The 115,343-nt window shown below is 60.1% G+C and carries 94 protein-coding genes and 1 pseudogene (1 of these 95 running past the window's edge); 56 read left to right on the top strand and 39 right to left on the bottom strand.

From position 1 onward, the window contains the following. Positions 1-549, bottom strand: partial view of a UDP-N-acetylmuramate:L-alanyl-gamma-D-glutamyl-meso-diaminopimelate ligase gene (gene mpl / locus ACVW0Y_RS10390; protein ID WP_457438033.1) — the 5' portion only. 804 nt of this gene lie to the left of the window's left edge; the window shows 549 of its 1,353 coding nt (coding positions 1-549); its start codon is at positions 547-549; its stop codon lies beyond the left edge, outside the window. Between the two features lie 154 nt (positions 550-703). Next, positions 704-2,599, bottom strand: coding sequence for a sigma-54-dependent Fis family transcriptional regulator (locus ACVW0Y_RS10385; RefSeq protein WP_457438032.1), 1,896 nt, complete (start codon positions 2,597-2,599; stop codon positions 704-706). A gap of 289 nt (positions 2,600-2,888) precedes the next feature. On the opposite strand from ACVW0Y_RS10385, the gene exaC reads away from it, so the two are divergent. The 8 genes from exaC to ppa all read left to right on the top strand — a co-directional run bounded on the left by exaC (position 2,889) and on the right by ppa (position 11,514). Further along, positions 2,889-4,409 carry an acetaldehyde dehydrogenase ExaC gene (gene exaC / locus ACVW0Y_RS10380; RefSeq protein WP_108098872.1) on the top strand — a complete coding sequence of 507 codons (1,521 nt, stop codon included), beginning with the start codon at positions 2,889-2,891 and terminating at the stop codon, positions 4,407-4,409. 330 nt (positions 4,410-4,739) lie between these two features. Further along, positions 4,740-6,110, top strand: coding sequence for an ethanolamine permease (gene eat / locus ACVW0Y_RS10375; protein ID WP_457438031.1), 1,371 nt, complete (start codon positions 4,740-4,742; stop codon positions 6,108-6,110). 139 nt (positions 6,111-6,249) lie between these two features. Then, entirely contained in the window at positions 6,250-7,644 is a 1,395-nt protein-coding gene (locus ACVW0Y_RS10370; RefSeq protein ID WP_457438030.1) for an ethanolamine ammonia-lyase subunit EutB, read from the top strand. 101 nt (positions 7,645-7,745) lie between these two features. Further along, the gene (gene eutC, locus ACVW0Y_RS10365) at positions 7,746-8,579 is read left to right on the top strand and encodes an ethanolamine ammonia-lyase subunit EutC (protein ID WP_457438029.1); all 834 of its coding nucleotides are present in this window, start codon (positions 7,746-7,748) and stop codon (positions 8,577-8,579) included. A gap of 126 nt (positions 8,580-8,705) precedes the next feature. Beyond that, positions 8,706-9,161, top strand: a complete 456-nt coding sequence (locus ACVW0Y_RS10360) for an N-acetyltransferase family protein (protein ID WP_457438028.1) — start codon at positions 8,706-8,708, stop codon at positions 9,159-9,161. A 236-nt stretch (positions 9,162-9,397) separates the two neighbouring features. Beyond that, the gene (locus ACVW0Y_RS10355) at positions 9,398-10,054 is read left to right on the top strand and encodes a DedA family protein (protein WP_457438026.1); all 657 of its coding nucleotides are present in this window, start codon (positions 9,398-9,400) and stop codon (positions 10,052-10,054) included. Between the two features lie 12 nt (positions 10,055-10,066). Further along, positions 10,067-10,885, top strand: a complete 819-nt coding sequence (locus tag ACVW0Y_RS10350; protein ID WP_457438025.1) for a M90 family metallopeptidase — start codon at positions 10,067-10,069, stop codon at positions 10,883-10,885. Between the two features lie 101 nt (positions 10,886-10,986). Then, positions 10,987-11,514, top strand: a complete 528-nt coding sequence (gene ppa, locus ACVW0Y_RS10345) for an inorganic diphosphatase (RefSeq protein ID WP_457438023.1) — start codon at positions 10,987-10,989, stop codon at positions 11,512-11,514. A gap of 89 nt (positions 11,515-11,603) precedes the next feature. On the opposite strand, the gene ACVW0Y_RS10340 is transcribed toward ppa, so the two are convergent. After that, entirely contained in the window at positions 11,604-12,740 is a 1,137-nt protein-coding gene (locus tag ACVW0Y_RS10340; RefSeq protein ID WP_457438021.1) for a DUF3883 domain-containing protein, read from the bottom strand. Between the two features lie 175 nt (positions 12,741-12,915). On the opposite strand from ACVW0Y_RS10340, the gene ACVW0Y_RS10335 reads away from it, so the two are divergent. The 6 genes from ACVW0Y_RS10335 to ACVW0Y_RS10310 all read left to right on the top strand — a co-directional run bounded on the left by ACVW0Y_RS10335 (position 12,916) and on the right by ACVW0Y_RS10310 (position 20,665). Then, positions 12,916-13,158 (top strand): hypothetical protein, encoded by a 243-nt coding sequence (locus ACVW0Y_RS10335; RefSeq protein WP_457438019.1) that lies wholly within the window; start codon positions 12,916-12,918, stop codon positions 13,156-13,158. 285 nt (positions 13,159-13,443) lie between these two features. Further along, a complete protein-coding gene (locus ACVW0Y_RS10330) occupies positions 13,444-14,013 on the top strand; it encodes a hypothetical protein (protein WP_457438017.1) in 570 nt (189 codons plus the stop codon). 63 nt (positions 14,014-14,076) lie between these two features. Beyond that, positions 14,077-14,571: a hypothetical protein gene (locus ACVW0Y_RS10325; protein WP_457438015.1), complete on the top strand. Its 495-nt coding sequence runs from the start codon at positions 14,077-14,079 to the stop codon at positions 14,569-14,571. A gap of 295 nt (positions 14,572-14,866) precedes the next feature. Then, entirely contained in the window at positions 14,867-17,857 is a 2,991-nt protein-coding gene (locus tag ACVW0Y_RS10320) for an ATP-binding protein (RefSeq protein WP_457438014.1), read from the top strand. Continuing rightward, entirely contained in the window at positions 17,850-19,562 is a 1,713-nt protein-coding gene (locus ACVW0Y_RS10315; RefSeq protein WP_457438012.1) for a response regulator receiver domain, read from the top strand. Before ACVW0Y_RS10320 ends, ACVW0Y_RS10315 begins: the two co-directional genes overlap by 8 nt. A 59-nt stretch (positions 19,563-19,621) precedes the next feature. Beyond that, a complete protein-coding gene (locus ACVW0Y_RS10310) occupies positions 19,622-20,665 on the top strand; it encodes a DNA cytosine methyltransferase (protein ID WP_457438011.1) in 1,044 nt (347 codons plus the stop codon). Positions 20,666-21,105: 440 nt separating this feature from the next. Here ACVW0Y_RS10310 and ACVW0Y_RS10305 read toward each other — a convergent pair whose 3' ends face one another. After that, complete coding sequence (locus tag ACVW0Y_RS10305) at positions 21,106-22,464, bottom strand: methyl-accepting chemotaxis protein (protein WP_457438009.1); 1,359 nt, start codon at positions 22,462-22,464, stop codon at positions 21,106-21,108. 156 nt (positions 22,465-22,620) lie between these two features. Then, positions 22,621-24,312, bottom strand: coding sequence for an aspartate-alanine antiporter (gene aspT / locus ACVW0Y_RS10300; protein ID WP_457438007.1), 1,692 nt, complete (start codon positions 24,310-24,312; stop codon positions 22,621-22,623). A 204-nt stretch (positions 24,313-24,516) separates the two neighbouring features. On the opposite strand from aspT, the gene ACVW0Y_RS10295 reads away from it, so the two are divergent. Then, the gene (locus tag ACVW0Y_RS10295; protein WP_457438006.1) at positions 24,517-25,833 is read left to right on the top strand and encodes a flavin-containing monooxygenase; all 1,317 of its coding nucleotides are present in this window, start codon (positions 24,517-24,519) and stop codon (positions 25,831-25,833) included. Between the two features lie 53 nt (positions 25,834-25,886). On the opposite strand, the gene ACVW0Y_RS10290 is transcribed toward ACVW0Y_RS10295, so the two are convergent. Next, a complete protein-coding gene (locus ACVW0Y_RS10290; RefSeq protein ID WP_457438005.1) occupies positions 25,887-26,114 on the bottom strand; it encodes a hypothetical protein in 228 nt (75 codons plus the stop codon). Positions 26,115-26,305: 191 nt separating this feature from the next. Between ACVW0Y_RS10290 and ACVW0Y_RS10285 the strand changes: the two genes are divergently transcribed. Both ACVW0Y_RS10285 and ACVW0Y_RS10280 read left to right on the top strand, forming a co-directional pair. Then, positions 26,306-26,872 carry a LemA family protein gene (locus tag ACVW0Y_RS10285; RefSeq protein ID WP_457438004.1) on the top strand — a complete coding sequence of 189 codons (567 nt, stop codon included), beginning with the start codon at positions 26,306-26,308 and terminating at the stop codon, positions 26,870-26,872. 1 nt (position 26,873) lies between these two features. Further along, positions 26,874-28,823, top strand: coding sequence for a DUF2207 domain-containing protein (locus tag ACVW0Y_RS10280; RefSeq protein ID WP_457438002.1), 1,950 nt, complete (start codon positions 26,874-26,876; stop codon positions 28,821-28,823). Positions 28,824-28,867: 44 nt separating this feature from the next. Here the strand turns inward: ACVW0Y_RS10280 and ACVW0Y_RS10275 are convergent, their stop codons facing one another. The 3 genes and pseudogenes from ACVW0Y_RS10275 to ACVW0Y_RS10265 all read right to left on the bottom strand — a co-directional run bounded on the left by ACVW0Y_RS10275 (position 28,868) and on the right by ACVW0Y_RS10265 (position 33,230). Further along, positions 28,868-29,731, bottom strand: a complete 864-nt coding sequence (locus tag ACVW0Y_RS10275; RefSeq protein ID WP_457438196.1) for a methyl-accepting chemotaxis protein — start codon at positions 29,729-29,731, stop codon at positions 28,868-28,870. Continuing rightward, positions 29,726-30,811: pseudogene (locus tag ACVW0Y_RS10270) on the bottom strand (methyl-accepting chemotaxis protein); the annotation flags it as partial. The pseudogene ACVW0Y_RS10270 and the gene ACVW0Y_RS10275, both read right to left, overlap by 6 nt. Before the next feature lie 199 nt (positions 30,812-31,010). Beyond that, complete coding sequence (locus tag ACVW0Y_RS10265; RefSeq protein ID WP_457438000.1) at positions 31,011-33,230, bottom strand: endo-beta-N-acetylglucosaminidase; 2,220 nt, start codon at positions 33,228-33,230, stop codon at positions 31,011-31,013. Positions 33,231-33,754: 524 nt separating this feature from the next. Between ACVW0Y_RS10265 and aroQ the strand changes: the two genes are divergently transcribed. The 5 genes from aroQ (at position 33,755) to ACVW0Y_RS10240 (ending at position 38,005) form a co-directional block, all read left to right on the top strand. Next, the gene (gene aroQ / locus ACVW0Y_RS10260) at positions 33,755-34,195 is read left to right on the top strand and encodes a type II 3-dehydroquinate dehydratase (RefSeq protein ID WP_457437998.1); all 441 of its coding nucleotides are present in this window, start codon (positions 33,755-33,757) and stop codon (positions 34,193-34,195) included. A 2-nt stretch (positions 34,196-34,197) separates the two neighbouring features. Further along, entirely contained in the window at positions 34,198-35,052 is an 855-nt protein-coding gene (locus ACVW0Y_RS10255) for a shikimate dehydrogenase (RefSeq protein ID WP_457437996.1), read from the top strand. A 73-nt stretch (positions 35,053-35,125) separates the two neighbouring features. Then, positions 35,126-35,650, top strand: a complete 525-nt coding sequence (locus tag ACVW0Y_RS10250) for a TRAP transporter small permease (protein WP_457437995.1) — start codon at positions 35,126-35,128, stop codon at positions 35,648-35,650. Then, entirely contained in the window at positions 35,650-36,930 is a 1,281-nt protein-coding gene (locus ACVW0Y_RS10245) for a TRAP transporter large permease subunit (RefSeq protein WP_457437993.1), read from the top strand. The genes ACVW0Y_RS10250 and ACVW0Y_RS10245 overlap by 1 nt, the downstream gene beginning before the upstream one ends. Positions 36,931-36,988: 58 nt before the next feature. Next, positions 36,989-38,005, top strand: coding sequence for a TRAP transporter substrate-binding protein (locus ACVW0Y_RS10240; RefSeq protein ID WP_457437992.1), 1,017 nt, complete (start codon positions 36,989-36,991; stop codon positions 38,003-38,005). A gap of 112 nt (positions 38,006-38,117) precedes the next feature. On the opposite strand, the gene ACVW0Y_RS10235 is transcribed toward ACVW0Y_RS10240, so the two are convergent. Together ACVW0Y_RS10235 and quiC are read right to left on the bottom strand one after the other, a co-directional pair. After that, positions 38,118-38,786 (bottom strand): TetR/AcrR family transcriptional regulator, encoded by a 669-nt coding sequence (locus tag ACVW0Y_RS10235; protein ID WP_457437991.1) that lies wholly within the window; start codon positions 38,784-38,786, stop codon positions 38,118-38,120. Between the two features lie 103 nt (positions 38,787-38,889). Beyond that, positions 38,890-40,815, bottom strand: a complete 1,926-nt coding sequence (quiC, locus tag ACVW0Y_RS10230) for a 3-dehydroshikimate dehydratase QuiC (protein ID WP_457437989.1) — start codon at positions 40,813-40,815, stop codon at positions 38,890-38,892. Between the two features lie 582 nt (positions 40,816-41,397). On the opposite strand from quiC, the gene ACVW0Y_RS10225 reads away from it, so the two are divergent. Further along, on the top strand, positions 41,398-42,738 hold the full coding sequence (locus tag ACVW0Y_RS10225; protein ID WP_457437988.1) for an MFS transporter: 1,341 nt from the start codon (positions 41,398-41,400) through the stop codon (positions 42,736-42,738). A 121-nt stretch (positions 42,739-42,859) separates the two neighbouring features. Here the strand turns inward: ACVW0Y_RS10225 and ACVW0Y_RS10220 are convergent, their stop codons facing one another. Further along, positions 42,860-43,741 (bottom strand): DMT family transporter, encoded by an 882-nt coding sequence (locus ACVW0Y_RS10220; protein WP_457437986.1) that lies wholly within the window; start codon positions 43,739-43,741, stop codon positions 42,860-42,862. A 237-nt stretch (positions 43,742-43,978) separates the two neighbouring features. Here ACVW0Y_RS10220 and ACVW0Y_RS10215 point away from each other — a divergent pair, with 237 nt between their 5' ends. Both ACVW0Y_RS10215 and ACVW0Y_RS10210 read left to right on the top strand, forming a co-directional pair. Further along, positions 43,979-45,259, top strand: coding sequence for an OprD family porin (locus ACVW0Y_RS10215; protein ID WP_457437984.1), 1,281 nt, complete (start codon positions 43,979-43,981; stop codon positions 45,257-45,259). 201 nt (positions 45,260-45,460) lie between these two features. Then, positions 45,461-46,291, top strand: coding sequence for an aldo/keto reductase (locus ACVW0Y_RS10210; RefSeq protein ID WP_457437983.1), 831 nt, complete (start codon positions 45,461-45,463; stop codon positions 46,289-46,291). A gap of 84 nt (positions 46,292-46,375) precedes the next feature. Here ACVW0Y_RS10210 and pcaC read toward each other — a convergent pair whose 3' ends face one another. From pcaC to ACVW0Y_RS10170, 8 genes are all read right to left on the bottom strand, one after another. Continuing rightward, on the bottom strand, positions 46,376-46,768 hold the full coding sequence (pcaC, locus tag ACVW0Y_RS10205) for a 4-carboxymuconolactone decarboxylase (protein WP_457437982.1): 393 nt from the start codon (positions 46,766-46,768) through the stop codon (positions 46,376-46,378). 14 nt (positions 46,769-46,782) lie between these two features. Then, positions 46,783-47,571, bottom strand: coding sequence for a 3-oxoadipate enol-lactonase (pcaD, locus tag ACVW0Y_RS10200; RefSeq protein ID WP_457437980.1), 789 nt, complete (start codon positions 47,569-47,571; stop codon positions 46,783-46,785). Between the two features lie 9 nt (positions 47,572-47,580). Next, positions 47,581-48,933: a 3-carboxy-cis,cis-muconate cycloisomerase gene (locus ACVW0Y_RS10195; RefSeq protein WP_457437979.1), complete on the bottom strand. Its 1,353-nt coding sequence runs from the start codon at positions 48,931-48,933 to the stop codon at positions 47,581-47,583. A gap of 157 nt (positions 48,934-49,090) precedes the next feature. Next, the gene (locus tag ACVW0Y_RS10190; protein ID WP_457437978.1) at positions 49,091-50,380 is read right to left on the bottom strand and encodes an MFS family transporter; all 1,290 of its coding nucleotides are present in this window, start codon (positions 50,378-50,380) and stop codon (positions 49,091-49,093) included. 200 nt (positions 50,381-50,580) lie between these two features. Further along, positions 50,581-51,786: a 3-oxoadipyl-CoA thiolase gene (gene pcaF, locus ACVW0Y_RS10185; RefSeq protein WP_457437977.1), complete on the bottom strand. Its 1,206-nt coding sequence runs from the start codon at positions 51,784-51,786 to the stop codon at positions 50,581-50,583. Then, positions 51,783-52,565, bottom strand: a complete 783-nt coding sequence (locus ACVW0Y_RS10180) for a CoA-transferase subunit beta (protein ID WP_457437975.1) — start codon at positions 52,563-52,565, stop codon at positions 51,783-51,785. The genes pcaF and ACVW0Y_RS10180 overlap by 4 nt, the downstream gene beginning before the upstream one ends. Next, a complete protein-coding gene (locus ACVW0Y_RS10175) occupies positions 52,565-53,416 on the bottom strand; it encodes a CoA transferase subunit A (protein WP_457437973.1) in 852 nt (283 codons plus the stop codon). The genes ACVW0Y_RS10180 and ACVW0Y_RS10175 overlap by 1 nt, the downstream gene beginning before the upstream one ends. Before the next feature lie 342 nt (positions 53,417-53,758). Next, positions 53,759-54,532: a ParA family protein gene (locus ACVW0Y_RS10170; protein WP_457438194.1), complete on the bottom strand. Its 774-nt coding sequence runs from the start codon at positions 54,530-54,532 to the stop codon at positions 53,759-53,761. Between the two features lie 434 nt (positions 54,533-54,966). Between ACVW0Y_RS10170 and ACVW0Y_RS10165 the strand changes: the two genes are divergently transcribed. The 22 genes from ACVW0Y_RS10165 to ACVW0Y_RS10060 all read left to right on the top strand — a co-directional run bounded on the left by ACVW0Y_RS10165 (position 54,967) and on the right by ACVW0Y_RS10060 (position 75,063). Next, positions 54,967-55,695, top strand: a complete 729-nt coding sequence (locus ACVW0Y_RS10165; protein WP_457437971.1) for a beta-ketoacyl synthase chain length factor — start codon at positions 54,967-54,969, stop codon at positions 55,693-55,695. Further along, complete coding sequence (locus ACVW0Y_RS10160) at positions 55,668-56,477, top strand: lysophospholipid acyltransferase family protein (protein ID WP_457437970.1); 810 nt, start codon at positions 55,668-55,670, stop codon at positions 56,475-56,477. The genes ACVW0Y_RS10165 and ACVW0Y_RS10160 overlap by 28 nt, the downstream gene beginning before the upstream one ends. Continuing rightward, positions 56,458-56,718: a phosphopantetheine-binding protein gene (locus ACVW0Y_RS10155; RefSeq protein ID WP_108097831.1), complete on the top strand. Its 261-nt coding sequence runs from the start codon at positions 56,458-56,460 to the stop codon at positions 56,716-56,718. Before ACVW0Y_RS10160 ends, ACVW0Y_RS10155 begins: the two co-directional genes overlap by 20 nt. 11 nt (positions 56,719-56,729) lie before the next feature. Then, the gene (locus ACVW0Y_RS10150; RefSeq protein ID WP_457437969.1) at positions 56,730-56,987 is read left to right on the top strand and encodes an acyl carrier protein; all 258 of its coding nucleotides are present in this window, start codon (positions 56,730-56,732) and stop codon (positions 56,985-56,987) included. Positions 56,988-57,009: 22 nt separating this feature from the next. Continuing rightward, complete coding sequence (locus ACVW0Y_RS10145) at positions 57,010-57,555, top strand: hypothetical protein (protein WP_457437968.1); 546 nt, start codon at positions 57,010-57,012, stop codon at positions 57,553-57,555. Then, positions 57,552-59,237: an AMP-binding protein gene (locus ACVW0Y_RS10140; RefSeq protein ID WP_457437966.1), complete on the top strand. Its 1,686-nt coding sequence runs from the start codon at positions 57,552-57,554 to the stop codon at positions 59,235-59,237. Before ACVW0Y_RS10145 ends, ACVW0Y_RS10140 begins: the two co-directional genes overlap by 4 nt. A gap of 4 nt (positions 59,238-59,241) precedes the next feature. After that, positions 59,242-59,976, top strand: coding sequence for a glycosyltransferase family 2 protein (locus ACVW0Y_RS10135; protein WP_457438192.1), 735 nt, complete (start codon positions 59,242-59,244; stop codon positions 59,974-59,976). Next, entirely contained in the window at positions 59,973-60,896 is a 924-nt protein-coding gene (locus ACVW0Y_RS10130; RefSeq protein WP_457437964.1) for an LpxL/LpxP family acyltransferase, read from the top strand. Before ACVW0Y_RS10135 ends, ACVW0Y_RS10130 begins: the two co-directional genes overlap by 4 nt. Next, on the top strand, positions 60,889-62,433 hold the full coding sequence (locus ACVW0Y_RS10125) for an HAL/PAL/TAL family ammonia-lyase (RefSeq protein WP_457437962.1): 1,545 nt from the start codon (positions 60,889-60,891) through the stop codon (positions 62,431-62,433). The genes ACVW0Y_RS10130 and ACVW0Y_RS10125 overlap by 8 nt, the downstream gene beginning before the upstream one ends. After that, a complete protein-coding gene (locus tag ACVW0Y_RS10120; protein WP_457437961.1) occupies positions 62,426-62,851 on the top strand; it encodes an acyl-CoA thioesterase in 426 nt (141 codons plus the stop codon). Before ACVW0Y_RS10125 ends, ACVW0Y_RS10120 begins: the two co-directional genes overlap by 8 nt. Then, a complete protein-coding gene (locus ACVW0Y_RS10115) occupies positions 62,848-63,525 on the top strand; it encodes an outer membrane lipoprotein carrier protein LolA (RefSeq protein ID WP_457437960.1) in 678 nt (225 codons plus the stop codon). Before ACVW0Y_RS10120 ends, ACVW0Y_RS10115 begins: the two co-directional genes overlap by 4 nt. After that, on the top strand, positions 63,509-65,860 hold the full coding sequence (locus ACVW0Y_RS10110) for an MMPL family transporter (protein WP_457437958.1): 2,352 nt from the start codon (positions 63,509-63,511) through the stop codon (positions 65,858-65,860). The genes ACVW0Y_RS10115 and ACVW0Y_RS10110 overlap by 17 nt, the downstream gene beginning before the upstream one ends. Then, positions 65,857-67,023, top strand: a complete 1,167-nt coding sequence (locus tag ACVW0Y_RS10105; protein ID WP_457437956.1) for a sodium:proton antiporter — start codon at positions 65,857-65,859, stop codon at positions 67,021-67,023. The genes ACVW0Y_RS10110 and ACVW0Y_RS10105 overlap by 4 nt, the downstream gene beginning before the upstream one ends. Further along, positions 67,010-68,248, top strand: coding sequence for an NAD(P)/FAD-dependent oxidoreductase (locus ACVW0Y_RS10100; RefSeq protein WP_457437955.1), 1,239 nt, complete (start codon positions 67,010-67,012; stop codon positions 68,246-68,248). Before ACVW0Y_RS10105 ends, ACVW0Y_RS10100 begins: the two co-directional genes overlap by 14 nt. 20 nt (positions 68,249-68,268) lie before the next feature. Then, positions 68,269-69,009, top strand: coding sequence for a class I SAM-dependent methyltransferase (locus ACVW0Y_RS10095; protein ID WP_457437953.1), 741 nt, complete (start codon positions 68,269-68,271; stop codon positions 69,007-69,009). Beyond that, entirely contained in the window at positions 69,009-69,512 is a 504-nt protein-coding gene (locus ACVW0Y_RS10090; protein ID WP_457438190.1) for a DUF3261 domain-containing protein, read from the top strand. Before ACVW0Y_RS10095 ends, ACVW0Y_RS10090 begins: the two co-directional genes overlap by 1 nt. Beyond that, the gene (locus tag ACVW0Y_RS10085) at positions 69,509-70,702 is read left to right on the top strand and encodes a beta-ketoacyl-[acyl-carrier-protein] synthase family protein (RefSeq protein WP_457437952.1); all 1,194 of its coding nucleotides are present in this window, start codon (positions 69,509-69,511) and stop codon (positions 70,700-70,702) included. Before ACVW0Y_RS10090 ends, ACVW0Y_RS10085 begins: the two co-directional genes overlap by 4 nt. Next, positions 70,699-71,154, top strand: coding sequence for an ApeP family dehydratase (locus tag ACVW0Y_RS10080; RefSeq protein WP_457437950.1), 456 nt, complete (start codon positions 70,699-70,701; stop codon positions 71,152-71,154). Before ACVW0Y_RS10085 ends, ACVW0Y_RS10080 begins: the two co-directional genes overlap by 4 nt. After that, positions 71,147-71,875: a 3-ketoacyl-ACP reductase FabG2 gene (locus ACVW0Y_RS10075; protein WP_457437948.1), complete on the top strand. Its 729-nt coding sequence runs from the start codon at positions 71,147-71,149 to the stop codon at positions 71,873-71,875. Before ACVW0Y_RS10080 ends, ACVW0Y_RS10075 begins: the two co-directional genes overlap by 8 nt. Further along, positions 71,875-73,101: a beta-ketoacyl-ACP synthase gene (locus tag ACVW0Y_RS10070; protein ID WP_457437947.1), complete on the top strand. Its 1,227-nt coding sequence runs from the start codon at positions 71,875-71,877 to the stop codon at positions 73,099-73,101. Before ACVW0Y_RS10075 ends, ACVW0Y_RS10070 begins: the two co-directional genes overlap by 1 nt. 51 nt (positions 73,102-73,152) lie before the next feature. Beyond that, a complete protein-coding gene (locus ACVW0Y_RS10065; protein ID WP_108097847.1) occupies positions 73,153-73,596 on the top strand; it encodes an excinuclease in 444 nt (147 codons plus the stop codon). Positions 73,597-73,827: 231 nt separating this feature from the next. Further along, positions 73,828-75,063 carry a serine hydrolase domain-containing protein gene (locus tag ACVW0Y_RS10060; protein ID WP_457437945.1) on the top strand — a complete coding sequence of 412 codons (1,236 nt, stop codon included), beginning with the start codon at positions 73,828-73,830 and terminating at the stop codon, positions 75,061-75,063. Positions 75,064-75,103: 40 nt separating this feature from the next. Here ACVW0Y_RS10060 and ACVW0Y_RS10055 read toward each other — a convergent pair whose 3' ends face one another. Then, positions 75,104-76,009: a LysR substrate-binding domain-containing protein gene (locus tag ACVW0Y_RS10055; RefSeq protein ID WP_457437944.1), complete on the bottom strand. Its 906-nt coding sequence runs from the start codon at positions 76,007-76,009 to the stop codon at positions 75,104-75,106. Positions 76,010-76,163: 154 nt separating this feature from the next. Between ACVW0Y_RS10055 and ACVW0Y_RS10050 the strand changes: the two genes are divergently transcribed. Then, complete coding sequence (locus ACVW0Y_RS10050; RefSeq protein ID WP_457438188.1) at positions 76,164-77,420, top strand: MFS transporter; 1,257 nt, start codon at positions 76,164-76,166, stop codon at positions 77,418-77,420. Positions 77,421-77,486: 66 nt separating this feature from the next. Here the strand turns inward: ACVW0Y_RS10050 and ACVW0Y_RS10045 are convergent, their stop codons facing one another. The 4 genes from ACVW0Y_RS10045 to ACVW0Y_RS10030 all read right to left on the bottom strand — a co-directional run bounded on the left by ACVW0Y_RS10045 (position 77,487) and on the right by ACVW0Y_RS10030 (position 86,277). Beyond that, complete coding sequence (locus ACVW0Y_RS10045; RefSeq protein WP_457437942.1) at positions 77,487-81,740, bottom strand: two-partner secretion domain-containing protein; 4,254 nt, start codon at positions 81,738-81,740, stop codon at positions 77,487-77,489. A gap of 150 nt (positions 81,741-81,890) precedes the next feature. Next, positions 81,891-83,954 carry an AsmA family protein gene (locus tag ACVW0Y_RS10040; RefSeq protein ID WP_457437941.1) on the bottom strand — a complete coding sequence of 688 codons (2,064 nt, stop codon included), beginning with the start codon at positions 83,952-83,954 and terminating at the stop codon, positions 81,891-81,893. Positions 83,955-84,092: 138 nt separating this feature from the next. Next, the gene (locus ACVW0Y_RS10035) at positions 84,093-85,181 is read right to left on the bottom strand and encodes a fatty acid desaturase family protein (protein WP_457437939.1); all 1,089 of its coding nucleotides are present in this window, start codon (positions 85,179-85,181) and stop codon (positions 84,093-84,095) included. 10 nt (positions 85,182-85,191) lie between these two features. Beyond that, the gene (locus ACVW0Y_RS10030) at positions 85,192-86,277 is read right to left on the bottom strand and encodes a flavin reductase family protein (protein ID WP_457437937.1); all 1,086 of its coding nucleotides are present in this window, start codon (positions 86,275-86,277) and stop codon (positions 85,192-85,194) included. Positions 86,278-86,497: 220 nt separating this feature from the next. Between ACVW0Y_RS10030 and ACVW0Y_RS10025 the strand changes: the two genes are divergently transcribed. The 4 genes from ACVW0Y_RS10025 (at position 86,498) to ACVW0Y_RS10010 (ending at position 90,303) form a co-directional block, all read left to right on the top strand. Then, positions 86,498-87,127 (top strand): TetR family transcriptional regulator, encoded by a 630-nt coding sequence (locus ACVW0Y_RS10025; RefSeq protein WP_457437936.1) that lies wholly within the window; start codon positions 86,498-86,500, stop codon positions 87,125-87,127. A 328-nt stretch (positions 87,128-87,455) separates the two neighbouring features. After that, complete coding sequence (locus ACVW0Y_RS10020) at positions 87,456-88,670, top strand: glycerophosphodiester phosphodiesterase family protein (protein WP_457437935.1); 1,215 nt, start codon at positions 87,456-87,458, stop codon at positions 88,668-88,670. Beyond that, complete coding sequence (locus tag ACVW0Y_RS10015) at positions 88,667-89,290, top strand: hypothetical protein (protein ID WP_457437934.1); 624 nt, start codon at positions 88,667-88,669, stop codon at positions 89,288-89,290. Before ACVW0Y_RS10020 ends, ACVW0Y_RS10015 begins: the two co-directional genes overlap by 4 nt. A 104-nt stretch (positions 89,291-89,394) precedes the next feature. Beyond that, positions 89,395-90,303, top strand: coding sequence for a glycerophosphodiester phosphodiesterase (locus ACVW0Y_RS10010; protein WP_457437933.1), 909 nt, complete (start codon positions 89,395-89,397; stop codon positions 90,301-90,303). Positions 90,304-92,016: 1,713 nt separating this feature from the next. On the opposite strand, the gene lhpI is transcribed toward ACVW0Y_RS10010, so the two are convergent. From lhpI to amaB, 8 genes are all read right to left on the bottom strand, one after another. Then, entirely contained in the window at positions 92,017-92,955 is a 939-nt protein-coding gene (gene lhpI / locus ACVW0Y_RS10005) for a bifunctional Delta(1)-pyrroline-2-carboxylate/Delta(1)-piperideine-2-carboxylate reductase (RefSeq protein ID WP_457437932.1), read from the bottom strand. 165 nt (positions 92,956-93,120) lie between these two features. After that, a complete protein-coding gene (locus ACVW0Y_RS10000; protein WP_457437931.1) occupies positions 93,121-93,837 on the bottom strand; it encodes an ABC transporter ATP-binding protein in 717 nt (238 codons plus the stop codon). Then, entirely contained in the window at positions 93,834-94,673 is an 840-nt protein-coding gene (locus ACVW0Y_RS09995) for an ATP-binding cassette domain-containing protein (protein WP_457438186.1), read from the bottom strand. The genes ACVW0Y_RS10000 and ACVW0Y_RS09995 overlap by 4 nt, the downstream gene beginning before the upstream one ends. 32 nt (positions 94,674-94,705) lie before the next feature. After that, complete coding sequence (livM, locus tag ACVW0Y_RS09990; RefSeq protein ID WP_457437930.1) at positions 94,706-95,983, bottom strand: high-affinity branched-chain amino acid ABC transporter permease LivM; 1,278 nt, start codon at positions 95,981-95,983, stop codon at positions 94,706-94,708. A gap of 3 nt (positions 95,984-95,986) precedes the next feature. Further along, a complete protein-coding gene (locus ACVW0Y_RS09985) occupies positions 95,987-96,901 on the bottom strand; it encodes an ABC transporter permease subunit (protein ID WP_108097860.1) in 915 nt (304 codons plus the stop codon). Between the two features lie 256 nt (positions 96,902-97,157). Further along, the gene (locus ACVW0Y_RS09980) at positions 97,158-98,282 is read right to left on the bottom strand and encodes a branched-chain amino acid ABC transporter substrate-binding protein (protein WP_457437929.1); all 1,125 of its coding nucleotides are present in this window, start codon (positions 98,280-98,282) and stop codon (positions 97,158-97,160) included. Positions 98,283-98,754: 472 nt separating this feature from the next. Next, on the bottom strand, positions 98,755-100,038 hold the full coding sequence (gene amaA / locus ACVW0Y_RS09975; RefSeq protein ID WP_457437928.1) for an L-pipecolate oxidase: 1,284 nt from the start codon (positions 100,036-100,038) through the stop codon (positions 98,755-98,757). A gap of 49 nt (positions 100,039-100,087) precedes the next feature. Beyond that, positions 100,088-101,578, bottom strand: a complete 1,491-nt coding sequence (gene amaB / locus ACVW0Y_RS09970) for an L-piperidine-6-carboxylate dehydrogenase (protein WP_457437926.1) — start codon at positions 101,576-101,578, stop codon at positions 100,088-100,090. 137 nt (positions 101,579-101,715) lie between these two features. Between amaB and ACVW0Y_RS09965 the strand changes: the two genes are divergently transcribed. Both ACVW0Y_RS09965 and ACVW0Y_RS09960 read left to right on the top strand, forming a co-directional pair. Further along, a complete protein-coding gene (locus ACVW0Y_RS09965) occupies positions 101,716-102,603 on the top strand; it encodes a LysR substrate-binding domain-containing protein (RefSeq protein ID WP_457437925.1) in 888 nt (295 codons plus the stop codon). Between the two features lie 105 nt (positions 102,604-102,708). Next, positions 102,709-103,728, top strand: a complete 1,020-nt coding sequence (locus tag ACVW0Y_RS09960) for a 2-oxoadipate dioxygenase/decarboxylase family protein (RefSeq protein WP_457437924.1) — start codon at positions 102,709-102,711, stop codon at positions 103,726-103,728. 123 nt (positions 103,729-103,851) lie between these two features. On the opposite strand, the gene azu is transcribed toward ACVW0Y_RS09960, so the two are convergent. After that, entirely contained in the window at positions 103,852-104,301 is a 450-nt protein-coding gene (gene azu, locus ACVW0Y_RS09955) for an azurin (protein ID WP_457437923.1), read from the bottom strand. A gap of 399 nt (positions 104,302-104,700) precedes the next feature. Here azu and ACVW0Y_RS09950 point away from each other — a divergent pair, with 399 nt between their 5' ends. Both ACVW0Y_RS09950 and ACVW0Y_RS09945 read left to right on the top strand, forming a co-directional pair. Further along, a complete protein-coding gene (locus tag ACVW0Y_RS09950; RefSeq protein ID WP_457437922.1) occupies positions 104,701-105,279 on the top strand; it encodes an LOG family protein in 579 nt (192 codons plus the stop codon). 47 nt (positions 105,280-105,326) lie between these two features. Beyond that, the gene (locus ACVW0Y_RS09945; RefSeq protein ID WP_457438206.1) at positions 105,327-105,530 is read left to right on the top strand and encodes a hypothetical protein; all 204 of its coding nucleotides are present in this window, start codon (positions 105,327-105,329) and stop codon (positions 105,528-105,530) included. A gap of 109 nt (positions 105,531-105,639) precedes the next feature. Here the strand turns inward: ACVW0Y_RS09945 and ACVW0Y_RS09940 are convergent, their stop codons facing one another. The 5 genes from ACVW0Y_RS09940 to ACVW0Y_RS09920 all read right to left on the bottom strand — a co-directional run bounded on the left by ACVW0Y_RS09940 (position 105,640) and on the right by ACVW0Y_RS09920 (position 115,012). After that, positions 105,640-106,755 (bottom strand): SO2930 family diheme c-type cytochrome, encoded by a 1,116-nt coding sequence (locus ACVW0Y_RS09940; RefSeq protein WP_457437920.1) that lies wholly within the window; start codon positions 106,753-106,755, stop codon positions 105,640-105,642. Next, positions 106,752-107,993 carry a parallel beta-helix domain-containing protein gene (locus tag ACVW0Y_RS09935; protein WP_457437919.1) on the bottom strand — a complete coding sequence of 414 codons (1,242 nt, stop codon included), beginning with the start codon at positions 107,991-107,993 and terminating at the stop codon, positions 106,752-106,754. The genes ACVW0Y_RS09940 and ACVW0Y_RS09935 overlap by 4 nt, the downstream gene beginning before the upstream one ends. 218 nt (positions 107,994-108,211) lie before the next feature. Beyond that, a complete protein-coding gene (locus ACVW0Y_RS09930) occupies positions 108,212-109,099 on the bottom strand; it encodes a transglutaminase family protein (protein WP_457437918.1) in 888 nt (295 codons plus the stop codon). Then, positions 109,099-111,588 (bottom strand): circularly permuted type 2 ATP-grasp protein, encoded by a 2,490-nt coding sequence (locus ACVW0Y_RS09925; protein ID WP_457437917.1) that lies wholly within the window; start codon positions 111,586-111,588, stop codon positions 109,099-109,101. Before ACVW0Y_RS09925 ends, ACVW0Y_RS09930 begins: the two co-directional genes overlap by 1 nt. A 127-nt stretch (positions 111,589-111,715) precedes the next feature. Beyond that, entirely contained in the window at positions 111,716-115,012 is a 3,297-nt protein-coding gene (locus ACVW0Y_RS09920; protein WP_457437915.1) for a transglutaminase family protein, read from the bottom strand. Between the last annotated feature and the right edge of the window lie 331 nt (positions 115,013-115,343).

The raw sequence follows: 115,343 nt of genomic DNA, 5'->3' as shown, positions 1-115,343 counted from the left end.
AAGGATGGCGGTACGCGGGCGGTAGTGGACGAACTTGGAGCGCTTGTCGAAGAAGGCGCTGTCGTATTCGTCGGCCTCAACCACGAAAAACGGCGTGCCACCCAGGCGCGCCGACACCGCGAAGTTCTGCGGTACGCCGCCAATCAGAAAGCCCGGGCTCATGCCGGCGTGTTCCAGCACCCAGGCCAACATGCTGCTGGTGGTGGTTTTGCCATGGGTGCCGGCTACCGCTAATACCCAGCGGCCTTGCAGCACATGGTCGGCCAGCCACTGCGGGCCGGACACATAGGGCAGGCCCTTGTTCAGCACGTACTCCACCGCAGGGTTGCCGCGCGACAGGGCGTTGCCAACCACCACCAGGTCGGGGGCTGGGTCGAGGTGCGCAGGGTCGTAGCCTTGCATCAGTTCGATGCCCTGGGCTTGCAGCTGGGTGCTCATGGGTGGGTAGACGTTGGCATCGGAACCGGTCACCCGGTGGCCCAGCTCTTTAGCCAACACCGCCAGCGAGCCCATAAAGGTGCCGCAAATACCCAGAACATGAATGTGCATAAACAACCTCGAACCGCCTGGAGAAACAGGCCGGCAGGTTACCGCAGGCGGGGGATGGGGGGGTAGTGATGGCTCGCCGCAACGGGCGTTGTTACCTGCGAGATTCTGGGGCCCAGCCTGCGCTGGGATCCAGAATAGTGAAGGGAATGCATCATCAAGGCCGTTCGATGCCGTGCTTATGCAGCTTGCGATACAGCGTATTGCGGCTGATCCCCAACTGTTCCGCCGTGCGGCTCATATGCCAGTGCTGCTGGTTAAGCGTGGTGAGCAACGTACCGCGTTCCGCCGTTTGCAGCGGTTGTTCAACCATCACCGCCGGCACGCGCGGCACCTGGCGAAACTCCGCCGGCAAATCCCGCAGGCTGATGCGTTCTTCATCACACAACGCCGCCAGGGTTCGCAGCACATTGCGCAGCTGGCGCACGTTGCCGGGCCACGGATGGTTGAGCAGGGCCGCACGCGCATCGGCATCCAGGCGCAGCGTCTGGCCCTGGGCCTCTTCGTTCAGCAGGTGCTGGAGCAGTTGTTCGCGGTCGCTGCGCTCACGCAGCGGCGGCAAGCTCAGCACCAGGCCATTGAGGCGGTAATACAGGTCTTCGCGGAAACTGCCATTGGCCACGTGCTCGCCCAGTTCCCGGTGGGTGGCGCTGATTATTCGCACATTCACCGCTTGCGCGGTGCCACCGATGGGCACCACCTGGCGCTCTTCAAGCACCCGCAACAATCGGGTTTGCAGGGCCAGCGGCATATCACCGATTTCATCGAGGAACAGCGTGCCGCCATCGGCCTGTTGCAGCTTGCCGGTCATGCCCTCTTTGCGCGCGCCGGTAAAGCTGCCGCCGCGATAACCGAACAGTTCGCTTTCGATCAGGCTTTCCGGAATGGCCGCGCAGTTAAGGGCGACGAAGGCATGGCCGGAACGGGAGCTGGCCTGGTGGATGGCCTTGGCGAAGGCTTCCTTGCCGGTGCCGGTTTCGCCATTGATCAACAACGGCACATCGCGCTCAAACACCCGCAAGGCGCGGCGGAACTCACCCTGCAAGACGACATCGCCCAGACACAGGCTGGCCGGGATATCAGCGGCAGGCTGTTTACTGATCAGCCGGCTGATGGATGGCTGGCTGCGCGCCATGCCGCGCACCTGGGCAAATAGCGCCCGGCCGCTGTGGCTGCGCAGCGGCCAACTGGTGCTGTGGCCGGCGCGACCGAGCAGGTCGTCGAGGCGGCAATCGAAGAAGGCTTCCAGCGGCTGGCCGATCAATTGTGCGCGGCTGGTACCGAGCAGATTCATCGCACTCTGGTTCACCGCGCTGATCCGCCCCTCGCCATCAAAGGCCAGCAAACCTTCGCTGAACAGCCCGACGTATTCAGCCTGCAGATGAAAGCGCAGCAACCACTGCCCTTCGAAGCGGCGCAGGAAGTAGCAGCTTTCGATCATCTTGGCCGACAGGTTGACCAGCGCCATGGTGTGGAACTGGCTTTGCCGCGATACATCCTGGCGCGCCGAGGACACATCGAGCACCGCGAGCAACTCGCCCTGGCAGTCGAACACCGGGCTGGCCGAGCAGGTCAGCCCGGTGTGGCGGCCACGGAAATGTTCGTCCTGGTGAATGGTCAGGGCCTGGCGCTCCACCAGGCAGGTGCCGATGCCGTTGGTGCCTTCGCAGGCTTCGCTCCAGTCCGCGCCCAGCCACAGGCCGGCACGCTCGAAGGTCTTGCGTTCGGAGTTGGCGGTGACGCTGTTGAGGATCACCCCACGGGCGTCAGTCAACAGCACCGCATGGCCATCGCCGGCCAGTTGCTGATACAGGCTGGTCATCTCGCCGCTGGCAATTTCCAGCACCTGCTGCAACTGCTCGCGACGTTCCAGTACGCGGGCGTGTTCGAGCACGGTGGGGGCCATGGTCTGGCCAGGGTCGAGGTGATAGTCCTGCAGGCAGCGCAGCCACGAGCGGGCGATGGAAGGATCGGCGGCCGGGCCATCGGCTTGGCTCTTGCCCTGCGCCAGGGTCATCACCTGTTGGGTGTGACGGTTGAATTGACTCTGCATTGTTATTGTTCTCCGCAGTGTGCCCTCGCTTTGCGCATGTAAGCGCCGGGGCCGGGCTGAGCATAGCCTGGGTGATGCGCCAAGGCTGTACCAAGAGTGGGACAAACTGTCACCGGCGCTGTTGCATAACCGCCCATCAGTTACCCATAAGCGCCAAGCGCCTACCGCCAATCCCCCGTCGCACGTGCCTTCCGGCGTTTCCACCAGCGTGGCGCAGCCCTTGCTCTACGCTTAACCCAGCGCAACAGCGCGTACTCCCCATAAGCACAAAAGCCAGGAGAACTTCACCATGCAATACGCACATCCGGGCACCAGCGGCGCCATCGTTTCGTTCAAAAGCCGCTACGGCAATTACATCAACGGTGAGTTCGTGGCCCCGGTCAAAGGCCAGTACTTCACCAACACCTCGCCGGTAAACGGCAAGGCCATCGCCGAATTCCCTCGCTCCACTGCCGAAGACATCGATAAAGCCCTGGACGCCGCCCACGCGGCCAGCGACGCCTGGGGCAAGACCTCGGCCCAGGACCGCTCCCTGGTGCTGCTGAAAATCGCCGACCGTATCGAAGCCAACCTCGAGCTGCTGGCCGTCACCGAAACCTGGGACAACGGCAAGGCCGTGCGCGAAACCCTGAACGCCGACATCCCCCTGGCCGCCGACCATTTCCGTTACTTCGCCGGCTGCATCCGCGCTCAGGAAGGCTCTGCCGCGGAGATCACTGAACACACAGTGGCCTACCACATCCATGAACCGCTGGGCGTGGTCGGGCAGATCATCCCGTGGAACTTCCCGCTGCTGATGGCCGCCTGGAAACTCGCCCCGGCCCTGGCCGCCGGCAACTGCGTGGTGCTCAAACCCGCCGAGCAGACGCCGCTGGGCATTGCCGTGCTGCTGGAGCTGATCGGCGATCTGCTGCCACCTGGCGTACTGAACGTGGTGCAGGGGTTTGGCAAGGAGGCGGGCGAGGCGCTGGCGACCAGTAAACGCATCGCAAAAATTGCCTTCACCGGCTCCACCCCGGTGGGTTCGCACATCATGAAATGCGCGGCGGAAAACATTATTCCGAGCACCGTGGAGCTGGGCGGCAAGTCGCCGAATATCTTCTTTGAAGACATCATGCAGGCCGAGCCGAGCTTTATTGAAAAGGCTGCCGAAGGCCTGGTGCTGGCGTTCTTCAACCAGGGCGAAGTGTGCACCTGCCCATCGCGGGCGCTGGTGCAGGAGTCGATCTATCCGGCATTCATGGCCGAGGTGATGAAGAAGATCACCCAGATCAAACGCGGCGACCCGCTGGACACCGACACCATGGTCGGTGCCCAGGCCTCGGAGCAGCAGTTCGACAAGATCCTCTCCTACCTGGAAATTGCCAAAGGCGAAGGTGCCGAGCTGCTTACCGGTGGCAAGGTGGAACAACTGTCGGGCGACCTGGCGTCGGGCTATTACATCCAGCCGACCCTGCTCAAGGGCAACAACAAGATGCGCGTGTTCCAGGAAGAGATTTTCGGCCCGGTCGTCAGCGTCACCACCTTCAAGGACGAAGCCGAAGCCCTGGCGATTGCCAACGACACCGAGTTCGGCCTGGGTGCCGGGCTGTGGACCCGCGATATCAACCGCGCGTACCGGGTTGGCCGGGCGATCAAGGCCGGACGGGTGTGGACCAACTGCTACCACCTGTACCCGGCGCATGCGGCGTTTGGCGGGTACAAGAAGTCCGGGGTTGGCCGTGAGACGCACAAGATGATGCTCGACCATTACCAGCAGACTAAAAACCTGCTGGTGAGCTATGACATCAATCCGCTGGGGTTTTTCTAAACCCAACAGCTGATGCAAACCTCGTAGGAGCGGCTTCGGCCGCGATGCTGTTGGCCTTGAAAAGCATCGCGGCTGAAGCCGCTCCTACGGTCTAATGTTGGCCCAACAACGGTGCGTGATGCCGCCGTTGTTGGGCTTCGCTGCGCTCAACCCAACCTACCCGCTGAATCGACTTATCGGTCATTTTCAGCCGCGCACCAAAAACGACCCACATCCCTGCCAATCGCGACCTTTCCCCAACGCCTCGCAACATTTTGTTGCCGATGGCATGGCCGTTGCGTGAATCCCCCGGTCTTTCTGATCTGTTCAACACTCAGGGCGGGTACAAACATGACTACAACAACACAACTCAAACCCACGTTAGGCACCCTGCATTTATGGGGGATTGCCGTTGGCCTGGTGATTTCTGGCGAGTACTTCGGCTGGAGCTACGGTTGGGGCACCGCGGGTACCTTGGGCTTTCTCGTCACCGCATTGATGGTGGCGGCGATGTACACCTGTTTTATCTTCAGCTTCACCGAACTGACCACCGCCATTCCCCACGCCGGCGGCCCGTTCGCATATGCCCGTCGCGCCTTCGGTGAAAAGGCCGGGCTATTGGCCGGTCTGGCGACCCTGATCGAGTTCGTGTTCGCGCCGCCGGCCATTGCCATGGCCATTGGTGCCTACCTGAATGTGCAGTTCCCGAGTCTGGATCCGAAACACGCCGCCGTCGGCGCGTACTTCGTGTTTATGACCCTGAACATTCTTGGCGTGCGCATTGCCGCCACCTTCGAACTGGTAGTGACCGTGCTCGCAGTGGCCGAACTGTTGGTGTTTATGGGCGTGGTTGCACCGGGCTTCAGCTTCAGCAACTTCGTCTTGAACGGCTGGTCGGGCGCTAACGAGTTCAGCGCGGCGTCGATTTCCGGCATCTTCGCGGCCATTCCGTTCGCCATCTGGTTCTTCCTGGCCATCGAAGGCGCCGCCATGGCCGCCGAAGAAGCCAAAGACCCGAAACGCACCATTCCCAAGGCCTATATCAGCGGCATCCTGACCCTGGTGTTCCTCGCCGTTGGCGTGATGATCATGGCCGGTGGTGTCGGCGACTGGACCAAGCTGTCGGGCATCAACGACCCGCTGCCACAGGCGATGAAAACCGTGGTGGGCGAGAACTCCGGCTGGATGCATATGCTGGTGTGGATCGGCCTGTTCGGTCTGGTGGCCAGCTTCCACGGCATCATCCTCGGCTACTCCCGTCAGTTCTTCGCCCTCGCCCGTGCCGGCTACCTGCCCAAAGGCCTGGCCAAGCTGTCGCGCTTCCATACCCCGCACCGCGCCATTATCGCCGGCGGCCTGGTGGGCATCGCGGCAATCTACAGCGACGGCCTGATCAACCTGCAAGGTATGACCCTGACCGCCGCGATGATCACCATGTCGGTGTTCGGCGCCATCGTCATGTACATCATCAGCATGCTCAGCCTGTTCAAACTGCGCAAAACCGAGCCAAACCTGGAGCGTACCTTCCGCGCCCCGGGCTACCCGATCGTGCCGGGTATCGCCCTGGTATTGGCCGTGGTCTGCCTGGTGGCCATGGCCTGGTTCAACACCACCATCGGCCTGATCTTCCTGGGCTTTATGGCGGTCGGCTTCGTCTACTTCCAACTGACTGCAGCGCAGCGCGCCAGCGCCCCGGCCGACGTGATGCTCAACGGCGCCTGATCGGCGCTGTCTGCCAACCCGTGTGACCTGGGCCCGCTTTGCGGGCCCAGTCTTTGCAGAACCTATCTGCGATGGCGCTGAACTAGACTGCCTTAGCCGTATCGCAAATAGGCTCTCGGAGCCATTAGAAGGAGTGCCTATGGCCCGTTTTTCTCATTCGGTAGGCAGCGAAACCTACCGTTTCGACAGCCTTAAAGAGGTGATGGCCAAAGCCAGCCCGGCACGTTCCGGTGATTACCTGGCCGAAGTCGCCGCCAGCAACGATGGCGAGCGCGTGGCCGCGCAGATGGCGCTGGCCGATATCCCGCTCAAGCATTTTCTCGATGAGGCGCTGATTCCCTATGAACAGGACGAAGTCACCCGCCTGATCATCGACAGCCACGACACCCTCGCCTTCGCCCCGGTCAGCCACCTCACCGTGGGCGGCTTTCGCGACTGGCTGCTCAGCGACCACGCCAACGAATCCAGCCTGCGCGCCCTGGCCCCGGGCCTGACGCCGGAAATGGCCGCAGCGGTGTCGAAGATCATGCGCGTGCAGGACCTGGTGCTGGTGGCGCAGAAGATTCGCGTGGTCACCCAGTTCCGCGGCACCCTGGGTTTGCCGGGTCGGCTCTCCACCCGCCTGCAGCCCAACCACCCCACCGACGAGCCGGCCGGCATCGCCGCGAGCATTCTCGATGGCCTGCTGTACGGCAATGGCGACGCCATGATCGGCATCAACCCGGCCACCGACAGCATCGCCTCGATCTGCGCCATGCTGGAAATGCTCGATGCAATCATCCAGCGCTACGAAATCCCCACCCAGGCCTGCGTGCTTACCCATGTCACCACCTCGATTGCCGCCATTGAGCGCGGTGTGCCGCTGGATCTGGTGTTTCAGTCCATCGCCGGCACCGAAGCGGCCAACGCCAGCTTCGGCATCAGCCTGAAACTGCTGCAGGAAGGTTACGAAGCGGGGCTGAGCCTCAAGCGCGGCACCCTGGGCAATAATCTGATGTACTTCGAAACCGGCCAGGGCAGCGCCCTGTCGGCCAATGCTCACCATGGCGTCGATCAGCAAACCTGCGAGGCGCGCGCCTATGCGGTGGCCCGCCACTTCAAACCCTTTCTGGTCAACACCGTGGTCGGTTTTATCGGCCCGGAGTACCTGTACAACGGCAAGCAGATCATCCGCGCAGGCCTGGAAGACCACTTCTGCGGCAAGCTGCTGGGCGTGCCCATGGGTTGCGATATCTGCTACACCAACCACGCCGAAGCCGACCAGGACGATATGGATATGCTCCTGACGCTGCTGGGGGTGGCGGGGATCAACTTCATCATGGGCATCCCCGGCTCTGACGACATCATGCTCAACTACCAGACCACCTCGTTCCATGATGCCCTCTACGCCCGGCAAACCCTGGGCCTGCGCCCGGCACCGGAGTTCGAGGCGTGGCTGCAACGCATGGGCATCTTCACCCAGGCCGATGGCCGCGTGCGCTTTGGCGAGCAGTTGCCGCCGGCGTTTCGCCAGGCCCTCGCGCAGTTGAGTTAGTTCGCTAACCCCGTAGGAGCGGCTTCAGCCGCGATGCTCTTGATCTCGAAAAACATCGCGGCTGAAGCCGCTCCTACGAGGATCGTGTTTAAGGACGAAATATGGATAACGATCCAACCATCACCGGCAGCATCGACAACCCCTGGCAGGAGCTGCGTCGCCTTACTCCGGCACGCATCGCGTTAGGCCGCGCCGGCACCAGCCTGCCGACCAACGCCCAGCTCGACTTCCAATACGCCCACGCCCAGGCCCGCGATGCCGTGCACCTGCCGTTCGACCATGCCGGTCTCAGTGCGCAACTGGCCGAACGCGGCCGCGCCAGCCTGCTGCTGCACAGCGCCGCCGCCGACCGTCACAGCTATCTGCAACGGCCGGATCTGGGCCGCAAGCTGAATGCCGAATCGGCGCAAACCCTGCGCGAGTACGCCCTGGCCAACCCCGGTGGCGTCGATCTGGCCATCGTGATTGCCGACGGCTTGTCCGCGCTGGCCGTACATCGCCATAGCCTGCCGTTTCTGCAGCGCCTGGAAGAGCAGGCGGCCGCCGACAACTGGAGCCTGTCGCCAGTGATACTGGTGGAACAGGGCCGGGTGGCGGTGGCCGATGAAGTGGGGCAACTGCTCGGCGCGAAGATGGTGGTGATCCTGATTGGCGAGCGCCCCGGCCTCAGTTCGCCGGACAGCCTGGGCCTGTATTTCACCTACGCGCCCAAGGTCGGCCTTACCGATGCATACCGTAACTGCATCTCCAATGTGCGCCTCGAAGGCCTGAGCTATGGCATGGCAGCCCATCGCCTGCTGTACTTGATGCGGGAGGCGTGTCGCCGTCAGCTGTCAGGCGTAAACCTCAAGGACGAAGCCGAAGTGCATAGCCTTGGGGAGGAAAACGCCCAAGACATGCGCCACAACTTCCTTCTGGATGCGCCGAAAGTCTAATGGCTGACGTCGGATCAAACGCTTGCTTGGATTGCGCTTTCTACTCATGCCAGGCAGCATCTCGGCATCGCTGGCACTGCCCGTGCATCGCAAGCGAAGCCCAATTTCATTGCAGTCGAGGCCACTATGCGCATTGTCCAAGCCACCCTTGAGCACCTGGATCTGTTGACGCCGCTGTTCGTCAAATACCGCGAGTTCTATGGTGAGCTGCCGTTTCCGGACTCCTCGCGCAAATTTCTCGAAGTGCGCCTGCGCCGCAAAGAGTCGGTGATCTACCTGGCGTTGGCCGATGACGAAGACAAGCTGATGGGCTTCTGCCAGCTGTATCCAAGCTATTCGTCGCTGTCGCTGAAGCGGGTGTGGATCCTCAACGATATCTATGTAGCCGAAGACGCCCGCCGCCAGCTGGTGGCCGACCGTCTGCTGCAAACCGCGAAGAAAATGGCCAAGGAGACCAACGCTGTGCGTATGCGGGTGTCCACCAGTAGCAACAACGATGTGGCACAGAAGGTGTACGAATCCATTGGCTTTCGCGAAGACACCCAGTTCAAGAGCTACGTGCTGCCCATCAACAGCGACTGACTTAAAGCGTTCACGGGGCTGCGTTAGCCTCGCTCGCGGCCCCAAGAGCGAACGCCGCGCCGCCTGGCGCACCAAGGCAGGGCAAAGCTCCTTGCCATGATCGTCCATCAGTCGCATTGCTGGAAACGCGCTGCAACAAACTGCAGCACGAGCCCAAGACCTTGCTCTTATAATGCCGACCGACTTACCGGCTATCGAACGCCAGTGCCTTTTCACCGCAGCGCAATAGGCGTCATATGGAATTCAACCCGATTGATCTGATTCTGCACCTGGACAACTACCTGGCCGTACTGGTGGCGAACTATGGTGTGTGGATCTACGCCATCCTGTTTCTGGTGATCTTCTGCGAAACCGGTCTGGTGGTGATGCCGTTCCTGCCGGGTGACTCCCTACTGTTTATCGCCGGTGCCATGTGCGCCACCGGCAGCATGGATCCGGTTCTGCTGGCGGGCCTGCTGATGCTGGCGGCGGTGCTGGGCGACAGCACCAACTACCTGATCGGGCGCAATGTCGGCGAAAAGCTGTTCAGCAACCCAAAATCGAAAATCTTCCGCCGCGACTACCTGCAACGTACCCACGACTTCTACGACCGCCACGGCGGCAAGACCGTGACTCTGGCGCGCTTCCTGCCCATCGTGCGGACCTTCGCGCCGTTCGTGGCGGGCGTTGGCAAAATGCCTTACCTGCGCTTTCTCGGTTTCAGCGCCGCGGGCACCGCGGCCTGGGTCGGCGGCCTGGTGACCCTGGGCTACTTCTTCGGCAACGCGCCGGTGGTCAAAGACAACCTGTCGCTGATGATCGTGGTGGTGATCGGTTTGTCCCTGCTGCCCATGCTGATTGGCTGGATTCACCATCGCCTGCGTCCGGAAACCGCGCCCGACTCGGCCAACTGACCGGCACCGCCCATGTGGTTTCTGCGCGGCTGGCGTCAGCGCCGTATTCTCGCCAAGCACCCGATAACGCCCGAACTGTGGGCCCGGGTGCTGCAGCGCCTGCCGATTCTCGACGGCCTCAGCAGCGACGAAGCGCAGCGCCTGCAACGCCGCGCCGTGCTGTTTTTGCATGACAAACACCTGACCGCCCTGCCCGGCGTCGACCTGCATCAGGAAGAGCGTCTGCACCTGGCCGCCCTGGCGCAATTACCGCTGCTGCACCTGCCCGACCTCGACTGGTATCAGGGCTTCCACGAAATCCTTCTGTACCCCGGCGACTTCATCAGCCCGCAGCGCCACCGCGACCCCAATGGCATCGAACACCAGTGGGACGGCGAGCACAGCGGCGAAGCCTGGCTGCGTGGACCGGTGATCCTGGCCTGGCCAGGGGTGCTCAGCAGCGGCGGCTGGGACGGCTACAACCTGGTGATCCACGAGCTGGCGCACAAACTCGATATGCTCAATGGCGATGCCAACGGCCTGCCGCCACTGCATCGCAATATGCGCCTGGACGACTGGTCGAGCGCTATGCAGAGCGCCTATGACGACCTCAATCGCCAGCTCGATGACAATCCCGATGGCGAAACCGCCATTGACCCCTACGCCGCGGAAAACCCCGCCGAGTTCTTTGCCGTGACCAGCGAATACTTCTTCAGCGCCCCGGATCTGCTGACGCAGGCCTACCCCAAGGTTTATGTGCAACTGCAGGCCTTCTATCGTCAGGACCCGCTGGCCCGCCTGCGCAGCCTCGAACAGGCCCGTCAGCAGGCGACAAACGAGACCAACGGCTGAGTCGCCAAGCATGGTAACGGCGGGCGAATATGCCTATAATCGCGCCCACTTTTTGGCCGCCACCGGCCAAGTTTGATTGGCCAACCAAGGGAAGCGAACCCATGAGCTACAGCAAAGTCCCGGCCGGCAAAGACCTGCCGAACGACATCTACGTCGCCATCGAGATTCCGGCCAACCACGCGCCGATCAAGTACGAAATCGACAAAGACACCGACTGCCTGTTCGTCGACCGTTTCATGGCCACCCCGATGTTCTACCCAGCCAACTATGGCTACATCCCCAACACCCTGGCCGACGACGGCGACGCCCTCGACGTGCTGGTAGTGACCCCTTACCCAGTAGCCCCAGGCTCGGTAATCCGCGCACGCCCGATTGGCGTTCTGCACATGACCGACGAAGCCGGTGGCGACGCCAAACTGTTGGCCGTACCGCACGACAAGCTGTCGCAGCTGTACGTCGACGTTAAGGAATACACCGACCTGCCCCCACTGCTGCTTGAGCAGATCAAGCACTTCTTCGAGAACTACAAAGATCTCGAGAAAGGCAAATGGGTCAAGGTTGAAGGCTGGGGCAACGCAGACGCGGCCCGTGCCGAGATTTTGAAGGCGGTTGCGGCTTACCAAAAATAAGCCAAGGCTTCCCACTAAAAACCGGCCACAAGCTGGTTTTTTTATGCCTAAAAAAAGCCTAGGCTGTTGAAAACGCTAATTTTGCACCTTCAACCCACAAACCCCCGAAAACTCGCTCGATAGTCCGTCGGCTTGAGATAGAGATGTTGCGCGAGGTCACCGCTGAGCACGAATAGCTTGGGCACGCTGCGAAGCTGAAACACCCGATATAGAAAGAACTGATCTCCCACTTCTTTAGAAAACTCCAGCTCATTGTGGCTGACCTGAAATGACGAGGCGACCCCACCATTGGTAGTTTTGACCTCGATAAAACGATGACGCATCTCGTCCTCAAACGAAAGAATGTCAAAACCGGCGCCGTCGCCTTGCGTATCCGCCACCCACTCCAGACGCTGGAACAGCTCCGGACAGCCCATAGCCGTCAGGCGCAGTTGTTCGAACCCAATGACCCACTGCTCTCCAGCCCGTCCCAGTTTACGATTAGACTCATCCCGGGCGGCAAAGTCGAACTTCCGCGGCAACCGTTGCCGCAGCGGCGCAGTCCCTGGAAAGAGTTCGTCTCGGGTCGGCGCGTCAACCAGGGCTGCAAGGTACATCTTCTCGCCAGGTAGCTTTACCTCCTCCATGGCGTCGACAATGATGCTGACCAACGATTGATGCTTCAACACATACGCTTGTACGGTCTTACGAAGCAATAGCTGACTGTTTCCCCTGGGTTTATAGCCGTTGATATAGGGCAATCCCAACGAGGACAGCACGGCACTAATGTTCTGGTGCTTTAGCTCTACAGAGGATTTGCTGCGGCCAATTAGCTGCTTTCGTAACGCCTCATTGTGGGCGGACTTGTTATAGGTCAAGGCCAAGGCATCGGCATGCAACATTTCGAAGTAGTCGGCCACCGTGGCCCGGACTTCATCTTCAGACCAGTCCTCACCGATTCGGATCACGTTAAAGCCTAGCTGCTGCAGTAAGGGGACCACCGAAGCCTCGCCACCGGAGAAGCTTTCCGCGGCCAACGGACCCTGATCAGGAAATTGCTTGCCGAAAGCGACACCTACGATAGCCTTGGAGTCGCAATCGATGCCGGTTCTCGGATCGCGCACAAGAAAATCTCGCGATTTGCCGAAGCCATAGCGCGCTAGAAATCTCGTTCGGCCAAGCTGCGAGAACTCATCGAGGGCGGCCTGGACAGCTGCAGGGCTTCTTAACTTGAAGAGCTGAGACATTAGGGCTGTACCTTGCTGCAGCGAATGTACAATTCAAGAGATACGAATATTGCAGTCAAAGCAAGAAAACCTACCCTCACGTCTAGAATCAGCAGGAGAGCTTGTTTCTTTGACCTTGACTGGATGTACCGTAACAATAAATGAAACATCGCAAATTTTTAGAATGGAGTTTTACGTGAGTCGAATAGAAAAACCGACGATTGACTTCGTAAAAAGCTATTTAAGCGAGAACCTCGACGAAAGATACTTTGGAGCGGAAAAAGCTCTCGAAAAACTCTTCAAAGCGTTCCCGAAAAATGATGATTTTGATCACCTGCTATTGAAAACCACCTGCCTGAACGACCTGTATAGAACACGCATAATAAATACATACTCTGTTGCTAAAGAGATTCACCGACAAAAGATCGACAAAAAATAAAATTAAAAGACCTTACTGTTGTAACTGACTTAGACATAGCTAAACCGAACGGCAGAAGCATATATTCATTTGCGACAAAATACTGCAGCTGGCATGACCAAGAAACATATCCAATATTTGACAAATACGCTGCTAAATTACTTCACCACTACATGACCTTAGACAAAACTGAAAAAATATACAAATACCAGCTAAGAGAATACGAGACATATGCAGCATCCATATTTAAATTCATAGAAAAAACAAACTAGAATCAATAGGTGTAAAGCAAGTAGATAAATTTCTATGGCTTTATGGCAAGAAAAATTACTGACACCAATTAAGCCGACAGAAACCTATAATCCTGGTGGTGCACCAGGAACTCATACTTATGACCCAAAAAAACTTGAGGCTCTCTTGGAAATTTGCACATACATCACTTCTGACTGGGTATCTGCCGCAGCGTCTACATTTGCCGCTCTAGGGGTGTTTCTAGCGTATGGACAGCTACGTACATCAAAGAATATTGCACAGCTTGAATTCGAAGACAGCCTTGCAAAAGAGTACAGAGACCTAGCCGCAAGCATACCAACCAAAGCACTTCTTGGCGCATCTCTTTCAGAATGCGAATTCCAAGAATCATTCGATGAGATTTATCGATATATAGACTTAACAAATGAACAAGTGTCTTTAAGACAGCGGAAACGAATAAATCTAGAAGCGTGGGAAAACTGGCTATCCGGCATAAAGTCTAACCTAGAGCTTCCTTCATTTAAACGAGCATGGAATGAAATAAAACAAAGCTCCAACAGCTTTCAAGAGCTTCGCCGCCTAGAAGCAGAATCATTCAAAACTGATCCAAAAAAATGGAAATAGGCCTTAGAAGCATCCTCTAGAATAGCCAGCACTTTGAAGTGCTTCAAAATTTGGATATGACGTATGATTGAACCGCAATCCCCCTATCTATCTCATCAATACAGGCTAGCTGATGTAATTGCTGCCATTCAAGTGATGGGCACTTACACTTACTCAGCAAGGACGGAGAAGTCATGGGCTAAAATTCTTGGCGCAACCCCCAAAAGCGCAGAAAGTTGGACGGCGATTTTTAACGAGCATCCCGAGTTCTTTCGAGCCGGCCTCAATGAGAATGGGCGGCACACCCTTGCACTGCGCAGAGCTCAGCCACGCGTGTACAACACGCAAACCGGAGCGGAAATCACAGTAGCGCAATACAAAGCCACACCGTTAAACTTGCGGTGCCAAATATCTAGACGCCCTTTAGCAACTGAACAGCTCCTTTCCCTCATCGATGTAGCAGTAAAACTCCATACTCAGGCGGCAGTTCGCCGCCAAGAACTTCGCTGGTGGGTTTCAATCGCCATAAGCGGGCTCGCCGGGCTAGTCGGTGCAATGATTGGAGCCACATGGGGCTAACCGATGGGAGTCCACTGTTTAGACATCCGACAAGCTGATGCCCAAAGATCCTCCACCCGTCTATGACCCGGACTCCGTCTGGGCATCGGAATTTCGCTAAGGGCACGGTGAGCCGTTACAATGGCCTCTGCGCTGCGCGCGGGCTCCAGGCCGGCAATACAGGCGGTGCCATCGACTTAGTACACTCAAGGCGAAACGCTAGCTGTTGAGCTTTGCTTAGGAAGCTCTGAGCAAACCGACTCCCCAAAATATGGATTCAAGGAACGGCACTATGAAAGGGCGAAGGAGAACCTAAATGGCAAAATTTGCGGTGCGCGCAAGAGCTGTCGATATGCTTGGCCGCCAGCAGATTGCTGGTATTCCTACAGCAATTCATGAGCTTTTCAAAAATGCTCATGACGCTTATGCCACACGCGTAGAGGCCGATTTCATTCGCTCAGAACGACTCCTTGTGATCCGGGACAACGGACTCGGAATGACACTGGATGATTTCCAAAACAAGTGGCTCGCGCTAGGTACGGAAAGCAAAGTCGGAGCGAACGAAAGTCTCACTACAACCTGGACTGGACCTCACAAGCTTCCTCACCGCCCGGTACTAGGTGAGAAAGGTATTGGCCGCCTCGCAATTGCTACTATCGCCCCTATAACTTTCGCAATGTCACGAGCCATTCGCCCAGACGGTGCAAAAAAAATTGTCGCTGCACTTGTCTGCTGGGAACTATTCGAAATCCCTGGATTGAACATTGCAGACATTGAAATTCCGGTTGAAGAGTTTAGCGGATTACCTAACGCCGAAGATATACACCGGATGCGAGATCAAATTATCGCCAACACTCGCGCTCTGATCCCTGAAAACGAAAAACGCTGCAAAGAAATTATTGAACGGCTCGAAAGCTTTGATTTAGATCCAAGAGCATATGACGAGTGGCTCGGCGAAGCATCACCTGATGAAGAGAATCTCTCTCTTACAGCAGATGGTTTCGGCACACACTTTTACTTAGTGCCGACAGATACAATTCTGGATGCGGACATAGACGAAGATAAGCAAATAAGAGAAGCCCCGCCTTTAAAGCGTATGCTCTTAGGTTTTGGGAACTCCATGCAGCCTAAGATGAAACCACCTATAACGGCGGAGTTCAGAGACCACAAGCCTTCCGGAATAATCAATGAGTTAATTGGGCTCGATAATTTCTTCAAAGCAGAAGACCTGAACAAAGCAGACCATCTATTCGATGGTAGATTTGATGATTTCGGGCAGTTTGTTGGAACCCTACAAATCTATCAGGGCGAAAGCGAACCATATGTTTTAAGTTGGTCAGGCAATGCTGGAAAGCAAACAGATTGCGGTCCATTTTCTGTTCGACTCGCGGCGGTGCAAGGCTTGCGTGATGAAACACTGCTAGATACTGAAGCCCATAGCGAAATGATGGACAAGCTATGGCGTTATGGCGGCTTTTATGTTTACCGCGATGGTATTCGTATTCTGCCTTATGGGCAGTCCGATTATGACTGGCTCAAAATAGAAAATCGACGAACTCTCTCTGCGCGAGATTGGTTTTTTTCACACCGGCGAATGATTGGCTACGTAGCAATAGAGTCTACTACAAATAAAGAGCTAATTGAAAAAGCTGGCCGGGAAGGTTTCCGAGAGAACAAAGCATTTAGACAGTTCCGTGCAATATTAGAAAATTGGCTACAACAACTTGCCAAAGATTATTTTAGGAAAGAGGCCGAACATGGCGGCGAATTTCGTGAAAAACGAAACGAACTCAAGTCTCAAGCAGCGCTAATTGAACGCCGAAAAGCGCAAGTCGCAGGAAAGCGCAAGGAATTTAAAGCAGAGCTAGTTCGTATTCTTGACCTGATTGATGCCAACAAGCCGGACTCAGATCTTAAAGAGATACTAGAAAGTCTCAAAACTAATCTTTATCGACTAACTGGGGTTTTCCCGGAGATCATACGCGCAGACGCTTTAAGATTGGAGAATGAGGCATATCGAGCAGTAGACCAACTCGAGCAATCACTTTCTCTAAACTTTCCTCGCACTTTCAGCCCGAAGCAAACTGATAGAGAAGCATACGAAAACTATGCCGAGTGGCTTGAGGATTTCCGCACCAGCAAACTCGAGCCTGCTCGTAGCAATATAGCAGAGCGCTTGGCTAGTTTCCGAGCGGCACACAACATTGGCGTACACCAAAGAGAGCGTGCGGCGGCGGCACTGGATCTCGAACGGAGCGAGGCAATGAAGCAGCTCCGCAGTTTAAAAAATGAGACTGAATCTGAACTAAAACTCGTAGATAATGAAATCCGGTCGATTCTCAAAGAAAGGTTTAGTAGCTTCAAGACTGCGGTTGAAGAAGTTATGGTTGATTTAAATAAAGCTGATCTCGATGGAATCTCAAGCGCAGAAGCTTTTAAGCAACAACGTGCGCTGGAACTACGAATTAATGAAAAACTTGAGTCGCAGCGCCAAACACTGGACAGTCTGCTCAAACAACTTCAGGGACTGCGCGCTGACATTGCAGACCAAACCACGCCGGAAGAAACAACTGCTGCGCTAGAAAGTAAGATCGCCGATCTTGAGGGCCAATTAGCGCTATATAACGACTTAGCACAAGCAGGTAGTGCAGTAGGAATTATTGGCCACGAAATGGAGAACGTGGTCGGAGGCATTCGAGAAGCACTGCGTGAGATAAAACCTTGGGCAGATGGTACTCCAGGGCTAGATGAAGCATACGAAAAGCTGCGTCTTCACTTCGATCATATCGACGGTTATTTGGCCCTCTTTGCACCTCTCAGCAGGCGCATGCGTAGGAAGAAGGCAAATATCTCAGGAAAAATGATCTTGCGTTATATACGTGACGCATTTGGGGACCGGCTAACTAAATCTGAGATTGAGTTAATTGTCACAAACTCTTTTGAGCAGTTCGAATTAGAAAGCTATGCTTCTACTATTATGGCGACATTTGTAAACATCATTGATAATGCGATTTACTGGATCGACTCAAGCCGTCACTCTGAACGCTGGATAAAGCTTGACGCAACACCGGATGGGTTTGAAATTTCGAATGGTGGCCCAGGCGTACCTATTCGAATCGCCAGACAAGTTTTCGAGTTCGGAGTGTCAATGAAGCCAGACGGCCGAGGCATGGGGCTTTCAGTTTCAAGGGACGCACTAAATAGCATTGGTTTGCAGCTGAGTCTTGAAACGCAGGGCAGCGACACTAACCCAACATTCCGTATATCTCATAAAAACAAAATGGCCATGGAGGGCAGTGATGACTGAAGCAACAATAAACTTTAATGACCACTGCAGAAACGCTGCCCTCAGTTTTCTGCAGACTGTAATCGTTGCAGACAATCAACCAATCTTCTCATCACCCAAGCCACCTCAGCCGATTAAGGCTAGTCGAAAGCTAAAACCTCTTCCCAGTCAGTCACTACCGGAAGACCCTGCAAAAAAAGCTAGAGAAATCGATTCTGCTAATGAAAAGCGGCCGGCAGATAACGAATCAGAATGTCATGACATTAACATTCGAGTCATAGCAAATGCCTTCTCCAAACACGGATTAACTTGCGGCTCGTACCTGCCTGACGAGCACACCTCCAAGCAAGAAATCATCGACACAACATTCTTGGCTGCAAGATATGCAGATATTTCGATTATAGATTGGCAACTAGAAACAGGTGACTCAACTGCTGCAGTTCAAATTATAAAAAACCTGCTTGAACATGACGTCATAATCGGAGGACGATTAAGGCTAATTCTTGTATACACAGGAGAGCCTGATCTCGACACTGCAGCTCAACAACTATTGAAAGGCATTGATGGTCTTGCGAAACTAGATGGATCAAGCAAACGGTTGCTAGTGTCAGAACATGCACGAATTCGCTTCATTAACAAACCGAATGCTAGAAAGAGCTATATCGACGATCCGGACATTGTTCCTTGGGAAAAACTGCCAGAAGTCGCTATTGACGAATTTGTGAGTTTATCGCGAGGACTGCTCCAAGCCTTCGCACTTGAGAGCATCGCAGCAATCCGCGATGATACTCACCGTATGCTCGCGCAATTCGGGTCCTCATTAGATGGGGCGTTTGCAGGACAACGTGCAACCGCATCAAATCCTGAGGATGCAGGAAGGCTGATGACGGATATTATTTTATCAGAGTTTTCTATTACTTTTAGCAAGGCAGGAGTTGCAGAAAAAATATTGGGTAAAACTGGTTCAGCAGCATGGCTTGATGAACAATCAAAACTACAGGACATTGACGCAACACTTAAATTTACTGACCCACCACAGACTTCAAAGAAGATTAACCAACCTATTAGGCACCAACTTATAAGGAATGGACTTCAAAAGTGCAAAGCTACTGATGAAGTTAAGCTGAAAATATTTAACTCGTTCTTCGCATGCAATACAACCGCATCCAAAGCTCATAAAGAATTTTCTGTTCTTTCCACGCTTGCTAGGCATGGCGGCCCAGGAGCAAAACGAAAAATCCACGTAGAACCAATGCTAAGTCTCGGTGTGATAATTCAGCCTGTAGACGAAAGCCTGGATGTGGTTTGGCTGTGCCTACAGCCCAAATGTGACTCCGTCCGTTTAGATCAACGCAGCAGCCCACGTGGCTTTCTTTTTGTCGAAATGGTCAAAGACGATAAATGTTTTGACCTAGTGATTCCATCACTGCAAGGTCCCAAAAGCTTTCGTCTGGCCTATGGAGAACCAGTTATTCGCACCGTTCGCTTCGGTGCAACAGAAGGTAAATCTTTAGCTCTTGCCAAAAAACAATCCGAAGGGCTGGCTTTCTCCGATGATCAGCGATGCGATGAATGGCTATTTACCGATGCACAAGGGAATGATTGGCGCTGGGTTGCAGAGGTTCGAGAGCAGCAAGTATTGAATTTTGTAAATAAAATTACAGGCCAGTTGACTAGAGTCGGATTAAACCAAGCAGAATGGCTTCGCGTGCAGTCGACAAAGTGACGATAGAATTAGATATGGTAACTAAAGAAATGAGGCACTCACACCGAGCACCAGTAGCCATGGATTTTTTTAGTGGCTCGGGATCAGTAACGGCCGCATTGAAAATGGCAGGTTATCGCGTGGCTGCGGCTTTAGACATTGATGAGGGAGCTGCCGCCACTTTTAGAGCTAACCATCCTGAAGTGAACTTCTTTAGAGAAGATATTCGCAATCTCACTCCTAGCCAGCTCGCAGCAGTAGCGCCACACGAAGGAGTAGACCTGCTGGCTATCTGCGCGCCCTGCCAACCTTTTAGTTCTCAGAACCGTAAAAGAACAAAAAAGGACAAACGCATCCCCTTGCTCTTAGAAACTATCCCGTTCATCAAAGCTCTGTCCCCCCAGAGTATTTGGATCGAGAACGTGCCAGGACTGGGCTCTACGAAGATTATTCCGCGCCTGCAGAAAGAATTAAAGACTCTTGGTTACCATTTTGATGAGCCAATGCGCATCGACGCTGCGGATCTCGGCGTACCTCAACGACGCATTCGGTTCGTATTCATGGCATCCCGGAATAAAGATGTGTGCTCAAGGTTTTCCTCACTATTACCAAGCACATCTACAAGAAAAAACGTACGCATGGCCTTCAAAGGCCTTAAACCTCTCGCCCCAGGAGAGGTCGATCAAAATGATCCGCTGCACGCAGCACGGCGTCATAGCGAAATCACCTTGAGGCGATTAGAAGCCATCCCATCGGATGGTGGAAGCCGGTCTTCGCTTCCTCTAGAGCTTCAGCTTGAATGTCATAAAAATCTTTCCGAGAACTCATTCCCCGATGTGTACGGTCGTATGAGCTGGAACGCACCGTCCCCAACACTGACGACGGGCTGCACAGATGTAACCCGGGGGCGATTTGCTCACCCTGAGGAAAATAGGGCCATCACCCTACGCGAAGCTGCGCGACTGCAGACCTTCCCAGACAGCTACATTTTCTGTGGCAATCGAACACAAATTGCTCTTCAAATCGGCAATGCCGTCCCGATGACAATGGCATACGAAATATTCAAACGTGTATCCGTTGGAGAGCCATTACATGGCCTTACAAAAGGATCACGCACAAGCTAATCACACTACAAGGGCTGGCCAAATATAGGGTGGCGAGATATGCGCCCGCTCTCGCCACAACAAGTACAGCAGACACTGACAGGGGAACTCATTCAACGGCGCACCAAAGTGGGGGAACAAATGGGGGGACACGTACATTATGCTCAATAAATATCCTTATAAATCAATTGCTTATACATCTATAAACACCGACCACAAGCCGGTTTTTTATGCCTGTCGATAGGCTGCGCGTCGGTCTGGCGGCGTTAAAAAAAGGGTTTTGAATGCTCATTGGCTACAGCCAACTGCGCTTCAAAACCCTTTTTTGCTCGGCCTGACCAGGATTGCCAGACCTAGCTCGCTCGATCTGGAGTTGTGGAGTTGTGGAGTAGATCAAGAACAAAAGCTTCCCCCCACGCAGGCTCCCTGTAGGAGCGGCTTCAGCCGCGATGCTTTTGATCTTAGGCGCGAGACATTGTCGGCTTGGCTTTGGCGGTCGAATCGTGGCCGTCGAGGGTGGCGGCGAAGCGGCTGACTGCTTCCACCGCGCCGCTGGCGCCATCTCTGATCTGCACAATCACGGCGCCGGCCTGGTCGGCCAGTTCCACACCGTGGTTCGCCACTTCCTGGGTCTGGGTCATGCTCGCTACGGCGTCGCGGGTTTGTTGCAGGATCTGGCCGATCAGTTCGGCGATTTCGCTGGTGGCGCCGCTGGTGCGGCCGGCCAGGCTGCGCACTTCGTCGGCGACCACGGCAAAACCACGCCCCTGTTCGCCGGCCCGCGCCGCTTCGATGGCAGCGTTAAGCGCCAGCAGGTTGGTCTGGTCGGCAATGCCGCGAATGGTGTTGACGATGGCGGTGATCTGCTCGGAACGCGCGCCCAGTTGCGCGACCAATGCGGCCGAGGTGCCGATGTTGTCGGCGATCTGGCGCATTTCGTGGGCGGTTTGCTGGATAACGTCGGTGCCGTGCTCGGCGGCTTTCTCGGTTTCAGCGGAGATATGGTAAGCACGCGCGGCGCTGTGGGCGTCCTGCTCTTGTTTCTCGATGCGCTCGCTGATGTCGCGGGCGAATTTGACCACTTTGCACAATTTGCCGTCAGCGTCGTACACCGGGTTGTAGGTGGCTTCCAGCCACACCACGCGACCGTGTTTGGCCAGGCGTTTGAATTGCCCGCCGCGGATTTCGCCGCGATTGAGGCCGCGCCACAGCTCGGCGTATTCGGCGCTGTTGACCAGGCTTGGCTCGCAGAATATGCGGTGCGGTTTGCCGACGATCTCGTTGAGGCCATAGCCCATGGCATGGACGAAGTTGTCGTTGGCGGTGAGGACATTGCCCTCGAGGTCGAATTCGATGATCGCCATGGCCCGGTCAACGGCAGCCAGGCGGGCGTGGATATCGCTTTCGCGTAGCACCTTGGCGGTAACGTCCATGGCGTACTTCACCACTTTCACTACCTTGCCGTTGCCGTCGAGCACCGGGTTATAGCTGGCTTCCAGCCAGACTTTGCGGCCGTTGGCAGCCACCCGCTGAAAGGTGCCGGAGACAAATTTGCCGGCGCGCAGCGAAGCCCAGAGGTCGAGGTACTCCTTGCTGTTGGCATGCGCGGCGGTGCAGAACTCGCGGTGCTCTTTGCCAACCACCTGGTCGGCGCGGTAACCCAGGGTGTCGAGGAAGTTCTGGTTAGCCCGCCGCACGCGGCCGTCCAGATCAAACTCAACCACAGCCATGGAACGCTCAAGAGCCGCCATCAATCCTTTGAACCCTTCCACTTCGGCCGTCCTGGCTGCCAGCTCTAGCTTCAGACTCTTGGAAAACATCGTGTGACCTCGCGAGTGAATTCTGACCATGGCGCAATGGCAAAACACGCCAGAAAAATGGCCGACTGACATCAAGGCGACACTAACAAAAAATTGTACAAGCAGGGCAGGAATGTACAAGTATTTCCGCAACAGCAGATGAGCGGCACACGTGCCCTAACCCGCGACGACGAACACGATGATCGGCCCACACACCGCCAGCAGCACGTTGGAAATGGCGTAGCACACGGTGAACCCAATCACCGGCGTGCTGCTGCCGGACTGGTCGATGATCTTGTTCATCGACGCCGCTTCGGTCTGCGCGCCAGCCAGGGCGCCGAGCAGAATCATAGGGTGCAGGCCGAGCAGGTAACGGCCGACATACAGGGTCACCAGCGGCGGCACGATGGTCACCACCATGCCGGCCAGAAGAATTTCCAGGCCGTTTTCCCGCAGCGCGGTAATTGCCGCCGGGCCCGCCAGCAGCCCCACCACCGCGCCAAAGGCGGTCAGGCCGAACTCGGCGAATGCCCATTGCGCGGCGGGCGGCAGCGCGCCGATTTCCGGGTGGCGGGAGTTGAACCAGCCAATCAGCAGCCCGGCCACCAGCACCCCGCCGCCGACGCCCAGCTCCACCGGAATCATGCCGATATGGGTGGACAGCAAACCAAGCAACGAGCCGAGCACCATGCCCATGGTGTGGCTGGCGATATCGCTGTGGTAGTTGGCTTCGCGGATCCGCCCCAGGCGCCCGGCAATCGCCTCGACGCTGGCGGTACGGCCGGTCAGGCTGATAACGTCACCGCGGCGCAGCACGGTGTCAGGCAAGGGCGGCAGGTCCAGTCCCTGGCGAGTGACGCCCGACACAAAACAACCCAGGCGTCCGGTATCGCCCAGTAGCTGTTTGATCTGGTGAATGGTTTTGCCGGCGAAGGTGGGCGCGGTCAGGACTATCTCCACCTTCCGGGTGGGAAAGGACAGCGCCAACGGGTGATCGATTTCCACACCTAGCCATTGCGCCAGGGTGCCGACCGCTTCGCGAATGGCATACACGCCAACGATGTCGCCGGCTTGCAAGCTCAGGCCGAGATCGCGCTCGAGCACCTGCTCGCCCCGCACCACCCGCTCGATGCTCAAGCCGTCGTGCTGCGCTTCGATTGCGCCGACAGTTTTGCCATCGGCCTGGCCGCCCTCCGCCACTTGATGGGCGCGCACCACAATGCGCGTGTAAGGCACGGTGATGGCGTCTTCGTCGCGCTCGATTCCCAGTTCAAGTTCCAGCTCGCGGGCAGACTCGCGCACGTCGATACGCAGCAACAGCGGCGCAATGCTGCCGACGAACACCACCAGGCCGATAGTGCCAAACAGGTAGGTGATGGCGTAGGCCACCGCCATATGGCTGCTGAGCTGGGCTTTGGCAGCGGCGTCCAGGGGCAACTGGTTGATCGCACTGCTGGCGGTGCCCATGATCGCCGTGTCAGTCAGTGCGCCGGCACCTAAGCCTGCGGTAAAACCGGCGTCGAAATGGAACAGCGCATTCATCACCAGGATCGAACCCAGCGCCGTGGCGCACAGCACCACCGAGAGCAGCACCAGCTTCAACGTGCCGCGATTGAGGCTGCCGAAGAACTCCGGCCCGCTCTTGAAACCCACGGCATAGATGAACAACACAAAGAACACCGACTTGGCCATGGACGGCACTTCCAGCCCGATCTGGCCGATCACCAGCCCCATCAGCAACGCTCCCGCCACCGAACCCAGGTGAAAGCTGCCGATATGAATGCGGCCAATCAACACGCCCAGGGAGATGGCCAGAAAAATCGCGATTTCCGGCGAAGCACGCAGGGTTTGAACCAGTAATTCGTACATGGAAGGGGCCTTCGCCAGGGAGCGACTCCGCGCTCGGTAGCTCCAGCATAGGTGGCGTTTTGCATGCGGGTGGCGCGCGGGTGGCGGCGCGCAGCGCCGGGGCAACTTTTTCCTAGGCAGCGACTACATAAATCATATTTTCGCTATTGGCTGCGGCTGAACAGAATGCGCCCATCGCCGCTCTCATTTCGCCGCCCGTGCGAAATGGACCAGGCCTCGATCGCCTTTCAGAAGGACGCCGCTGTGACTGTTGAAACAACCTCTATCGACACCCTCGTGATTGGCGCAGGCCAGGCCGGTATCGCCATCAGCGAACACCTCTCCAACCTCGGCGTTCCGCACCTGGTGCTGGAGCGCAGCCGCATCGCTGAAGCCTGGCGCTCGGGGCGTTGGGATTCGCTGGTGGCCAACGGCCCGGTGTGGCACGACCGCTTCCCCGGTCTGGAATTCGAAGGCATGGAGCCCGACGCCTTCGCCGGCAAAGAGCAGGTGGCCGATTACTTCGTGACCTACGCAGAAAAATTCAACGCGCCGATTCGCACTGGTGTCGAGGTGAAGAAAGTCACCCGCAATGCCGACCGCCCAGGCTTTACCGTGGAAACCTCGCAAGGGGTGTTCGAGGCCAATCGCGTGGTGGCAGCCACCGGCCCGTTCCAGAAGCCGGTGATTCCACCGATTGCGCCAAAGCTGCTGGGTATCAACCAGATTCACTCTGCCGACTATCGCAACCCTGAACAGCTGCCCAAGGGGGCCGTGCTGGTGGTGGGCGCTGGCTCCTCCGGGGTGCAGATTGCCGATGAATTGCAGCGCGCCGGCAAGCAGGTGTACCTCTCGGTGGGTGCCCATGACCGCCCGCCGCGCGCCTACCGCAACCGCGATTTCTGCTGGTGGCTGGGGGTGCTCGGCGAGTGGGATGCTCCGGCCAGCAAGCCGGGCAAAGAACATGTGACCATCGCTGTCAGTGGTGCCCGTGGGGGGCACACCGTCGACTTCCGCGCCCTGGCCAAACTGGGTATCACCCTGGTGGGGCTGACGGATTCCTTTGACGGCAACGTGGTGAAATTCAAAGCCGACCTGGCGCAGAACCTCGCCGCGGGTGACCAAAACTACTTGTCATTGCTGGATGCGGCGGACGCCTATATCGCCCGCAACGGCCTCGATCTGCCGGAGGAACCCGAAGCGCGTTTCTTCTTGCCGGAACCGGCGTGCGTGGCGAATCCGCTGTTGCAGCTGAATCTGGCTGAGGCCGGGGTGACCTCGATCATCTGGGCCACCGGCTATGCCGTCGACTACAGCTGGCTGCAGGTCAATGCGTTCGACGCCACTGGCAAACCGCAGCACCAGCGCGGGGTGTCCAGCGAGCCTGGGGTGTACTTCCTCGGCCTGCCCTGGCTGTTACGCCGTGGTTCGACCTTTATCTGGGGGGTTTGGCACGACGCCAAGATCATCGCCGACCATATCGCCACCCAGCGTAAGTACCTGGCTTACCGTGATGCGGGGCAGCGCAAGATCAGCGGCTGAAAAAAAGGGGGACTCATGGTGCGAGCCCCCCCTTTCAAATTTCACTACGCCGTTCAGTGTTTGCCCTTGAGCAGGCCGTGCAAGGCGGCCGCAAGAAATAGTACAAAGCCCAACAACAGTGCCAGCTTGCCGCCGGCTTCATAGGCGAAGCCAACCTCCTGACAGCCTCCGGCAAGCAAATCGACACAGTCGGCCAGAGCGTGTTGAAACACCAACAGCACAGTGGCTAAAGCCACCAATACCAAGCCAAAAACCACTAAAAAACCTTCGATCTTGTTCACGTCTCATCCTCCCGCTTCGCGCCCGTCGAATGAGCGCACTCAAGGGATCGACCCTACGCGGCAGGGCTCGCCGGCGATTCCCGACCATCCTTACGCCTGGGTAGGCTCCTTCCCAAACCAAGCAACCGACAGCGTTTTGCCGTAGCATCGCCGGCCAGAAAAGCGCCGTAGCGCGACCAGGGAGTGATGGCATGCAGGGAGTGATGGTGTGGGCCGTGGCGGCAGCAGTGGTGCTGCTCGCCGGCGGGGTGATCTATGGCTACAACCGTCTGGTTTTCAATCGGGCGCGGGTAGCGGCGGCCTGGAGCGATATCGATGTGCAGCTCAAGCGCCGCTCCAGCCTGATTCCGCAGTTGGTCGACTGCCTGAAAAGCTATATGGCCTACGAAAGCACCACCCTTGCCGCGCTTAGCGAACAACGCAGCCAGGCGCAGCGGGCAGAAAGCAGCAGCACGGTCGACCGCGGCGCGGCGGAAAGCCAGGTGTCGAGCACCTTGAAACTTCTATTTGCCCGCGCCGAGGCCTATCCCGATCTCAAGGCCGATGCGGTGTTTCTCGACCTGCAGCACAACCTTAGCGAGGTTGAAGAACATATCCAGATGGCCCGCCGTTACTACAACGGCGCAGTACGCGAGCTGAACGTACTGGTGGAGTCGGTGCCAAGTAACCTGATTGCCAAGGCCTTTGCCTTTACCGGCGCGGCGTATTTTTCCCTGGACGATGACCGTCAGGCGCAGCCACCAAAAATGGAGTTTTGAGATGTCCGGAAGACTGAGTTACGCCCTGGGCCTGCTGCTCAAGGCCCTTCTGCTATTGCCCATAAGTCACGCCCTGGCGGCAGACGAGGGTGGCCCGGAGCGTATCGACCACTTCGATATCACCCTCAAGGTCGAGCCCAGCGGTGACCTGTTGATCACCGAGCGCCTGCAGGTCACCGCCAACGGCGAGCAGATTCGCCACGGCATCTTCCGCGATATCCCTACCACCTACAGCCTGCCCGGCGGGCTGCTGCGCAAGACCCCGATCACCCTGCTCAGCGTGCGCCGCGACGGTCACGACGAGCCGTACCAGCGCGAACAGATCAGCAACGGCGTGCGCTACCGCCTGGGCTCGGCGGAAGTATTTATCGAACCCGGCCAGCACCTGTACGAGCTGCAATACCGCATGGATGCCCAGCTGTACTTCAGCGCCGACAAGGACCAGCTGTACTGGAATCTCACTGGCAACCAGTGGCAGTTCCCGATCTACCAGGCCACGGCCACCATCGAACTGCCGCAGGGTGCGCGCATCCAGCAGATGACCGGCTACACCGGGTATTCCGGCAACAGCAGCGGTCGCGCCTACCAGGTGCTGAGCCAGGACGGCAATGTGCTGAAGCTGGCCACCACCCAGCCGCTGGCCGCCGAAGAGGGCTTTACCGTGGCCCTGGACTGGCAGGCAGGCCTGGTCAAACGCCCGAATGCTTTCCAGCGCGGCGTGCGCCTGCTGTGGGACAACCTCAATATTCTGGTCGGCATCCTCGCGGTGCTCGGGCTGTTCGTCTACTACTACCGCAGCTGGCTACAGGTCGGTCGCGACCCGGCCAAGGGCGTGATCATTCCCCGTTACGAGGCGCCGAACGAGGTCAGCCCGGCCCGTGCCGGTTATGTCTGGAACCAGGGTTTCAGCAGCGATTTCAGCGACGTCGAAGCCTTTACCGTGACCATCACCGACCTGGCCCGGCGCAAGGCGCTGAGTATCGCCGACGCGCCGAAAAGCACGGCCTTTATCCTCAGCAAAGGCGAACTGGACGAGGGCGCGCAGGCGCACGAACGCGCGCTGTTCGGTCATCTGTTTACCGGTGCCAGCGAGATTCGGGTAGGCAACAAATACCTGGCAGCCCTCAACGATGCGCTGTCGGCCCATAGCGAAAAACTCAGCGAATGGGGCGACAAGCTGTTCAGCAAAAACCGCAAGCCCTGGTACCTGGGAATGCTCGGTGCATTGCTGGCCTTTGGTGCCATGGGGCTGTTGGGTGATCCGGTGATGCTGTTCGCCCTGTTCCCGATCATTTTCGTCGCCGTCGGTGCCGGCCTGATGATGTTCGGTTGGCGCACCATCACCGGCAACCAGAGAAGCTTCGTCGGCATTGTGCCGATTCTGTTCGGCCTGCCCTTTGCCCTGGGCGGCCTGGGCACGGCGGTGGCGATGCTGAACAACACCTCGCCCTATGTGGCGGGGTGTGTACTGCTGATCGTGCTGATGATCTGGCTGTTCCGTGGCTGGCTGGAAGCGCCGAGCGTAGAAGGGCGCGCCACCCTGGATGGGCTGGAAGGCTATCGCGATTACCTGCAACTGGCCGAAAGCGACAGCCTGGCAAGGGCCGCCGATGCCCCCGCCATGAGCATTGCTCTGTATGAACGGCACCTGCCCTATGCCATGGCGCTGGGCGTCGAACAGCAATGGACCGCGCGCCTGGGCGCGGCCATTCAGAGTGGTGTGGTGCAGTGGAGCGAGCCAACCTATCAGCCCGAGTGGTACCGCAACAGCAGCCGCTTCAGCACCCCGAGCGCCTTCAGCAGCGCCCTGGTCGCGGCGGCCAGCAGCGCCTCGACGCCACCGCCCAGCCCGTCCTCCAGTTCGGGCTCCAGCTCCAGTTCGAGCAGCAGCTCGTCTGGTGGGGGTTCGTCAGGTGGGGGTGGTGGCGGTGGCGGCGGGGGCGGTTGGTAACCGCTTGATCGCCGTTTGCAGGAATCGAGGCTGTTGATCTGGCGTTAGATGCGGAAACGCTGAACCAGGCTTTGCAGATGACCACCAAGGCGCGCCAACTCAACGCTTGATGCCGCCGTCTCCTCACTTGCTGCGGCGGTCTGTTCCGACACGTCGCGCACGTTCAACACGCTGCGGTTGATCTCTTCGGCCACGGCGGTCTGTTCTTCGGCGGCGGTGGCGATCTGTTGGTTCATTGCCTGAATCGCCGACACGGTACGGGTGATGCTGCCCAGTGAGGCTCCGGCACGACGGGTCAGCTCGACGCTGCTGTCGGTCAGATCACGGCTGCTTTCCAGGGTGGTGGCCACCTGCTGGGTGCCGCTTTGCAGGCCGCTGATCAGCTCTTCGATTTCTTCGGTGGATTGCTGGGTGCGCTGGGCCAGGCTGCGCACTTCATCGGCCACTACGGCAAAACCACGCCCCGCCTCGCCGGCGCGTGCAGCTTCGATGGCGGCGTTAAGGGCCAACAGGTTGGTCTGCTGGGCCACCGACTTGATCACGTCAAGCACGCTGCCGATCTTGTCGCTTTCGCGTTTCAGGCCGTTCATGGCATCGGTGGAGTTACCCACCGCCACCGCCAGACGCTCGATCTGCGCCACCGCTTCGCCCACTACGCGGTCGCCATCGCGGGCTTCCTGGTCAGCGCCTTTAGCGGCTTCGGAAGCCTCCTCAGCATTGCGCGCCACTTCCTGCACGGTGGCGGTCATCTCGTGCATGGCGGTGGCCACCTGATCGGTCTCCACCTTCTGGCTGTTGACTCCGGAGCTGGTCTGCTCGGTCACTGCAGATAACTGTTCCGCCGCGCTGGCAATCTGGGTCACGCCATCGCGAATGCCACCAATCAGCTCGCGCAGGCCCAAGGTCATCTGCTGCATGCTCGCTTGCAATTGGCCAAGCTCGTCGCCACGGCGGGTTTCGATGTCATGGCTGAGGTCGCCCGAGGCAATGCGCTCGACCCGGCGTAGAACGGTTTTCAACGGCCCGACTATCTGCCGGGTGATAAACAGTGCCGCGACCATGCCCAGCAGCACGGCCACCAGCGAAGCCACCAAGAGAATGGTTTTTGCCTGGCGCTCTTCGGCATCGCGCTTGCCGTTCTGGCTGACGGTGAGTTGCGTACAGGCATCGAAAATCTGCGCGACCTGGGTATCCAGCCCGGCTTGCGCGGCGCTGATACTGGTCAGCGCCGTGGCAAATTGGGCTACGGTGGCGCGGTAGCCATTCAAGGCCTCGGCGACTTTCTGCAAGCCGGCCGCCTGCTCGGCAGTCAGCTTCTCGGCTAGCGGCTTGAGATTGCTCAGCGCCTGGTCGATGGCCGCGAGGGCGGGTGGCTGCAACTCGTTCTTGCCGCTGTAGGTAAAGCCGCGCAGTTCGAAACGCGCGTTCTGGATCAGCGCCCCCTGGGCGATAAGCGCATCGAGCGCTTGTTCATGTTGTTCGGCATTCTCCGGCGCTACTTCTGCGCCATGCACGGCAGTGCTGACTGCGGCCAGCTCGGCAATTGCCGCATCGGCGTACTTGCCGAACTGCCCGCGCAGCGATTCACGCGTGGCAACGGCCTGGGTCATCTGGTTGAACGTCTGACGGTACTGGCTGCTGGCATCCGCGGCCTGCTTGAGCAGGGCCAGGTCGCTGGGCATGCTCAATCGCTGCTGGCTGGCCTGAATGCCGGCATCCAGCTTGTCGAGGTTTTCCAGCACGGCGGCGCTGCGGCTGCTGTCCGTGCTGTTGAGCATGTAGCCCAAGCGGGTAATCCGCACATCGCGGGCGATGGCGTTCAATTTGGAAATGCCGGCCAGCTTGTCGCCGCGCTCCAGCACCGAGCTCAGCCCCAACCAGCCAGACAGGGTGATCAGCAAGGTCAGCAACAGCACCAAGGCAAAACCGAGGGCCAGTTTTGCGCCGACGCTGATATTGCTCAGCGTCTGAGTAAGCCATCCAAACATCGCCAACGTCTCCGGAAATACTGCTGATAGAGCAACGACATCCACCTACGTCGTTACAGGTCGAATCCTACGCTATGCATCGGCTTAAGCCGCACAACCTGAAGGGGCCAACCGGAGTATTTCCGCTGCCGCCAAGACCTCAGGGCACCTCGCCCGCGGCGTATGTTTAGTCAGCAGAAATGGAGCAGGAAAACCGAGCCTATTGCAGCTTTCTGACAGACAAGTAGAGAGGCGATAGGTCGCTGAAGCGGTAAGCGCTAAGGTCCGGGCGGTAGCCTGTCAGCTCAATGCAGGATGACGCGCCGGGGCTGGTACACAGCCTGGCCAAATAGCCGGGCTGCACCCACAAAGAGCCAATGGTGGTAACGGCGGCGGGCAGCGCCACCGTCTGATTGGGATAAACCGCAACCTGGGGTCCTTGCTGGTTTTTATATCGGTAGCCCACCATGGCCGGTGCCCCGGCCGCCAACGCGGAAACGCTGTAGGTTTTAAAGCGGATGGGCCCGGCCACCTGATAGTTCGGGGTATCGGCAAGGAAATTGGGCGAGTCCGCATAGTAGTTCTGACAGGTGTTGGCCTGATCGTTAAGGCACGCCCGGACAGTCCAACCCGCCTTGATTTTGGCCGATGACATGCCATAGCGCGCCTGGGCCGGCACGCGCTGGTCAGCACCGCGCAAAGGTAGATCCGGATGGGTGTATGTGCCGGCGCCGGGGTACCAGGCTTCTTGCGCATAACGCGGACTGAAGAACAGCCGCACGGGAGGGACAGCCGGTTCCGCCACCGGGGTCAGCGACAGAAACATTGAGCTGTCGTCGACCTGGTGCGGTACCTGCCAGGTATCGTCATAAAAGTGTTGGCAGGTCTGCGCAGCGCTGGCGTTACACAAGGTCGCTTTCCATCCCGGCGCGAGCTTGAGCGAGGTGATCCTTTTGGAAAAATCGCCATTCGCGTCGAGCTTCAGGGCCAGTGGTGCCGCGGTCGCGTAGTAGTACTCGCGTTGATCCCCTTCGAAATTCCTGTCCTGATAGACCCGCAGGGGCACCGGATACACTGGCTTATCCACACGCTTGATATGCCAGATGACATTCCCCCGATCATTGATTTGGTCGCCCACATAGGCGGTTGCATCGAAGTAGTGAGCACACACGGTCGGTGCAAAGCGCAAACAGGCTTGCACCCAGGTTCGATCATCGATTGAAAGCGAAGAGGTATCTTGCCGTACCGCGCCATCGACTATAGGGCTACTGCGGCCGGCGAAATCACGATCAATAAACCCGGTAGGGACTCTGGCTTCGCCAGGCTCTTGCACCTCCCCCCAAAATCCTTTGGCCAGCGCTGCCATTCCATTCCACGGGAAATCGCTGATCAGCGAAGTCTGAGCCAGACCGTTATCGCCGTACCAGAACGTGTCAGAGGCAGCTTTCGCGTAGACAGCTTCGCCGGGCTTGAGTAAATAACCGTTGCTCTGCAAATTTGCCCAGTAAGGCTCATCAACAAACATCAAAAAAGGGCGCAGCAAATCGACATTGTTCACCGCCCAGTCATTTAAATAAACATGCCCGCCGTTATTGTGCGCCTCAATACCATAGACGCCTGTAACGTTAGCAATAGAGTCGTCATTTACCCAGGTTTCTTTCGGACTACCGGTGCCCGGCACATATTTTATAAACTTGACGCCGGTGGCGACGATATCTGTGCTCTCCAGCACGCGATCAATACTGTTCATGCAACGCACACGCTGATCACCCGTCACACTTTCAACATTAAGAAACCATCCGTCAAACTTTAACTTTTTGGCGATATCGGCCAATTTCTTCAGAGAATCAAACGTGGCCAAAGTGGCACAATCTTCTGGTGCCCCGCCAAACTCGACGGGTGCCAGAAATACCGTGCCGTAAATAGCCACCGAATGCTGATGCGCTTCATTGATCCATTGCGGGTCCGGAGCCAGGACAGTTCCCCCCTGGGCACTTCCGCCAAAAAACACGAACCGGCGAATGTATTGCCAATACGAAAACCGCACCCTGTCGGGCCCATCAATGACATCCGGGATCGCGGCGAGCGTAGCGCGGGCACGGAAAATCAGGGTGTAATCGCGGCTGATCTTGGTCTGGTTGTTTTTGTCTTCCGCACGCGTCCAGACATAGTGCATGGCTGGCGCCAGGGGTTGGTTGGCTGGCGTCAAATAGGCCGAAGTGAAATCCACAGCGGGGTTGACATCGCGCAGATTTTTAAAGGTATTAAGCGCATTGACCGGCTTATTCAAATACCAGGTATACGTTTGTTTTGTGGACGCTTGGGCCATCCCATAAATAGAAAGCAGCAGACATAAAACACTGAGCAAACTGCGCCTGACGAAACAAACCTTGAATAAAGTCGGCAAGATACGAAATGAAATCACGCGCTGCTTAAGCATAATAACGATCCCCATATCATGTGGAGTTGTTCGCACGGACGTCACATTGAGTACCACTGTTTCAATTTCCGAGCGCAACTGGATCGTAGTCGTTCATACACACCAATAAGGGGTTGCAAAACAGCCCCATTAGTCTATCGATTACATAAGTACGCATTTTTCAAAAAGATTTTATTTAAGACAAGACAAGTCACACAAACCCCCGCTCCACAATCCATTAAAAAAACATAATTTCGTACCGCCGGGCGCGACACTTATTTACTGATACCTCCTCTTTCTATTTTCTGGGCAGCCGTAACAGCGGCCGATAATCGAACAGATTTTATCGATGCGCTTTTTTCCTTGCCCGCTGCTGAATTCCGCGCTGCAGGGGCGTGTGTGGCTACCAGAGGAGGGTTCGCCGGTGCCCGTTCACGCCTTGCCGGCCATTTACCCAGTTGACCTAATTAACCAGTTAGTACATTTTCTCCCGAAGCGTTTGCGGTCATCGCCGCCAAACCGACAATAACAACGGAGAAATCCCCATGCCTCGTACCCTGCTGGTACTCAACGGCCCCAACCTGAATATGCTCGGCACCCGCGAGCCTGCCACCTACGGCCATGAAACCCTCGCTGATATCGCCGAGCTCTGCCGCCGCACCGGCAGCGCGCTGGACTTCGCCGTGGAGTTCGAACAAACCAACCACGAAGGCCAGTTGATCGACTGGATTCACCACAGTCGTGGCCGCTGCGCCGGCATCGTGATCAACCCCGGTGCCTGGACCCACACCTCGGTGGCCATCCGCGACGCCCTGGTGGCCAGCGAACTGCCGGTGATCGAGGTGCACCTGTCCAACGTGCACAAGCGCGAAGAATTCCGTCATCACTCTTATGTGTCCGGCATCGCCGTCGCTGTGCTCGCCGGTTTTGGCAGCAATGGCTACCGCATGGCCATCGAACATTTCGCCCATCTGTTGAAGGCCTGACCATGTCCACGCCCCGCAGCATTCTGGCCGGCCTGATCGGCTCCGGTATCCAGGCCTCACGCACCCCGGCCCTGCATGAACACGAAGGCGATGCGCAGAGCATCCGCTACCTCTATCGGCTGATCGACCTCGATGCGCTGCAGATGAGCCTCGACGATCTGCCTGGCCTGCTCAGCGCTGCGCAGTGCACCGGCTTTACCGGCCTGAACATCACCTTTCCATGCAAGCAGGCGGTGATTCCGTTGCTTGACGAACTGTCGCCGGAAGCCAGCGGCATTGGCGCGGTGAACACCGTGGTGTTCCAGGACGGTAAACGTATCGGCCACAACACTGACTGCCTGGGTTTTGCCGAAGGCTTTCGCCGCGGTCTGAACGATGTGGCGCGTCAGCGTGTGGTGCAGATGGGTGCCGGCGGTGCGGGGGCGGCAGTGGCCCACGCCCTGCTGATTGAAGGCGTGCAGCAGCTGAGCATTTTTGATGTCGATGCCAGCCGCGCGCAGGCCTTGGCCGACAACCTCAATCAACACTTCCCCGGTAACCGCGCCCAGGCGGGCAGCGACTTGGCCAGCGCCATGGCCTATGCCGACGGGCTGGTCAACACCACCCCCATGGGCATGGCCAAATTGCCCGGTATGCCGGTGCCCAAAGAGCTGCTACGCGCCGCGCTGTGGGTGGCCGAGATTGTCTATTTCCCGCTGGAAACCGAGCTGTTGCGCGAAGCCCGCGCCCTCGGTTGCCGCACCCTGGACGGTGGCACCATGGCCGTATTCCAAGCGGTAAAAGCGTTCGAGCTGTTCAGCGGCGTAGCTGCCGATGCCCAGCGTATGCAAGAGCACTTCACAGGAATGACCGCGTAACCGGCAGTACACACTCAACAATAAAAAATGGCGCCCGGGGTTTATTCCATCGGCCAGCCTTGCGAGATCAACAATGACAAAAATGATCGATCTGTACTTTCGCCTTCTGAAATTGATCGTCGTGCTGTGCATGCTCGGCATGGTGCTGATGGTGTTTGGCAACGTCGTCATGCGCTATGCCTTCAATTCCGGGATCACCCTTTCCGAAGAGCTGTCACGCTGGCTGTTTGTGCTGATGGTGTTTCTCGGTTCGCTGATTGCCTTGCGCGAACGCGGTCACCTCGGTCTCGACCTGGTGATCAAAAAACTCCCCGCACCCGCACGCAATCTGTGCCTGAGCATCGGCCACGTGCTGATGTTGTATATCGCCTGGCTGGTGCTCAGCGGCAGCTGGCAGCAGGCGCGGATCAACCTTGATGTGGTCGCGCCCGCCTCCGGTCTGTCGATGGCATGGTTCTATGGAATTGGCGTGCTGTTCGGCGCCACGGCTATCCCGATCATTGCCGGTGAACTGCTGCTGGCGTTGCGCGGACGCCTGCCGCAGGGCAAGCCGGAAATCGAATCGGTCCATGTGCCCGCCAATGGGGGTAACCACTGATGACCCTTATCCTCTTTCTCGGCACCCTGCTCGGCACCATGGCCCTGGGTATTCCGATTGCCTTTGCCTTGCTGTTGGTCAGCGTGGTGCTGATGTGGCAGCTGGACCTGTTCGACGCCCAGATCGTGGCGCAAAACCTGCTCAATGGTGCCGACAGCTTCCCACTGCTGGCAGTGCCGTTCTTTATGCTGGCTGGCGAGATCATGAACGCCGGCGGTCTGTCGCGGCGCATCGTCAACATCGCCATGGCCCTGGTCGGGCACAAGCGCGGTGGTCTGGGTTATGTGGCGATCATCGCCTCGTGCCTATTGGCATCCTTGTCCGGCTCGGCGGTAGCTGATGCGGCGGCATTGTCGGCGCTGCTGATTCCGATGATGGTGCAGGCCGGACACAACCGTGAACGTGCAGCAGGCTTGATCGCCTCGGGCGGCATCCTGGCACCGATCATTCCGCCCAGCATCGGTTTTATCGTGTTCGGCGTGGCTTCTGGCGTATCCATTTCCAAGCTGTTCCTGGCCGGCATCGTGCCAGGCATTCTCCTTGGCATGTCACTGGCGGTGGCCTGGTGGTTCGTATCACGCAGCGAAAATGTGGCAACACCCCCCAAACGCAGTCGTGCCGAAATCATCAGAACCCTGCTCGATGGCAGCTGGGCGCTGGGCCTGCCGCTGATCATCATCTTCGGCCTCAAATTCGGCATTTTCACCCCAACCGAAGCGGCCGTTGTTGCGGCGGTGTATGCCCTGGCGGTGTCGTTGTTTGTCTACCGCGAACTGAAACTCAGCCAGTTGTATGAAGTGGTTTTGTCAGCGGCGAAAACCACCTCGGTGGTGATGCTCTTGGTAGCGGCGGCCATGGTCTCGTCCTGGCTGGTGACTATCGCCGACCTGCCCGGCCAACTGGCTGACGTGCTGCAACCGTTTCTGGATTCGCCCACCCTCCTGCTGGTGATGATCATGCTGTTGATCATCGCGGTGGGCATGGTCATGGACATGACCCCGGCCATCCTGATTCTGACGCCGGTACTGATGCCGGTGGTGATCCAGGCCGGCATCGACCCGGTGTACTTCGGCGTGCTGTTTTTGGTGAACACCTCGATCGGCCTGATCACGCCGCCAGTGGGCACGGTGCTCAACGTGGTCTGTGGTGTTGCCAAATTGCGCATCGATCAAATCGTCCGTGGCGTCTGGCCTTTCCTGCTGGCGCAACTGATCGTCCTGGCGTTGCTGGTGATATTCCCGCAATTGGTTCTGGTCCCCCTGAAGTTTTTCACCGGCTAAGCGCCGGTCAGCAATAGAAGTCTCACGATTCAAACAACAACAATGGAGAGCACTAACAATGAAAAAATGGCTGAAACCCCTGCTGACCTCCGCCTGCGCTGCGGGCCTGCTGTTTAACGGCATGACGGCCCAGGCCGAGATTGGCGAACACACCCTGCGCTTTGCCTTCCAGAACGTGAAGGAACACCCACAGGGCCAGGGCGCGCAGAAGTTTGCCGACCTGGTGAAAGAAAAGAGCGGCGGCAAAATCACCGTGCGCCTGTTCCCCGGTGGCGTACTCGGCGGCGACTTGCAGACCGTCTCTTCGCTGCAAGGCTCGACCCTGGACCTCACCGTGCTCAACTCCGGCATTCTCGCCGCCCAGGTTCCGGAGTTCGCCCTGCTCGACTTCCCGTTCCTGTTCAACAGCACCCAGGAAGCCCAAGCCGTGATCGACGGGCCGGTGGGCCAGGAGCTGGCCAAGCGCCTGGAAAGCAAAGGCCTGCTGAGTCTGGGCTACTGGGACCTGGGCTTTCGCAACCTGACCAACAGCAAAACCCCGGTGACCAAATGGGAAGATATGGCGGGCCTGAAGGTGCGCGTGATTCAGTCGCCGATCTACCTGGAAACCTTCAAGGCCCTGGGCGCCAACCCGGTGCCGATGCCGTTCCCTGAGGTGTATACCGGCCTGGAACAGAAAACCGTGGATGGCCAGGAAAACCCCTTCACCGTAATCAAAGGCAGCAAGTTCAACGAAGTGCAGAAATACCTGAGCGTGACTCAGCACATCTATAACCCGCAGTCCTTTGTGATCGGCGCGAAAAGCTGGGGCAAGTTGAATGCCGAGGAGCAGGCGGTGATTACCGCGGCTGCCAAAGAGGCCACCGCGTACCAACGTGAAATTACCGCCGCCGCTCAGGATGCGGCGTTTAAGGAACTGTCTGCAGAGATGCAGGCCAATACCGTTTCACCGGCCGAGATGGACCGCTTCCGCGAGAAGGTAAAACCGGTGATCGCGCAGTTCTCCAAAGACATGGACCCGGCGCTGGTCAAGGCCATGTACGACTCGGTGGAGAAGGTGCGCGCCAGTAACTGATTTTCGGCGGCATAAAAAACGGCCTTTGCGGGCCGTTTTTTTTATTCTTCTTTTCCAGGGCTCGCGGCTGAAGCCGCTCCTACGAGGACATGCAGTCTCCCTGGAAACCTCATTACTTGCGCAAATACGCCAACACCGAATCACAGATCATCTGTTTGTGCCGCAGCTTCACCTGCTCGTCCGGCAAATCGATCTGGAAGATCTCGCTGAAGGTATGGCGGTTGGACACCCGGTAAAAGCAGAACGAACTGATCAACAGATGCATGTCGATGGCTTGCAGGCCCGGGCGGAACAGCCCGGCGGCTTCGCCACGGCGCAGGGTTTCGTCCAGCAGGTTGAGCACGTTGTGGCTTAGGGAACGGATGGTCGGCGACTGTTTGACGTTGGCCCCGTTGTGGATGTTTTCGATGCAGACGATGCGCACGAAATCCACGTTGCGGTCGTGGTGGTCGAAGGTGAATTCCACCAGCCGGCGAATCGCTTCAAAGGGTTCCAGCTCGGCCAGGTGCAGTTGCGCCTCGGTGCGGCGGATATCGCCGTAGAGCTTTTCCAGCACTTCAACGTAGAGCTGCTCTTTGCTGTTGAAGTAGTAGTAAATCATCCGCTTGGAGGTGTGGGTGCGCTCGGCGATGGCATCCACCCGGGCACCGGACAGCCCCTGCTGGACGAACTCGGCTATGGCCGCCTGCAAGATATTTTCGCGAGTCTTTTCCGGATTGTTCTTGCGACTTTTGCGAGGGGCTTCCGGTAGCTCCTCGGGAAGTTCTTGGATAAGGGTCATACAAGGCTCACGGCCAGATAGGCAAGGTAGCGGCGATTATGGTCCTGGCCGGGGTCCGAAGAAAGCCTGGCGCCGAGAAGATTTCGACGCCGGGCTTTCTGGATTACAAACGGGCTTGGCGGCTCGATCCGCTGCGGACCTTGGCCATTGCAGCCAAGCGCACGGCGACGTTTGCCGCACCGTAGCCCACATAGCCATTTTTGCGCTGCAGCAGCTCGAAGAAGAAGCGCCCTTCGAACGGCTCGGTGTACACATGGAACAGCTCACCACCCTGGGCGTCGCGGTCGTACAGCACGTTGTAATAGGCCAGTTCGCTGAGGAATTCGTCATCGAAGTCGAAGCGTGCAGCAAGGTCGTCGTAGTAGTTCAGCGGGATATCCAGCAACGGCACGCCGGCATCCTTGGCGCGGTTGATCTCGGCAAACAGGTCGTCGCAGGCAAAGGCGATATGGTGCACGCCGGAACCGCGGTAACTGGACAGCGCATGGGAAATCGCGGTGTTGCGGTTTTCCGAGATATTCAGCGGCAAGCGTACCGAGCTGCAGCGGCTGCGCAGGGCGCGACTTTTCACCAGACCATAGGGGTCGGGCAGTACCACCTCATCGTCGGCTTCGAAGTCGAGCAGCGCCTTGTAGAACAGCACCCAGCTGTCCAGGCTGTCGGCCGGCAAGGCCATGGCCATATGGTCGATACGTTGCAGATTGCCGGTGGGCGCAGCGTTGGCATTAAGGATGAAGTCGCTGTCGTACAGGCCTTTTTCAGCCTCGCCCACCAGATAGATCAGGCTGCCATCCGGTGCCCGCACCGAGGGAATCTCGCGCTCGTTGGGGCCGACCAGGCCACGGTACGGCTGGCCCTTGAACTCCCGCGCACGCTCGAAGGCGCTATGGCTGTCCTTGACCCGCAAGGCCGTGGCGCACAACGACGGGCCATGGGCCTCGAAGAAGCTGTGGGCAAAGGAATAGGGTTCGGCGTTGAGCACGATATTGATATCGCCCTGACGCAGCAGGCTGACGTCCTTGGAGCGATGCTGGCCGGCGCGGGCAAAACCCAGGCGCTCCAGCCAGCCGGCGAGTTTGGTGCCCTGCTCGCCGTCGATGGCGAACTCGACGAACTCGACACCGTCGTAGCGACTGGCCGCCGGCGGCGAAAACAGCATGTCCAGGCTGGCAGCCGGCAGCGCGGGGATGGTTCCTTCCGCAGTCTGGCGTTCGAGCAGATTGCGGGTTTTCTCTTCGAGGTAGAGCAAGGAGCGCAAACCGTCGGCGGCATTGGCCCGTGGCGGCGCAGCGCGGAAACCGTCGTTGAAGATTTCCAGCGACAACGGGCCGCTGTAACCGCTGCATATGATCGGTGCCAGAAAGCCCGCCAGATCGAATTCGCCCTGCCCCGGGAAGCAACGGAAATGCCGGCTCCACTCCAGCACATCCATGGCCAGAATCGGTGCGTCGGCCATCTGCACAAAGAAGATCTTGTCACCGGGAATCTCGGCGATGGCGGCCGGATCACCCTTGAGCGACAGGGTGTGGAAACTGTCGAGCAGCACGCCGACGGCGCTGTGGTCGGCCTGGCGAACGATGTCCCAGACCTGCTGATAGGTATTTACATGGCGGCCCCAGGCCAGCGCTTCGTAGCCGATACGCAAGCCACGAACCCCGGCGCGCTCGCCGAGCAGGCGCAAGTCGTCGACCAGAATCTGCGTATCGCCGAGGGAGTCGGCGGCCACGTTGCTGCAGACCAGAACCAGGTCGGTACCCAGCTCCTGCATCAAATCGAATTTACGTTCGGCGCGATCCAGGTTGCGCGCCAGGCGGTCGCGGCGGCAGCCTTCAAAATCGCGGAACGGCTGAAACAAGGTTATGGCGATGTCCAGATCGGCGCACATCTGGCGGATTTCCCGCGGGCTGCCGGCGTAATAGAGCAAGTCGTTTTCGAAGATTTCCACCCCGTCGAAACCGGCGGCGGCAATGGCTTCAAGCTTTTCCGGCAGGGTACCGCTCAAGGAAACGGTGGCGATCGAACGCTGCATGCTTCAGCTCCTGTTTTTGTTGGCGCGCCTTTGCGGGGGCGGCGTATCGGGGCATCGGCGGCAATGGCTATAAATAAGCAGACGCACGATGCGAATCAGGGTGCATGGAGTATTCGCCATCGGCTTTAATGCGAAAAGACTTTTGTACCAACTGGTTAGTTTTGTGTTCGATTATCGACCAATTGGCCGTTTATCGAATTGACGATTTTTTCGCCAGTGGCCAACATCGGCCTCACCTTGCAATCGCTGCATCGCTCATCTTGCCGTGCATGCCGTTACCCAATGGCCGATGCCGAGCGATTGCCAGTCAGAAAAGCCCACGGCTTAAGACCATAACAATTTCAAGAACAGGTACACCCTCATGCTGATTACCACGCCTCTCGCCAGCCCTCTGCCCGCCCAGCCAGCGTCCAGGTCGGCCTTGCGCCGCTGATACGCCCTTAGCCGCAGACACCGCCTGCACCCGCCTGCCACGCCGAAATTCGGCGAACGGTCCGCACGCAAGCCGCCTGCCTTGAGTCCCGCAGCCTCAAGTTAATGTCTTGATTGCCCCGCGCAGTCTTAGAACGGATGGCCACACCCATGATTCAGTCCCAAAGCACTCCCGTAACGGCGCAAACCGTTTCGCCCCACGCCGGTATCGGCGACAAGATTCGCGGTGCCATGGCCGTGGGCAAAACCCGCTGGGCCATGCTCGCCCTGGTGTTTTTTGCCACCACCCTGAACTACATCGACCGCGCCGCACTGGGCGTAATGCAACCGGTACTCGCCGAGAAGATGAGCTGGACGGCGATGGACTACGCCAACATCAACTTCTGGTTCCAGGTCGGCTACGCCATCGGCTTTCTGCTGCAGGGACGCTTTATCGACCGGGTCGGCGTCAAGCGCGCGTTCTTCTTCGCCGTACTGCTCTGGAGCCTGGCCACCGGTGCTCACGGCCTGGCCACCTCGGCCGTCGGCTTTATGGTTTGCCGCTTTATCCTCGGCCTCACCGAAGCTGCCAACTACCCGGCCTGCGTAAAGACCGCACGGATCTGGTTCCCGGCCGGCGAGCGCGCGGTGGCGACCGGCATTTTCAACGCCGGCACCAACGTCGGAGCCATGCTCACTCCCGCCCTGCTACCGCTGATTCTGGTGGCCTGGGGCTGGCAAGCGGTGTTCCTCTGCATGTCCGCGCTGGGCGCGGTGTGGCTGGTGTTCTGGGCCTTGAAATACTTCAACCCGGAGGACCACCCAAGCGTCAAACAGAGCGAGCTCGACTATATCCAGCACAACGTAGAACCGGCGCAAGCCCGCGTTCCGCTGCGTGAAATCCTGCGCATGCGCGGCACCTGGGCCTTTGCCATCGCCTTCTCGATGACCGCGCCAGTGTTCTGGTTCTACCTGTACTGGCTGCCGCCCTTCCTCAACCAGCAATACAGCCTGGGCATCAGCGTGTCGCAGATGGGCATCCCGCTGATCCTGATCTGGCTTACCGCTGACTTCGGCAGCATTGGTGGCGGCGTGTTGTCCTCGTGGCTGATCGGCCGTGGCATGAACCCGATCAAGGCGCGCCTGTTGTCGATGCTGATCTGCGCCTGCGCCATCATCGGCGTGATCTTCGCCGCGCACGCCAGCGGCTTGTGGATCGCCGTACTGGCCATCGCCCTGGGTGTCGGTGCGCACCAGGCCTGGACCGCCAACATCTGGAGCCTGGTGATGGACTTCACCCCCAAGCACATGATGAGCACGGTGTTTGGCTTCGGCGGCATGTGCGCAGCCATCGGCGGCATGTTTATGACGCAGATCGTCGGCTACGTGCTGACCGTTACCAACAACAACTACGCCGTGCTGTTTACGCTGATTCCGACCATGTATTTCCTCGCGCTCACATGGTTGTACTTCATGGCACCACGCAAGATTCCTGAAGTGAAACAGGCCTAACCACCGCTTAACAAAAAGGCCCCGAAGGGCCTTTTTGTTAAGCGGCAAAAGCATCGCGGCTGAAGCCGCTCCTACGGATTGTGCAATGCGTAGGAGCGGCTTCAGCCGCGATGCTTTTGATCTATTGACGCTTCTGAAACCAGGCGGCCGCCAGGCCGCTCAAGCAGATGACCGCGATGCCCAGCAGGGCGCTAGCCGACGGCGTATGGCTAAACACCACAAAGCCCAACAAGCCGGCGAAGACGATCTGGCAGTAGCCAAACGGTGCCAGCAAGGCCGGGGCGGCGTAGCGGAAGGCTTGGGTGAGCATCAGGTGCGCGGTCATCCCGCAGGTGCCCAGGGCAATCATCAGCAAGGCGTGGCCCCAGGTCGGCACTTGCCAGAAAAACGGCACCAACAGGCTGACCAGCAAGGTGTTGCACAGGCCGGCGAAGAAGTTGCTGGTGGTCGGGCTATCCACCGTGGCGAGGATGCGCGTGAGTATCTGGTACACGCCAAAACACAGGGCCGAGCCAAATGGCAGCAACACCGCCGGGGTGAACAATTCACCCCCGGGATGGACGATCACCAGCACCCCGGAAAAGCCCACCAACACCGCGGCCCACTGGCCTTTGCTGACCCGCTCACCGAGCAGCGGCACCGACAGCGCGGTCACCAGCAATGGCGCGAGAAAGTTCACCGCCGTGGCTTCGGCCAACGGGATATAGCGAATGCCGGTGGTGAACAACAGGCTGGTACCCAGCAGGCACACCGCCCGCAGCACTTGCAGCCCGGGGCGCTTGCTGCGCAGCACACGCAGGCCCGACTGGGGCAGGAAGATCCCGGCCATCAGCAGGGTGTGCACCACGTAACGTGCCCACACCACCATCACCACCGGATAGAAACCGGACAGGTACTTGGACAGGGCGTCGTGGGTGGCGAACAGAAAGGTGGCCAGCAGAATCAGCAGAATGCCGCGAAAAGGTTGCTGGACAGTCGATAGCGGGGAGCTGGGCAGACTCATGCGTTTCTCAAAAAAGACGGGCTTGGCAAAAATAAAAACAGCTTACAGACCTCTGGACTATAGGGCCTGGTACTGCGGCGGACGAATGTACCACCTGGTTAATTAGTGTTCGATAAACGCACAAAATGGCGATTATCGAATTGAACCGTTTAGTTACTACTTCCACTATGCCTCTCACATTGAACGCCGCCCGGCGGCGCTTCCGATGACCAACAACTACAAAAAAGGTCTACTTCGATGCTGCATACCTCGCGCTCCAAGGGCTCGTTGCGCCCTGTTCCCGCTTTGATCGCTCTGGCCGTTGCCGGTTTCAGCCAATTCAGCCACGCCGAAGGTTTTCTCGACGACACCAAGGCCACGCTGAACCTGCGCAACGCCTACTTCAACCGTAACTTCACCAACCCGGCCTACCCCAGTGCTGCCAACCCGCAGAACAAGGCCGAGGAATGGACGCAGAACTTCATTCTCGATGTGAAATCCGGCTATACCCCGGGCCCGGTGGGCTTTGGCGTGGACGTGCTGGGTCTGTACTCGCAGAAACTCGATGGCGGTAAAGGCACTGGCGGCAGCCAACTGCTGCCGATCCATGACGACGGCCGCCCAGCCGACAACTTCGGCCGCCTGGGCGTAGCCGCCAAGGCCAAGCTGTCGAATACCGAATTGAAGATCGGCGAATGGATGCCGGTGCTGCCGATTCTGCGTTCCGACGATGGCCGCTCGCTGCCGCAAACCTTCCGCGGCGGTCAGGTGACTTCCCAGGAAATCACCGGCCTGACCCTGTACGGCGGCCAGTTCCGGCAGAACAGCCCGCGTAACGATGCGAGCATGGAAGACATGTCCATGAACGGCCGTGCGGCGGTGCTTTCCGACCGCTTCAACTTCGGCGGCGGTGAGTACAACTTCAACGAAAAACGCACCACCGTCGGCCTCTGGTACGCCGAGCTGGAAGATATCTACCAGCAGCAATATTTCAACGTGCTGCACAGCCAGCCGGTGGGTGATGTAACCCTGGGTGCCAACCTCGGCTACTTCATCGGCAAGGAAGATGGCAGCCAACTGGCCGGCGACTTGGACAACAAAACCGGCTTCGCCCTGCTCTCGGCCAAATACGGTGGCAGCACCTTCTATGTCGGCCTGCAGAAAGTCAGTGGCGACAACGCCTGGATGCGCGTCAACGGCACCAGCGGCGGCACCCTGGCCAACGACAGCTACAACTCCAGCTACGACAACGCCAAGGAAAAATCCTGGCAGCTGCGTCATGACTACAACTTCACCGCCGTCGGCGCGCCGGGTCTGACCTTGATGAACCGCTATATCAGCGGTGACAACGTGCACACCGGCGCGATCACCGATGGCAAGGAGTGGGGCCGCGAGTCCGAGCTGGCCTACACCGTGCAGAGCGGCACCTTCAAGAGCCTCAACTTCAAGTGGCGCAACGCGAGCATCCGCCGCGACTACAGCACCAACGAGTTCGACGAGAACCGCATCTTCGTCAGCTATCCGATTTCGTTGCTGTAGCGATTTGAAGGCTGCGTTGGGCTGCGCTGCGCTCAACCTATGGTCTGGCTTTACTCCTTGTGCGTGAATACCTTTAGCCCGTCCCCGTGACGGGCTTTTTTATGCAAAAACACCCGTCATCCCGCATCGGCGGTGGTGATTGCGAACGCACACAACGCTGTAGAGTCCAACCCCCACACCCACCCCACAGGGAGCCTCCTTATGCAATCCATCACCACCCGCACCGGCCTGCACCTTCCAAAAGTCGGCCTGGGCACCTGGCGGATGCTGGGCGATGACTGCACGCGTCTGGTCGAGCAAGCGCTGGACCTCGGCTATCGGCATATCGACACCGCTACCGCGTACGACAACGAAGCCGCGGTCGGCAAAGCCCTGGCGCAGACCGCCATCCCCCGTGAGCAGCTCCACGTCACCACCAAGGTCTGGCACGACCAGCTCGAACCCCAGGCGATGCGCCAATCCCTGGATGCCAGCCGCAAAGCACTGGGCGACGATTGCCTGGATCTGTTTCTGATTCACTGGCCGGGCAATACCAACGAAGGCTGGAGCCTGGAGCGCAGCATCGAAACCCTGATGGCGCTGCGTGAAGAAGGCAAGGCGCGGCAGATTGGCGTGGCCAATTTCAACGTCGCCCAGCTCACCCGCGCCGTGGTCGAACTGGGCGCACCGCTGTCGGTGGTGCAGGTGGAATACCACGTGCTGTTGAACCAGCAGCCGGTCCTGGAATTTGCCCGTCAGCACGGCATGGCGCTGACCGCCTACACACCACTGGCGCGCGGCCAGGGCGCGGACACCGTAACCGTGCAATGCATCGCCAAAAAACATGGCGTGCTGCCGAGTCAGATCGCCTTGGGCTGGGTGTTGGAACAGGACGGCGTGGCGGCGATTCCCAAGTCCAATAGCGCGGTCAACCAGCAGGCCAACCTGGAGGCATTGAAGGTCAAACTGGACGACGAGGATCGCGCAGCGATTGCCGCATTGCGCAAGGATGTGCGGATTGTGAATCCGGCGTTTGCGCCGGCTTGGGATTAACCGATCAACAGCTCGCGGCTGAAGCCGCCCCTACGAGAGCGCACCATTCGTAGGAGCGGCTTCAGCCGCGATGCTTTTAAACGGTCACTTCAAAGATTCCACGCCCATCTCGTCCCACACTTCTTCGGCGAGATGGAAGGTGGCGTTTGCGGCAGGAATCCCGCAATAGATCGCACTCTGCATCAGCACCTCTTTGATCTCCTCGCGGGTCACGCCGTTGTTCTTGGCGGCCTTGAGGTGCAGCTTCAGTTCACCTTCGCGGTTCATGCCGATCAGCATGGCGATGGTCACCAGGCTGCGGGTGTGGCGCGGCAGGCCGGGACGGGTCCAGATATCACCCCAGGCGTGGCGGGTGATCATTTCCTGGAACTCTTCGTTGAACGGCGTGAGGTTCTGCAGGCTGCGGTCGACATGGGCGTCGCCGAGTACCGCGCGGCGTACTTGCATACCCGCGTCATAACGTTGTTTTTCGTCCATTGGGCGTCCGCCAATCAGTGGGTAAGAAAGTCGAGTACAGCCTGGCTAAAGGCATCGCCGGCTTCGACGTTGGATAGATGCGCGGCGTGGAACTCCACCAGCTGTGCGCCCTTTACCCGCTCAACGATAAAGCGCCCATCGGCTGGGGTGGTCACCGCATCCTCGGTACCGCAGACCATCAACAGCGGCAGCTCGATAGCGGCGAGCTGCTCACGGAAATCCGCGTCACGCACCGCCGCACAGTTGGCGGCGTAGCCTTGCGGCGAAGTGGCGGCGAGCATGCCGACCACCGCTTCGACCTTGGCGGTTTGCGCCTCGGCAAAGGCCGGGGTGAACCAGCGAGCGATGGACGCATTGCGCAGCGACAGCATGGCTGCCGGGCCGTCACGCAAGACCATTTCGATGCGCGGGTTCCACACGTCAGGGTTACCAATCTTGGCGGCGGTGTTGCACAGCACCACGCGTTTCAGGCGCTGCGCAGCATTGATGGCCAGCCACTGGCCAATCAGGCCACCCATGGACAGGCCGCAGAAATACACCTGCTCGATGGCCAGCGCATCAAGCAGGGCCAGCACATCGCGGCCGTTCTGTTCGATGCTGTAGATGCCCTCGCTGACCAGGGATTTGCCGTGGCCACGGGTGTCGTAGCGCAGCACCTGGAAATGCTTGGTGAAGGCGGCGATCTGCGCGTCCCACATATGCAGGTCGGTGCCCAGGGAGTTGGACAGCACCAGCACCGGCAGGCCGGCTTGGCCGTCCAGTTGATAGTTCAGTTCGCCATCGGCGAGTTGTACGGCGGGCATGCAAGGCTCCTAACTACTTAAGGTCTGATGCTCGGCAATCGCGCGCTGCACCCACAGACGCGCCTGGCCAAGGTAATGGGCGGGGTCGAGCAGGTGGTCCAGTTCCCCATCGCTGAGTTGCGCGGTGACCTCGGCGTTTTCCCCCAGCACCTGACGCAGATGCACGCCCTGCTCCACCGCCAGACGGCAGCATTGCTCGAGCAGATGGTGGGCGGCATCGCGACCGATACGCTGCGCCAGGGTGATGCTCACCGCCTCGGCCAATACCAACCCCTGGGTCAGGTCGAGGTTGCGGCGCATACGCGCGGCGTCCACTTCCAGGCCGGGCACTACCACCAGCGCCTGTTGCAAGGCACCGGACAGCAAGCGGCAGAGTTCCGGCAGGGTTTCCCATTCGGCATGCCACAGGCCCAGGCTGCGTTCGTGTTCTTGTGGCATGGCGGAAAGCATGGTCGCCACCAGACCGGGGGCACGGGTGGCGGCGCCGATCAATACCGCGCAGCTCACCGGGTTGCGTTTATGCGGCATGGTGGACGAGCCACCCTTGCCCGGTGCCGAGGGTTCGAACACCTCAGCGGCTTCGGTTTGCATCAGCAGACTGAGGTCACGCCCGAGTTTACCCAGGGTGCCGGCAACCAGACCGAGCCAACTGGCGAACTCCACCAGACGATCACGCTGGGTATGCCAGGGTTGTTCCGGCAGCTGCAGATTGAGCTCGCCGGCCAGCGCTTCAGCCACCGGCATGGCGTTATCGCCGAGCGCCGCCAGGCTGCCGGAGGCACCGCCAAATTGCAGCACCAGCAAGCGTGGTTTGAGTTCGGCCAGGCGCTGCCGATGACGGTTGACGGCACCCAGGCTGCTGGCGATTTTCATCCCCAGGGTCACCGGCGTGGCGTGTTGCAGCCAGGTACGGCCAGCCATCGGCGTGGCGCAATGCAGACTGGCCTGACTGGCCAGGGCGTTGGCCAGGCTCGCCAGGTCCTGCTCCAGCAAGGCGATGGCGCTGCGCAGTTGCAGCACCAGGCCGCTGTCCATCACGTCCTGGCTGGTGGCACCGAGGTGCACATAACGCTCGGCTTCGGCGCTGACGCCGGCGATCTGTTTACCCAGCGCCTTGACCAGCGGAATCGCCGAATTGCCGGCCGTGGCAATCGCCACGGCGAGGCTATCCACATCAAACAGTTCGGCCTGGCAGGCCCCCTGGATAGGTGCCACCACCGCGGCTGGAATCAGCCCGGTGGCCGCCTGGGCACGGGCCAGCGCCGCCTCGAAGTCGAGCATGCCCTGCAGCCGCCCATGATCGGAAAAGATCGCGCGCATGGCGGGCTGGGTGAAGTAGGTGTCGAACAACTTGTTGCTCATACATCGTCCTTAATAAGAACCGCGTTCCCGTAGGAGCAGCTTCAGCCGCGATGCGTTTAGCTCAAGAGCATCGCGGCTGAAGCCGCTCCTACGAAGCGCCGGTATCCGCCGTACGGCCGTAGAGCCGATATCCGCCGTATGGCGCGTGCCACCGATCTTAGTGATCGTGATGCAGATACGCCGCCTGTTTCGGCAAGCGCAGACTAAACAGGAAAGCCACCGCCATCATCACCGTTACATACCAGTAGAAGGTGTTTTCCATGCCGATGCTTTTCAGCCCCAGCGCCACATATTCCGCCGAGCCGCCAAACAGCGCGTTGGCCACTGCATAGGCCAGGCCCACGCCCAAGGCACGCACCTGTGGCGGAAACATTTCCGCTTTCACCAAGCCGCTGATGGAGGTGTAGAAACTCACAATCGCCAACGCCAGGGTGATCAGCACAAAGGCCAGGAACGGGCTGGTGATGGTTTTCAGGCTCAGCAGAATCGGTACGGTACACAGGGTACCCAGCGCGCCGAACCAGAGCATGGAAGTGCGCCGGCCGATCTTGTCGGAAAGCAGGCCGAACAGCGGCTGCATGCACATATACAGGAACAGCGCGCCGGTCATGATGTAGCTCGCCGTTTTGGCGTGCATACCGGCAGTGTTCACCAGGTACTTCTGCATATAAGTGGTGAAGGTGTAGAAAATCAGCGAGCCACCGGCGGTGTAACCGAGCACGGTGATAAACGCGGCTTTGTGGTGTTTGAACAGGGCGGCCACGCTACCGGCGTCTTTGTCGGCACGTTGTTCGGCGGTGGTGGTTTCTTCCAGGCTGCGACGTAGCAGCAAGGAAATCACCGCCGCGGCGGCACCCACTACAAACGGAATACGCCAGCCCCAGGCACGTAGTTCTTCTTCGCTCAGAAACTGCTGCAGGATCACCACCAGCAATACCGCCAGCAGTTGCCCGCCGATCAGCGTCACGTACTGGAACGAGGCAAAGAAACCGCGTTGACCACGCAGCGCCACCTCACTCATATAAGTCGCCGTGGTGCCGTACTCGCCGCCCACCGACAGGCCCTGAAACATGCGTGCCATCAACAGAATGGCCGGTGCCCAGGCACCGATGGTGGCGTAGGTCGGCATAAAGGCGATGACCAGGGAGCCGGCACACATCATCAGCACCGAGATCATCATCGAGTTCTTGCGACCATGTTTGTCGGCAACCCGGCCAAACAGCCAGCCACCAATCGGGCGCATCAGAAACCCGGCGGCGAATACGCCTGCGGTGTTGAGCAACTGCACCGTGGGGTCGTCAGACGGGAAGAAGGCCGGGGCGAAATAGATGGCGCAGAAGGCATAGACATAGAAGTCGAACCATTCAACCAAGTTGCCCGAAGAGGCACCTACGATCGCAAAGATGCGCTTGCTGCGCTCTTCGCCGGTGTAATGCGGGGTGGTCATAATTTGTTACTCATCAGAGGGTTTGCCTGAGTCTAGACCCAGCAACTGCAACCCCGTTCAAACCAAAGCACCTTCCTTTGCTTTGATATCGGTGTACCTGGGTCCCAGCCTGCGCTGGGATGACGGTGGTGGGTGAGAGTCCACCGTCGTCCCAGCGAAGGCTGGGACCCAGAATTTCAAGACAGGCTCGGGATAGCTGCCTACACAGCTTCGATGGCAATCGCCAAACCCTGCCCCACGCCGACACACATCGTTGCCAAGCCCAGCTTGCCGCCGGTTTTCTGCAATTGATGCACCGCCGTCAGCACAAGGCGATTACCACTCATGCCCAGCGGATGGCCGAGGGCGATGGCACCGCCATTGGGGTTCACCTTGGCGCTGTCATCGGCCAGACCGAGATCCCGCGTTACCGCCAACCCTTGCGCGGCAAACGCCTCGTTCAGCTCGATCACATCAAACGCATCGATGCTCAGCTCAAGCCGTTTCAGCAACTTGCGCACCGCCGGAATCGGGCCGATGCCCATTACCCGCGGGGCCACGCCGCCACTGGCCATGCCGAGCACTTTGGCGCGCGGCGTGAGGCCGAATTTTTTCACCGCATCGGCCGAGGCCAGGATCATCGCCGAAGCGCCGTCGTTAAGGCCCGAGGCATTGCCGGCGGTGACGGTTTTGTCCGCACCATTGACCGGTTTGAGCTTGGCCAGGCCTTCAGCGTTGGTGTCGGCACGCGGGTGCTCGTCGATGCTAACGGTGCTGTCGCCCTTCTTGCCCTTGATCACCACCGGCACGATTTCTTCAGCGAAGAAACCGGCTTCCTGAGCCGCCGCCGCACGCTGCTGGCTGCGCAGGGCGAAGGCGTCCTGATCGGCACGGCTGACCTGGTAATCCTCAGCCACGTTGTCGCCGGTGACCGGCATCGGGTCGACGCCGTACTGCTCTTTCATCAGCGGATTGACGAAGCGCCAACCAAGGGTGGTGTCTTCCAGTTTCTGCCCACGGCCAAAGGCGCTGTCTGCCTTGCCCATCACATAGGGCGCGCGGGTCATCGACTCGACGCCGGCGGCGATGGCCAATTCCATTTCGCCGCTGGCGATGGCACGGAAGGCCGCCCCCACCGCTTCCATCCCGGAAGCGCACAGGCGGTTGAGGGTCACGCCCGGCACGCTTTCCGGCAGACCAGCGAGCAGCACTGCCATACGCGCGACGTTGCGGTTGTCTTCGCCCGACTGGTTGGCACAACCCATAAACACTTCGTCCAGGGCGTTCCAATCCACCTGCGGGTTGCGCTCCATCAGCGCCTTGAGCGGAATCGCCGCCAGGTCATCGGCACGCACCGGGGCCAGACCGCCGTTCAAGCGGCCAATGGGCGTACGCACCGCATCGCAGATAAATACCTCGCGAGTCATTCCTCACCTCCGGCCTGGCCGTGGGCCGCCGCAGTACGCGCCTCAAGGGCACGCAGGGCTTCCAGCTCGTGGGCCTGGGGAGCTTCGGTAACGCTGACGTTGTCGGCAAAACGGATCTGCCAGCCAGTGGCTTCCACCACCTGCTCGCGGGTCACGCCCGGATGCAGCGAGGTGACGATGAACTCGTTAGTACCGGCTTCCGGCTCCATGATGCACAGGTCGGTAATGATCCCCACCGGGCCTTTGCCTGGCAGGCCGAGGCGCTGACGGTGATCACCGCCGTCACCAAAACCGACCGAGGTGATAAACGCCAACTTATCCACAAAGGTGCGGTGCGACTGCTTGAGGATAATCAGCACCGACTTGGCCGAACCGGCAATTTCCGGCGCGCCACCGGCACCGGGCAGGCGCACTTTCGGCTTGTGGTAATCACCGATTACGGTGGTGTTGATATTGCCGAACTTGTCCACCTGGGCCGCGCCGAGGAAACCGACGTCAATGCGCCCGCCCTGCAGCCAGTAACGGAAAATCTCGCCGGTTGGCACCACGGTGTCAGCCGTTTCCGCCAGCTCGCCATCACCAATCGACAGCGGCAACACAGTGGGTTTGGCGCCAATCGGGCCGGACTCGTAGATCAGAACCACATCCGGCGACGACGTCAGACGGGCCAGGTTGGCGGCCTTCGAAGGCAGGCCGATACCGACAAAACACACCGAGCCATTCTTCAGGCGGCGGGCGGCGGCGACGGTCATCATTTCATTGGTGCTGTAGTCGCTCATCACTTGCCCTCCGAGGCGAGCTTCTGCTGGAAAGCGGCGAAGTCTTCGGTGCCACGAATGTATTCATCGATCCACGCGGTGAAGGTTGCACGGTCGCGGGCAATCGGGTCCCAGGCCTGGTAGAAGCGGTTGTCGCGCTCGTAATAGCCATGTGCATAAGACGGATGCGCACCGCCTGGCACCAGGCACACAGCGGTGAGTGCCCAGGTTGGCAGCACACAGGCATTCATCGGCGCATTAAGGTCATCGACGATCTCTTCCACAGTGACGATGCAGCGCTTGGCCGCCAGGGCCGCCTCCTTCTGCACGCCGAGAATGCCCCAGAGCAGGACGTTACCCTTGCGGTCAGCCTTCTGCGCGTGGATCACCGTCACATCCGGACGCACCGACGGCACGGCCGCCAGAATTTCGCCGGTGAACGGGCAGGTGACAGTCTTGATCAGCGGATTGACCTTGGGCAGGTCGGAACCGGCGTAGGCACGCAGCACCGCAAATGGCAGGCCCGAAGCGCCGGCCACATAAGAGTTGGCGAGGTCGGCGTGGCTGTGCTCTTCGATCTCCAGCGCATGCGGCCAGTCTTTTTCGACCGCATCACGCAGGCGGTGCAGCGAACCGACGCCAGGGTTGCCGCCCCAGGAGAACACCAGACGCTTGGCGCAACCGGCACCGATCAGCAGGTCGTAAACCAGGTCGGGGGTCATGCGCACCAGCGTCAGGTCTTTCTTGCCCTGACGGATCAGCTCGTGGGAGGCAGCAGTCGGAATCAGGTGGGTAAAGCCTTCGAGGGCGACGGTGTCGCCATCATGGACAAAGCGCTCGACCGCTTCGCGCAGAGACAGGAGTTCAGCCATGTTCGATCTCGTCTTGTTATCCGAGGCGTCGGGAGAGAGAGGTGGACGCCGGGTGGGAAAACAGTACGCCGCGGTGGGAGGGGGGACAATCCGATAATCGACTATCCGTTCGATTATCGAACGGTCGATTGCCGTGCTTTTGCCGCGTTTGCTGGCTTTGGGTCGCGCGCAGATTTTCTTTACCGCGTGCGCTCTGAGCTCTATTTCGCGCCTTACGCGCGAGCTTCTTTTGGGGCAATGCCAAAAGAAGCTCGCGCGTAAGGCGCGAAACCAAACGTCCAGCACCCGCGGTAAAGAAGAACACCGCCAAACCAAACCAAACCAAACCAAACCAAACGAGCGTTAGCTCCCCGCCTCCAACAAGTCATGCAACTCCACAAACTGCAAAGTCAGCTTGTGCCGAGGCTCCAGATAAATCAGCGGAATCGACGCCTGATGCGACTCCCGCATCTTCACCGAGGAAGTGAGATAAACCGGCAACACCGGCAACCCCTCGGCAATCAACTCATCCAGCAACTGCTGCGGCAGGCTCGCCCGCGCCTGAAACTGGTTAACCACAATCCCTTCCACCTCCAGCCCTTCGTTGTGGTCTTCCTTCAACTCATCGATCTCCGCCAGCAGCCCATACAGCGCCTGCCGGGAGAAACTGTCGCAATCGAAAGGAATCAACACGCGATCTGCCGCGATCAGCGCCGAAACGGTATAGAAGTTCAAGGCCGGCGGCGTATCCAGATAGATACGGTCGTAGTCTTCGGCCAGATCATCGAGCAGTTTGCGCAGCTTGTTGATCTTGTGTTTGGCCTCCAGCTTGGGCTGCAAGTCAGCCAGCTCGCGGGTGGCGGTCACCACATGGAGGTTGTCGAAGGGCGTTTCGTAGATATCTACCTGACCCTTCTTGGCAAAGGGCCCGGTGGACAAGGTCTGCTTGAAGAAGTCGGCAATCCCCATAGGGATGTCTTCACCGGTCAGGCCCGTGAGGTATTGCGTGGAGTTGGCCTGGGAATCCAGGTCGATCAGCAGGGTGCGGTAACCCTCTTTGGCGCTGACTGCCGCCAGGTTGCAGGCAATGCTGGACTTACCCACGCCGCCTTTCTGGTTGAACACTACACGTCGCATATTCATACCTCGTCCTGAGCCTCGAATAGCCTGGGATTCTATGCAAAGCGCAGGGCCAGGGCGAGGTGCAGCAGTGAACAGTGACCAGCGGCGCGGATATTTCGGGCAAACATGGGCAAAATAGCGCCCCGCAATCTGCGTCTGTAACCAATGTTTGCCTGAGGCCCGCCACGTCGGGATAATGCCGGCACTTTGCTATTGCGCTATTGCGGTTGTGAGTTTTTTACAACGGCGAAGACAGCTATTGCTGTCGAGTAACACCTGATTCAAGGTCTTTTGGGCTAGAGCCAGACAAGGCGAAAGTGTGCTGACCGGCGCAGCGTACTCAAGTACGTGAGCACGGGCAGCGCAATTTCAACGCCGTATGGCCGACGACCAGAAGACCGGAGCCAGGCGCAGTCGCCCTCGTTGACATGGACGCAAGAGCTGGCCCGATGCACTTTTCAATTGATCAATGGCGCGCCTGGGCCCCAGGCCTCACGCAGGAAAGCGACTGGCAGGCATGGAGCCTTCAGTCTTCGCCGCCTGCCGCCAGCGATTCGTTGCCCGATGTAAATTTTCTTCCGGCCATGCAGCGCCGCCGCCTCAGCCCTCTGGCGCGAATGGCCTTCAGTGTTGCCTGGCCCCTGGCCGACGCCCATGGCGCGCCGCTGCCGCTGGTGTTTATGTCGCGCCACGGCGAAACCCCGCGCACCTTCGCCCTGCTCAGCGATGTCAGCGCCGAGGCACCGCTGTCGCCGACCCAGTTCAGCCTGTCGGTGCACAACGCCATCATCGGCCAATGGTCGATCATGCGCGGCGACACCAGTGAAATGACCGCCCTGGCCGGCGAAGCCGATGGCCTTGAGCACGCCGTCATGGAAGCCCAGCTGCTGCTGGCCGAAGGCGCACCGGCGGTGTTGCTGGTGATTGCCGAAGACACCCCGCCGGTCGCCTATGCGCCGTGGATTACCGATGTGCCCTTGCCCTATGCCGTCGCGCTGCTACTCAAGCCCGGCAATCAATGGCACCTGCAATTGAATGCACACGTTTCATCTGCCGATACAGCCACCGCAGAGTGGCCGCACGCACTTAACCTGGTTCGCGCCCTCAGTGGCGGCGCAACCTCCCTGGAGCATCGTTGGAGAAGTCGACAATGGAGCTGGCAACAGAACAGCGCCTGAGCCGTTACAGCGCGCCCTATTGGTGGCGCCTGATCGCTACCGCCCTGAGCTTCGCCCTGTTTGGTGTGGGTGGGGTGTTTTTGCGCATTGTGGTATTCCCGCTGCTGTCGCTGCTGCCTGGCGATGCCGTGCAGCGCCGTACCCGGGCGCGCGCCACGGTGAGCTGGACCTTTCGCGCCTTCGTCGAATTCATGCACCGCACCGGCGTGCTGACCTTCGAGGTGCAGGGTATCGAGCGCCTCGGCCGGCCGGGGCAGATCGTGATCGCCAACCACCCTTCGCTGATCGATGTGGTGGTGCTGATCGCCTTCATCCGGGACGCCAACTGCGTGGTCAAGCAGAGCCTGTGGGACAACCCGTGCATGCGCGGGCCGATCCGCGCCGCCGAGTACATCAGCAACAGCGGCAGCATGGACATGCTCGATGAAACCTCCGATGCCCTGCGCAGCGGCCAGACCCTCATCGTCTTCCCCGAAGGCACCCGCACCACGCCGGGCCAGCCGCCAGAGTTTCACCGCGGCGCAGCGGCCATCGCCTTGCGCGGGGCGAGCGTCGTTACCCCGGTGGTGATCAGCGTCACCCCCACCACATTGACCAAGGCCGAGCCCTGGTACCGCATTCCGTCGCGGCGCTTTCACTTTGAAATGCGCGTCGGCGAGGATATCGACCCGCAGCAGTTCACCGCCCACAGCTCGGCACCCATCGCCTCGCGCAAGCTCAACGAACACCTGCACCAACACTTTATTAAGGAGCTCGCCAAAGATGAGCGATCTGCAGCTTGAGATAAAAAACCTGATCATCGAGGCCCTCGGCCTTGAAGACATCGGCCCCGACGATATCGACGCCGACATGGCGCTGTTCGGCGAAGGCCTCGGCCTGGACTCGGTAGACGCCCTGGAGCTGGGCCTGGCCATCCAGAAGCGCTTCGGCTTCAAGATCGACGCCGACGCCAAAGACACCCGCAAGCATTTTGCCAACGTGGCCAGCCTCGCTGTGTTCGTGTCAGCACAGCAAGCCGCGTAAGAGAGACCACCATGCAAAACCGTGACGAAATTTTCAGCACCCTGCGCGAGTCGCTAGTCGAACTGTTCGAACTCGAACCCGAGCGCGTCACCCTGGAAGCCAACCTGTATCAGGACCTGGAAATCGACAGCATCGACGCAGTCGATCTGATCGACCACATCAAACGCAAAACCGGCAAGAAACTCGCCGCCGAAGACTTCAAGGCCGTGCGTACCGTAGGTGACGTGGTCGAGGCGGTATACCGCCTGGTCAACGCGCCCGCCGCCTGATGGGTTTTGTGATGGACGTGGTATGAACCGCCTGATCGGACTGGTGCTGCTGGTGGCTGGGCTGGCCTACCCCTTTGCCGTGTATTACGGCCAGCAGCACCTGGCACCGCGCTTCTTCGCCCTGCTGCTGGGTGGGCTGTGGCTGGCGCGTTTTCTCGTCCAGGGGCAGAAGCCCGGTAGCCGCGGCATGGCCATCGCCGCCCTGAGTTTCTGCGTGCTGCTCGGCCTGGTCGACAGCCCTACCCTGCTGCGCTGGTACCCGGCGTTGATCAGCCTGTTCGGCCTGGCGCTGTTTGGCCTCAGCCTGAAATACGGCCCGCCGATGGTCGAGCGCCTGGCGCGCCTGCGCGAGCCGGAGTTGCCTGAGGTGGCAATTGCCTACACGCGGCAGGTGACCAAGGTGTGGGTCGGCTTCTTTGTGTTCAATGCCGCGCTGGTAAGTGCCCTGACCCTGTGGGCACCACTGAGCTGGTGGACGCTGTACACCGGGCTGATTTCCTACGTTTTGATGGGCATGTTGTTCGCCGCCGAATGGCTGGTGCGCCAACGTGTGCGAGGCCATGTATGAGTAAGTGGATAGACCTGCAGCAGTTGCTCACCCCTGCGCTGGCCCGCCCGGTCACCGTTGAACCGGCGCTGCTGCATGCCGACCTCTGTGTACAGGCCTTGAGCCTGGCCGCCGGCCTGCAAGAGCGTGGCATACGCAACCTGGCGGTGCACCTGGAAGACAGCAGCGACCTGGCCATCGCCCTGCTCGGTGCCTGGCGTGCTGGCGTGCGCGTGCTGCTGCCTGCCGATCTGCAAGCGCAGAGCCGCGAGCGCCTGACGCCCCATGTCGATCTGTGGATAACCGAGCAGGACGACGACACCCGCCTGAGCGAGTTGTATGCCGAGCCGCTGCCCGCCGCCGCGCTGGACCTGGATTTCGTCGGCCTGACCCTGTGCACCTCCGGCTCCAGTGGCGAACCGAAGCTGATCGATAAAACCCTGCGCCAGATGCACGCCGAAGTGCTGGCCCTGGAAGCACTGTGGGGCGAAGAGCTGGATGACGCGGTGATCGTTGGCAGCGTGGCCGCGCAACATATTTATGGCCTGCTGTTCCGCGTCCTCTGGCCGCTGTGCGCCGGCCGCGTGTTCGTGCGCCGCGCCCAGCCGTTCCCGGAAGACCTGCAACGCTGGAGCCTGGCCCAGGCCAATTTCGCCTGGATCGCCAGCCCGGCCCTGCTTAAACGCATGGGCGACAACCTCGACTGGCAGGCCCTGGGCCGTGTGCGTCGGGTGTTTTCTTCCGGCGGCGCGCTGCCGGAAGAAACGGCTACGCAGTTGAGTGAGCTGCTCGGCCAGGTGCCGACCGAGATTTTCGGCAGCTCGGAAACCGGCGGCATCGCCTGGCGCCAGGGCGGCTCGCTGTGGCAACCGTTTGCCGATGTCGAGTTGGGCCTGAACGACGAAGGCGCGCTGTTTATTCGCTCGCCGTATCTGGCCTCCGGCCACACCGAGCAGACCGCCGACGGTGCCGCCCTGCACGCCGATGGCCGCTTCGAGCTGCTCGGGCGTCTGGACCGTATCGTCAAGCTGGAAGAAAAACGCATCTCCCTGCCCATGCTTGAACAGGCGCTGGCCAGCCACCCCTGGGTGGCGGACGCGCGCTTTGGCGTGGTGCAAGACAAGCGCGCCTCCATCGGCGCGCTGGTCGCCCTCAACGACGCCGGCCTGCATGCCCTGCGCAACCAGGGCCGCCGTGCGCTGACCGATAGCCTGCGCCAGCACCTGAGCCCGCATTGCATCGCCCTGGCCTTGCCGCGACGCTGGCGCCTGGTGCGTCATCTGCCACTGAATGCCCAGGGCAAATTGCCCCAGGCGGTACTCGAGCAGCTGCTGTATGCGCCGCGCACCTTGCTGCCCGAAGTGGTCAGCCAACGCGAAGAAAATGGCGAGTGGAAGCTGGAACTGGACGTCCCCCTGGACCTTGCCCATTTCAGCGGTCACTTCCCGAAAACGCCGATTCTGCCCGGCGTGGTGCAGGTGGATTGGGCGCAAACCCTGGCCCGCGGCTTGATGGAGTTGCCGCCGCGCTTCTGCGGCATGGAAGTTTTGAAGTTCCAGCAACTGGCGCGCCCCGGCGACCGCCTGCAGTTGCAACTGCGCTTCGACGCCGAGCGCGGCAAGCTCTACTTCAGCTACCGCAATGGCGAGGCCCCCTGCTCGTCCGGGCGCATTCTACTGGAGGCCGCCCGTGTCAGCGCCTGAATCCGTGCATGCCGTCTGCGCGGTGATTCCGGTGTACAACCACGAGCACGCCTTGCCTGCGGTGGTTGACGCCCTGCGCGCCGCCGGCTTGCCCTGCGTGTTGGTCAACGATGCATCCAGCCCGGAATGCAGCGTGGTGATCGACCAGTTGGGCGAGCAGGCGAACACCTATGTGGTGCACCTGCCGGTCAACCAGGGCAAAGGCGGCGCGGTTATGGCCGGTCTGCGCGAGGCGGCGCGCCTGGGCTTCAGCCATGCCCTGCAGGTGGACGCCGATGGTCAGCATGACCTGAGCAACCTGGCCGAGTTTTTACAGCTGTCCCGCGCGCAGCCGCAGACCCTGATCTGCGGTTACCCGGAGTACGACCACAGCGTGCCCAAGGGCCGGCTTTACGCCCGTTACCTCACCCATGTGTGGGTGTGGATCAACAGCCTGTCCGTGCAGATCCGCGACTCCATGTGTGGCTTCCGTATCTACCCGCTGGCCCCGACCCTGGCGCTGATCAACGCGGTGAACGTCGGCAAGCGCATGGATTTCGACACCGAGATTCTGGTGCGCCTGAGCTGGCGCAACCAGCCAATGAGCTGGGTGCCGATCAAAGTGCATTACCCCCAGGATGGTCTGTCGCATTTCCGCCTGCTGCTGGACAACGTGCTGATCTCGAAAATGCACGCCAAGCTGTTCTTCGGCATGCTCTGGCGCGCCCCGGCCATCCTCGGCAAAAGGTGGTTGGCATGAACAGCGGGCATTGGGCCAAGCACAACGAGCGCGGCAGCTACCTGCTGATGAGCATTACCGCCTGGCTGGCGCGTAACCTCGGGCGCAAGGTGCTGAGCCCGTTGCTGCACCTGATCGTGCTGTACTTCTATATTGCCGGGCGCACTGCCCGCCATAGCGTGCGCGAGTACCAGCAGCGCCTCGCCGATTGGAGCGGGAAAACCGCACTGCGCCCGACTCGGCGCTCGGTGTTCAACCAGTTCATGGCCTTCGCCGACACCCTGCTGGACAAGCTCGATGTGTGGAGCGGGCGCCTGGGGTTGGAGCAGGTCAGCCTGATCGATGCCGACGATATCCGCGGCAAGCTGCACCGTGAACAGCGCGGGCAGATGCTGGTGGGCGCGCACCTGGGCAACCTCGAAGTCTGTCGCGCCCTGGCCGAACTCGGCGAAAAAGTGCAGATGAATGTACTGGTGCACACCAAGCACGCCGAGCAGTTCAACCGCCTGCTCAATCAGGCCGGTGCCACCCACCTGCGGCTGATTCAGGTCAGCGAACTGGACGCGGCAATCATGCTGCAGCTCAGCCAGCGCCTGGAGCGCGGCGAGTGGCTGGCGATTGCCGGCGACCGCGTGCCGCTGCATGGCGGCCGGCGTGCGCGGGTGAACTTTCTCGGCCAGCCTGCCGACCTGCCGCAAGGCCCCTGGCTGCTGGCGGGGCTGCTGCAGTGCCCGATCAATCTGCTCTTCTGTCTGAAACTCAACGGCCGCTACCAGGTCACCCTGGAACCCTTTGCTGAGCGCGTCGAATGGCGCCGCAGCGAACGTGATCAGGTGATCGCCGGCCATGCCCAAGCCTATGCCGAACGGCTGGCGCACTACTGCCTGCAGGCGCCGCAGCAGTGGTTCAACTTCTTCCCCTTCTGGATTGCCCATGACTAACACCCACGCCCCCGTCGTCGTGTTCGGTGCCCAACCGCTCAGCATCGAGCAGGTGGTGAACCTGGCCGAACAACGCAGCCCGACCGCCCTGCAAAGCGACAGCGCATTCCGCCAACGTATTGCCAAAGGCGCGCAGTTCCTCGACTCGCTGCTGGACAAGGAAGGCGTGATCTACGGCGTGACCACCGGTTATGGCGACTCCTGCGTAGTGGCCGTGCCCCTGGAGCATGTCGAAGCCCTGCCCCAGCACCTGTTCACCTTCCACGGTTGCGGCCTGGGCAAACTGCTTGACCCGGTGGCCACCCGGGCAGTGCTGGCGGCGCGTTTGCAGTCGCTGTGCCAGGGAGTGTCCGGGGTGCGTGTGGAGCTGCTGGAACGCCTGCAGGCATTCCTCGACCACGACGTGCTGCCGCTGATTCCGGAAGAAGGTTCGGTGGGTGCCAGTGGCGACCTCACCCCGCTGTCTTATGTCGCCGCCACCCTCACCGGAGTGCGCGACGTGCTGTACAAGGGCGAAGTGCGCAGCGCCGCTGAGGTGCACGCCGAGCTGGACTGGCAACCGCTGACCCTGCGTCCGAAAGAGGCCCTGGCCTTGATGAACGGCACCGCGGTGATGACCGGCCTGGCCTGTCTGGCCTATTCGCGCGCCGACTACCTGCTGCAACTGGCCACCCGCATCACCGCGCTGAACGTGGTGGCACTGCAAGGCAACCCGGAGCACTTCGACGAGCGTCTGTTCGCCGCCAAGCCGCACCCGGGGCAAACTCAAGTGGCCGCCTGGTTGCGTAAAGACCTCGCCATCGACGCGCCGACCGCGCCACTGCATCGCCTGCAAGACCGCTACTCACTGCGCTGCGCCCCCCATGTGCTTGGGGTGTTGGCCGACAGCCTGGGCTGGCTGCGCCAGTTCATCGAGATCGAACTGAACAGCGCCAACGACAACCCGATCATCGATGCCGAAGCCGAACGCGTGCTGCACGGCGGGCACTTCTATGGCGGGCACATTGCCTTCGCCATGGACGGTCTGAAAAACCTCGTGGCCAACGTCGCCGACCTGCTCGACCGCCAGCTCGCGCTGCTGGTGGACACCCGTTACAACCACGGGCTGCCGAGCAATCTCTCCGGTGCCCCGGCGCACACCGCGATGATCAACCACGGCTTCAAGGCCGTGCAGATCGGTGCCAGCGCCTGGACCGCCGAAGCGCTGAAAAACAGCATGCCGGCCAGCGTGTTCTCGCGCTCCACCGAATGCCATAACCAGGACAAAGTCAGCATGGGCACCATCGCCGCGCGCGATGCCCTGCGCAGCCTCGAGCTGACCGAACAGGTCGCCGCTGCTACCCTGATCGCCGCCAACCAGGGCGTCTGGCTGCGTGGCCACGAAGCGGAAGCGCGGCCGCTGCCGCCGTCGCTGGCAGCCATGCACCAGCAACTGGGCGAAGACTTCCCGCCGGTGATCGAAGACCGTGCCCTGGAGCGTGAACTGCGCCTGTGTCTGACCCGCATCCGCAGCCGCCATTGGAGCCTGTATGCGTAGCAGTGGAGTGATCCAGGCCGAGGTGGACATCCTCGTGCCGTTCTTCGACGTCGACATGATGGAAGTGGTCTGGCACGGCCACTACGTCAAATACCTGGAAGTGGCGCGCTGCGCCCTGCTGGACAAGATCGGCCACAACTACGCCAACATGCGCGACGCCGGTTACGCCTGGCCGATCATCGACCTGCAACTGCGCTATATGCGCGGTGCCAAGTTCGGCCAGCGCCTTATCGTGCGCGCCGACCTGGTGGAGTGGGAGAACCGCCTGAAGATCAATTACCTGATCACCGCCGCCGACACCGGTGAGCGGATGACCCGCGCCAGCAGCGTGCAGGTGGCGGTGGAAATCGCCAGCCTGGAAATGCAGTTGGCCTCGCCCACTGTGTTCGTCCAAGCCGTGCAGCGGGCCATCGCATGAAGTGCTTCGGGAAGCGGATCGCGGCGGAAGCCGCTCCTACGGGGTATCGCGTTCTTCGATTGCGTAGGAGCGGCTTCAGCCGCGATGCATTTGCCGCCCTGCTGATCACCCTGCTGCTGGCACCCTTGGCGCAGGCGTTCGACCTCGAGCAACTGGCCGCCCAGTTGAGCAAACCAGCCGTGGTGCGTGGGCCGTTTATTCAGGAGAAACACCTGCGTGCGCTGCCCAAGCCGCTGACCAGCACCGGGCAGTTTGTCTTGAGCCGCGACCTTGGCCTGCTCTGGCTGCTGCAAAGCCCGCTGCAACAGGATTACCGTATCGACGGCAACGGCATTGCCAAGCGCACCGCGCAAGGCTGGCAGCAAGTGCCGCAACAAAATGCCAGCGCCCAGCAGAACCGCCTGTTTCTGGCTGTGCTCAAAGGCGACAGCAGCGGCCTGCGCCAGGACTTCGAGCTGAAGCTGAGTGGCGAGGCCGCGGCCTGGACCCTCGACCTGATCCCGCGCAGCCTGCTGCTCAAGCAGATTTTCACCAGCATCCAGATTGCCGGCGGCGAGCAGGTAGCGCGCATCGAACTGCGCGAAACCCAAGGCGACAGCACCGTGCTGCGCCTGACCGACAGCCACGCCGACAACCAGCTCAGTGATACCGATCGCCATGCTTTCGCGGATTGAGCACTGGGGCCCACGGCTCTTTACCGTCGCCCTGCTGGCCTTGCTCGCGCTCACCGCCTGGCAATGGCGCGCCGGCGCGCCAGTCTCGGCCAACCTGCTGGAGCTGGTGCCCAGCGATACCCCGGACCTGCTGGAACAGCGCGCGGAAAAAATCATTCAGGAGCCGCTCAACCGTGAGCTGGTGCTGCTGATCAGCTTCCCCGACAAGCAGCAAGCCCTGCGCCAGGCAGCCACCATCGGTCAGCAATGGCAGCAGGAAAAGCAGCTGGATACACCGGTATTTGAAAAAGTGCAGTGGGACGTCACTTACGACCTCGGCCAACTGCGCCAGCAATTGCTCGACAGCCGTCTGGCCCTGCTCGGCAGCGCTGACCGGCAACTGCTCCAGCAAGACCCGCAGGCCTTTGTCGAACGCCGCGTGCAAGACCTGTTCGACCCCTTCCACAGCCAGGGCCTGCTCAGCCCCGAACAGGATTGGCTGGGCCTCGGCGCGCAGGTGGAAAAAAGCCTGCCGCGCTTGCACAACGTGCAGGTCGACCTCAGCGGTGCCCTGCTGGCCGAAAGCGACGGCAAAACCTGGGCGCTATTGCGCGCCCGCACCAGTGGCAATGCCTTTGACGGCAACCTGCCACTGACGGTGGAAAGCCTGGTGGCCAAGGCCCGCGCCGACATTCAGGCGCAGGGCGGCGAACTGCTCGCCAGCAGCGGCCTGCTGTACTCGGCCCACGGCCAACGCCAGGCCACCAGCGAAATCAGTTTTATGGGCACGCTGTCCAGTGTCGGTGCCTTGCTGCTGATGCTCGTCGCCTTCCGCCGCATGCGCGTGCTGGTGGCCTTGCTGCCGGCGGCCATCGGTGTTCTGGCGGGGCTCACGGCGACGGTGGCGGTATTTGGCACCATCCATGTGCTGACCCTGGTGCTGGGTGCCAGCCTGATCGGCGTGGCCATTGATTACCCCCTGCACCTGCTATCGAAAAGCTGGACCCTGCAACCCTGGAACAGCTGGAAGGCCCTGCGCGCCACCTTCCTCGGTTTGAGCCTGGGCCTGGCCACCAATGTGATCGGTTACCTGGCGCTGGCCTTTACCCCGTTCCCGGCCCTCAGCCAGGTGGCAATCTTCTCCTCTGCCGGCCTGCTCGGTTCCTATCTGTGCGCCATCTGCCTGTTGCCGGCCCTGCTGGGCAAGGTGCAGATCGTGCCTTGGGCCAAGCCCTACGGCCTGGCCGAGCGCCTGCTGGATTGGCGTCGGCGGGTGTTGCTGCGCATCGGTACGCCGTGGCTGCTGCTGATCTTTCTGCTGTTCTGCGCCGCCGGGGTGTTGCAGCTCAAGCACAAGGACGACCTGCGCCAATGGGCCAGCACGCCGCCGGCGCTGCTGCAGCAATCGCAGGCGATCAGCCAGATCATCGGCTTCCAGCCCACCAGCCAGTTCTACCTGGTGCGCGGCAAAGACGAAGAGCAGCTCTTGCAGCGCCAGCAAGTGCTGAGCGAACGCCTCGATCAACTGATCGCCAGCGGCAAGCTGAAAAGCTATATGGCCCTCAGCCAACTGGTGGCTCCGGCCTCGGAACAGGCCAGTCTGCGTGATTCCCTCGGCCGCGTGCCGGCAGTCAGCGGGAGCCTGCAAGCCCTGGGCGTAACCGCCGAGCAGGTGCAGGAGGAAGTGCGCCAGTTGCAGGCCCTGCCCATCCGCAGCGTCGAGCAGTCGCTGGCCGGCACCCTTGGCGAGCCGTGGCGCAGTCTGTGGCTGGGCAGCACAGTAGATGGCCAGGTCGCCGGTCTGGTCAGCCTGCAAGGGCTGAGCGACAGCGAGCTGCTGGCGGCCCAGGCCGATGGCTTGCCAGGGGTGAAACTGGTGGACCGCCTCGGCCAGTTGAACCGCCTGTTCGCCGCCACCCAGATCAGCGCAGCGGAATTGAAGCTGGCCTCCTGCTTACTGATTTTTGCCCTGCTCTGCCTGCCTTTCGGCCCACGTGGTGCGGCGCGGGTGCTGGCGATTTCGCTATTGGCGGCACTCGCCAGTCTGTCCAGCCTGGGCTGGCTGGGGCAACCGCTGACACTGTTCAGTCTGTTTGGCTTGCTGCTGGTCACGGCCATCGGCGTGGATTACGCCATCATCATGCGCGAACGGGTGGGCGGTGCCGCCACCAGCCTGTTGGGCACCTTGCTGTCGGCGCTGACCACCTGGCTGTCCTTTGGTCTGTTAGCGCTTTCCAGCACGCCGGCAGTCAGTAACTTTGGCCTGACCATCAGCATTGGCCTGGCCTTCAGCTTTCTGTTGTCGCCTTGGGCAGGCGAGCAGGACAGCCACACGGATAAGGAACATCTGCAGTGAACGTGATTGTCTTCTGGTTATTGGCCCTGGCCTTGTACGGCGCTGTTGCGCTGCTCGGTCGCCAACGCCTGATCCCTATCGTCGGCCAACTGCTGGTGGCGAGCATCGCCATTCCGTTAGTGCTGTTGTTCTGGGTGGAGCCGCATTGGCAATTGACGGCTAAAGCGCTACTGGCACCGACCTGGTTGAGCCTGCTGTACAACCTGAGTTTCGCCTTGCTGCTGGGCTATATCCTCAGCGATGTGGTCGATCTGCAGGTGAGCGCCGCCAGCCTGAAAATCGCCCTGCCGAGCTTTCTGGTACCGCTGCTGGCCGGCCTCGCCGCCGCGCTGTGGCTGCTGCCCGGCGAGCGCAGTGGGTTGAGCGCCATCGGTATCGGCCTGCTGTTTTCCATCACCGCCATTCCGGTGCTGTTTCTTTATCTGCAGAACATTGGCTACCCGGCCGACGGCATCAAGCGGTTGCTGCACGCCGCGATTCTGATGGACCTGATGTGCTGGAGCCTGTTCGGCCTGGCCCAGGGCACAGCCGATCCGCAGACCCTGCTGTGGCCGGTACTGGCCGCCGCGTTGCCGCTGCTGCTGAACAAGCTGCTGCGCCTGCGCCATGCGCTGTTCTACAGCCTGCCGTTCTTTGCCCTGATGCTGCTGTTCCAGCAGCTCAAGCTCAATGCCCTGGTGTTCGGCATCGGCTATATGCTGTGCCTGGCCTGGCTCAAGCAACCCTTCGCCCTGCCCTTGCCGCCGCGGCACTGGAAGCTGCTGCTAAACGGTCTGGCGATTCCGCTGATTCTCACCTGCGGCGTGCTGCGGGTGGATTTCCATGGCATCGCTGACAGTTATGCCTGGCTCAATCTCGGTGCCCTGCTGGTGCTGCCGGTGCTGAGCAAATTGCTCGGCAGCTGGCTGGGCCTGCACTGGGCCATGCCCAGCGCCAGCGCACGGCTGAAGTGGTCGGAAAGCGTGCTGTTGAATATCCGCGGCCTGACCGAAGTGGTGTTCCTCAATCTGTTGCTGCAACTGCAACTGATCGACGCCCTGAGCTATTTCAGCCTGCTCTTGATGAGCCTGTTCTCTACCCTGCTGCCGGCCCTGCTGGCGGTTGGCAAAAAGCGTTTCCCTTCGCAACAGTCCGCCACAAGGAGTCCCCATGGTGTCGCTTGAATTGGAACAGCGTCGCGTACTGGTTATCGGCGCAGGCCCGTCTGGCGCTATCGCCGCGGCCCTGTTGAAACGCAAAGGGCACGATGTGCTGATCATCGAGCGCCAGCAGTTTCCGCGCTTCTCCATTGGTGAAAGCCTGTTGGCCCACTGCCTGGATTTTGTCGAAGAAGCGGGCATGCTCGAAGCCGTCGAAGCCGCCGGGTTCCAGCGCAAGAATGGTGCCGCCTTCGCCTGGGGCGAACGGCGCACGCACTTCGACTTCCGCGAGAAATTCACCGACGGCAAGGGCTGGACCTTCCAGGTGCAGCGCGCCACCTTCGACAAACTGCTGGCCGACCAGGCTGAACTGCAGGGCGTGGAAATCCGTTACGAAGAAGAGATCATCGCCACCGATTTCACCGGCAAGCCGCTGGCCACCGTGCGTCGTCTGGATGGCAGCGAGTACCAGGTGCAGGCCGATTTCGTCCTCGACGCCAGCGGCTATGGCCGCGTGCTGCCGCGCCTGCTGGATCTGGAAGCACCCTCTGCTTTCCCGGTACGCCAGGCGCTGTTCACCCATATCGAAGACCGTATCGACGACGCCACCTTCGACCGTGAAAAGATTCTGGTCACCACCCACCCGACCATGCGCGACGTGTGGTTCTGGCTGATCCCGTTCAGCACCGGCCGCTGCTCGATCGGTGTGGTGGCCTCCAGCGAACGCCATCAGGGCCGCTCCGACGACCTGCAAACAGCGCTGCAAAGCTTTATCGCCGAGGCCCCGAGCCTGGGCAATCTGATCAGCAACGCCGTCTGGGATACCCCGGTGCGCAGCCTCGGTGGCTACTCGGCCAACGTCAAAACCCTGCACGGCCCGGGCTTCGCTTTGCTGGGCAACGCGGCGGAATTCCTCGACCCGGTGTTCTCCTCCGGAGTCACCATCGCCATGCGTTCGGCGAGCATGGCCGCCGGCCTGCTGGACCGTCAGCTGCGAGGGGAAACGCTGGACTGGGAAAGCGAGTTCGCCGTACCGCTGAAACGCGGTGTGGATACCTTCCGCGCCTATGTCGAAGGCTGGTACGACGAGAGCTTCCAGGACGTGATCTACCATCGCGGCAGCTCGCCGGAGATCCGCGCGATGATCTGCTCGATTCTGGCCGGCTATGCCTGGGACCTGAAGAACCCCTACGTGGCCGAACCCAAGCGCCGCCTGCGGGTACTGTCCGAGCTGTGCGCCACCGCGTGATCAATCAGGAAGGGATGCCCATGAACGCACCGATGCCGCCTGTACCGCACAACCCGGCCGGGGATAAGTACGTCGAAGAGACCCGCTTCGGTTTCTGGTTTCTGCAGAGCCATGTGTGGCAACACCATGTGCTGCGTGTAGCAATCAACGATCTCAAGCGCCTGCTCGATCAGCCGCTGCCCAAGGGCGCGGTGCTGCTGGATGCCGGCTGCGGCCAGGGCAAATCCTTTCGCTTGCTGCAGGATGCGTTTCAGCCCGCGCAGCTGATGGGCCTGGATGCCGACCCCCACAGCCTGACCATGAGCCGCGCCGAGGCTGAGCGTGAAGGTTTGCCAGTGCAGTTGCTGAGCAGCGACTGCGCCGCCCTGCAACTGAACGACGCCAGTGTCGATGTGATTTTCTGTCACCAGACCTTCCACCACCTGGTGGAGCAGGAAGCGGCCCTGGCCGAGTTCTGGCGAGTGCTCAAGCCGGGTGGCTGGCTACTGTTTGCCGAGTCGACCCAGTACTACATCGACACCTGGGTGATCCGTTGGCTGTTCCGCCATCCCATGCATGTGCAGCGCACGGCGGAAGAATATCTGCAGATGCTGCGCGACCAGGGCTTCGAGTTCGGCGCGCAGAACGTGTCGTACCCCTATCTGTGGTGGAGCCGCTCCAGCGACTTCGGTTTGCTTGAGCGCTGGAAGCTGGTCAAACCCAGGGCCGTGGGCCAGCGCAATGAAACCCTGGTCAACGCTGCCGTACGGAAGCCGCTGTGATCAAGCGCCTGCTGCCACTCGTACTGCTGCTGTTGCTGAGCGCCTGCGCCCAGCACCCGCCGCTGCCGGACAGCCCGCCAACCCTGGCCCTGCCGCTGCAACTGCATGTGCAGCGCGAACTGGCCGGGCAGACCGAGGATTGGCTGCTGGTGGTGCAACAGGAAGGGCCGGCGCTACGCTGGTCGTTGATGGACCCGATGGGAATTCCCCTGGCCCGGCAACTACTCACCGGCAACCAGTGGCAGAATGACGGCCTGCTGCCGCCCAACCCCGAAGCGCGCGAACTGTTCGCCGCCTTGCTGTTCGCCCTCACTCCGCTGGAACAGGTGCCTGCGCACTACCCCGGTGCCGACTGGCAGCAGCATGGCCAGCAACGCTGGCTGCGCGACAGCGCCGAAACCCGCTGGCAAGTGATCTACCCGCCAAAGAGCGATCCGCAATCCCTGAATTTTCAGCTCCGCACCCAGGCGGGGCCGAACTACCGCGTCGAGATGTTGCCATGACTGCCTACCTCAATGCCCTGGGCCTGCTGTGCGCCCTGGGCAACGACAAACTCAAGGTCAGCGAGCGCCTGTTTGCTGGCGATACCAGCGGCATGCACGTGCAAGCCGGCTGGGTGCCGGAGCGCCCGTTGCCGGTAGGCGCAGTGCAGGCCCAACTGCCGCCACTGCAGGGTGTAAGCACCGCGCACAACACCCGCAACAACCAGTTGCTGCTGGCCGCGGCGCAGCAGATCGAGGGAGATATCCAGCACGCCATCGAGCGTTATGGCCGGGCCCGGATCGGCGTGGTGCTCGGCACCAGCACCACCGGCATCGACGAGGCCACCCAGGGCATCAGCCGCTATCTGCAAGACGGCAAGTTCCCCGCCAGCTACGACTACGGTCAGCAGGAGCTGGCGGCCCCGGCGGAGTTTCTTGCCGCGCAGCTCAACCTCAGCGGCCCCTGTTATGTGCTTTCCACCGCCTGTACCTCCAGCGCTCGCGCCTTGCTCAGCGCCCGACGGCTGTTGAACAGCGGCCTGTGCGATGCGGTGCTGTGTGGCGGCGTGGATTCGCTGTGCCAGTTGACGCTCAACGGCTTCGGTTCGCTGGAGGCGCTGTCGGATCAGCGCTGCAATCCGTTTTCGCGTAACCGTTCGGGCATCAATATCGGTGAGGCGGCGGCGCTGTTTTTAATGAGCAGAGAAGTGATGAGCGGCGAACCAGCGCCCATCGCCCTGCTCGGCGCGGCGGCCAACTCCGATGCCCACCATATTTCCGCGCCGGATCCCGAAGGCAAAGGTGCCGAGTACGTGATGCGCCAAGCCCTGGCCAACGCCGGGCTGCAGGCCGAAGACATCAGTTACCTGAACCTGCATGGCACCGCCACCCAGCACAACGACGCCATGGAAAGCCTGGCGGTGGCCAGGGTATTTCCGGCTGGCGTGCCCTGCTCATCGAGCAAGGCCATGACCGGCCACACCCTGGGCGCCGCCGGTGCCCTGGAAGCCGCGTTCTGCTGGCTGAGCCTGGCCGGCAAACGCCTGCCGCCGCATATCTGGGACGGCCAGGGCGATGAACAATTGCCCACCCTCTCTTTCACCGACACCGACGTCCGGCTCAATGGCCAAGGCCCGCAGCGCATGATGAGTAACTCCTTCGCCTTTGGTGGCAACAACATCAGCTTGATTCTCGGCCAGGTGGACGTATGACGATCTGGCCGATTGCCGAACTGGTGCCCCACGCCGGCGACATGATTCTGGTGGATGAAGTGCTGAGCTTCGCCGACGAGGAAGTCACCACCCGTTTGCAGGTGCGCGCCGGCGGCCTGTTCAGCCAGGCCGATGGCAGCCTGCCGGCCTGGGTCGGCATCGAGCTGATGGCGCAAAGTGTGGCGGCCTTTGCCGGTTGCCAGGCGCGCCAGGTCGGTCTGCCGGTGGAGCTGGGCTTTCTCCTTGGCACGCGTAATTACCAGTGCAATGTCGACGCCTTTCCCCTCGGCAGCGAGTTGCAGATCCACGCCCTGCGTTCGCTGCAAGACGACAACGGCATGGGTGTTTTCGAATGCCACCTGACCGGCCCCGGCATTCACGCCGAAGCGCGCCTCAACGTATTCCGCCCACCGCACGTGGCCAGCTACCTGGAAGAACCCGCACATGACTGACAGCATTCTGGTAACCGGCTCCAGCCGTGGCATCGGCCGCGCCATCGCCCTGCGCCTGGCCCGCGCCGGCTTCGATCTGGTGTTGCATTGCCGCAGCGGCCGTGCCGAGGCAGAAGCCGTGCAGGCGGAAATCGTCGCCCTCGGCCAGCAGGCACGCATCCTGCAATTCGATGTGGCCGAGCGCGCTGCCTGCCGGGAGATTCTCGAAGCCGATGTCGAAGCCCATGGTGCCTATTACGGGGTGGTGTGCAATGCCGGCCTGACCCGCGATGGTGCCTTCCCGGCCCTTAGCGAAGAGGACTGGGATGTGGTGCTGCGCACCAACCTCGACGGCTTCTACAACATCCTGCATCCGCTGGTCATGCCGATGATCCGTCGCCGCAAGCCTGGGCGTATTGTCTGCATCACCTCGGTGTCTGGCATGATCGGCAACCGTGGCCAGGTCAACTACAGCGCCTCGAAAGCCGGGGTGATCGGTGCCGCCAAGGCCCTGGCCGTGGAGCTGGGCAAACGCAAGATCACCGTCAACTGCGTGGCCCCCGGGCTGATCGACACGGCCATGCTCGACGATGACCTGCCGCTGGAAGAAATGATGAAAATGATCCCTGCCCAACGTATGGGCACCCCGGAAGAAGTCGCTGGTGCGGTGAACTTTCTGATGTCGGACGAAGCTGCCTACATCACCCGCCAAGTGCTCGCGGTCAATGGAGGCCTGTGCTGATGAAACGCGTGGTAGTTACCGGCATGGCCGGCATCACATCCCTGGGCAGCGACTGGGCCGGCATCGAAGCCAACTTCAGCGCCAACAAAAGCGGCATTCGCCGTATGCATGAGTGGGACCGCTTCGCCGAACTGAACACCCGCCTGGCCGGCCCCATCGACGACTTCGTGGTGCCGAAAACCTGGAGCCGCAAACAGCTGCGCAGCATGGGTCGGGTGTCGCGGCTGGTGGTGCTGGCTGCCGAAAAAGCCTTAGCCCACGCCGGCCTGCTGGACGACGCAAGCATTCGCGACGGGCGCATGGGCGTGGCCTGCGGCTCGTCCACTGGCAGCACCGAAGAGATCAAAGCCTTCGGCAATATGCTGCTCAACTCGGTGGCCGACGGGCTGAATGCCAACTCCTATATCCGCATGATGCCGCACACCACCGCGGCCAATATCAGCATCTTCTTCGGCCTCAAGGGCCGTTTGATTCCCACCTCCAGCGCCTGCACCAGCGGCAGCCAGGGCATCGGTTATGCCTACGAGGCGATCAAGTTCGGCCGCCTGCCGATGATGCTTGCCGGTGGCGCCGAAGAGCTGTGTCCGACCGAGGCCATGGTGTTCGACGCGCTGTACGCCACCAGCCTGAAAAACGATGCGCCGCACACCTCGCCACGCCCCTATGACAGCGGCCGTGACGGCCTGGTGATCGGCGAAGGTGCCGGCATGCTGGTGCTCGAAGAACTCGAACACGCCAAGGCCCGGGGTGCGACGATTTACGCCGAAATCGTCGGCTTCGGCTGCAACGCCGACGGCCGGCACGCCACCAAGCCCGAGCAGGTGACCATGCGCGGTGCCATGGAGCTGGCCCTGCAGGACGCCAGCCTCGAGCCGCAGGCCATCGGTTATGTAAACGGCCATGGCACTGCCACCGAGCAGGGCGATATCGCCGAAACCCACGCCACCGCCGCCCTGTTCGGCTCGGGCATGGCCATCAGCTCGCAGAAGAGCTACCTGGGCCATACCCTGGGTGCGTGCGGGGCGCTGGAGTCGTGGTTCAGCATCGAGATGCTCAACAGCGACCGCTATATCCACACCCTGAACCTCGATCACATCGACCCGCAGTGCGCAGAGCTGGACTACCTGCGCGGTGAACCCCGGCAGATGAATAACGAATTCGTGATGAACAACAATTTTGCCTTTGGTGGGGTCAATACCTCGCTGATCTTCCGCCGCTGGCACTGATTTCCACAGCACCACGAAGAGCCACTACCAACCGCCGTCAAGGAGACGACTATGCATTTGAAAAGCCTCACCGCCGCAGCCCTGCTGCTCGCCGCTATTCCCGGCATCAGCCAGGCGCGTGACACCACCCACTACCTGCCGCTGGAAACCGTGATCGCCCAGGCGACCGCCGCTGGCAAGCTGGATGGCAGCGTGAAGTTCTACATGGCCGGCAAGAAGCCGGCGGGCAAGGTCACCGTGATCAATCCACAGATCACCACCAGCCAGAAAACCAACGCCTTCAACAAGACTGACGAAGTAGCCTGCGCCTGGGCCATGCAATCGGCCGTGATCAAACTGGCCAACGCCGCCAAGGCTGCCGGTGCCAACGCGGTGATCGAAATCGCCAGCAACTACAAAGGCGTCGAATACAAAAACCCGGAAAACTATGAGTGCCACGCTGGCGCGATCATGGCCGGTGTGGCGCTGAAGGCGCAGCTGGCTTCGGTCAAGTAATACCGCTGTAAGGTGCCGGTCCGCGCTCAGGTTCGTACCCAGCACTCGCCAGCAGATTCTGGGTCCCCGCCTGCGCGGGGACGACGGAGGTTTTTTCATCTATCACCGTCATTCCCGCGAAAGCGGGAATCCAGAATTTCATGACGAGCGCGGACTGGCACATCCTACGGTTATTCGTGTCCTGCCTTACCTCGTAGCTGTCCTCCCCCCCTCAAGCTCCCGCAGGTTCCCGTGTTCCCCCCGCGCCTCTTCCTCTCCCTTTGCCACCTGCGCAAACCGCTTCTCGGTGCCTTGCCTTCACTGCTGCTGTGCGCCTGCGGAACACTGTCGCGCATGCCGCTGGACAGCAGCAACGAGCAAGCTCTGCGCCTGGCGCAAAGCGGCGATCTGGATCGTGAGGTAAACGAGCTGGCCACGCCGATGGTGGAGTCGGGACGCACCCCGGGGCTGGTGGTCGGCGTACTGACCGCCGATGGCCAGAAACATTTCTATGGCTACGGCGTGCGCGATCACCAGGGCGGCGGCAAGCCCGATGGCCAGACCCTGTTTGCCGTCGGCTCATTGAGCAAAGGTTTTCTCGGCGATATCGCCGCACTTCTGGTGCAGGATGGCGTGCTGCATTGGGATGACCGTCTGGAACAACTGCTGCCGGCCGGCACACCGCTGAGCGAGGACGCCAAGCAGATCACCCTGCTGCAACTGGCCACCCATACCTCGGGCTTGCCGCGCCAACCGATGACGCCGCAAACCCTGAGTTACTTCGTCGAATACCTGTTCACCGGCAACAGCTTCTACCGCCACTTCGACCGCGACTACCTGCTGCGTTATATGGCCGAGTTCGAGCGCCCGGCGCACCCTGAGCCGCAGTACTCCAATATCGGTTACGGCCTGCTCAGCTATGTGCTGGAACTGCATAGCGGCCAGAAGATCGATGCGTTGCTGCAAGCCCGGGTCGCCGAACCACTGGGCCTGAGCGATACCGATTACCGTGCCGAAGACTTGCCCGGTTACGCCCAGCGCGCCCGTGGGCATGCCGGCGACCAACCGAAATTTATCCGCCGTGGCCAGCCGGTGCCGGATTGGCAATTCACCGATATCCTGCATGGCACCGCAGCGCTCTATTCCAATGCCGATGACCTGCTCAGCTATGCCGCCGCCAACCTCAATGGCTCAGGCAACGCCGCGATGGACGCGGCGTTGCAGGACAGCCTCAGCGTACGCGTCGACCGTCCCCACGAAGCCGCCGCGGTGGCCTGGATAGTCGATACCGTGGGCACGCAGAAGATTACCTATCAGGTCGGCCTGGTGGCCGGGTACACCAGCTATATCGGCCTCGACCGCGGGCACAAAACCGCCGTGGTGGTGCTGCAGAACAGCTTCAACTGGAACAACGACGTCGGCCACCGCTTGCTGCAACGCCTCGCGGGTGCCGCCGATGCCCGCGTAGGGCGAATATCCACCGAATAGCATCGAGTAACGGCGGATACCGCCGGTAGCGGTATTCGCCCTACGGTTTGTGCAGCGCTGCGGCTTCCCGCGTCACCTGCTCGACAAAGGCCAAGGCCAATGGCGCACGCTGATCCTTGCGCACCACCAGCCACACGGCGCTGGTGGCACCTTCGTCCAGCAGAGTGCGATAGACCACGCCATCCACCCGCGTGCGGCGGAAAGAAGCCGGCAACATCGACACGCCCAAACCGGCCGACACCAAACCGATGATGGTCATCGCCTCGCTGGCCTCCTGGGCGATGCGCGGGCTGAAGCCGGCGTTACGCGCCAGGCCGATCAATTGGTCATACAAGCCGGTGCCGTAGCTGCGCGGGAAAAATACAAAGGGCTCGTTCGCCAGCTCGGCCATGGAAATGCCCTCTTCGCTGCCCTGGGCCAGCGGATGGTCGGCGCTGAGCACCGCCACTAGCGGATCGCGGAACAGCTCCACCGCCTTGATATTGTCCGGTAGTGGAAAGGGACGGATCACACCGACCTGCACGGTCTGCTCCTGCAAGGCCTCGATCACCACCCGGCTGCTCATCTCCCGCAGGCTCAAATGCACCTCGGGATGGGCCTGGCGAAACGCCAGAATGCTGCGGGGAATGGTCGAGGTGAAGGGCGCCGAGGCGGTGAAGCCAACGTTCAATTCGCCGATCTCACCCTGCTGGGCGCGCCGGGCGATCTGCGTGGCCTTTTCCACCTGGGCCAGCACCTGCCGGGTTTCGTCGAGAAACAGGCGACCGGCCTCGGTGAGCTCGACCCGGCGATTGGTGCGCTCGAACAAACGCGCGCCGATCTCCTCTTCCAACGCCTGAATCTGCTGGCTCAACGGCGGCTGGGAAATCCCCAGTTGCTCGGCGGCGCGACCAAAATGCAACTCCTCGGCGACGGCGACAAAGTAGCGCAGATGGCGCAATTCCATGGGCAGAACTCCAGCGGAGAATAGGTCGCAAAACAGATCAATCAACACGAACAATATATTGGAGATAATAAACGCCGCTCTCTATTCTTTGCACCTGGCTACTCTGAAAAGCACCAATTGCGAGGTCTGTGTGCGCCCTTCCGCTTCCCCTGCCCTGCTCGACGCCGCCCGTGACGCGGCCGCTGACGCCGCCTGTACGGTTGAACAAACCGAAGCCTTTATCGAAAAAGGCACCCCGCAATTCGTCCGCACCTCGCTGGCCCTGTTCGCCGGCGGCTTCGCCACCTTTGCCCTGCTGTACAGCGTGCAGCCGCTGATGCCGGTGCTGTCCGCCGAGTTCGAGCTGAATGCCGCGCAGAGCAGCCTGGTGCTGTCGATCTCGACCATCATGATGGCCATCGGGCTGCTGATCACCGGGCCGATCTCCGATGCCCTGGGGCGCAAACAGATCATGGTCATTTCGCTGCTGTCGGCGGCCCTGTTCACCCTGGCCAGCGCCTGCATGCCGAGCTGGCACGGCGTGCTGCTGATGCGCGCCCTGCTCGGTTTGTCGTTAAGCGGCCTGGCGGCGGTAGGCATGACCTACCTCAGCGAAGAAATTCATCCGCGCTTTATCGGCTTGTCGATGGGTCTGTATATCGGCGGCAACGCCATTGGCGGCATGAGCGGGCGGCTGATCGCCGGGGTGCTGGTGGACTTCGTCAACTGGCGCGTGGCGATTGGTGCGCTGGGGCTGATGTCGCTGCTGGGGGCGTTGCTGTTCTGGCGCATCCTGCCCGAGTCGAAACACTTTCGCGCCACCCCACTGAACCTGAAAAACCTGATCGGCAACTACGCCCTGCACCTGCGCGACCAAGGCTTGCCCTGGCTGTTTCTCGAAGCTTTTCTGCTGATGGGCGCGTTCGTCACCCTGTTCAACTACATCGGCTACCGCCTGCTGGGCGAGCCGTATCACATGAGCCAGGCGCTGGTGGGCTTGCTGTCGGTGGTGTACCTGTCGGGCATCTACAGCTCGGCCTGGGTCGGCTCGCTGGCCGACAAACTGGGCCGCCGCAAAGTGCTCTGGGCAGTAATAGTGCTGATGTTCGCCGGCCTGCTGCTGACCCTGTTCCCGCAGGTGCCGCTGATTCTCATCGGCATGCTGCTGTTCACCTTCGGCTTCTTTGGCGCGCACTCGGTGGCCAGCAGCTGGATTGGCCGACGGGCCTTTGTGGCCAAGGGGCAGGCGTCATCCATGTACCTGTTTTGCTACTACCTGGGGTCGAGTGTGGCGGGAACCTTGGGTGGGGTGTTCTGGCATCACTATGGGTGGATGGGGGTGGGCGGATTTATTGCCGCCCTGCTGATCGGTGCCTTGCTGGTGTCGGTGCGCTTGGCCAAATTGCCGCTGTTGGCCGTGAATGCACGCTAAGCGCCCGTATCAATAGTCAGGTCGCCAACAACCCTGCCTGGCTATATCGATACAGTTGCGGCCTGGCTACTCACTCCATTTCTTTTTAATTTCTTCGATTTTTTCATTCAGTGCGGCGGGGTCGTGCATATAACGTTTCACAATGTTTTGTTCGATTCCGGTTTGGTTCGATATTTCACGGACAAATCCACGCTTCCTGTAACTGCTAAAGCTACCAATCTTGGCTGACTGCGTAACCAATTGGCTCAAGGCGACCAGCAACTTTCTTTCATCATCCAGCGCTTTCATTTGCTGGACTCCTGCAAGGGCTAAGCGTCCCCGGTTATCGACCAGGTTATTCGCTACTGCGTAATCCACAATCCACTTCTCACTCGCCGCCACACTACGTGGACCACCGCGACGGTAGTTTAAAAAGTTGTAAATATCTTTGGCGGCGGGCGTAGCACCCCCACCCTGATGTTGTACCGGAGGTACTTTTGCCGGTAATACAGGGATAGATAATTCGTCGATCTCTGCGCCCAGGAAACTAGGCAGCATCGACTTTATCGCCGAACTGTCGGGTGTGGCTTGAGCGGCTTTTGGAGCGGAAGTTGGAAGCGCATGCGCAGGGCTGAGAGAAACGGGAACTTGGGGTTCTTGCTGCATGCTTTGTTTATGGGCCTCTGTAGCGCCCACCGTGGAGTTCATATCTAAAAACGCCGGCAAGGATGACGGTTGTGCAATAGAGGAATGTAACCAAGAGGCACCCGGCTCAGGCGTTTCAAACCCAGCGGCAAGATCCCAGAGGTCGGGATATACCAGCTCCTGCTCGACACTATCCTTGCGGGCATTGCGTGTCGGCGTTTGCGCGAGGTTGGGTAAAAATGTCTTTTGCGGGGTGTTGGGGTTAAACCATGACGTTCCTTGCTTGTCATCCGCATGCATAACGGCCTCTGACGGCAGAAGCGGGTTTATATCGGGGATATTTTCGCCGGTCTGCCCACTCATGTTCAGATGGGCACTGGTAGCTACGCCGGCAGCCTCGCTGAGCAATGCAGCCAGCCTGACTTTCCCTTGCTCGCGCAGACCGCTGGGGGTAATCAACACCTGCGCGCTACCCAGTTTAATGTGCCGGCTCTCACTCCATGCCAGCCAGCCCACTTTTATTCGTTGCTCGATCGACATTGCATTCCAAGCCAGAAGATCCATATCGCTCATTGGGCTACCTTTGGAGGTCTTGATCCGCCCCTTGGCCCTAACACCTGTGTCCGTTAGGACCGCGTTGGCACTGGCCATACTGATGCCCTCTGCTGCGGCATATCCCCGCCAGCCACCCGCTTCAATTCGCTGCGTTGGCGATAGGCCTTGCCAATGTTTTATCTGCGCATTGGTAATTTGTGTGCCTTTTGAAACAGCGGCTGCACCCGTAGATATTTTTTCCGTATGAACATATCCCCGCGCAGTGTGCGGCTCGGAATATGCCATTTGCTCACTTCGCGAAAAATCGTCGACAGTTGTTTTCCTTCGCGCTTCGCTACTGGGAGTTTTCTGGCTTATTGGCTTTTCCAGTTGAGCGCGATTATTTTCAAGCCGCTCCACTTTTTTATTGGCTAGGTGCTCAAAGCCAATCAACAGGTCGGCCTCCGTTAACTTATCAAAATTTATCTCCGTGTCAGCAGCAGAGGTTTTCCCGCCCTCTTTTGATACCAGCGCGGGGGGCTTATTCGTTCCCGATAACAACTTTTCTATATCTGGAATATTTAATGATTTATCGCCGGGCGTAGGGGCCGAATCAGACACCAAGACTTTATTGCCAGATTGTTTCTCGCCGCCTCCTGACGCAATGGTTCCGACATCTTGTGGATTTTTCAGGGGGCTTGTAACTCGATTACCAGCCGTATCGATGCCAGGATTCTGCGCTGATGTCGTTGGCTTTTTAGCGGCTGGTTCATCCGTTTGCACCTGCGCGCTCTGGCGCTTGGCTGGCGAGGCAGGCTTACTCGAAGCCTGCTGCGGAGGAACTCCGAGCTGACGAGGTTTCTCTGCCAATAGCTCAGCAGCGGGGGCAGCGGGGGCAGCGGCATGCGACCAGTCTGACAACGGTGCACTCAGGGGAGCGTCGAGCATGCTCTGCGCAGACGAATAGTCAGAATGGTGCGCACTAGGGGGAGAAGGGGGTAACAACAGGTCAAAGTCGATATTCGTCCATTCCAATGGCGGTAGTGGAGAGTCCGGGTCCTGCAGCCCCTTCTGAAGGTCACGTGAGCGTTGCTCAGCGTTGTGATCGTTACTGACCTTTTGGTCGCCGCTGTCACCACTCAAGGGATAATTTTCTGCTAGCAGAGCTTTTCCCTTTGCAAGAAGCCCTTTATTCGACATCAGCGAATACGCATTGCTCAGTTTGATACCCTTGCTGTCAGCCCAGTCCATCCAACCGCCGGCCTGGTGTCGTTGCTGGGGTAACATCGCCCCCCAAGCCAACAAATCCGCACGGGACACGGCCCTGCCCTTGGAGAGCCTAACGCGACCCATGTCTCCAAGACCGGTGTTCGTTAATGCACGCCTTGCACTGTCCCATGAAATGCCCTGCGCCTTTGCATATTCTTTCCACCCGCCAATAGCGTTTTTCTGATCTAGCGGCATGTCTCGCCAGGCTACTATTTGCTCCCGATTGATCGTTTTTCCAGGGTTCTCTTCTTTCATCCTGTTAATCCAAGATGTTGTTTTTTCCGAGGCACTGGCAACAGGGCTAACGTTATTCCTCGCTAGTCTGCTTTCCCCCTTTGATTTGATTCCTGTATCTTTCAACACCAAATACGCGCTTCCCAACAAGATATTCTCAGCAGCCGCATAAGCGTCCCAACCACCGATTTTATCTCGTTGTGGTTGGGGCATATCACGCCAAGCTATTATTTGCTCATCGGTGATTTTATTGCCCTTTGACACAGCGGGGACCGCACCCGGAGATAGTTTTTCATAATGCAAGTACCCCCTGATCGATAATCCGGCACTAGTTAAGTATTGTTCGTGGCTAGACATAATGCCATTGGCAGCTATCCACCCCTTTGTCCCAACGGTTTTATGCTCGTCATATGACATTTTAAGCCATTTATTAATATCCTCGACCGTCAGTTCTCTTCCGTCTTTTTTACTGGAACTTTTTGTGCTTACTGGCTGTTTAGGTTGAGCATTCTCGTCAATAGATATCTGGGGAATTTCATTGGTTTTCTGCGCAAAGCCAAGCCTCAGGCCGGCATCCGTTAACTCATGAATATTGACGTCCGCGTTATCAGCAGAAGTTCCTCCCCCCTCTCTTGAGGCCGACACGGGGTGCTTATACGCTCCCGATAACGGCTCTTCTATATTGGGCACATTTAAAAAATTATCGCCGGACATATGGGCTGAATCAGACGCCAAGACTTTATTGCCAGACTGTTTCTCGCCGGCTCCAGGTGCCAGCGCCCCGAAGTCTTGTGAATGGTTCAGGGGACTTGTAACTCGGCTGCCAGCCATGTCGATGCCGGCATTGCGCTCTGATGTCGCGCGCGTCGTAGGGGCCGGCTCTAATGTTTGCACCTGCGCGGGTTGGCGTTGGGCTGGCTGGGCTTGCTGATTCGAAGCCTGTTGCGGGGTAGCTTCGACTTGCTGACGAGGCTCAGCAACGGGAACAGCGGCATGCGAGCGGTCTGATAACGCTGCACTCAGGGGATCATCCAACGGGCCTTTCGGAGACGGAGCGTCAAAATGGCCCGTGCTAGCGGGTGAGAGGAGTGACCTCGCATCAAAGTGGTTATCTGACATCCATTCCATTGGCGATAGTGGAATGTCGGGGGCATGCATCTCCATCTCAGGGTTGGCAATCAACAAGTCAGCCTTGCCACCAAACACCTCCAGAGTGCCCGCCAGGGAGCTGGGTTTATTGCCCGTCACTTCAGTGAGAATCGCCGAGGCCGTCTGCTTGAGGTTGGGGTTAAGCAGCATCGCTCCGCCCAGTTGGCTAACGCCATTGACCTGGCTGTTGTTAAACACCACGCCGGGTTGCTGCACATCGAATTCGTTGAAACGGTTATGGGACAGGCCGTTGGCATTGGGGTTGGCGATGTTGATCACCGGCACGCCGTTGGCGGCGCTGATGACAGTTGTGGGGCTACTGGCATCCACCACCAGGCCAGCGACAGCCCAACCTGGCGCTGCGGCCAGCAGCAGGGATAACACGGAGGGAGAAACGGTAAGGATGGAACGCGACTGACCCGGCTTACGCTGGGCCCGAGCACTCTCAGCGACAGGAATCAGAAATCCCAGGGCCTTGCTAAAGATCAGGCGAAAACAATGTGCATTCATGACCGATTCCATTCGTTTGGAGATCGGTCAACCGTACTCAGGGGAACCTAGCCTGCCTGTAGGCTCGCTCAGATACCGCTGTCCCCCAGGGTTGGATGTGCGCGGGTAAGCGCCGCAAGCAGCGCTACAAAGAGCGCGAGCCAAGCGCCATCACAACTTCCCTGCCTTCATCTTCTGCAACAACGGCGCACATTCATTCACCTGATCGCCGCCGCCACTGGGTGCCACCAGAGCCACCAACCCGGCCACCGGCGCGACGATAGCGCCCAGCGCCAACATCCCCGCCCCGCGCGCCAACAACGGCACGGTCTTCACCCCTGCATCCGGTTTTTTGAACGTGCCGCGCACATACAAGGGCGAGCGCAGCGAAATAATCCGCACGCCTTTGGATTGCGGGTCGATGGTCATGTCCAGTTGCTCGGTCTTGAAGTTGGCTGTGCCATCGACATGCACCAAAGAGTTCTCGGTATCGAACACCACCAGGCGGGTGGTCAGCAGGCCGTTCTTCACGCCCATGTCGGCGGCAGCGCAGTTGATCTTCACGTCCTTGTCGCCAAACAGTTTGCCCACCACATAGTTGCCGACGTTGAGCCCGGCCAGTTCCATCAACTCGCGGCTCACCGCGCCATCGTTGATCAGCATGCGCACATCGCCGTTGGAGGTGCCGAGCAAGGCCGCCACCGAGTTGCCGGTGCCACTCAGGTCGACGTCGCCATACAATGCGCCGAAGCTGGTTTGCAGCGGGGCGAAGTTGGGGAACAGTTCTTTCAGTTTGAAATTGCGTGCGCTCAATTGCGCCCGACCCTGCATGGGTGCACGGCTGCCGTCGAGGCGGATGGTGGAATTCAGTTGGCCACCGGCCACACCAAAGCGCAGGGGATCGAGGCTGAGCTTGCCGTCGTCGAGCAGCACATGGGCGTTGAGGTCACTGAAGGGCAGCTTCTCGCTGTGCACGATGCGCTTGCCGGTGAAGGTGACGTCGGCATCCATGTCACGCCAGCGCTCGGTGCGGAATTCTTCCACCGGCAGCACCTTGTCGCTGGGCTGTTTGCTGGTGACGCCACGGGCTTTTTGTTCGGCCTTGGAGTCGGCACCGATCAGCGGCGCCAGGTCGGCAAAGCGCACTTGATTGGAGGTCAGCACGCCGCTGAGTTTTGCCCGCGGCTGGCCGGCGATATAGCTGAGGTCGCCATGGATATCGCTGTCGCCAATCGAGCCGTTGAACTGTTCGTAGTGGAACTGCATGCCGGACGGGTCCCGCAGTTGCGCGCGCAGATGGCCGTCGGTGGTGTAGGCCGGGGTGTCGGGCAGTGTCACGCCGGTCAGTGGGTAGAGGTTGCCCAGACTGGTGCCGGCCAGTTGCAGACGCAGGTCGAGGGCAGCGAAATTTTTCGGGTCGGTGAGGGTGCCGGCCAGCGCCACTTTGGTGGTGCCGATCTGTACGTTGGCTTGCACCGGGAACGGCTGGCTGCTGTCCTGCAGCGCCAGCAGGCCGCCGACCTTGCCGTTGCCGCTCAGGGCCTGGCCTCTGTATTGGCCTTTGAGTTTCCAGCCGAAGGCGTAGTCCTGCGGGGTGGCACCCTGTTCAACGACTTGCTCGGCCTTGGGTTTGCCGACGATGTCGGCAAAGGGCACGGGTTCACCCAAGGGGTCGATCAGCAATTCGATCTGGGTTTTCAGGCTCTGGTCGTCGACATTCACCTGACCTTTGTCAAAGCCGATGGTGCCGATATCCACCACCCAGGGCGATTCCGACGGCGGCTCATTGGGGTCGCTGGGTTTGAGGGTGAAGGTCCAGTTGTTGCGGGCGTCGGCCAGGCGTTCGAGGCTGACGGTGGGCTGGGTAAGGTCGATGCGCGGAATGGTCACGGTGCGCCACAGCAGCGGCAACGGTGCCAGGCGAAATTCCACTTTCTGCAGGCTGACCATCTGCGGTGCCTTGGCCCACTCGGTATTGGCCAGGGTGATGTCTTCGGCGACAAACCGCGGCCAGGGCAGCCAGGAGCGCCAGCCCCGCTCCTCTGGCGCGCGGGACCAGAGCACGGCGAGATTGCCATTGATGGTGAACGGACGGCCGAGTTGTTCGCTGACCTTATCGTTGATCAAAGGCTTTACCCGGTTCCAGTCGAAGGTGGCCACAACCACCAGCACAACCGCCACCACCGCGAGGAAAATGGCCAGGAACCAGAGCACTACTTTACGCGCCAACATCATCCACACTTCTCCATAAACCACAGCCCTCGACATGATGCGGCGAGGCTGCTGCGGGATGGGCGCCAGTATAACCAGGCGTCGTCGCCACGCTGGTGCGGCGCTTCATAGAGTTATCGACTCAGGAGATGGCGAAATGATTCAACTTGCGGCCCCTGCGGCGCTAACGTTGGGCCGGCGATACACCCAGATTCTGCGCATCACCGTGCCGAACTGCGCCGCCAGGGAACCGCAGTTATAGGTCTGGCCGTAGCGTCGGGCGATCTCGCGCACCTCCACGGCCATGGCCGCGTAACGGCGGGCTGGCAGATCCGGATACAGGTGGTGTTCGATCTGGTGGCTGAGGTTGCCGCTGAGGATATGAAACAGTTTGCCGCCCCTGAGGTTGCTGGAGCCCTGCAGTTGACGCAGGTACCAGTGACCACGGCTTTCGTTGATCACGATCTCCTTGGGAAACACCGCCGCGCGCTCGGTGAAATGGCCGCAGAAAATAATCAGAAAGGTCCATAGGTTACGCAGCAGGTTGGCCACGGCATTACCGGCCAATACCGCGAAAGCGTTGGCCCCGATCAGCAACGCCAGCAGCGGGAAAAACAGGTAGTCCTTGCCCCACTGGCGACCGATCTTGGCCATAAACACCTGGAGCAGCGGGCGCAACTCGGCGCGGCTCATCTTGCCCTTGTAGAGCTTGTCCAGGCGCAGGTGCTGCACTGCCACCGAGTACTGGAACAGCAGCGCCTGAATAGTTACCCAGAGCGGCTGCCAGCGGTAAAACGGCTTCCAGCGCTGCTCGGGAAACAGGCGGACCACGCCGTAGCCGATGTCGTCATCCATGCCCAGCACATTGGTGTAGGTATGGTGGATATGGTTGTGGGTATGTCGCCAGAAATCCGCAGGTCCGGCGATATCCCATTCATAGGTGCGGCCGCTGAATTCCGGATCGTTCATCCAGTCGTACTGGCCATGCATCACGTTGTGGCCCAGCTCCATGTTTTCCAGAATCTTGCCCAGGCCGAGCAGCAAGGTGCCGAGCAGCCAGGTCGGCGGAAACCAACCGAGCAGCAGCAGGGCACGACCGCCGAGGGTGAACAGCCGAATCACATTGCGCAGGCGGCGGATATAGCGGGCGTCCACCTCCCCCAGATCGGCGCGGGTACGCCGGCCGAGGTCATCGAGTTCGGCGGCGAAGGCCTGCAGTTCGCTGGCGGTCAGTTGGCGGTCAGTGCGCATCACGTTCTCCTCAGATATCCACAACCACATCGCCCATCGGCACGCTCACGCACAGGCGAATGGCCTGGCCGGGCTCGCTGAGCAGCGCGCCGCTGCGCAGGTCCCGCACCACACCGCTGAGCAACAGGCAGGTGCAGCTGGCGCAGATGCCCTGGCGGCAGCCATGGGCGGGGCGTAAACCGGCGGCTTCAGCCTGCTGCAACAACGAGCTGGCGCTGTCGCCGAGCACTTCCTGCTGAGCGCGGGCAAAGCGCATCAGCAAGGGGCTGTGATTGTTTGTGTGGCTTGCCATTGGCGGGCTGAAAGACTCTGCCTGCAGGGGCCGGCTGGCTGCGGTGCTGCCCCACCACTCGCGCACCGCAGTAACGAAACCGTAGGGGCCGCAGGTCAGCACCTCGGTGGCGGCACTGGCCTGCACATGCTCGGCGGTGAAGCGCCCCAGCTGACTGCTGAGCATCGGCCGCACCCGCAGATTGCGGTATTGCTGCTGCAGCGCCTGCAGTTCCTGGGCGAAGGCTTGCTGGCCGGCGTCACGCACGTAATGCAGCAACTCCACTGGCGCGCTGAAACCCTTTTGCAGGGCATCGCGCAATAGCCCCAACAAGGGCGTAAGGCCACTGCCGGCCGCCAGCAGCAAGACGGATTCGGCCTGTTGGGGCCACTGCAGCTCGCCGAAGGGCTCGCCGATTTCCAGCATGTCACCAATGGCCAGGTAATCCAGCAGACGGTTGGACAGGCGGCCGCCAGGGTGGCGTTTGATGGCGATTTCCAGGCTGCCGTCAGCGTTCAGCGCCGTCAGGCTGTAGCTTCGGCTCAGCCGCACCCCCGCGACTTCGACATAGGCCTGGATATGTTGACCCGGCGCGGCACCGCGCCAATTGCCATTGGGCAGCAGGGTCAGGGCGAGCATATCTTCGGCCACCCAGCGCCGGGCGCGCAGGCAGGTAAACACCCGGCTAAGGCGCCAGGCCGGGTGCAATAGGGCGAGCACGGCGTCGACGCTGGCTTCGCGTAGCCAGCCACGGGCCACCAGGTAACGCAGCGGCGCAAGCCAGCGGGCGCTGCGGCGAACCAGCGCAAAAGGGATAAGGGGCATGGGCGGCCGATCCTTGAAAACGTGCGGTTTGGCAAAATTCGGTGAACAACTGTTCACCAAACTGCCAGAGACCGACCATTTCAGTCAACACTTGTTCACTGATGCCAATCTAACGACCAATTCAAGGCCAATCGGCTGCCCCTGCCCTCCACAGGTTCGACGCCCGCCAAAGGCATTTGCTAGAGTGCGCGGCACACCATCGCAGGGAATCGCGCCACGCATGTCACCTCGTGCCGAACAGAAGCAGCAGACGCGCCAGGCGCTCCTTGATGCCGCGCGTTACCTGATGGAAAGCGGCCGTGGTTTTGGCAGCCTCAGCCTGCGCGAAGTCACCCGCCACGCCGGCATCGTGCCCACGGGTTTCTACCGCCATTTCAGCGATATGGACCAACTGGGACTGGCCCTGGTGACCGAGGTGGGCGAAACCTTCCGCGAGGCGATTCGCCAGGTGCGCCACAACGAGATGCAGATGGGTGGCGTGATCGACGCCTCGGTGCGCATCTTCCTCACCAACGTGGCCGCCAACCGCTCGCAATTCCTGTTTCTCGCCCGCGAGCAATATGGCGGCTCCAAGGCTGTGCGCCAGGCCATCGGCGCGCTGCGCGAAGGCATCACCGCCGACCTGGTCAGCGACCTTGGCCATATGCCGAAACTGCCGCACCTGAATGTCGCCGCCCAGGCAGTGATCGCCGACTTGGTGGTGAAAACCGTATTCGCCACCCTGCCCGAACTGATCGACCCGCTGGCACTGGAATTGCCCGAGCACCTCACCCCGCAAGCCAAGATGACCCAGCAACTGCGCTTTATCTTTATCGGCTCCAAGCATTGGCAGGGGTTGGGGAGCGTCTAACGCTCCAGCCGTTGCGGAGAATTCCGAAGTCAGCCGCGTTGTTTTGCCGTTTATAGATAGGTTGCTTCGCCGCCTATATATAGATAGTTACGATTTAACCGCGAACCCGGCAACTCCATAGCCACCTCAGAAACTTCCGCCCACTCCGACATCATCATGTACAAAACAACGGAATAGCCCGTGGGTTATTTCTGCCGTCACCTATTGCCGGTTGATAAAAGCCTATTCAAGGCGCAGCCTTTTTTAAAACTTCACCCTGAACAACTTACCGGACAACAACTAAAGGAAAGAATTTTTACCGCAAACTTCCCGCCTGGAGATTCTGCAAATGAGAATGTTCGCGACCCTACTCGCCACACTGGCCTGTACCCTCTCACTATCGAGTTCAGTCTGGGCAACAGCCTGTATCTCTATCGCCGGCAAACACCTGGACCCCGCAGATATCTATGATCCGGCCCACCAGTGCGGTACCTGCGCCGGCCAGGCTGCGAAACCTGCGTTATGTGGCGCTATAAATCGAGTGATGGTGCCGTATTGGTCAGCACCTGCAGATCTGATCGCTATTCCTCATCGCGGCGTGTGGGGAACTCCAATTGGAAGAGGTCCGGCTGAAAACACCCTGGGGGCATTTCAAGCGGCACTGAATGCAGGTCACCATATTGTAGAAGTTGATGCGGTGCTCACAGGCCCGGATCAGTCCGGAGTCAAGAAAGTGTTCCTTGGCCATTATTTTAATATGGCCGCTGCGGGAGGCTCTGCTGATAAAACTCCCCGGGACTATAACGCCGAACAAATTACCCATTTCAAAATGCGCAAACGCGACCAGACATTGAGCGGAGAGCAAAGCGATCATCTGGCGCTAATGTCGGAGCTAATAGCCTGGGCCGCGCAAAATCAGGTGTTGCTGATGATAGATCCTAAAAGACCAGCCAACGCCGAACCCCATGAGTACGAAAAAATCATCGCTTATGTGCTCAATGAAGCAAACAAGGCGGGTGCCCTGGCGAATATCGCGATCAAGACCGCGCATGAATACGCGGCGACAGTGGCAGATGCTACGCCCTTCCTTGATCAGCCCTACGCGTCATACCAGGGCCAGTTCCTATGGAGCCCCATCGTCAGTACCTCACGAAAAAAAGCGCTTCAGGACACTCTCCTGACTATCAATATGTGGCACCAGTCAACCAATGCTTCGAAGCAAGTAATCACCTACGAAACCAATATTTACAGCCCGCAATTCTGGGGGGCCAAGCCTTTCACGTATCGAGCGAACAATTATTCCAACCTGATTGATTACGTCAAAAAGCTCACGCCTCTGGGTAAACGCTCTGCGTTATGGAGTGTTGACGCCGTTGGTGACAAGGGAACGCTGGGCCGAGAGTATCAATGGAAATTTATCGGCAATACAGCGAGCGACAAGAGAAGTAATTTATTTACCACTCTAAGCTACGATCTTGCCAGGCATGTGGTGATCAATACTGATCGTCCAGACTGGTATCTGGGCATGGTAATTGATCCCTATAAAACAGGACGTCAGCCATGAGAAACTTCAACTTATTAGTTGCTACATTTTTTCTATTTTCGCTGACTACTACTGCCCATGGCTATAGCGTGGAGTTAGCAACCAGAGCGTTAAAAGACAAACTTCCAACGGACGATCTTGTTGTCGTTGAAACACATCGCCACTCTGCAGATTCTCCAATGTGGTTTTCATCAACTAACAGCCGCTTCCAGATCTGGATGATTGATAAAACCGTTGAAATAAAAAGGCAAAACCCTGTCCTCCCAGGAATACGCAGTGGAATGTCGACATTCCCACTGCTGGACAAACTGCATGATCTTCCAGACCAGACTAGCGGAGCCCTGTATGACATGCGCTTGATTTTCAACGAAGACATCTTGTGGATCGAAGTCTGGCCATCCGGCAATCTGAATTCACCCGTCGCAAGCTCTGTAACCTTTTTTGGTGCCGACAAGGAAACCGTTGATTACTACCTGAACACTCAACTGGATAATGTCAGCTATGCCAATTTGAAACAGATGAAGACCGTTATCCAGAGCCGTTATGCAGACCTCTATGACCTAAAGTTCGACAATTTCATCCACTATCGTCCGGCCGCCAAGAATGCGATTTTTTCAGTCATTGGCACCGACGATGAATAGCCTTGAAGCGGTACGGCGGTCACAGCGTTTCGTTCAGACATCCTTTCAGTGGCATAGCTTTGGCATAGTCGCAGCACCTCCTTTCTCTGGTCTGGATGCTTGCCATGTTGCGTGTCGCTCGTTTTTTCTTGGCACCGGTGTTGTTGCTGGTCATCGCCATTGCCGTGTTGATGCTCACCAGTACACCGGCGTTACCGCCAATCGCGTTGACCAGCCTGGGCAGCGAACCTTTGGTGATTGCCCACCGTGGCGGAATGGGGCTGTGGCCGGAGAACACGCTGTTCGCCTTCGAGCGCGCCACGGCGCTGGATGTGGATATGTTGGATATGGATGTCCGGCGCAGCCGCGATGGGCAACTGATGGTCACCCACGATGCCGACGTGGCCAGCACCACCAACGGCACCGGCCTGGTGGCAGAGCACAGCGTGGCCGAGCTGCAACAGCTCGATGCCGGCTACCGCTGGACGGCCGACGGCGGCGAAAGCTATCCGTACCGCAATCAAGGTATTCGCATCCCCACCTTTGCTGAGGTGTTGGCCCGTTATCCGCGCAGCGCCAAGTCGGTGGAAATCAAGGATGCCGAGCCAGCCGCCGCCGAGCAGCTGTGTCAGGTGCTCAAAGGCGCCAATCAGCTGCAGCGAGTTGTGGTCAGCAGCTTCTACGAGTCGAGCCTGCAAGCTTTCCATGAACACTGCCCGAACGTCGCCACTGCGGCCGGACCGACCTCGGTGAAGATTCTCGTGGTGTTGCATTGGCTGGGCCTGGAGCGGCTGCTGTCGCCCTCTTACCAGGTGCTGGCCCTTCCCGAGGCCGAAGGGCCGATGGTGGTGGATGCCAGCCTGATTACCGACGCCCAGGCGCGCGGCCTGAACGTCCAGCTGTGGACAATCAATGAACAGCCGGCCATGCGCCACCTGCTGGATATCGGTGCCCAGGGTTTATTCACCGACTACCCCGACCGTGCCCTGCAACTGCTGGGGCGCTCCACCGTATTGGGTGCCAATCAGCCCTGAGCCTCACAGCCGGCGCGGCTTTGGGTATAAAACGTACAGTTTTCCCAAGGCCCCGCCAGAATAGGTTCACGGCGAGTCTTCAACAGCTTATGCCAACCTTACCCACAGCTCCGTCCACAGGCCTGTGGGATAACTTATCAATCGCCCCGCAAGATAAAGCGCTAAGCCACTGATAAACCTTGAATAACGGTTGACGCCGGCTGTGCATAAATGCCGTGCCGGGCGTTTTCAGACAACTGATCAAATGCTGTACGAAACCCGCCAGTCCACGCCCCCCGCGGCTCCTGGCTAGTACTCCCGGCGTTATCCACAACTCTGCCCACAGAGTTTGGGGGCAAGTGTGCAGCAGCGCGCTTCATCACTCTCCCCGAGGTCCCGAACTGTGATCTGCGCACCTGGGCCCCCGGCTGCGCATGGATGACGGTGGAAGGGGGAAAAACCTCGTCGTTCCAGCGCAGGCTGGGACCCAGAATCTTGCAGAACTACGACTCTCCTGGCGCTGCCCTAGCCCGCTAAAAAAGTCCACGGCGACCATCCCCAGCTTACCCCCACCTTATCCACAGATTGATCCACAAGGCCGTCTGGATAACTTGCCACTACATCAAGAAACCGTCCGCTAACCACCTGAAAAACCTGGAATATTGGTTGACTTAGGCTGTGCATAAGTGCCGCCATGGGCATTTACTCCCAGCTGATCAATTCCTATACGATTTCCTCCAGACCTAGTGCTGCGTGGCTCATAACCAGTACTCCCAGCGTTATCCACAACTCTGCCCACAGACTTTGGGGGCAAGTTGGTAAAAGCGCCTAGATAACGCTGCTTAAAGTGAATAACTCACTGTTTTAACGCGATAAAGCCGGCATGGTTAAAAAACACCCTGTTTGCGCCAGGGCCCGTGAATGGGGGCTCCTTGCTACCTTTACCCACCTTATCCACAGAATGCCCCACAGGTTTTGGGGACAGTTGCGCGGTGCTGCAGTCAAAAACTGTGGATAGCCCCCGGAAAAGCCTTGCTTTTGCAGGCTATTTTGCACTGATATGCACAGGCAGGAGAAAACCACTGGATATATCCACAGCCTCGCTTTTTTCTTCAGCGGCTACTGCACATAAGCCCTGAAAGCCAGGTAAATCGCTGTTTTGCGAGCAAAAAAATGATTGGTCAAAAAACCTACAGATTTGCCCAGGCCGCGAAATTACCGGCTCGAACGCACCTTTCCCCATTTTGCCCACAGAACTATCCACAGGTTTTGGGGACAGTTTTTCCACAGCCGGGCGAAGCATGCAAATCGGCGGTCGTTACACAAGGTTTTTCTACATAAATCCACAGGGAGAATTGTTTTCTGGGGAAAACCCAGCGCGCCGTGGAAAACCCTTGTGCAGCGGCCGTGGTTATGCCGCCGGAGGGGCCTTCAGGGGATTGGTCGTTTACTGCGCAATGCGCTGAATGCCCCGTCGCTACTGGCACCGAGCGATTGCTCCCGCGCTTATCCACAACACTACCCACAGTTGTTGGGGGCAACTTGTGGGTTATCCCGCGCGTACCACCACGCAAGCCGCCACACCGTGCCAAGCCGTTGTTTTAACGTTGAAATCAGCGCTAAAGCGGCCCCTGTACAAAAAATCTACAGAATGGCGCAGGGCCCATGAATGGCGGCTCCTTCCTAGCTGTGCCCACCTTATCCACAGATTGCCCCACAGCTTTTGGGGACAGTTCAACCGGCCGGAGTCTGCGCCAGCAATGCCCGCGCAGCGATCAGGTCTTCGAGGGCGAAACCGACTGATTTGAACAAGGTGATTTCCTGCTCATCGACCCGCTGGCCGAGACCATTGAGCAAATCCTTGAGTTCGGTGGCGAGAGCTCGCGGAGTGATAACCCCATCGGCGATGGCGAACAGCAAGTCGCCGGCCTCGTGCAACGCCCCTTCACGGGTGTCGACCACGATTCGCGCACGCCCGACGGCAGCGGAGTCGGTTTCACGCATGTTGGGCAGAAAGGCACCGACCAGATCCAGGTGGGTGCCGGGTTGCAGCCAGGTGCCCAGCACCAGCGGCTCACGGGAGGTGGTGATGCAGGTGATGCTGTCGGCTAGGGCAACGCTGGCTTGCAGATCGCTGCTGGCACTGACGGGAAATCCCTCGGCCCGCAGCTGGGCCACCAACGGTGCCAGTTTGTCCGGACTACGACCCCAGATCTCGATGGTGCGGTACGGCCGCACACAGCAATGGGCGCGAACCATATGCGCCGCCAGGGTGCCGCTGCCGACGATCAGCAGGCGTTCAGCATCGTGACGCACCAGATAATCGGCAGCCAGCGCCGAGGTGCAGGCCGTGCGCCGGGCCGTCATCTCGGTGGCTTCCAGCATGGCCAGCGGCTGGCCGCTGACGTCGTCGAACAGGGTGAACACTGCGGCCACCGACGGCAGGTGGCGCGCGCTGTTATGGGGAAATACGGTGACCAGTTTGACGCCGATGCCCTGGCCGCTTTGCCACACCGGCATATGCAGCAGGCTGGCGTCGTGGGGCAGGTCATGGCAACCACGCACGGGGGATTCACAGGCAACTGCCAGGCCGGTGCGCAGGGCTTCGATCAGCGGGGCGTAGTCCAAGGCGCGAGCGACGTCGGCGTTGGTGAAAAAGCGCAGGGTGTGCATTCGGTATTGCTCCTGCTGCCCTCGTATAGAGCGCTAAGAGCTCGCGGCTGAAGCCGCTCCTACGGATCGCACAAACGTGTAGGAGCGGCTTCAGCCGCGATGAACGCGACGCTGCATCGGGACAGTATCGAAATTCAACAGATGCGCCCCCGAAAGGGCGCGTGATCAGTGCCCGCCCAGATAGGCGTTACGCACTTCCTCGTTACCCAGCAGTTCCTGGCCAGTGCCGGTCATGCGGATTTCGCCGTTGACCATCACATACCCACGGTCCGACAGGCGCAGCGCGTGGTTGGCGTTCTGCTCCACCAGGAAGATGGTCATACCGGTTTTCGCCAGTTCCTTGAGGGTGGCGAAGATGTGTTTAACCACAATCGGTGCCAGGCCCAGGCTCGGCTCATCCAGCAGCAGCAACTTCGGCCGGCTCATCAACGCGCGGGCGATGGCGAGCATTTGCTGCTCACCGCCGGACATGGTCATGGCCCGCTGGTTACGCCGCTCGAGCAAACGCGGGAACAGCTCGAACATGCGCTGCATGTCTTCGCCCGCGTGCTTGGCACCGATCGGGATGGTGCCCATCAACAGGTTCTCTTCCACGCTCATATCGGGAAACACCCGGCGGCCTTCCGGCGACTGGGCGATACCGTTGGAGGCGACGAAGTGCGAGCTCTTGTTGGTGATGTCGATACCGTTGTAAACGATGCTGCCGCCACCGGCGCGCGGCTGGCCAAAGATCGACATCAGCAGCGTGGATTTACCCGCGCCGTTGGCACCGATCAGGCTCACCGTTTCGCCTTCGTTGATATGCAGGTTGACCTTTTTCAGCGCCTGGATCGGCCCGTAAAACACGTCTACATCTTTGAATTCGAGGATCGGCTTGCTCATGCCACTTCCTCTTCGTCTGCGCCCAGGTAGGCGGCAATCACTTTCGGATTGTTGCGGATTTCATCCGGGTTGCCCTCGGCGATCAGCGCGCCGTGGTCGAGCACGATAATGTGATCGGAAATGCTCATAACCATGCCCATGTCGTGTTCGATCAGTAGAACAGTGATTTGGTGTTCTTCGCGCAGACGCCGAATGATGCTGCTGAGCGCTTCGGTTTCCGCCGGGTTGAGGCCCGCGGCCGGTTCGTCGAGGCAGACGATTTCCGGGCGCGTGCACATGGCCCGGGCAATCTCCAGGCGACGTTGCTGCCCGTAGGAGAGCTCACCGGCCAGGCGGTTGGCGCAGTCCACCAGGTCGACCACTTCCAGCCAGTAGAAGGCAGTATCCAAAGCCTTCTCTTCAGCACGGCGATAGCCGGGGGTGTTGAGCACACCGGCGACCATGCTGCGGTTGACCCACATGTGTTGGGCCACCAGCAGGTTTTCCACCACGGACATTTCCTTGAACAGGCGAATGTTCTGGAAGGTCCGCGCCAGGCCGGCGCGGTTGACCAGGTGGGTACCGCCGAACATTTTGTAGAACAGCCGGCTGAAGAACTTGGGCGGCGAGACGAAGTCGGTGACTTCGAAGGGTTCGCCCATGATCTTGCCGACGCTGGTCAGCTTGGCCTGGGCATCCAGAGTGATGTCGCCGTCAGTGGCTTTGTAAAAGCCGGTGAGGCAGTTGAACACCGTGGTCTTGCCGGCACCGTTGGGGCCGATCAGCGCCGAAATCGAACCGCGCTGAATATTGAAGCTCACATCGTTCAGGGCCTTGATGCCACCGAACTGCATCATCAGATGCTCGACCGAGAGAATGACGTCGTTGCTCACGGCTTCACTCCTTTACGAATCGCGTAACCGTTGCGGCTGATACGTACCAGGCCGCGCGGACGCCAGATCATCATCAGCACCATAAGGATGCCGAACATCAATACCCGGTACTCGGCGAAACTGCGCAGCAGCTCTGGTGCCACAGTGAGTACGAAGGCAGCAATCACCACGCCCACGGTCGAACCGAGGCCGCCGAGCACGATGATCGCGAGGATCAACGCCGACTCGAAGAAGGTGAACGAGGAGGGGTCGATAAAGCCTTGCTTGGTGGCGAAGAACACCCCGGCCAGGCCGGCGGTAGAGGCACCCATCATAAAGGCCGAGAGCTTGACCAATACATGGTTGAGGCCCATGGCGCGGCAGGCGATTTCATCTTCGCGCAGCGCTTCCCAGGCACGCCCGACCGGCATATGGGTGAGGCGGTGTTTCACGTAGAGCACGGCCATGACCACGATGAACAACACCACGAAGGTGAAGATCAGTTCGGCGTTGGGGTTGTAGCTCACGCCCAGCCATTCGTGGATGGGCACGCCACCCTCTTTGGCGCGCTTGCCAAATTCCAGACCGAACAGGGTTGGGCCGGGGATTGGAATGCCGTTGGGGCCATTGGTCAGCGATACCCAGTTGTTGAGGACCAGGCGAATGATTTCACCGAAGCCCAAGGTCACGATGGCCAGATAGTCGCCGTGCATCCTCAGGACCGGGAAACCCAGTAACGCACCAGCAAAGGCCGCCAGAATCATTGCCAGCGGGATCATCGCCCAGAAGCCCAGGCCGAGGTATTCGTAACCCAAGCCGAGGCCATACGCACCGATGGCGTAGAAGCCGACGAAGCCCAGATCGAGCAAGCCGGCCAGACCGACCACGATGTTCAGACCCAGGCCCAGCAACACGTAGATCAGGCCGAGAATGACCACCGACAACAGGTATTTGTTGGCGAAGAACGGGAAGCAGATCGCCAGCAGAATCAGCACCGGAATCACAAAGCGCAGCGCCGACTTGTGGCCGGCCGGCAGTACATGCACGCCGCTGTCTTTGCTTTGCATCGAGTGGGCGAGTTTCTGCCCTTGGGCGGTTTGCAGGAACAGGCTGAGGCAGAAGCGCCCCACCATCACGATGCCGACCAGAATTGCCAGGCGCTGCGGGTGCAGGTCAAAGCTATAGCCCTGCAGCACGATGCCGACGATGGGGCCGAACACGATCAGGGAAATGAGGCCAGCGAGAACGGTGTCGATCAGGCAGCGTTTGATATCAATAGAGTTGCTTGCCGACATGGCTTACACCTTCGCCACATGGGGTTTGCCCATGAGCCCTTGCGGTCGAAAAATCAGGATCATTACCAGCAGGGAAAACGAGAACACGTCCTTGAAGTCCGAGTTCACCAAGCCAGCAAACTGCGCCTCGGCCACGCCGAGAATCAAACCGCCGAGCATCGCCCCGGGCAGCGAACCGATACCGCCCAACACCGCAGCGGTGAAGGCTTTGATACCGATGATAAAACCGGCATAGAAGTCGAAGGTGCCGTAGTTCATGGTGATCAGCATGCCGGCCAGCGCGGCCATGCAGGCACCGATGACAAACACATAGGAGATCACCCGGTCGGTGTTGATGCCGAGGATCGAGGCCATCTTGCGGTCTTGCTGGGTGGCGCGGCACATGCGGCCGAGCTTGGTGTTCTGGATGATGTAGGTGAGAACCCCCATGCCCACCAGCGAGACGATGATGATGAACAGCTTGGTGTAGGTCAGCTGCACGTAGCCGGTGCCAACGTGAAACTTGATCACCCCTTCCAATAGGGTCGGTACACCTTGCTGACGCGCGCCCTGGGAAACCTGCACATAGTTCTGCAGGATCAGCGACATGCCGATGGCGGAAATCAGCGGAGCCAGACGCGTGGAGTTACGCAGTGGCTTGTAGGCGATTCGTTCGATGGTCCAGCCGTACACGCCCGTCACCACAATGGTGAAGATCAGCGTGCCGAGGATCAGGAACGGAAAGGATTCGAGACCGAAAAAGGTCAGTACCGCAAGGCCGATGGCCGTCAGGTAGGCAGAGACCATATACACGTCGCCGTGGGCGAAGTTGATCATGCCGATGATGCCGTAAACCATGGTGTAACCGATGGCAATCAGCCCGTAGACAGATCCCAGGGTCAACCCGTTGATCAGTTGTTGCAGGAAAATACCGTCCATTGACGCAGTCTCGTCTGTTGGGGTCAGTGCCTTGGGGTTCGGCCTGCCGCCTCTAGTGATAGACGGGTACTGCTGCACAGATGAAGCCACTACGACCGCACCTGCAAGACACACCAGCAGTGCCCAGAAGCACTAATCGCCCAGGTACGGGTAGTACCTGAGCGGTTAGCCGAGTCAGTGGTCTGTACGGTTAACGCGCACCTCATGGCTCGCCAGGCGAGGCCACATTGCCGAATCAGCCGTACAGATCACCGTCTTACTGCTGGTGGTATTTGCCTTTGTCATCCCACTCGTACATCACGTAGTCGGAGACTTTCAGGTCGCCTTTCTTGTCCCACTCTTTGGTGCCCATAACGGTTTTCACCGGGTTGGACTTCAGCCAGGCGCTGGCTTTGGCGCCGTCGGTGCCTTTGATGCCAGTGAAAGCGGCGGCAACGGATTGCACGGCTGCGTAGGAGTAGAGGGTGTAGCCTTCCGGCTCGTAACCGCTGGCGCGGAATTTATCGATAACCGGCTTGCCGTCAGCGATGTTGCGTGGGTCGGCACCGAAGGTCATCAGCACGCCTTTGGTGTATTGCGCACCACCGGCAGTGGTCACCAGTTCGTCGGTCACGATGCCGTCACCAGAGATGAACAGTGCGGTGGAACCTTGTTCACGCAGCTGACGAACCAGCGGGCCGGCTTCAGCGTGCAGGCCACCGAAGTAGACCACTTCAGCACCCGAGGAACGGATTTTGGTAACCAGGGCGTTGAAGTCTTTCTCGCCACGGGTCAGGCCTTCGTACAGCACTTCCTTCACGCCGCGCTTGGTCAGCTGAGCTTTGGTGGCATCTGCCAGGCCTTGGCCGTAGGTGTCTTTGTCGTGAATGATCGCGACTTTGGTCAGTTTCAACTTATCGACGATGTAGTCGCCGGCCACCACGCCTTGCTGGTCGTCACGACCACAGATACGGAACTCGCCGGAAAGGCCGCGCTCGGTAACAGTCGGGTTGGTGGAGGCTGGAGTGATGGAGATGATGCCGGCTTCGTCGTAAACCTCGGAAGCTGGGATGGTCGACGAGGAGCAGAAGTGGCCGATCACGGCGACTGCTTTGTCCGAGTCAACCAGACGGTTGGCAACTGCTACGGCCTGTTTCGGCTCGCAGGCATCGTCGCCTTTAACCAGTTTGATTTGCTCACCGTTGATACCGCCTGCAGCGTTGATATCGGCTGCTGCCTGTTCGGCACCCTTCCACAGCTGCTCACCAAAGGCAGCATTACCACCGGTCATTGGGCCGGCTACGCCGATAACCACATCGGCAAAGGCTACGGAAGTCAGGCTCATAGCACTGGCAACCGCGAACGCCAGAATACCTTTCTTAAAAGTTTTCTTGTGAGGCATGGAGTTTTGCTCCTGAGGGGTTATGTGAAGGCGCAGATGGTTGAGCAAGCGGCGTGCCACACATTTTTGCTTTGTCGAAAAAAAAACAAATGCTTTTCCCGACAGTAGCGAAAGGCCCTACTTCAAGAGGGTGCAACCTAGCAAACAAACAAGGTGCAACCCACCGCAAAAATGAAGAGCAACCTAACGATCGAGCAAGAGCAACCAAGCGCCCCAATCAGGGCAACTCGTCGTAACTGTACTTGTCACCGAAGTGCACACCGCTGGTGCGCAAAGTGCGGGCACGCGCACCAATACAGGCTAGTGGAGGGATTGGGGAATGCGCGAAGGGGGTCGCATTTACGACGAAAAAGAGCCCATAGCTGTACTGGTTGGCGCATTTCTCTCTCGTAGGAGCGGCTTTAGCCGCGATGCTTTTGAGTCAAGAGCATTGCAGCTGAAGCCGCTCCTACAGGAATCAAGGGCCCAGCTTCTAGATCACGACGCGCAAACACTGCCCAGCGTGGTACAGCGAGAACCCCAATTCATACAACCCGCTGCGCAGCCCCGGCGCGCTGATACCGCTCATAGGCTGGAACGACATCGGCAACGCCTCTCGGGAACCGCTGAGCAGGTAATTGGCAAACGCGCGCCCCACGGCAGTGCCGGTGGTTACGCCCCGGCCGTTGTAACCGGTAACAGCCACCAGCCCCGGTGCCGGTTCGAACAGGCGCATCAGGTGGTCGGGGGTAAAGGCGATGGTGCCGGTCCAGGTACTCTGCCATTCCACCTTGCCCAATTGCGGGAAGTAGAACTGCTGAATACGGTCGGCCCAGGCACGCACCGCCCACAACGGTTTGTTCGCCGCACTGCCGAGGCTGCCGAGCAACAGCCGCCCTTCGGCATCACGGCGAATGCTGCTGAGCACCTGACGGGTATCCCACGAGCCTTCACCGCCGGGCAGGATGCCCTCGGCGGCGGTGCCCGTCAGCGGCACCGAAGCCACCTGGTAATAGCTGCCGGGGAAAAAGTTGCGACGCAGCTCAGTCCACTCACCTTCGGTGTAGGCGTTGGAGGCCAGCACCACTTTCTCTGCCGTCACCACGCCCGCGGGCGTCGACACCAACCAATCGGCACCTTGGCGCTCCAGGCGGTTGACGGGCGAATGGTGAAATAACTGTCCCCCCAGGCCGACCACAGCCCTGGCCAAGCCACTGACATAGGCCATGGGGTTGAGGGTGCCGGCGCGACGATCGAGCAATGCCGCATCGATGCGTTTGGTGCCGGTGGCTGCATGACAGGCCGCGCCAGTGATCATTTCCACCGGCGCACCGCGACGCACCCATTGCGCGCAGCGGCTCTGCAGATCCGCCGTGCCACTGCCGTTGTGCGCCATATGCAAGGTGCCCTGACGCCGGGCCTGGCAATCGATGGCGTATTTGTCGATCAGGGAAAACACCAGCGACGGCGCATTGCCCATCTCCGTCACCAGCTTGCTGCCGACCTCGACACCCAACCCGGCCTCGACATCATCCGGCGCAATCCACATGCCGGCATTGACCAGCCCGACATTGCGCCCGGAGCCGCCGTGGCCCGTTTCATGGGCCTCCAGAATGGCCACGCTTTGCCCTTGTTCGAGCAAATGCAGGGCGGTGGATAACCCGGTGAAGCCGGCCCCGATCACACACACATCGACTTTCAGGTCGCCCGCCAGCGCGGCGGCTTTCAGCCGCTGCGGGGTCAGCTCCTCCCACAAACACGCTTGCTTCAACGGCATAACCAGACTCCAACCCAAGGAAACCCATGCAACTGCGCCGCTGAATTACTCAATCAAAGGTGATGCCCTGAGCGAGCGGCAATTCGCGCGAATAGTTAACCGTGTTGGTCTGTCGACGCATATATGCACGCCAGGCATCCGAACCGGACTCACGGCCACCGCCAGTCTCTTTTTCACCACCAAAGGCACCGCCAATCTCGGCACCGCTCGGGCCGATATTGACGTTGGCAATGCCACAGTCGCTGCCCAGCGCCGACATAAAGGCTTCGGCCTCACGCACATCGGTGGTGAAGATGCACGACGACAGCCCCTGCGGCACATCGTTGTTGAGTCGGACCGCTTCGGCGAAATCCTGGTAACCGAGCACATAAAGGATCGGCGCGAAAGTTTCGTGGCGCACCACGGCGCTCTGCTCGGGCATTTCGACAATGGCCGGGGCCACGTAGTAAGCGTTGGGGAATTTATCTTGCAGCTGACGCGTACCGCCAAACACCTGGCCGCCTTCCTGCTCGGCCTGGCGCAACGCCGCCTGCATACCGTCAAAGCCTTGTTTGTCGATCAGCGGGCCGACCAGATTGCCTTCCAGTGGATGACCGATACGCACCTTGGCGTACGCGGTTTTCAGCCGGCTGACGATTTCGTCTTTGACCGACTCATGGGCAATCAGGCGACGCAGAGTGGTGCAGCGTTGGCCGGCGGTGCCGATGGCGCTGAACAGAATGCCGCGCACCGCCAGGTCGAGGTCGGCGCTGGGGGCGAGGATCATGGCGTTGTTACCGCCCAGCTCGAGAATCGAACGGGCGAAACGGGCCGCTACCACCGGTGCCACTTCACGGCCCATACGGGTGCTGCCGGTGGCGCTGACCAAGGCCACGCGGCTGTCCTGCACCAGCGCTTCGCCCGCTTCGCGGGCACCGATAATCACCTGGCTCAGGTGCGCCGGGGCATCGCTGAATTGTTTGGCCACGCCTTCGAACAGCGCCTGGCAGGCCAGGGCAGTCAGCGGGGTTTTCTCCGACGGCTTCCACACCACCGAGTTACCGCACACTAGGGCCAGGGTGGTATTCCACGCCCATACCGCCACCGGGAAGTTGAAGGCGCTGATCACGCCGACCACGCCCAGCGGGTGCCAGGTTTCGCGCATATGGTGGCCTGGACGTTCGGAGGCGATGGTCAGACCGTAGAGCTGGCGCGACAGGCCGACGGCGAAGTCGCAGATGTCGATCATTTCCTGCACTTCGCCCAGGCCTTCCTGGGTGATCTTGCCGGCTTCCCAGGACACCAGCTCGCCGAGCTCGGCCTTGTTGGCGCGCAGGGCTTCACCGAACAGACGGATCAACTCGCCACGGCGCGGTGCCGGCACCTGACGCCAGGCCTGAAAGGCCGCTTCGGCCTTGCCGATCTGCGCCTGCACCGAGGCAGCGTCCTGCAGCTGCACCGTACCAATCTGGCTGCCATCGATAGGTGAATGCACGGCGTGCGCGCCCTGTTGATAACTCGATGTGGCAACGCCCAGTTTGTTCAGCAATGCAGCGACCATGTCATGGCACCTTTTCGATAGCGGGTGAGTTCGATGGCAGCAGTAATAGCTGGCTAGCGCCACGCCAACAAACGACCTTTACTCCACACATCATTCCGTTTAGTAATGCCAAACCCTCACCCCGTGTCAGGACTGCCATGCTCAAGCGCCATATGCCCTCGCTAACCGCCCTGCAATGCTTCGAAGCGGTGGCCCGTCACCTGAGTTTTACCCGCGCCAGTGAAGAACTGGCGCTGACCCAGAGCGCCGTCAGCAAGCAGGTGGCGCAGCTGGAAGAGGTGGTTCAGCACCTGTTGTTCCGCCGGGTGCGGCGTAGCTTGCAGCTGACCCCGGCCGGTTCGCTCTACCTGGCCGAGGTACGAAAAATCCTCACCCAAGTGGAGATGTCCACTCATTACCTGCGCTCCTATGGCGGCGAAACCGAAGTGCTACGGGTTGCCACCCTGCCCACCTTTGGCGCGCGCTGGCTGGTGCCACGACTGAAAGGCTGGCGCCTGCGCCATCCGAATATCCACCTGGATGTATTCAATGAAGTGGAGCCGGACGAGCTGGCCCAGGGCCGCAGCGACCTGTCCTTCTACTTCGGCCAGAGCGCCCGCCCGGGTGCCGAGTGCGTGCGCCTGTTCGGCGAAGAGATGGTGCCGGTGTGCGCGCCGAGCGTAATGCCGGCCGAGCCCTTTACCGATCCCACCCAGCTCACCGACCTGGTCTTGCTGCAAAACGCCACCCGCCCGGAGGCCTGGCACGAGTGGTTCTATAGCCAGGATCGGCATACCGAGCACAGCTACCATGGGCCGCGTTTCGACAGCTTCTATATGTGCATCCGCGCCGCGCAAGTGGGTTGCGGCGTGGCGCTGCTGCCGCGCTTTCTGGTGGAAGAGGAGCTGGCCGAAGGCAAGCTGGTGATCCCCTGGCAACACAGTCTGACCAGCAGCAGCGCCTATTACCTGGCCTACGCTGAACACGCCGCCGAGGTGCCCAAGGTGCGCGACTTTGTGCGCTGGATTCACGAGCAGCTGGAGTAATGCCCGTACAAGAATTTATGGAATGAACCCGGCAGTTTTTTTCGCTTGTCGGAAGCGCTGCCGAACGTTCTGATAGCGCCACGTACTCAGCCCAGAGCCGCCGTCATGACCCGCGATGCCCATCTGTTCCAGCTTGTCGCCGCCGCGATTGGCCAAACCGCCGCCGAGTGGGTGTTTGCCCATGTGGCAATTCCCCAGGGCCTGGCTTCGTTCGCCAATAGCGAGCAGCAGCTGCATCGCGTCTGGCTGGCCGAAGCGCTGAACCTCAGTCTGTTTTACAAGCTGGTGGAAGCGGTGCCCAACGGCCGCCTGTATGTAGAAGAGCAGCTGCAGGACGGCCGTCAGGTGGTGTTCGATCACGGTGCCATTCGCACCGTCGACTGGCCGGAAAACGGCGAACTGCCACGCGGCCGCCACGCCTTTACCCGTCTGCTGGAGCCCCTGGGTTTTACCGATGTGCGCACCTATCCGCTGACCAAACTGAAGATGACCGGCTACGCCTACCGGCAGATGGACTTGCCAGCAGACATCGCCCAGTTCTTTGTTTCCGAACTGCACCCGGGGCGTTTCAGCGAAGGCTTCCAACAGGCGGTCACCCGTGTCTGCGCCACCAGCCGCGACCCGCTCGCTGCCGGGCACCTGGCCACGCTGCGCACCCTGCGGCAAACCCGCCAGTGCAGCCTCGCCGCGGCACTGCAGCTGATGCCGGCGCTGTACCAGGCATTCGACTGTCAACACGCGGCCGTGCAGGAAGGTGACTATCACGCCCTGCTCAGCGAAAGCGCGGAAATGGCCTGGATCGCCACCGAAGGCAACCGCTTCAATCACCTCACCGACCGTGTGACCGACCTGCAAGCGGTGGTTGACCACCAACGCACCATCGGCCGGCCCATGAAAGACAGCATCGAAGTCTCCAGCTCACGCCGGGTGATGCAAACCGCCTACAAAGCCGTGCAAGTGCAGCGCGACTTTATCGACGCCCAGGGGCAAACCGTGCAACGCACAGTGCCAGGCTCGTTTGTGGAATTTATTCAGCGGGAAGTGGATGAAGAGAGCGGGGAGTTGGATCTGCATTTCGATAGTTCGAATGCGCAGGGCATCTTCAAGATGACCGATTCAAGATAGCGACTTGGCCGCAAAAACAGGCGATTCAACCTCGATGCCTTTGACTTTCGTAGGAACGGCTTCAGCCGCGATCCCTGTACAAGGCAATCGCGGCTGAAGCCGCTCCTACGAGGGCTGCGCAGGTCAGTCAACCAGAGTAACCGCACCCTTCATCATGCTGGAGTGCCCCGGGAACGAGCAGAAGAACGAGTAGTCTTCACCTGCCTTCAGCTTGCTCACATCAAAGCTCACCGAATCCTTTTCGCCGGCACCGATGATCTTGGTGTGGGCAATCACGCGCTCGTCGCCGGCTTTCAGGTAGTTGGCGTCGATGCCGGCACCCATGCCGTCACCGGTAACACCAGCCATATCGGCGGTCTTGGCGATCACCAGGTTATGGCCCATGACGTTCTTCGGCAGCGAGCCGCTGTGGCCCAGGTTGACGGTGAAGGTCTTGCAGCTTTTGCTGATCTTGATTTCTTTGGTGTCGAAGCTCATCTGGTCGGTGGAGTCGACCGTCACCGAACAATCGGCGGCGAACACCTGAACACTGGCCAGGGTAAGAAGGGATGCAACTACAAGCTTGCGAAGCATGGTGAACTCCTTGGCAGGATGGGCCATTGGCCCGGTTAATCTGCCGTATTGGCGCTGGCGCCGAACGGCAGGTGCGACAACAAAAAGCGGCATGCATGTACAAAGACGTTTGATAGCACATTCAGGTTCAAGCAAACGCGAGGCAAAAAGCCGCACGACTAAAGTGCTATGGCCCTGATCGACACAATCAAACAGCCGCAATCGCCCGAGCTGCGTAGCCTGGCCACTCATTCAACGAGGGCCGGATCATGATCTTCAATCACCTGTTACGCAGCCTGCTGGCCGCTTATGCCTGCGGTGCCACCGGCACCAGCGCCGATGAAAGCCACGACCGTTAAGCCTTGGTGAGCGCGCACGCAGCCAGTACCCTAGCGGCAGTTCCTGCCTGTGGAGTTAGCCATGTCGTTGCGTTCACTATGCGTTTTCTGCGGTGCCAGTCCGGGTGCCAACCCGGTTTACCGTGAAGCGGCCATCAACCTGGGGCGTACCCTGGCCGAGCAAGGCATCCGCCTGATCTACGGCGGCGGTGCCGTAGGCTTGATGGGCATCGTTGCCGACGCAGCGCTGGAAGCCGGTGGCGAAGTGATCGGCATCATTCCGCAGTCGCTGAAAAGCGCCGAGATCGGCCACAACGGCCTCACCCGCCTGGAAGTGGTGGACGGCATGCACGCACGCAAGGCGCGCATGGCCGAGCTGAGCGATGGCTTTATCGCTCTGCCCGGCGGCCTCGGCACCCTGGAAGAACTGTTCGAAGTCTGGACCTGGGCCCAGCTTGGCTACCACAGCAAACCGCTGGGGCTGCTGGAAGTGAATGGCTTCTACGCCAAGCTCAATGACTTCCTCGACCATCTGGTGGAAGAACGTTTCGTCCGTGCCCCGCACCGGGCGATGCTGCAGATCAACGAGTCGCCCAGTGAACTGATTGCCGCGATGGCCGCGTGGAAGCCTGACGTCGCGCCCAAATGGGTCGACCGCTAAGGCGAAATACCAGCGCAAAAAGAGGCGGTGCGCTTTAATCAGATGCAGTGCGCACCGATATTCAGCAGAGGATCACCATGGCCAAACCCAATTACGCCTTCGCCAAACAGCAGCGTGACTTAGCCAAGGAACAGAAGAAAGAAGAGAAACGCCTGCGCAAGCTGGCCCATGAGCAAGAGCATGGCGTGGCGCCGGAGGAAGATGAAAACGAGGTTACGGATTCCGCGGAAGGCGAGGAACAGCGCAGCTGAAGCTGATCGTAGGTTGGGCTGAGCCAAAGGCGAAGCCCAACAGGCCGGTGTTTATCGGCCCCCCTGTTGGGCGTGCTGCGCTCAACCCAACCTACGCCTCGATAGCGGTCTAACAGCCCCCATCCAGACTGGCAATCCAGCGCGTCAATACCTCCACGCCTTCATGGTGCACCACCGAGCGCCCCAGCTCCGGCATCATCACGCTCGGATCGGTGCTCTCGACGCGATAGATCAGTACCGACTCATCCGGCTTGCCCGGATGAATATCCACCAACCGATCCCCTGAACCTTTACCCGCCGCCACCGGCTGTTTGCACAGGCCGCTGTGAATCCCCGTGGCGGTCGCCAGGTTAAGCATCAACCCGGAAGTACGCGCCGGCCCCTTGGGGTTGTGGCAGTGAGCGCAGTTGGCATCCAGGTAGCTGCGCGCCTGCTTCTCCAGGCTTTCCCCCGGCCGCGGATGGCCCCACAAGGCGTTCTGCGGCACGCCAGCCAGCTCAGCCGGCAAGCCTTTGAGCAGGCCTTTCTGTTGCCAGTGCTGCAGCTGATTGGCCGTGCCATCGCTGTACACCAGGTCCTTGTTCAGGTGCCGCGCTTTCGGCCCCAGGGGGTTGATGCCCTGGCCATGGCTTTCTTCGTGGCAACCCGCGCACTGGTTGGCGTCGGGCACTTCGTAATCCACCGCCAGGGTTTTGCCCTGATCGTCCAGCAGACTCAGGCTCTGGCTATCGCCCGCCAACTCGAGATGCGCTTCCTGCTGCTTGTCGTCCCAGACGTAGGGCAGCGCCACCCAGCCGCTTTTCTGTTTGAGCAGAATGCGGGTTTCCACCAGGTGCACGCGGTCCAGGGCCAGGCCGGTGTTTGCGTCGCGGTCGTCCTGGCTGTTCAGACGCAGTTGGCCTTTTTCATCCTTGGGGTAGTAGAAGGTCTTGCTCAGCACCGTGCCCACGGGGAAGTCGAAATGCTCTTCGCCGTAGTTCGCCGCCTCGCCCGCCGGCATCCACACAGTGCGCATCTTGTGCGCATAGTCGGTGAACAGCGGGGTATTGAGGTCATAGGGCGTGACCTCGGCAACGGGCTGCAAATGCCCGCCACCGAGTTTCAACATGCCCCATTCACTGAGGGTTTGCGGGTACTTCTCGCCCTCAGGCAGGTACAGCGGTGCCGACTGCTTGGAGCACGCCGCCAACAGCAGCGTGCCCGCCAACACTAGCCATGCCTTCATGCACCCTGCCCCGCTTTGGCCGAGGCCAGTTCGATGGCCGGCAATTTCGGCAGGCTGCACTTGTGGCTGCTCATATCAGTGCTGATGTTTTTGTAGCCGTTGGGTGCATCGACGTTGATCATCGCGGCTTCGCCGTTATCCACGCAGATCGCCAGGTCAGCCGGCAGCTTGCCGTCTTTGAGCTTATCGACGTTGACGTAGCCGTCCCAGAGGATGTCCGGCAGATGCCCGGTCAAGCCGTACTGGCTGATGCGCAGGGCCTTGAGTTCGAGGTTGTCGGGGCTGTCGCCACCCGGGCCAAAACGGTTGCCGTAGATATAGATGCTTTCCGGGTAGGGGTCGAAACCTTCGGCGGTGGAGAGGTTGGTATAGCCGGTGCTGAAGTAGCTGCTGACGATCAGGTTGGCGGTTTTGTGTTCGCCGATATCGTTGTCGAAAATCTCCACCTGGTCGTTGGAGTTGATCACTACGCCGGAACCGGCCGGCACGCTGGCTACCGGTGTGCCCTTGTGGCCGAAGTTGCCGAGGTTATTGCCTTGCACCTGGTTGTGATACACGCGAGTGCCGCGCCCGGCCTGCTGCAGGTTGGGCATGTTGAACACCAGAATGCCACCGGTATTGCCGGTGGCCACGTTGTCGTAAACGTCGGCGCCAATGGTGTTTTCGATCTCGATGCCGGCGACGTTTTTCTCCGCGCGGCTGTTGCGTACCACCACGTTGCGCGACTGGCCGACATAGATGCCGGCATCCGACGCGCCGATGGCCAGCGCGCCATCAATCAAAACGTTTTCGGTCTGTACCGGGTAGATGCCATAGGCACCGTTTTCGGTGGCCGGGCCATTGGTCCATTCGGTGCGCACGCGGCGGATGATGATGTTTTTGCCGCCCACCACTTTCAGCGAATCGCCTTTGGTGTCTTCGAACGCCAGGTCTTCGATGGTGAAGTCCGAGGCGTCCACCAACAGGCCTTCGGCACCGCTTTTCTGGCCCTTGAAGCTGAGCACGGTCTTGTCCATACCGGCACCCTTGATGGTCACGCCGCTGGCTTTGAGGCTCAGGCTACGGTCGAGCTGATAGGTGCCGGCGGGGATTTCAATCACATCACCGGCCTTGGCCTTGATCAGCTTGGCTTGCAATTCTTTCTGGAAATCGACGTGGGTGACCGCCGGTTTTTCCGACTCGCCGCATGCGGCAAGCAATACGGCTACAGCTAACACGGACAAGGTGGCAATGCGCATGGCGGGCTCCGCTAGATTTTTTATGAGTTTTTGTTTCCCACAGAGTTGGCACTATAGTTCCACATAAAACAAAAACCAAGCCCTACTTGGTAGGCGGAGAAAGTGTCGAGTGGAATGCAATCCATGTGTGAGGGGCTTCAGCCGCGAGCTTTTAAAAAATCAAAAGCATCGCGGCTAAAGCCCCTCCCACAAAAAGCAGATTCGTAGGACCGAGCAAGTCAGAGGGGAATAACCGTAACCTGCACATCCGGATCATGGCTGCCGCCGCCAAGAATCACCCCGCGCAGCGGCGACACGTCGGAGAAATCCCGCCCGCGCGCCAGGCTGATATGTTCCAGCGCAGGGCGCAGGTTGTTGGTGGGATCGAAATCCACCCAACCCAGTTTCGGGCAGTACACCGATACCCAGGCATGTGACGCATCGGCGCCGATCAGCCGTGCCTGGCCAGGCGGTGGCTGGGTCAGCAGGTAGCCGCTGACATAGCGCGCCGCCAGGCCACGGGAACGCAGGCAGGCGAGCATCAGGTGGGCGAAATCCTGGCAGACGCCACGGCGGCGCTCCAGCACTTCCACCAGCGGCGTCGCCACTTGCGTGGCATCGGCGTCGAAGGTGAATTCGCGGAAGATCTTTTCCATCAGCGCCTGCGCCCCCAGCAACAGCGGGCGGCTGGGCGGGAAACAACTTTCGGCGTAGTCGGAGAAGGCCTTTTTCAAGCGCACATAAGGCGACTCGAAACAGAAGCGGCAGGCATCCAGCACCGGGTCGGGCTTGGGCTTACCGTTGTAGGTCAGCACGCTGCGGGTGTGATCCCAGGCCGGCGACTGATGAAAATCCAGCACCGGCTGTTCGCGCAGCTCCACCACCAGCCGGGCGTTTACTCGCAGCTCATCATGGGGCCGTTCGAAGGCAAGGCGGGTGATCGGGTTGCCGAACACGTCCTGCTCATCGCGGCGGCTGGTGGGCTCGGGATCGATCTCCAACTCTTGCTTGAGGCAGATCTGCCAAGGGCTCGGCCGTGGCCACAGATGCGCCAACTGCTGGGCCAGCGACACCGGGCTGTCGTAGCGGTAATGGGTGTCGTGAAGAATCTCGTAACGCACGCTCATCAGACCGACACCGTTTGCTTGCTGACATCATCGACATGGGCGAAGTGGCGCAGGGCCAGACGGTCCGACGCATGCCCGGCCGCTTCCGAAACCTGCTTGAGCAACACCACCAGGCCATCCAGCACCGCACGCAAACTGGTCACACCGAACAACTGATTCTCCAGGCTGCCGAGGTCGAATGCCGCCAGGCGTTCAACCAGCAACGACAAGCCCACTTCCCGCGGTGCAGCAAAATCCTCGTTGAGACGGCTTAGCGAACGCACCGCCAAACGCAGCTGGAACAACACCGCATGGGGGTTCTGTTCGTCCAGCAGTAACAGGTCGAGTACCGGAATCAGCTGCGGCACGGCCATATAGCGGGAACGGTAGGTGATGCTGCTGTTACCCAGTTCCAGCAGCCACTCCAGGCCCACCTGATCGAACACCGCCACGCCATGGAGAAACTCCGCCAGGCTGCTGGCGAGAAACTGCAGGCGCTCGATCTGCCGGCCGACCATCAGAAAGCGCCAGCCTTCGTCGCGGGTCATATCGTCCAAAGCAAAACCGGACAGCGCCGCCAACGACATCACCAGGCGGTTGAGGAAGTCCAGCAGCTCGCCGAAGTCGGGTTCCTCGCGGTCGAGAATCTGCGCGTCGTGCTGCAACTGCACCAGCGCCTGCCAGTTTTCCCGGGAAAGTTTGCCGCGCACCTGCGAAGCCGCCCACTGCAGACGCAGCAGATTGGCGCGCAGGCTGGCCGGCCAGTCCGGGCCCATCAGCGCCACCAGCAGGCGATCGTGCAGGTCGCCGGCTTCGGGCAGCAGCTTGAGGCTTTCCGCCAGCTCCACAGCGGCTTGCAGCGCCAGCGGGTCATCACCTTCGACATAGCGCGCCAGCATGATGCGCAGCAGGCGCGCGCTGTCATCGCAGCGCTCGCAGTAGCGGCCGAACCAGAACAGGTTTTCCACAATCCGCGACGGCAGGTAAGGGTCGCGGCGCACCAGACCGAGGCCGCCGAGGTTTTTCGGGTTGGGCTTGGTTTCACCCCCGGACGCCGGCTCGCCGAGCACCCAGGTGTCCTTGCTGGCACCGCCGCGTTGCATCGACACCACTTCGGCGTCGGCTTCGGTCGCCACCCGGGTCAGGCCGCCCGGCAGAATGCGATAGCCGCCCTCGCCATCCGCCACCGCGTAAACCCGCATACCGATAGCACGCGGTTGCAACTGGCCGTTTTCCGGCTGCCACACGGGGGCCTGGGAAAGCTGCGCCAGCTCTTGAGCCACATAGGCGTAAGGACGCTTGCGAATGCGTTTGGCCAGCGCCTCGCGCTGTTCTTCGCTGAGGTCGCGACCAAACACCGGGGTAAAACTCTGCGACGGGAACGCCGGTTTGATCAACAGCTCCGGCAGTTTTTCCAGGGCCTGGGCCAGCACTGGCTCCTCGCCGCACCACCAGGTGGCGATTGACGGCAGCAGCAGCTCCTCGCCGAACAGGTGCTCGTTGATGGTCGGTAGAAAACCAAGCAGACCCGGCGATTCCAGCACGCCGCTGCCCAGGGCATTGGCCACCAGCACCCGGCCCTGACGGACCGCTTCCAGCAAGCCGGGCACGCCCAGGGCGGAGTCGGTGCGCAGTTCCAGCGGGTCGCAGAAGTCATCGTCCAGACGCCGCATGATGGCGTGCACGCGGCGCAGGCCGCTGAGGGTTTTCAGGTACACAGTGGCGTCACGCACGGTCAGGTCGCCGCCTTCCACCAGCGGATAGCCGAGCTGGCGCGCCAGGTACAGGTGCTCGAAATAACTTTCGTTAAAGCGCCCCGGGGTCAGCAGCACCACCAGCGGTACTTGGCCGGCGGTCGGTGCCTGACGCGCCAGGGTTTCCTGCAGGGTGCGGAAGAAGGCGTTGAGGTGCTGAATCTGCAGATCGCGATACAGCTCGGGAAATGCCCGCGACACGATCTGGCGGTTTTCCAGGGCATAGCCGGCGCCGGACGGTGCCTGGGTGCGGTCGGCGGTGACCCACCAGCGGCCATCCGGGGTGCGCGCCAAGTCCACGGCATACACATGCAGGTAGGTGTCATCGGGGGTTTTGACGCCCTGGCAGGGCCAGAGAAAATTGTTGTGCCCGTAGATCAGCTCGGCCGGCAACAGGCCGCCGGATATCAAGGTTTGCGGCCCGTACAAGTCGACCAGCACGGCATTGAGCAACTTGGCGCGCTGGGCAATGCCGGCGGCAATCTTCTGCCATTCATCAGCGGCCAGCAGATTGGGCAGCAGGTCGAGCTCCCAGGGACGGTCAGCGCCCTTGGGGTCGGCATAGACGTTATAGGTGACGCCGTTTTCCTGAATCTGCCGGGTCAGCAGGGCTTGGCGCTGGGCCAGTTGCAGCACACTGCTGCGCTGCAGCTGGGTGAACATGCGTCGCCAATGGGCACGCAGGTTTCCCTCGCTGTCGAGCATCTCGTGGTAGGTACCCGGTGTCAGCCGGTACAGGTCTAGCAGGTCAGGCATGTAACGCTCGGCAGACGACAGGAACAATCACAGAAAACCGCAAAAGTCAGCGTAGCGCAGACCCTGGATATCACCCGTGGTCTGCCGCGTTCCCCCGCCTCTTATTGGCTACGGCGGTGGGTTCGGCTCAGCTTCGGTGCAGGCGCAAATCCAGGGTCATGGGCAGCTCGTCATTGATCTGCAGCTGAGGCACAGCCAGCTGCCCAGGGTTGTGACCAAGACGGAAAAAGCGCGCCATGCGCCGGCTTTCCGCTTCGTTGGCATTCACCGGCAAGGTCTCGTAGTTGCGCCCACCGGGGTGCGCGACATGATACTGACAACCGCCAAGCGAGCGCTGCATCCAGGTATCCAGCAGATCGAAAATCAGCGGCGCATGCACCGGGATGGTCGGTTGCAGGCAGTTGTACGGCTGCCAGGCGCGGAACCGCACGCCCGCCACAAACTCGCCGACCCGCCCGGTGGACTGCAGCGGCACCGGCACCCCATTGCAGGTGAGCATATAGCGCTGCGGCGGCAAGCCACTGAGCTTGACCTGCACGCGCTCCAGCGAGGAGTCGACATAGCGCACCGTACCGCCAGCGCCGCCCTCCTCGCCCAGCACATGCCAAGGCTCCAGAGCCTGGCGCAACTCCAGCTCGATACCGGCAACCGCGTAGTCGCCGATTTTCGGAAAGCGGAATTCCAGGTGCGCAGCGAACCACTCGGCGCGCAGCGGATAACCGGCGTTGTTCAGCTCGACTATCACATCGGCAAAATCCTGCTGGATAAAGTGCGGCAGCAGGAAGCGGTCATGCAGCTCGGTACCCCAGCGCGCCAGCTTCGGCGGCGCATAGGGCTCACGCCAGAAACGCGCCACCAACGCGCGCAGCAACAGTTGCTGGGTCAGGCTCATGCGTGCATGGGGCGGCATTTCAAACCCACGCAGTTCCAGCAGACCGAGGCGGCCGCTGGCGCTGTCCGGCGAATACAGCTTGTCGATACAGAACTCGGCGCGGTGGGTGTTGCCCGTCACGTCGATCAGCAGGTTGCGCAGCAGGCGGTCGACTATCCATGGCGGGCATTGCTCGCCCGGTGCCGGCATCTGCGCGAAGGCAATTTCCAGCTCGTACAGCGAGTCATTGCGCGCCTCATCGATGCGCGGTGCCTGGGAGGTCGGGCCGATAAACAGGCCGGAAAACAGGTACGACAGCGACGGGTGATTGTGCCAATAGCTGATCAGGCTGCGCAGCAGATCGGGGCGGCGCAGAAACGGCGAATCCGCCGGCGTGGCACCGCCCAGGACAAAGTGGTTACCGCCACCGGTGCCAGTGTGGCGGCCATCGATCATGAATTTCTCGGTGGTCAGACGGGTTTGCCGCGCCTCTTCATAGAGAAACTCGGTGCGTTCCACCAGCTGCTCCCAGCTCGACGAGGGCTGCACATTCACTTCGATAACGCCCGGATCTGGGGTCACACGGAAATTGCCCAGCCGCGGATCGCTCGGCGGCTCATAGCCTTCCAACAGCACCGGGCAATGCAGCTCTTCGGCGCAGGCCTCGATCACGCTGACCAGCGCCAGGTAGTCCTCCAGCTCAGCCAGTGGCGGCATAAACAGATACAGACGGCCATCCCGCGCTTCGGCACAGAGCGCCGTGCGGGTCAGCCAGGACGCCGACTCATCAATCTTCGGCTCACGCTCTTCGGCCTTGGCCGGCGCTTCACCCCGTTCCACCGGCAGCAGACGCAAGGTCTCGCTGGGCGGCAACTCGGCGAAGCTCTGGTTGGGGTCCTGGGCATGCACAAACGGAAATTCCGCCGCCTTTACCCAGGGCTGCGACGCCAACGGCAAGCGATAGCCCATGGCCGAATCGCCAGGCACCAGACGGCAGTGTTCATCGCGCAGGTACCAACGCCCGCTCTGCCAGGCATCGCCGGCGGCTGTGCGGGCCAGCGGCAGCACCTGGCCGACCATCGTGTCCAGGCCCTGGGCGAAGACTTTGCGCAACCGCGCACGCTCCATTTCATCCCCCAGACGCGGGTCTTCGGCGCTGACGTTTTTCGGCAGCGCGCCCTCACGCCAGAGGTAGTAGAAGTTGTCCTCGTAAGCCGGGAAAACGAAATCGGTATTGAGCTGCAAACGTTCGGCGACGCTGGCCAGAAACAGCCCCGCCAGCTTGCCATCGGCCTTGTAGTCCTCATGCTCATCGGCGATCAGCGCCGGGTTGTGCCAGATCGGCTCTCCGTCATGGCGCCAGAAACAATTCAACGACCAGCGCGGCAACTGCTCGCCGGGGTACCACTTGCCCTGCCCGAAATGCACCAGGCCCTTGGGCGCATACCGCTTGCGCATGCGCTGATACAGCTCGGCGGACAGCTTGCGTTTGTTCTCGCCCAGAGCGTCGGTATTCCACTCGGCACCATCAGGGTCATCAATGGAAACGAAAGTCGGCTCGCCGCCCATGGTCAGCCGCACATCGCCTTGAAGCAGGTCGCTATCGATCTGCCGACCGAGGCGTTCGATCTCCAGCCACTGTTCCTCGGTATAGGGCTTGGTAACGCGCGGCGCTTCCCAGATGCGCTCCACCGACATTTCATGGCTGAACGTGGTTTCGCACGGCTCGACCACCCCGCTGATGGGCGCGGCCGAAGACGGCTCCGGGCTACAAGCCAAGGGGATATGCCCTTCACCGGCGAACAACCCGGACGTCGGGTCCAGCCCCACCCAGCCGGCGCCGGGCAGATACACCTCGCACCAGGCGTGCAGGTCGGTGAAGTCCACGGTGGTGCCGGACGGGCCATCCAGGGCTTTGACGTCGGCCGTAAGTTGAATCAGATAGCCAGAAACAAAGCGCGCGGCCAGGCCCAGATTGCGCAGGATCTGCACCAGCAACCAAGCCGAATCACGGCACGAACCGGAGGCGTTGGTGAGGGTTTGTTCCGGGGTTTGTACACCTGGCTCCATGCGGATCAGGTAGCTGATGTCCTGGCTCAGACGCTGGTTCAGCGCCACCAGAAAATCGATGGTCGGCAGCGGCTTGCGCTCGATACTGGCGACATAGGCGGCGAATTTCCTGGTTGGTTCGAGGGTGGCGAGATAAGGCGTCAGCTCGCGTTTTTCATCCGCCGAATAGGCGAAGGGAATCTTTTCCGCGTACGGCTCAAGGAAGAAATCGAAGGGATTGAACACCGCCATTTCGGCGACCAGATCAACCTCGATACGCAACTCATCGGTCTTCTCCGGAAACACCAGCCGCGCCAGGTAGTTGCCCTGGGGGTCTTGCTGCCAGTTGATAAAGTGTTTTTCCGGCAGCACTTTCAGCGCATAGGAAAGCACCCGCGTGCGGCTATGGGCAGCTGGGCGCAGACGAACGATCTGCGGACCCAGGTCTACCGCACGGTCATAGCGGTAGTGCGTTACATGGTGCAATGCGACATGAATCGACACGGCGTGCCTCCTGCGAGCCTTGGCGGGCTATGAGCCGCGCAAGACTTATGCCAGCCGGGGGCAGGCCGGTGGATTGGGCACCGGTTGCCGGGCCCCGGCACCAAAATCGCGCTGAGGGCGATGTGTGGGGCAGAGCATCGCACGTTATCGGGGCAGTGGGATGACGGCGCTGGGTTTGCGTTGGGTTTGGTGGCGGTATTTTTTACCGCGTGTGCTGGGCGTTTTTTTTTTGGGGGGGGGGGGGGGGGCAAAAAACCCCCCCCCCCCCCCCAAAAAAAAACCGCCCCCCCCCACCCCCACCCACCCGCCCGCACCCCCCCCACCCCCCACC

Source organism: Pseudomonas sp. TE3786 (genome assembly GCF_054057335.1).
This window is presented reverse-complemented; position numbering and strand designations above follow the sequence as displayed.

Bases quoted from the DNA above. Each gene is read 5' to 3' on its own strand.
- eat (WP_457438031.1), top strand. From the start codon at position 4,740: ATGACTACAACAACACAACTCAAACCCACGTTAGGCACCCTGCATTTA.
- ACVW0Y_RS10170 (WP_457438194.1), bottom strand. From the start codon at position 54,532: ATGCGACGTGTAGTGTTCAACCAGAAAGGCGGCGTGGGTAAGTCCAGC.
- ACVW0Y_RS09930 (WP_457437918.1), bottom strand. From the start codon at position 109,099: ATGAGCGTGCGTTACGAGATTCTTCACGACACCCATTACCGCTACGAC.
- ACVW0Y_RS10320 (WP_457438014.1), top strand. From the start codon at position 14,867: ATGGCAAAATTTGCGGTGCGCGCAAGAGCTGTCGATATGCTTGGCCGC.
- ACVW0Y_RS10210 (WP_457437983.1), top strand. From the start codon at position 45,461: ATGCAATCCATCACCACCCGCACCGGCCTGCACCTTCCAAAAGTCGGC.
- ACVW0Y_RS09950 (WP_457437922.1), top strand. From the start codon at position 104,701: ATGTCGTTGCGTTCACTATGCGTTTTCTGCGGTGCCAGTCCGGGTGCC.
- livM (WP_457437930.1), bottom strand. From the start codon at position 95,983: ATGTCGGCAAGCAACTCTATTGATATCAAACGCTGCCTGATCGACACC.
- ACVW0Y_RS10220 (WP_457437986.1), bottom strand. From the start codon at position 43,741: ATGAGTCTGCCCAGCTCCCCGCTATCGACTGTCCAGCAACCTTTTCGC.
- ACVW0Y_RS10000 (WP_457437931.1), bottom strand. From the start codon at position 93,837: ATGAGCAAGCCGATCCTCGAATTCAAAGATGTAGACGTGTTTTACGGG.
- ACVW0Y_RS10360 (WP_457438028.1), top strand. From the start codon at position 8,706: ATGCGCATTGTCCAAGCCACCCTTGAGCACCTGGATCTGTTGACGCCG.
- ACVW0Y_RS10325 (WP_457438015.1), top strand. From the start codon at position 14,077: ATGATTGAACCGCAATCCCCCTATCTATCTCATCAATACAGGCTAGCT.
- ACVW0Y_RS10020 (WP_457437935.1), top strand. From the start codon at position 87,456: ATGAGAATGTTCGCGACCCTACTCGCCACACTGGCCTGTACCCTCTCA.
- ACVW0Y_RS10085 (WP_457437952.1), top strand. From the start codon at position 69,509: ATGACTGCCTACCTCAATGCCCTGGGCCTGCTGTGCGCCCTGGGCAAC.
- ACVW0Y_RS10055 (WP_457437944.1), bottom strand. From the start codon at position 76,009: ATGGAATTGCGCCATCTGCGCTACTTTGTCGCCGTCGCCGAGGAGTTG.
- ACVW0Y_RS10195 (WP_457437979.1), bottom strand. From the start codon at position 48,933: ATGAGCAACAAGTTGTTCGACACCTACTTCACCCAGCCCGCCATGCGC.
- ACVW0Y_RS10235 (WP_457437991.1), bottom strand. From the start codon at position 38,786: ATGACCCTTATCCAAGAACTTCCCGAGGAGCTACCGGAAGCCCCTCGC.
- ACVW0Y_RS10370 (WP_457438030.1), top strand. From the start codon at position 6,250: ATGGCCCGTTTTTCTCATTCGGTAGGCAGCGAAACCTACCGTTTCGAC.
- ACVW0Y_RS10180 (WP_457437975.1), bottom strand. From the start codon at position 52,565: ATGAGCGACTACAGCACCAATGAAATGATGACCGTCGCCGCCGCCCGC.
- ACVW0Y_RS10065 (WP_108097847.1), top strand. From the start codon at position 73,153: ATGCATTTGAAAAGCCTCACCGCCGCAGCCCTGCTGCTCGCCGCTATT.
- ACVW0Y_RS09965 (WP_457437925.1), top strand. From the start codon at position 101,716: ATGCTCAAGCGCCATATGCCCTCGCTAACCGCCCTGCAATGCTTCGAA.
- ACVW0Y_RS10225 (WP_457437988.1), top strand. From the start codon at position 41,398: ATGATTCAGTCCCAAAGCACTCCCGTAACGGCGCAAACCGTTTCGCCC.
- ACVW0Y_RS10175 (WP_457437973.1), bottom strand. From the start codon at position 53,416: ATGGCTGAACTCCTGTCTCTGCGCGAAGCGGTCGAGCGCTTTGTCCAT.
- ACVW0Y_RS09935 (WP_457437919.1), bottom strand. From the start codon at position 107,993: ATGCGCATTGCCACCTTGTCCGTGTTAGCTGTAGCCGTATTGCTTGCC.
- ACVW0Y_RS10310 (WP_457438011.1), top strand. From the start codon at position 19,622: ATGGATTTTTTTAGTGGCTCGGGATCAGTAACGGCCGCATTGAAAATG.
- ACVW0Y_RS10045 (WP_457437942.1), bottom strand. From the start codon at position 81,740: ATGAATGCACATTGTTTTCGCCTGATCTTTAGCAAGGCCCTGGGATTT.
- ACVW0Y_RS10165 (WP_457437971.1), top strand. From the start codon at position 54,967: ATGCACTTTTCAATTGATCAATGGCGCGCCTGGGCCCCAGGCCTCACG.
- ACVW0Y_RS10040 (WP_457437941.1), bottom strand. From the start codon at position 83,954: ATGATGTTGGCGCGTAAAGTAGTGCTCTGGTTCCTGGCCATTTTCCTC.
- ACVW0Y_RS10215 (WP_457437984.1), top strand. From the start codon at position 43,979: ATGCTGCATACCTCGCGCTCCAAGGGCTCGTTGCGCCCTGTTCCCGCT.
- ACVW0Y_RS09980 (WP_457437929.1), bottom strand. From the start codon at position 98,282: ATGCCTCACAAGAAAACTTTTAAGAAAGGTATTCTGGCGTTCGCGGTT.
- ACVW0Y_RS10240 (WP_457437992.1), top strand. From the start codon at position 36,989: ATGAAAAAATGGCTGAAACCCCTGCTGACCTCCGCCTGCGCTGCGGGC.
- ACVW0Y_RS10355 (WP_457438026.1), top strand. From the start codon at position 9,398: ATGGAATTCAACCCGATTGATCTGATTCTGCACCTGGACAACTACCTG.
- ACVW0Y_RS10280 (WP_457438002.1), top strand. From the start codon at position 26,874: ATGTCCGGAAGACTGAGTTACGCCCTGGGCCTGCTGCTCAAGGCCCTT.
- ACVW0Y_RS10025 (WP_457437936.1), top strand. From the start codon at position 86,498: ATGTCACCTCGTGCCGAACAGAAGCAGCAGACGCGCCAGGCGCTCCTT.
- ACVW0Y_RS10385 (WP_457438032.1), bottom strand. From the start codon at position 2,599: ATGCAGAGTCAATTCAACCGTCACACCCAACAGGTGATGACCCTGGCG.
- ACVW0Y_RS10295 (WP_457438006.1), top strand. From the start codon at position 24,517: ATGGACCAGGCCTCGATCGCCTTTCAGAAGGACGCCGCTGTGACTGTT.
- aspT (WP_457438007.1), bottom strand. From the start codon at position 24,312: ATGTACGAATTACTGGTTCAAACCCTGCGTGCTTCGCCGGAAATCGCG.
- ACVW0Y_RS09940 (WP_457437920.1), bottom strand. From the start codon at position 106,755: ATGAAGGCATGGCTAGTGTTGGCGGGCACGCTGCTGTTGGCGGCGTGC.
- ACVW0Y_RS10110 (WP_457437958.1), top strand. From the start codon at position 63,509: ATGCTTTCGCGGATTGAGCACTGGGGCCCACGGCTCTTTACCGTCGCC.
- amaA (WP_457437928.1), bottom strand. From the start codon at position 100,038: ATGCCGTTGAAGCAAGCGTGTTTGTGGGAGGAGCTGACCCCGCAGCGG.
- ACVW0Y_RS10030 (WP_457437937.1), bottom strand. From the start codon at position 86,277: ATGCCCCTTATCCCTTTTGCGCTGGTTCGCCGCAGCGCCCGCTGGCTT.
- ACVW0Y_RS10140 (WP_457437966.1), top strand. From the start codon at position 57,552: ATGAGTAAGTGGATAGACCTGCAGCAGTTGCTCACCCCTGCGCTGGCC.
- ACVW0Y_RS10190 (WP_457437978.1), bottom strand. From the start codon at position 50,380: ATGACCACCCCGCATTACACCGGCGAAGAGCGCAGCAAGCGCATCTTT.
- ACVW0Y_RS10100 (WP_457437955.1), top strand. From the start codon at position 67,010: ATGGTGTCGCTTGAATTGGAACAGCGTCGCGTACTGGTTATCGGCGCA.
- ACVW0Y_RS10130 (WP_457437964.1), top strand. From the start codon at position 59,973: ATGAACAGCGGGCATTGGGCCAAGCACAACGAGCGCGGCAGCTACCTG.
- ACVW0Y_RS10035 (WP_457437939.1), bottom strand. From the start codon at position 85,181: ATGCGCACTGACCGCCAACTGACCGCCAGCGAACTGCAGGCCTTCGCC.
- ACVW0Y_RS09925 (WP_457437917.1), bottom strand. From the start codon at position 111,588: ATGCCTGACCTGCTAGACCTGTACCGGCTGACACCGGGTACCTACCAC.
- ACVW0Y_RS09995 (WP_457438186.1), bottom strand. From the start codon at position 94,673: ATGATGCAGTTCGGTGGCATCAAGGCCCTGAACGATGTGAGCTTCAAT.
- ACVW0Y_RS10070 (WP_457437947.1), top strand. From the start codon at position 71,875: ATGAAACGCGTGGTAGTTACCGGCATGGCCGGCATCACATCCCTGGGC.
- ACVW0Y_RS10080 (WP_457437950.1), top strand. From the start codon at position 70,699: ATGACGATCTGGCCGATTGCCGAACTGGTGCCCCACGCCGGCGACATG.
- ACVW0Y_RS10160 (WP_457437970.1), top strand. From the start codon at position 55,668: ATGGAGCTGGCAACAGAACAGCGCCTGAGCCGTTACAGCGCGCCCTAT.
- ACVW0Y_RS10095 (WP_457437953.1), top strand. From the start codon at position 68,269: ATGAACGCACCGATGCCGCCTGTACCGCACAACCCGGCCGGGGATAAG.
- ACVW0Y_RS10285 (WP_457438004.1), top strand. From the start codon at position 26,306: ATGCAGGGAGTGATGGTGTGGGCCGTGGCGGCAGCAGTGGTGCTGCTC.
- ACVW0Y_RS10075 (WP_457437948.1), top strand. From the start codon at position 71,147: ATGACTGACAGCATTCTGGTAACCGGCTCCAGCCGTGGCATCGGCCGC.
- ACVW0Y_RS10155 (WP_108097831.1), top strand. From the start codon at position 56,458: ATGAGCGATCTGCAGCTTGAGATAAAAAACCTGATCATCGAGGCCCTC.
- ACVW0Y_RS10330 (WP_457438017.1), top strand. From the start codon at position 13,444: ATGGCTTTATGGCAAGAAAAATTACTGACACCAATTAAGCCGACAGAA.
- exaC (WP_108098872.1), top strand. From the start codon at position 2,889: ATGCAATACGCACATCCGGGCACCAGCGGCGCCATCGTTTCGTTCAAA.
- ACVW0Y_RS10125 (WP_457437962.1), top strand. From the start codon at position 60,889: ATGACTAACACCCACGCCCCCGTCGTCGTGTTCGGTGCCCAACCGCTC.
- ACVW0Y_RS10315 (WP_457438012.1), top strand. From the start codon at position 17,850: ATGACTGAAGCAACAATAAACTTTAATGACCACTGCAGAAACGCTGCC.
- pcaD (WP_457437980.1), bottom strand. From the start codon at position 47,571: ATGCCCGCCGTACAACTCGCCGATGGCGAACTGAACTATCAACTGGAC.
- ACVW0Y_RS10145 (WP_457437968.1), top strand. From the start codon at position 57,010: ATGAACCGCCTGATCGGACTGGTGCTGCTGGTGGCTGGGCTGGCCTAC.
- ACVW0Y_RS10265 (WP_457438000.1), bottom strand. From the start codon at position 33,230: ATGCTTAAGCAGCGCGTGATTTCATTTCGTATCTTGCCGACTTTATTC.
- ACVW0Y_RS10010 (WP_457437933.1), top strand. From the start codon at position 89,395: ATGTTGCGTGTCGCTCGTTTTTTCTTGGCACCGGTGTTGTTGCTGGTC.
- ACVW0Y_RS10305 (WP_457438009.1), bottom strand. From the start codon at position 22,464: ATGTTTTCCAAGAGTCTGAAGCTAGAGCTGGCAGCCAGGACGGCCGAA.
- ACVW0Y_RS09985 (WP_108097860.1), bottom strand. From the start codon at position 96,901: ATGGACGGTATTTTCCTGCAACAACTGATCAACGGGTTGACCCTGGGA.
- ACVW0Y_RS09960 (WP_457437924.1), top strand. From the start codon at position 102,709: ATGACCCGCGATGCCCATCTGTTCCAGCTTGTCGCCGCCGCGATTGGC.
- pcaC (WP_457437982.1), bottom strand. From the start codon at position 46,768: ATGGACGAAAAACAACGTTATGACGCGGGTATGCAAGTACGCCGCGCG.
- pcaF (WP_457437977.1), bottom strand. From the start codon at position 51,786: ATGACTCGCGAGGTATTTATCTGCGATGCGGTGCGTACGCCCATTGGC.
- ACVW0Y_RS10255 (WP_457437996.1), top strand. From the start codon at position 34,198: ATGTCCACGCCCCGCAGCATTCTGGCCGGCCTGATCGGCTCCGGTATC.
- azu (WP_457437923.1), bottom strand. From the start codon at position 104,301: ATGCTTCGCAAGCTTGTAGTTGCATCCCTTCTTACCCTGGCCAGTGTT.
- ACVW0Y_RS10275 (WP_457438196.1), bottom strand. From the start codon at position 29,731: ATGACCTTGGGCCTGCGCGAGCTGATTGGTGGCATTCGCGATGGCGTG.
- ppa (WP_457438023.1), top strand. From the start codon at position 10,987: ATGAGCTACAGCAAAGTCCCGGCCGGCAAAGACCTGCCGAACGACATC.
- ACVW0Y_RS10015 (WP_457437934.1), top strand. From the start codon at position 88,667: ATGAGAAACTTCAACTTATTAGTTGCTACATTTTTTCTATTTTCGCTG.
- ACVW0Y_RS10340 (WP_457438021.1), bottom strand. From the start codon at position 12,740: ATGTCTCAGCTCTTCAAGTTAAGAAGCCCTGCAGCTGTCCAGGCCGCC.
- amaB (WP_457437926.1), bottom strand. From the start codon at position 101,578: ATGGTCGCTGCATTGCTGAACAAACTGGGCGTTGCCACATCGAGTTAT.
- lhpI (WP_457437932.1), bottom strand. From the start codon at position 92,955: ATGCACACCCTGCGCTTTTTCACCAACGCCGACGTCGCTCGCGCCTTG.
- ACVW0Y_RS10120 (WP_457437961.1), top strand. From the start codon at position 62,426: ATGCGTAGCAGTGGAGTGATCCAGGCCGAGGTGGACATCCTCGTGCCG.
- ACVW0Y_RS10250 (WP_457437995.1), top strand. From the start codon at position 35,126: ATGACAAAAATGATCGATCTGTACTTTCGCCTTCTGAAATTGATCGTC.
- ACVW0Y_RS10150 (WP_457437969.1), top strand. From the start codon at position 56,730: ATGCAAAACCGTGACGAAATTTTCAGCACCCTGCGCGAGTCGCTAGTC.
- ACVW0Y_RS10245 (WP_457437993.1), top strand. From the start codon at position 35,650: ATGACCCTTATCCTCTTTCTCGGCACCCTGCTCGGCACCATGGCCCTG.
- eutC (WP_457438029.1), top strand. From the start codon at position 7,746: ATGGATAACGATCCAACCATCACCGGCAGCATCGACAACCCCTGGCAG.
- ACVW0Y_RS10115 (WP_457437960.1), top strand. From the start codon at position 62,848: ATGAAGTGCTTCGGGAAGCGGATCGCGGCGGAAGCCGCTCCTACGGGG.
- ACVW0Y_RS10350 (WP_457438025.1), top strand. From the start codon at position 10,067: ATGTGGTTTCTGCGCGGCTGGCGTCAGCGCCGTATTCTCGCCAAGCAC.
- aroQ (WP_457437998.1), top strand. From the start codon at position 33,755: ATGCCTCGTACCCTGCTGGTACTCAACGGCCCCAACCTGAATATGCTC.
- quiC (WP_457437989.1), bottom strand. From the start codon at position 40,815: ATGCAGCGTTCGATCGCCACCGTTTCCTTGAGCGGTACCCTGCCGGAA.